The organism is Pyruvatibacter sp. HU-CL02332, assembly GCF_040362765.1.
Lineage (GTDB): Bacteria > Pseudomonadota > Alphaproteobacteria > CGMCC-115125 > CGMCC-115125 > Pyruvatibacter.
Window position 1 is genome coordinate 851,127 of record NZ_BAABWK010000002.1, and the last position, 114,824, is coordinate 965,950.

Here is a 114,824-nt window from a genome sequence, read left to right on the forward strand (position 1 = left end):
GTGTGATTGCGCCCCAAAGCGTGGCCGCAAGTTGCCAGCTGCGCGCTGTACCGCCGCCGCCATCGCTTACGAACACAGGTTGCTCCAAAATCAGGCGATGACGCATGTCGCCCGGGCGGGTGACCTGATGAGAGGTCATGATCAGAGCCGCCTTAGCCGATAGTTGGCGATCAGGGCATCGACCGTTCCCGGGATTCGCGAAGCTGCTCCATTTATGACCACGGGGACGCGGTTTTCATACCAGTGGGCTACCAGAAGCAGGACAGCGTGGGCCAGTGGCGGTGGAACGTCGGTTGCAGCATCGCCGTATCCTGCAATGTAGCGAATACGGATCGAGGCATTGGCGTGCGGCGCTGATGGCCACGCAACGCCCGGCTTTAATGCCAGGTATGGCGCCAGACCGGTGGCTTCAACTTGATACATGCCTTGGTCCCAGACCGTTTGCCCCCCTTCGGGACTTAGGAGAGTGACAGACTGAACCGTCTGCAAGGGTGGCATCGGCAGAGTGATGCGACGTCCATTTGGCCATCGGTCCAGCACGGCCTCGAATTCGCGGGTTAGCAGCGCACGCCCCGTTGAGTTTTCAATGGTGATGCGAGCCGTGGCAATGAGAGAGGCAAGCAACGCATCTTCGTCTGGTGCTTCGATGCGCAGCAGTGTTTTGGCCTCGGCGAGCGTTACCGGCTCAACCAAAGGGTCGGTGATTTGTGTGATGTGCATGATTACCCGACGATTGACCGGTAGGCTTTGGTGGAAACAGGGATAGTCAGATCACCTGCAACGGCAGCCAGCGTTGTCGTGCTGCCGTCCTCATAGGTGACGTCGAATTCGTGGTTGGGTGGCAGCCCGAAATTGGTATTGATGTCCGTGACGGCAATAGATGCCTCCGCACGCATTGCTGTTTGTCCAGGCGTGAGGATGGGCGAAGAAAGCGGCCCCTGTTGTACGTCGGGCCAGACAACAAGCACGTCAGTGGCAAAAGTATCGAAACGATTGTTGATGGTTGCTGCAAACCCACCGGCCGATTGCTCAAGTTGGAAAAGTTGCCAGTCTTGAGTAGATGTGCGCTCGACAGGCAACGCGCCGACGCCGAGGCCAAATTTTGCTTCAGCCACAACGCCCGCCTGCTTTATCCACGCCTGAATGCTATGGGCACCTGAGGCAAAAGCATCGGACAGATTCAAGAAAGTGGATCCCGCCGCGGGCATCACCAGACGGTACGCCGTGCCTGACGTACCGTCGGGCAGAGTGGTTTGTACTGCTGAGACGCTGGTGTTTGCCCCTGTTCCAAAAGTAGTGGTTGTGACGTCGAGGGGGTTGAGGCGTGTTCTTGCGACCTCTGAGACCAAACCGCGTTGCGGAACAATGAGTGCCTGATCTACGCCAGCAGCGATTGGCAAGTTCTGCGGCGTGAGTGCCCAGGCGCTGGTGGTGCGGGTGACATTTACCCCTGGGACGTTGGAAAACGCGGCAATGCTGTTCTCGTCGGCCATGTATCGATCATTGCCAAAGTCCAAAGCAAGGGTGGTCCCGGCAGGCCACCATCCCCCGTTCCCTATTGCCAGTCTGGATGACAGCGAATGGGAAAGGGGGCCGGTCGCCTGAGTGGCAGGCGGCGGTGTGGGACTGTTCATCATGTGATGCATCAGGCCTAGATGCCTGCGGTCAGGCTGGGAGACGCAGCACCTGTCACAACGGCTCGCAGTTTGCATCGACCGATGCGGAAATTGCCGGCACCTGGCGCTGAAAACGTTGCGTCTGGTCCCACATCAATCCAGTTGGCCGCGCCATCAAAACTTGCCTGAAGCGTTATGGTGCCGCCGTCGAACACGCCGTGCGCATAGAACGTGCCGTCGCCGCCGAACCAGTCGATTGCCGCACTGGTATCGTTGGTGGTCTGGTTTGAGAAAAACAGCGCCATATGCGCCTCCCTTGGTGAATTAATCGGACGTGCGCTAGACAGGCTTGGCGTGGGCGTGACCGAGCAGGGCAAGAGCAGCCATTGGGGTGCCGTTGGTGTGGGTGCCTGTGAAATCCGCCACCACGCGGGAGTACCGACGGCCACCGATGTAACCGATGCGGTAGACTGCCTCGTCCTCAGCAGCGTCGTCGATCGTGGCGAAAAATCCAGCGGCGTCGACGTCAGCGCCGATCACATCGGGCGTGGTGACAGCCTCCCAGACTGACGCGTCGTGGGAATGCTCCAGCCTGATGTCGATCTTGAGGGAACCCGACAGTGTGTCGCCGGACTGACCGGCGATGACAGCGTGTTCAACGCTTTCAAAGCCGCGCCGATCCACAGTGGTTGAAGTTGTGTCAGCAGAGACGACGGCGGGCACAAGTGTGTGCCGCACCGCCACCTGATTATGCAGGTCGCGCATGTAGGATTGTCCTGAATTGTCAGTAGGGGGATGGATTAGGAAGCGGCAAACTTCATGAGTTTGATGGCTTCGAAGTTCTGCACACCGCCGCCTACGCGCTTTGTTGTGTAGAAGAGCACGTAGGGTTTGCGGGTATAGGGGTCGCGCAAGGTCCGCACGCCGAGACGGTCCACCACCAGATACCCACGGCGGAAATCGCCAAATGCCAATGCGTTGGCATCCGTTGCGATGTCCGGCATGTCTTCGGCTTCGGTGATGGCGAAATTCAGCAATGTGGCTGGCTGACCGGCAACCAGGCCCGGCTGCCAGAGATAATTGCCGTCTGCATCCTTGAACTTGCGGATCTCGCTCTGGGTTGACCGGTTCATCACCCAGTTGGCGTTGGATCGGTAACCAGACTTGAGGCTGTAGACGAGGTCAACCAGGGCATCTTCCGGGTTTGACGTCGCAAACGCACCGTTGGAGCCCGATGGGACGTAGCCCAGCTTGCCCCAACTCCACGTGTCGTCGTCGACAATATTATATGACAGGAAACCGCGCGGTTTGCGGACGCCGTCACCGTGGACGAAAGCTGTGCCTTCCTGTTCGGCGAAGGCGATCTGCACTTCCGATGCCAGCCACTCTTCGATGTTGACCGCACTGTCATCCAGCAATGACTGGGTGGCCGCTGGCATGGCGTAGAGCTCCATGGTGGGGAACTCCATCTCGGACAGAACCGGCGCAGCCGTCTCGGGGCGGGTTTCTTCCTCGCCTACCCAGCCGGACATGGCGCCTGCGGTCGCGATGGGCTTCTTCAGGGATGAGCCGGACACCTGACGTACATCAGAGATGGCACGGATGGGCGAGGCTTCGGACAGCACGCGCCCAATCTCACTTTCGGTTTCGCTGGGGACGAGATAGCCGCCGTCCGGGTCTGTCTGCGTGGACAGGGCCTTGACCTCAAGCGCTCGAAGATCGAACGCGTCGCCCTTGCGCATGTAGCCGTCCCAGGCGCGTTTATGCTCAAGCGCGGAATGAGAAAGCATGCCGGTGCTGACACCACTACGGCCGGGTCGGCTGGATTTCAGCAGCAGCTCGTCCATGCGATGCTTCTGTTCATCCATGGCGGCATTGATGCGGTCCACCTTGTCGGAGGTCACAACGTCGGACGACATGCGCTTTTCGATCTGCGACAGACGCGTGTCGTTGGCATCCTTGAAATGTTCAAAGGCCGACAGGAACTCGCCGAAGGCATCGCGCAATTCTGCGGACTGCGGGTCCCAGGCATTCGCGGAGGCAGCTGTGGTCGCCTCAGCCTTGTGTTCAAAGGGGGGTATGGCAGCGGGGTGGGCTGCCTTGGTTTCAAGCGTCATGCGGATGGGGCTCCTTTGCCTGTTGCATGCTGCGGGGAGTTTTGGAGGGCGCAATGGCTTTGCCGGCGCGGCGCATGACGCGCGCCAGAGCGTGCGACTGCGCTGCTGAAAAAGGGTTCAACGGATGTGTGTCCTGTTTGACCTGCGAGATGCGCGCAGCATCGAGCATGGGAAAGGTCACAAGTGAGATTTCCCACAGGTCGATTTCATGAAGCAGACGACCTCCGCCCTGACGACGCTCTGCGGTGACGGCGTGGAAGCCGATGGACAGACCGGTCAGCGCGCCTGCCTTAAGAAGCGCATGGGCGTTGCGTCCATCCTGAGCATCAAGGGCCAACCGCCCTTCGACCCACAGGCCGCGCGCGTCCTCACGCAATGACGTCCAAACGCCTACGGGCCGTGACGGCTCATGTTGATAGAGCATTGCGATGCGCGACGTACCGCGACGGTGCAAGGCAGATGCGAACGCGCCTGGCGATACCACGTCCTTTTGGTCGTCAGCCTGCCCAAAGAGGGAGGCGTAACCTGCAAACGTGCCGTCACCTGTGTCCTGCACACGTGCTGTGGCGATAACGCCGGCGCGCGCAGGCGCGTCGGCGCGCTTCAATGACAGCGGTCGGGTCATTCAGATCTCATTTGTGTTGAGGGGGCGGTCTACTTGTCGCCCAGCCGGTCCAGCTTGGTCTCGATGCGGTCCACGGACTGGCGCAGATAACGCATCTGTTCTTCCACCCGCGCCGTCCGTTCACCGATCATCGAGCTGGCAGAAACCTCGCGCTCGAGATAGTCGATGCGCTGCATGGCCGCCCCGGCCCACAGAAGCGCCCCGGCGGTCTGCAGCGACATGGCGGCGATCAAAGCAATCGGCACGCGTTTGTCGAGGTGCCAGCCTGTCGTGTCAGTCATTTATCAAGTGATGTCTTTGCTGCAGGTTCGAGGTCCCAGGCATTGCCACATCGGGGGCATGAATCCGGTGACTTGCTTCTGGCGATTGGCATTTTGCCAGGCCTCTCGTTCTCTATGCCAGCACGCGATACCGATAGCCCGCATCTCGGACACCGAACCGACATCTGCCATTTGATGTTTGCGAAAAACAGGGCGGCAACAATCAGAAGTGCGGGGCCTACATAAATCCAGCTTGTCCCAGTGGATTGGAAAATCAACAAAACGACGACGGCCAACGGAAAAGCCAAGGTTGGGGCGCTCGACCTGCGGACGCGCCTTGTCTGTTCCTCCTGCACTGATACTCCGTACGGTGAAGGAATGTCGGGCACAATGGGGCGTGCCTGTGCAACCTTCACAGTTGCACCCGGACTGCTGGTCGAACACTCCGAATTTCGGGCTCGAGTCCCACCATCGCTTGCCTTACGCATTTGCGTGAGCGATGCACCGCACTTCACACATGCGGTTGGAAATTGCGTTGGACCAATCATTGAATGAAACCCGTAGACGCGCTCACCGCAACCCGGACAAGTGTAGTTGCGCGCGAGACGCACCGCTCCCAGCCTTGCGCCAATCGCAACCACCAACAACACAACAGCAGAGTAAAAGACGTAGGTGAATCCAAGGAAGTAGGCGACCACAAAAACCACCGCAGACGGTGTCCCGATCACGACCGCAAAGAGGCTCAGCAATGAAACCGCGTTTCTTCTCGTCTCCGACCGCATGTGTATGGTCCACAGAGTTCCTGCATTTAGGCCGACATGGCTCACTTCTCACCATACCCCACGGCCCGGCGTTTTTCATCTGCGCCCAGGAAGTCCGCAGCGCCAATGCGCTCCCACAGGGCTTCTCGATCAGCATTCAGGGCTTCCAGAGCATCCGGGTCGTACCAGATACGCAGGTTGTCGCCGTATCGGGGGGCGAGCCAGTTGGTGATGGCGTGGCAGTAGCGGCCGACCAGAGGCAGGACCGTTTCGCGCCAGAAGGCACGGTTGGCTTCGGCGTAGTTGGCGTAGGTATTGTCGCCGGGGATGCCGAGCAGCATGGGCGGGATGCCGAAGGCCAGGGCGATTTCGCGGGAGGCGACGTTTTTGGCTTCGATGAAATCCATGTCCTTGGGGCTCAGGGACATGGCCTTCCAGTCTAAGCCGCCTTCCAGCAACAGGGGACGGCCTGCATTGTCAGAACCCTGATAGTTTTGCTCCAGCTCTTCCTTCAATCGTGTGAACTGTTCGTCGGTCAGATGCTCTGCGCCCTCGGCACCGGCATAGACCAGTGCGCCGGAGGGGCGGGCTGCGTTGTCCAGCAGGGCCTTGTTCCAGGCTCCGGCAGCATTGTGGATGTCGATGGCGAAGGCGGCGGCTTCCAGCGGGCTCATGCCGTAATGATCATCGGTCGGGTGAAATAGTTTGAGATGCAGGATGGGGCCTGTCATGGGGCCGGTATCGGGCAACGCAAACGCGACGGTCTCGCCGCCGGACGCATATTCATAGGCTTCGGGCCAGCCTTGGGGGCCGGGAACGACTTTCATACGGTCCGGGCGCAGGGCGTAGAGTTCGCGCGGTGTGCCATCCACCTCGACGGCTTCCATATAGGCATTGCCTGCGGTTTGCAGGTGGGCAAAGAAGGCGCAGCGGACGTCACTGCCCTCCTCCATAGGATTGGGGCGGGCCAGCAGGTCAAGCAGCGGGTGGCTCTCTAGCTCCGCATTGCCCTGATACATGAGCAGCGGCACCGAGGCGGCGCTTTCTGCGATACGGCGCACGGCGCGATAGACAATCGGATTTTTCTCCAGGCCTTCACGGGCAAGAGCTGCATAGTCGCGCGGCGTCCAGCGCGGGCGGCCCTGCAGGTGCAATGCGACGACGGGACCGGTGCGCGATGCCTTTGTTTCAGGCATGCGGGCGGGTGTCTTGCTGAACGTCCGGCGAGAGAGCCAGGGAAAAAGAGGCATGTTTGCTTTCGGGTTGGCGCCGCCCATGGGCCCTCCGGTCAAGCCGGAGGGAGAGCGGTGTGTTGGCATGAGGCTACAGGCTGCGCAGGCGGGGTTCGCCGGCGTTGGGGCCAAGCATCAGATCGGTCAGTGCCCAGACGAGGGCGTCCAGTCGGTCCGGCGAGCCGGAGTGTCCGGGGGCGGATGGGTCGAACTCGCACAATTGGTCTTCAAGGCGCGGGTGCGCGCCTATGTGATGAATGCGGCCTTGTTCATAGAGAGCTGCAACGGGTTCTGCGCGGACGGCTTTGCCGCGGGAGGCGCGGACATGGCGAACAGGCAGGCTCTGGTCCACCTGGCGCAACACGGCTTCCACCATTTCGCCGCCCTGATTGACTTCGGCCACCACGCGGTCTGCCTCATAAGCGTGAAACGCATCCGCAACGCGGCGCGCCCAGCGGGCGGGGCTGAGGCCGCCGGCTGACCGGTCGGCCAGAATGTATCCGTGGCCTTTGTCGTCAGCACCCGCAACAATGATGCCGCATTCGTCCGCCCGCGGAGAGGATGTTGCGGGAGGATCAACCGCCACGACAATGCGGCGCAATTGGGGTGCGCTTGCAAGGCGGGCACGGTCAATCAGGTCGCGTTGCCACAGGGCGTTGGGATTGTCCTCAAGCAGTTCAGCATTCAGTTCCTGTCGTCCAAGGCGCGTGCCGCCATACAGGCGCGCGACGGTGCGCAGAAAGCCCGGCGCAAGGTTTGCTGCATTGGCGATTGTCGCTGCACGGCTGACCCGCGTGGCCGGGTCCGCCAGCAGGCGCTTGAGCGCAGGTGCGGGGCGCGGCGTTGTTGTCACGACCTGACGGGGCATGTCGCCCAGGCGCAGGCCGAATTGCAGCATGTCCCACGTCTCCTGCATGTGGCGCCATTTGGCGAACTCGTCCCCCCAGGCGATATGGGCCTGATGGCCACGCAGGGCTTCAGGGTCTTCAGACGAGAAGGCCAGAGCCTGTGCGCCGGACGGCCACTCCACGCGGCGCTTGGAAGCAATCCACTTCGGGCGCTCATGGGGCGGCGCAATATCAATCAGGCCGGACGGGCCCTCCACCATCACGTCGCGCACATCTGCCAGCGTTTCGCCAATGAGGGCAATGCGGATGGGCTCGTGGGTGTGTGCGCGTATCCATTCCGCACCGGCGCGGGTCTTTCCGGCGCCACGTCCGCCCAGAAGCAGCCATGTGGTCCAGGTGTCATCCGGGTCCGGAGGCAGCTGGTCATCCCTCGCCCACACATCCCACGCATAAAAGAGCGCCTCAGCTTCCTGGGGTGTCAGCCCCTGCAAGAAGCGCGTCTGCTGTTCGGTCGTTGCCGAGGCGAGCGACGCGCTCAGCAAGCGCCGAGACGATGCGGTCATGATGTGCCTTGGTGTCGTGGATGTCCGCGTCGGTGTTCGGTTTGTCGTAGCGGGCGGCCAGGGCCATCAGCTTCTCAAGCACCTGCGTGAGCGAGCCAAGCAGCCTGGTCTCGTGCTCGCTGTCGCGGGCCGCACGGTCTTTCTGGCCAACTGATTTTTCCAGCTCATTGATGAGAGTGCCGAGGCTGGCACTCAGGCGTGACAGCATTGCCAGCGATACATCGTCAGGTCGCGCCACCGTGTCCAGAATGACGCCGCGTACCGGAAGCGGCTTGCGGCGGCGTGGCCAGCCATGGGAACGGGCGTGTTTGTAGAGCTGCGATTGAGTAATGCCGTATCGCGCCATGATCTGCACGACCGTGCAGTCACCGTCGCGATAGGCTGCCTCGATGGCAGGCCAGTCGGGGTGTGTCATTTGATCTGTGATTTGTGGGATCAGCTTGGGTGGGCCTGATTGTCAGACCCAATTCTTGAGCGTGAAGAGATACTACCTGAGGACCGTTCTGGGGTCAATAGGAAAATTACTCATTTCGTACTTTTTTCTTCTATCACGCCTATTCGTCGCCGTCTTCCCAAATCGCCAGATAGTCTTCCAGCTCATCTTCGGGGATGCCTTCTTCGCTGATGACCTTGCCCTGGACGGATATTCCTGACAAGTGGATGCTCTCCGGATCGCCGGAAACCAAGGGATGCCAGCTAGCAAGACCCCTGCCCTCGGCCAGTCGGCGGTAGGCACAGGAGGTTGGCATCCATTTTATCGCAGCCACGTTGCCCGGGGTCAGCTTGATGCAGGTGGGGACGCGTTTTGTACGATTTGCGTAATCTGTGCAGCGGCACAGATTCTGGTCCAGCAGGTGGCAGACGATGTTGGTGGTTTCGATGTCACCGGTGTCTTCGTCTTCCAGCTTGATGAGGCAGCAGCGGGCGCAACCGTCACACAGGCTTTCCCACTCTGACGTTGTCATGTCAGCCAGTTTCTTGGTCTCCCAGAACGGCTGATCGGGGCCGCCGTTAGCGCCCGAGATGGGGGTGGATGGTGAACGGGTGTTCATCGTTTACCTCAAATTGCCGAAATTCTTTGTTTGCCGCCGCACTGCCACTAGTTTCGGCCGACTGGTTTTGCCTGATGTTTTTGGGGGTCGCGGTGCGATCCCGATAGCCTTTAAGCTGACCAATACCGTCCTGTGATCATGCGGGACAGACCTAAAATTGAGTGCGGGGCCTCAACAAGGCTTTTTGGGGACGATGGGGACGTATAACGGTAATCGCGACAGCGGGCTGCATGGCTCGTGGCCGCCCGCGGGATCATCACATCCCGCGGATGCCCGATCGCGCGTTGATTTCGTCAGCAGTGACCGGTTTGACGACACGCCGGACCTGGCCCTGGGCTATGCCCCGCTGGCCACATCGGGTGTGCGTCCAAACAAAGATCAAAAACTCGATGATGACGCCAAAGCCATTCGGCGCGGACGCATGGGGGGCGGGTTTCGGCTGATGCTGTTTTCGTCGTTCGCGACGCTGCTGCTCATTTTCATGTTGCCGCTGGCGCTTGGGCTGCCGGGCAAGGTGGACCCCTGGTCCATCGGCAGCATTGCGAACGGCGATGTGAACGTCACGTTTCTGGACGCCAATGGTGACCTGCTGGCCCATCGCGGCTACCGGCAGGAAGAAACCGTGCCGCTGTCAGAGATGCCGCCCTATCTGGTGCAGGCGGTGCTTGCGATGGAAGACCGGCGTTTCTACCGGCACTGGGGCGTGGATATTCTGGGTGTTCTGCGTGCGGCACAGGCCAACTTTGCAGCCGGCGGCATTGTCGAAGGCGGCAGCACCATTACCCAGCAGCTGGCGCGCAATCTGTATCTCGACGGGTCACGCACCTTTGGCCGCAAGGCGCAGGAGGCAGCCCTTGCCTTCTGGCTCGAACAGCAACTGACCAAGGATGAAATTCTGGAGCTTTATCTCAACCGGATTTATCTGGGCGCCGGGGCGTATGGCGTTGAGGCGGCATCCAAAGTCTATTTCAGCAAGAGCGTGCGTGATCTGACCGTGAGCGAAGCAGCGCTGATTGCCGGCTTGCCCAAGGCACCTGCACAGCTTTCGCCCGCCAAAGACCTTTCCCGGGCCCAGGATCGCGCGGCGCTGGTTCTTGAGAAGCTGGAAGAGACCGGCTGGATGACTGCAGCGGAGATTGAAGCGGCACGCGCAGCCCCCGCGGTCGTTGATCTGGAGGAACGGTCGCCGGATATGCGGGCGTCCTATTTTGTGGACTGGGTGTATTCGCGGATGCCGCTCTTCGTGGACGGTCCACCGCGCGAGCTGGTGGTGGAGACGACCTTCGACCCGGACCTGCAACGCATGGGCGAAGAGGCACTGGCAGCAACGTTTGATGGATTGCGGAGCAATGCCAACGTCGATCAGGGTGCCCTTGTTGCGCTGGACCACAATGGTGCTGTGAAAGCCATGGTCGGCGGACGGGACTATCTTGAAAGCCAGTTCAACCGCGCGACCCAGGCCATTCGTCAGCCGGGCTCCGCGTTCAAACCGCTTGTCTATATGGCGGCGCTTCAAAACGGCTACACGCCCTATAGCGGCATTGTAGACAGGCCGGTGCGGATCAACGGGTGGATGCCGCTCAATGCCAACAAGCGCTATAGCGGCTGGATGGAGATGCGCAATGCCATTGCCTATTCGGTCAACACCATCGCGGTTCGTGTCGGATACAAGGTGGGGCTGGACAAGGTGGCGGACTATGCGCGGGCGTCGGGCATTACAACGCCCCTGCCGGCACACCCCTCACTGGCTCTGGGTGCCATGGGGACAAAGCTACATGAACTGACCGGCTCCTATGTGCCCCTGGCGAACGGTGGCTTTGAAGCACCTGCGCACGGCATTGCCCGCATCTCTAATGTGGATGGTGAGGTGCTCTATGAGCGGGCGCGCACCTTTGTTGGGGCCATGCCGCCACCGTATCGGGAAAACAATTTCGGTGAGGAGCAAGTGGATGAAGATGCCACAATCACGCCGATCCTGAACAAGGTTGCGACTTCGGGCGATGTTCAGACAATGACGAAGATGCTCAAGCGTGTGATCTCCATCGGCACAGGCCGCAAAGCCGCTTTGGGCACCCGCGAAGCTGCAGGCAAGACTGGCACCACCAATGACAATCGCGATGCCTTGTTTGTCGGCTATACGGCGGATCTCGTGGCCGGGGTGTGGATGGGCAATGATGACAACACGGAGATGGATCGCGTTTATGGCGGTACGCTTCCGGCGGAGACCTGGGCCAACTTCATGACGGCGGCCCATGAAGGCAAGCCCGAGCGCCCCATCTACAAGCGCATCTGGGTGAGGCCGCATCCATCGCAATACCAGGAGCCTGAACCAGAGACAGATGAGCTTCCCGTCGTGGAAGCCCCCGTCGTTCCCACCTATTCAGCCCTACGCGGAAAGCTGAACGGGCTGTCGAATTCGTTGGCGGCGGCTCCGACACTTCAAGCTACTGCGCCTGAATCAACTCAGACACGATCGCGCAGGATGGATCGCAGTGTGTTTCGCAGCCGCGATGACTAAAGTGCGTACGGGTTAACCGTGGCGTAATCCAACGCTGGAACCCGGTGGCTTTGCGCGCATAAACTCAGTTGACGAATTTGCCCCCACTCTATCTCTCGCCTAGAAGGCTCATTGCTGCCCATGTTCCGTCTCGCATCCATTTTAAAGCTGACCGGCATTGTGTTGTTTGCCGTCGTCGTCGGCGCGGGCTCAGCCTGGTGGGCCATCATGGGAGCTGTGGCAGCATCCGGGATTCAAAACGGCCCCTGGTACACATCGACCGCGATCGGGTCTGCGGCGTCTGACCCTTACACGCGGGCGCAGATCGCATTGACGGGTCTGCTGGCTCTCAACAAGTCGGAAGCTGTTTACTTCACCGCGACGCAGGACGATGACGGCCGGCCTTTAAGCGGTGCGTGCACCTATGAAGTGACAGGGCGCAATCTGGCGGCACGCTGGTGGAGCATCACTGCTTATGGCAGCGACCACTATTTGATGCACAACGAGCAGGAACGGTTTTCCTATAATGTGGCGTCGCTTGGTCTGCGTTTTGCGCCCATCGCCAAGTGGCGCATCAATGTTTCTGCCAGCGAGCAGCAAAGCAACTGGCTGCCGGTGAAGAAGAACGACTTCTTCTCGCTGACACTGCGGCTGTACAACCCGTCAGCGCAGATCATTGGCAATCTGGAGAATGTCGGCCTGCCGGAAATCAAGCGCATGTCGTGCACAGATGCGGGAGCGGCCTCATGAGAACCTGGCCGCTTTGGATTGGTGCTGCCATCGTGCTGACGCTGATCGTGCACATCCTGACGGTGCTGCTGGTGCCGCCAAGTGTGATGACCCTTGCGATGATGCGCATGGCGGATGCGGATGCAGACAAACGCGTGTTGCACACACCGCCGCCGGACGCCTCGGCACGCACGGTTGTGCGCCCGAGCCCGGACCTTGCCTACTCCATCTGCCTGTTCGACATGTCGGAAGGGCCGATGCTGGTGAAAGCAGCAGTGCCGGAGACCTATTGGTCGGTCTCGGCTTTTGCCCACAACACAGACAACTTCTTCGTGGTCAATGATCAGCAGGTTGCAGGTGACACGCTGGAACTCCTGATCCGCCGCGAAGAAGACGAGGTGACCGGCTTTGACGGCATCCCCGTATCGTTCGCGCCAACGGACAAAGGCGTGGTGCTGATGCGGATGCTTGTGACCGACCGCGAGAACTATCTTGAGCTTGATCCAGTGCGCCGCAACGCGACCTGCGAAACCCTGACGCGCTAGACCACCTCTCCCCAATCCGTTGACTAGTGGCAGCCGTCGGTGAGCGTGCTAGTTTCCTGTGAACATCTAGGACCGCAGGGGAGTTCGTGCATGGGCAGGCTAGGGCTAATTGGTGCCGGTATCGCAGCCGTGGTGTTAATCGCGCTTGGGATGTGGCTGACCGAACCTCAGTCTCTTACGGACGACGGCGGCACCCAGCGCATTACTTTCGCCACCGACTGGAAAGCCCAGGCCGAACATGGCGGGTTTTATCAGGCCGTGGCCAAAGGCTTTTACGCCAAGCGCGGATTGGAAGTCGAAATCCTGCCCGGCGGGCCCGGTGTGAATGTGCCTCAGCTCATGGCCGGCGGCGCTGTTGATTTCGGCATGGGGTCCAACAGCTTTATTCCCTTGCGCATTGTTGAGGCCGGCATTCCCGTGCGTGCGGTGATGACGGTGTTCCAGAAAGACCCTCAGGTTCTGATTACGCATCCACGTGACGACGTGACGTCGCTGGCGGACATGAAGGGCAAGCCCATCATGATTTCTGACGCGACCATCAGCGCGTTCTGGGTGTGGCTGAAGGCCAAGTATGATTTCAGCGACGATCAGATCAGAAAATACACCTACAACCTGGCGCCGTTTCTGGTGGATGAGACGGCCATCCAGCAGGGCTATGTGACATCCGAGCCTTACACGATTGAAAAAGAGGGCGGCGTCGCGCCGGAGGTCTATCTGCTGGCGGACAATGGCTACCCCGGATACGCAACCATGGTGCTGGCGCCCAATGCGTGGATTGAGGAAAGCCCGGAGGTCATTCAGGCCTTTGTCGATGGCACCATCGAGGGGTGGTACGACTATCTTTATGGCGACCCGGAACCGGCAAACGCGCTGATCCTGCAGGACAACCCGGAAATCACAGCTGACGTTCTGGCACAGGCGCGCGAGAAGATGCTGAGCTATGAGCTGGCGACAGGGGGTGACGCAAAGACACTTGGTCTTGGTGCCATGACAGAAGATCGCTGGCGCACCTTCTTTGAAGTCATGTCCGCCAATGGCGTGTACGAGGCTGATCTGGATTGGAAGGCAGCGTTTACCAGCGAGTTCGTCAACAAGGGACCGATGGACATGCCGGGACTGCCCGCAGCCCAGGGCGACTAGGCAATTGGGCAACTAGGCAACCGTGAGCACCCCCTTCCTTACACTGAACAATATTGGCCGGCGGTTTGCCGATGGCACAGCTGCGCTTGCCGACATCTCCGCCGATATTGAGGAAGGGAGTTTCGTCTCACTGGTTGGTCCGTCTGGCTGCGGCAAGAGCACGCTGCTGCGTTTGGTCGCCGGGCTGGATGAGCCAAGCGCCGGCAGCATCACATGGACCAACGGCCAGCCGGATGATGTGGGGTTCGTGTTTCAGGATTCGACACTGATGCCGTGGGCCACGGTTGCGGACAATGTGTGGCTGCCGCACCGGCTGCGCGGTATGTCCAGAGAAGACGCACAGCCCCTCATTGATGAAGCATTGGAACGCGTTGGACTGGGCGGGCGGCAGAGTGCGTATCCACGCGAGCTGTCCGGCGGCATGCGGATGAGGGTTTCCATTGCCCGCGCCCTATCGCTGAAGCCCCGTGTGCTGTTGATGGATGAACCGTTTGCAGCTCTGGACGAGATAACCCGGGAAAAACTCAACGATGATCTCAACGACCTGTGGGCGGAACATAAGTGGACGGTTATCTACGTCACGCACAGTGTCTATGAAGCGGCGTATCTTTCAACGCGCATTTTGGTGATGCCGGCCCGGCCCGGCGCGTTTGTGGCGGATGTACCGGTTGAGGCACCGGTTGACCGGGGCGACGGCTGGCGCGCGAATCCGCGCTTTGCACAGATATCAGCCGATGTGACGGCCCAGCTTCGCGCTGCTGCGGGCGTCGCATCTCAATCCCGGCGCGTGTCGTGACTGCGCACTCACCATTGCGCGCCGACGGGCCGCTGATGCGCTGGGGACTCCCCGTCCTGTTCGGCATTGCCGTTCTGACTGCATGGGAACTACTGGTCCACCAGCTGGAGATTCCGGCCTATGTGTTGCCGGGGCCTTTGGCGATTGGTGATGCGCTTGTGAGCGGCTTTGGGTCGCTCATGGGATCGTTGTGGGTGACGTTGCGCATCACGCTGCTGGCATTCTTCCTGGCGCTTGTTCTGGGGACAGGTTTTGCGGTGCTGTTTACAGAGAGCCGTCTGGCAGCGCGGGCGCTGTACCCTTACGCAGTTGCCCTGCAAGTGACGCCTATTGTCGCAATTGCACCGCTCATTCTCATCTGGGTCGGGCTGGACAATGCAGAAGCGGCGGTGACCATTCTTGCTGTCATTGCCGCCTTCTTTCCTGTTCTCGCCAACATGACGGCGGGTCTTCGCGCGGCGGACCAAAATCTGATTGACCTGTTTCAACTCTATGGGGCCAGCCGGTGGCAGATCATTACAGGTGTCCGCTTGCCCTCCGCCCTGCCCTATCTGCTGTCGGCCATGAAGATTTCTGCTGGCCTTGCGCTGATCGGCACTGTGGTTGCCGAGTTTGTGGCGGGCTCGGGCACATCCACCGGGCTGGCCTGGCGGATCATCGAGGCAGGAAACCGGCTGCAGGTGGCGCGCATGTTTGCGGCGCTGGTTCTGCTGTCCTCTTTGGGAATTGTCCTGTTTTTTGCGCTATCTGCGCTTGAGCACCATTTGCTGCGGCATTGGCATGACAGCGCAGAAAAAGGCGCCAAATAGCCATTATCACGCAAATTTTGTGTGGTTCCTTTATTTTCACACAAATATTGACGGATAATTGCGTATTCCCCATGTTCCAGATAGACGTGGCGCAGCAAATTCACCACTGCGCGATATGCGTCTCCGCATGCGTTGCGACGCGCGACTAATCCACACTGAACGACCTGGAAATTCATGGCCCAACACATCAACAAAAAAGCCCGGTTTCATTCGCTGACAGCCAATCGGCTGCTGGACGGAGAGCCGGTGTATCTGACCGGCGACCATGACTGGTCTGAGGTGCTTTCTGATGCCGTCATTGCTGACGGTAAGGACGAAGGCGCCAAGCTGATGGATGTGGCGGCGCAGGCGGTGAAAGACCAGCACGTTGTGAACCCCTATCTGTTTGATGTGGATGTGGACGGTACAACGCCGAAGCCGATTAGCGTGCGCGAGCAGATTCGCGCAACGGGCCCGACAGTGCGCCTTGACCTTGGCAAGCAGGCCTCCTGAGTGACATTCGCCGGTCCGATTTGGGCGCAGGCACAACGTTAGAGACAGACCATGTATCGCTACGATGAATTCGACCACACCATCGTCAAGGAACGCGTCACGGAGTTCACCGGACAGGTGAAGCGCCGCCTGGCAGGCGAACTGACGGAAGACGAGTTCAAGCCTTTGCGGCTGATGAATGGTCTTTACCTCCAGCTGCACGCCTACATGCTGCGGGTGGCTATTCCTTACGGCACGCTGTCAGGGACCCAGATGCGGATGCTGGCCCATGTGGCACGCAAATATGACAAGGGCTATGGCCACTTCACCACGCGCCAGAACATTCAGTACAACTGGCCAAAGCTGAAAGACGTGCCGGACATTCTGGATGATCTTGCGACCGTCGAAATGCACGCGATCCAGACGTCGGGTAACTGCATTCGCAATGTGACGTCGGACCAGTATGCCGGTGTTGCTGCCGGTGAAATTGACGACCCGCGCGTATGGGCTGAAATCCTGCGCCAGTGGTCAACGTTCCATCCGGAATACACGTTCCTGCCACGCAAGTTCAAAATTGCGGTGACGGGTCACAGCAATGACCGCGCGGCCATCAAGATGCACGATGTGGGCATCATCATTGTTGAAGGGGACAACGGCGAACCGGCCTTTGATATCTATGCCGGTGGTGGCCAGGGACGCACGCCGATGGTGGCGCATCTCGTGGGCCAGAAAATTCCTGCCCGCGACCTGCTGCACTTCATGGATGCGATCATGCGCGTCTACAACATGCATGGACGCCGGGACAATCTCTACAAGGCGCGCATCAAGATTCTTGTGCATGCTCTGGGTGCGGAAGAATTTGCACGTCAGGTGAAAGAAGAGTTTGCCAAAGGCGGCGCAGGCGAAGACCTGAAACTGCCGGATGGCGAAATTGAGCGCATTCGCGCGTATTTCGCGCCTCCTGCCTATGAAACGCTGCCAGACAGCGATGCCGGCTATGAAAAGGCACTGGCTGAGGACAAGGCGTTTGCCCAATGGGCACGCACCAACCTCGCCGACCACAAAGTGCCGGGCTATGCGATCGTCAATGTGTCGCTCAAGCCGATTGGCGGCATTGCCGGTGACGCGTCTGACGCGCAGATGGATGCGGTTGCTGATCTCGCCGAAACATTCAGCTTCGATGAAGTGCGCGTGACGCATGAGCAGAACCTCACCCTGCCGGATGTCAAGAAGTCAGACCTTTATGAAGTCTGGAAGCGTCTGGATGCGGCCTTGCTGGCGACCCCGAATATCGGGCTGATCTCCGACATGATCGTCTGCCCCGGTCTCGACTATTGCGACCTTGCCAATGCGCGGTCGATCTCCATCGGCCAGATGATTTCAGAGCGCTTTGCGGATCTGGATAAAGAGCATGACATTGGCGAGCTGAAGGTCAAGATTTCAGGCTGCATCAATGCCTGCGGTCACCACCATGTGGGCCATATCGGCATTCTCGGCGTCGACAAGAAGGGCGTTGAATTCTATCAAGTCACTCTTGGCGGGTCTGCGGACGAGAACGCTGCTGTTGGCGACATTGTTGGTCCCGCCTTCACGGAAGACGAGATCGTCGGCGCCATCGAGACTATCGTTGAGACCTTTGTGGCGAACCGCAAAGACGGTGAAATATTCCTCGATACCTACCGCCGGATTGGCATCGACCCCTTCAAGGAGACTCTCTATGCCGCTGCTTAAGGATGGGGTTGCTGTCAGTGACGACAAGTGGGTGCGTGTTGAAGACGACGCGGACCTGCCCGAAGACTGCCATGCGCTCATCAGCATGACGCGCTGGCTGAAAGATCGTGATGCGCTGCTGACGCGCAACAAGCCGATTGGTGTGGCGCTGGAAAGCAGCGACAACCCGGATGAGATCATGGATGACCTCGACCGGTTCGGGCTGATTGCCGTGGACTTTCCACAGTTCAAGGACGGGCGCGGCTTCTCATACGGACGCCTCATCCGCCATCGCGGCAAGTTTGAAGGCGAGCTGCGGGCAACCGGCGGAGTGTTGGTGGACCAACTGCATTACCTCGTGCGCTGCGGCTATGACGCGGTCGATGGTGATGACCGGATTACCGAAGAAGCCTGGGCGGACGCCAACAGCCGGTTCAGCGTCGTCTATCAGCCGACCGGTGACGGGCAGAAGACGGCACTCCAGAAGCGCCACGGCGGCTAGGGCTGCTTGCGGGACGTCTTGGGGCGCGACGTCTTGGATCGCGGTGTCAGGCATTCGGCCATCAATAGTGTGTTGGCTTCAATTTCTGCGTCATCGTCAAACGGGTGATCGGGTGCCAGAATGAATCTGGTGAGTACATATCCCAGGTTCACCGAAACGATCAGCCTTGCGGCTGTTTCAGGGGATATGTCGCGCCGAAGCATGCCCTCCTCCTGAAACCTCTTTAGCGCCTTGACTGCTGCCTGCCACACCTGATCACGCCAAGCATCAACAAACCAGAGACGCACGTCTTCATCCGTACACAGAGTAGCGATGAGCATGCGAAGTTGCGGCGCGACATTGCGGCTTTGCTCCAGACGTGTGCGGACAAGCGCATTGTGCCAGGTCTCAAAGTCAGGCGATGTGGCTGCCCAAAGGTCCCGCGTCTGCTGAAGTCCTTCGTCAACGGTCATGGACACGACAGCAGGCATCAACGCGGCAGCAAACAAATCAGCCTTGCTCGGAAAATACTTGAACAAGGTGCGTTCAGTGGTTTTGGCCGCTTTGGCAATCTCGGCCGTCCGGGCATCGTGAAACCCCTTCTTGCCGAACACCCGTCCGGCCGCATCCAGGATACGCCCTTCGATCTCATTGCGCGGCGTCGGCCCCTTCGCATCAAAAGTCTTCAGCGCGTCCAGTGTGTCTGAGGTCATGCGCACATGCCTTTCGAATCGTCCGTGGGTCGAAAAGTATAGTAGCCACTTTACACTCGCAGAGAAGGGAGTATAGTCACGACTATACCTTATTGGCAGGAGGCTTCCTATGGCATCTCTGGTGAAAAGACTTCCAGCTCCTTACGACTTTGGATGGACATTTCGTACCGCTGACGATTGCGAAGTGGTCGAGACGCATCTGGGTGACGGGCGGTACGAAATTCGGCTCGACCATGCGCCGTTGAAGGGCGTGACCACAGAGATGCTCACCTGGTGGTTTCAGGTGTTTGACGGAACAGCCACCTATCGCGGTCAATCCCTGCCCGCCTACCATCTCTGGCATCCACGCGATCATGTGGCTGTCAAACTGACCCGCAACGAGGCAGGCCGTGTTGCGCCCAAAGAGCGGGTACATATTCAAGAAGTGTTTGGCCGGGACAAGCGTTTCTCGATTGACGCCCGTTCGGGAATTCATCGGTGGGACGGGCGCGGTGTCGGTCTTCACCTGGACGTTGCGGGTCACCGGTTGCTTGAGCTGGACCATGTCTTCAAAGACTCCCCGAACGGTGCGATTTACCAAAGCTGCATGCGTGCGGGCGGGGGGGTCGGACCTCTGCGGCGCATCATCAACACCGCAGTGTTGCCGCGCCGCTTTGGCGCAGCGCAACGTGCCGCCTGGATCCGTCACAATTTTGAAGAGGTCGGATGCTTCGAACATTTCCTGCCGGAGCTTTTTGAGACAAAGGCGATAACCCCATCGTCGGCTTCATGACGGTGCTTCAGACGCTTTTGTCATGTTCGGTTCAGGACAGGTCTCGCTGCTTGCGTTAGCCTGCACGCATGACCTTTGGCACCGTCTCCCCACCTGCGCCGTCTGCACGCAACCGCATGGCATATGTCCTGTTATGGGCGGCGCTGGCGCTGATGATCGGCGGCGTGACGTTGCCTGCGATTTCGGTGAGCTCGTTCTGGGTGTTTGGCGAGACCTATTCCATTCTCGGCGGCATCCTGGCCATGGCGGAGCGCGGCGACGTGGTGCTTGCGGGGTTTGTCTTTGCGGTTTCGGTGCTGTTTCCAACGGCCAAGATTGTGCTTGGGCTTGTCGCCCTGCACCGGATGAAACAGCCTGACGCCAAGCTGGCGCGGATCATGGGGCGTCTTTCGGCCCTGTCGCGCTGGTCCATGGCGGATGTGCTGGTGCTGGCGCTGCTGGTCATCATCCTCAATGGCCAGGTGCTGACGACGGCAGATGTTCATTCCGGCGTGGCGTTGTTTGCGATGGGTGTCGCTGCTTCCGCCCTAGGCCTTGCCATTGTTGAGCGGCGCGCAAATTCCACCTCTCACTCCTAGTCAGACTTTGTCTTTGCATCGCGCATAAAAAACGCCCGGCTGCAGGGAGGAGCAGCCGGGCGTCAAGCCTGATCAGGCGTATTGGGTGCGCGTGTTACGCAGCGCGGCCCAAAGCTTCGTTGACGTTCGTTTCAACGCGTGTGCGGACTTCCTTGACGCGCTTTACGAGCGGCTGGCTGGCGTCCTTAACAGCTGTGGTTGCAATGCCACCAACTTTTTCGGCGCTCTGACGGGTGCGCTTGAGAGCAGCTTCAGCGTACTTGCGCTGTGCTTCAACAGCAGCCTGGATGTCCTTGGCGTCAACCGTTGCGCGGAATGCCTTGAAGCCGTCAACGACGTTGGCTTCAACAGTGTCGATTACTGTGTGAGCAGCAATGCGGATTGGGCTCTTGGCCGCAACCTTCTTGGCAGCGGGACGACGACGGGTTGTTGTCTTCTTTGCAGTCTTCTTGGCAGCAGCCATTTCAATTCTCCTTGTGCGGCGATTTGAGGGGTGCCGCTTTAATGTGTCCCCGGTTTCTGGAACTTGAACCACCCCAGATACGCAGGGTGTCAAACGAGGCGGTTCAGCAGCAACGGGCTGCGACCTGATCTCGTCTTGTGCGATGCAGCATATATGGCAGTGCAGCGGAGCAATGCAAGCGCTTTTTTGTGCGGTGCAATATCTTGTTTGAGATTCCGCAGAATTCTGCGACTTTGGCGATAAAGTTTTTTGTTTTCGGGGGGTTAGCGGGTGAACCGCTCCAGCCCAAATGGTGCAGGATTGACCGGTGGAGACTCATTTTCGAGCAAATCCGCCAGAACGCGTGCACTGCCACATGCCATGGTCCAGCCATAGGTTCCGTGCCCGGTATTGAGGCTGAGATTCTGCCATTTGCCCGCGGGGCCAATGATGGCGCCACCGTCCGGCGTCATGGGGCGCAGACCCGTCCAGACTTTGGTGTCGGGGTATTTTGAAAGATCCGGGAACAGATCATTCAAGGCATTGCGGATTGCAGCGGCGCGCTTGGGATTGATGCTCATATCTGTCCCGGCAAGCTCAGCCATACCCGCAACGCGCACCTGCGTGCCGAAGCGGCTGACAACAATGCGGCGCTCTTCATCGGTAAGGCTGACGGTGGGCACTGCGTTGCTGCCTTGTGTCTCAACCGTCACCGAGTAGCCTTTGATGGGGTAGATGGGCAGGTCAACACCAAGGCGCTTCATCAAAGGAACGCTGCCGACCCCAAGGCACATGACGGCGTGATCACACTCAATTGGGCCGGTTGATGTTGCAACAGCTGTAACCCGGTCTTCTCTTGTCTCAAATCCCAACACATCCGTTGAGAGCATGAAGGTCACACCCGCCTGCCTGGCTTTTTCTGCGAGCAGTTGGGTAAACAGGTGCGCGTCGCCGCTTTCATCATCGGCAAAATGAATACCGCCGCGCACTTCGCCGGCCGCAACAGCCTGCGCAAGAGCGGGTTCGATCTGCGCGCATTCTTCAGCTGACACGAAGCGGGCGTTGGCACCGAGCTTTGCGAGCTTGGGGGCCTTGTCGCGCAAATCCTGCAAGTCAGCTTCAGACTTTGCGACCTTCAAGATGCCTTTTGTCTGCTGATTGTATTCAAGGCCAAGGCGCTGACGCAGGGCCTTGAGTTCGGACAGGCTGAGCTGGCCAAGGGTGAGATTGCGCGCGACGCCTTCGTCATAGGCACTGGCGGTGCAGCGGCGCACGAAGGCGACAAGCCATTTCCACTGGGCGGGATCAAAGCTTGGCGACCATTTCAGCGGCGCGTCAGCACGGCCCAGCCATTTGAGGCCCTGCATAGGCACGCCGGGTGCGGCCCATGGGGCACTGCCCGTTGCTGATACCTGGCCGCCATTGGCAAAGCTGGTCTCAAGAGCAACGTCATCCGCGCGGTCAACAATCGTGACCTCATGGCCCCGGTCAGCGAGGTAATAGGCCGTGGTGACGCCAACAACGCCTGCACCCAGAACAACTATTTTCATGCCGCCAGTGTCCGTCTAACCTTTGTGCGCGCGGCGGGAAAAACACGCCCGCCACACGCTGTGTATGGCCCTTTGGCGAACAGAACAACACACAGCGCCCAATTTGCAGCGGAGTATCTCGGCATGGCAGCTCACCCAAAATCGCATCTTTGGCCGTTCGTCCCATCGGGCCGCATTGTTGACGTGGTGAAAGCTGAAGGGTCCTGGCTGCAATTGGCCGATGGGACCCGCATTCTTGATGCCGCGGGAGGCGCAATCGCTGCAAGCATTGGCCATGGCCGGCGGGAGGTTGCTGATGCCATGGCAGATGCGGTGGCGGATACGGGCTACATCGTCCCGACCTTCCTGACGCCACAACGCGAAAAGCTTGTGGAGCGTCTGAACAGCGGCTGGCTGCCGGCGCATCTGACCCGCGTGCATCTTTCAAGCGGCGGTTCTGAAGCAGCTGACGCGGCCATTCGCCTGGCCCGCATGCATCACATTGCCAACGGGGACGACACACGCTGGAAGATCATCGGGCGGACGCCGTCCTACCACGGCGCCACCGCCCTGACGCTTGCAGCGGGAGGCCACACAGCACGGCAAAAGGGCTTTGAACCTTACGCACCGGACCTGCCCAAGGTCCCAGCGCCGTATGCTTTGCGCAGTCCCCTTGGGCGCGATCACGCAGATGAAGACCTGCGCTGCGCCAAGGCACTGGAAGACACAATATTGAGCGAAGGCCCGGAGACGGTTGCCGCCTTCCTGGCTGAGAGCATCACCGGGTCTTCTGGGGGTGCCCTGCAACCGGGACCTCGCTACTGGCCGGAGGTGCAGCGCATCTGCCGCATGCATGGCGTCCTGCTGATCGTTGATGAGGTGATGACAGGCTTTGGGCGCACGGGTGCGCGCTTTGGGTCAGAGCATTTTGATATCAAGGCTGACATCATGTTTGCCGGCAAAGGATTGAGCGGCGGCTATGCACCGATAGCTGGCATTTACACAACCGAAGAGGTGGTGGCGCCGCTTGCGGCACGCGGCGACAGCCTGATGTTCTACACCTATGGGGGCCATCCTGGCGCCTGCGCTGCGGCAGACAAGGTACTTGAGATCATCGAGCGCGAGGCACTGGTAGAGCGTGCGGCAATACAGGGCGCGAAACTCGAAGCGTTGTTGCAGGAGCGACTTGGGCAGCACCCGCATGTGGCGGAGGTACGCGGACGCGGTCTTTTGTGGGGCATTGAACTCGTCGCGGACCGGGACACGCTGGAGCATTTTCCAACAAATGCGGGCATCACCAATGGTGTGGTGGCGCATGGTCTGCGTGAAGGAGCGTTCTTCTATCCCGGTGGCACTGGAGAGGTGCGAGATATCATTTGTCTTGGGCCAGCCTTCACGGTGAGTGACGACGAGCTGGAGATGATGGCAGATCGACTTTTGTCAGCAATCAACGCAGCTACGGCGTACAAGGCCGCTGCCTGATCGCATCTTGCCATCTGCTCAGGTTGTCGCTGCCTGGACCTTCTTGGCTGCCTCATCGGGTGTCGGGTGAAGGCTGATGACATCAGCAGAGTGCCCTTCGGGCAATTCTGCGGAGGTTTCAGTGCTGCTTGATGCGGGTGGCACAAAGGCAACCACATTAGCGACATCGCTGGTGTCGGCCGTCTCAGTCAGGCCGGCGTCTTCGGGCTCATAGGCCATGATCCTGCTCCTGCTTACTGTACGATGATCAAAGCCTGAGCCTGTTATGGTGAACTAAAGGTTAACGTCAGCGCGTCTTTCTGGATGCCTTACCTCAGAAAATTGCTGCGACAGCCATACCCAAGGCTGCTCCGATGGGTACCACGCTCCATGCCGGCATGCGAACAATTGCCAATGCGACAAAGGCCAACGCAGCAATTGCGATGTCAGTCCAGTCATTGATGGCGGTTGTCGTAACCGGTGTGTAGAGCGCAGCAGCAAGAACCCCAACCACCGCTGCATTGACGCCATTGAGTCCCGCGCGGGCAGTTTGGTTGGCGCGCAATGACGCCCAATAGGGCAAAGCGGCGGCGACAAGCAATGCGCCGGGCAGAAACACCATGACGAGGGCAAGCAGTGCATAGAAGCTTGCCGCAACAGCGCCCTGGTCAATGCCCGCCGTCCCGCCGAGAAAGGCCGAGAACGTAAACAGAGGACCTGGAACCGCCTGCGCCAGCCCGTAGCCCGCTGTGAATTCAGTCGCACCCACAAGGCCGGGGACCACGGTTTCAGCCTGAAGGAGCGGCAACACCACGTGTCCACCGCCAAACACCAGGGCCCCGGAACGATAGAACCCGTCAGCAATCTGTATTGCCAGTGAGTGATCATGAGACGCAAGGAACGGCAGCCCGAATAACAGCACTGCAAAGGCGACAAGGAGGATGAGTGATACTGGTTTTGGGATAGGCGCTACGAAATCTGCGGACTGCTCCGCGGCAACGGCAGAAGACCTGAAGGCCACAAGGCCAATGGCAATGCCCGCGCCTATGGCGATCAACTGACCTGTGACACCGCCGACATACAGGGTCACAGCCAATGCAAAAACTGCCAGGACAAGACGCGGAATGTCCGGGGTCAGACTGCGCGCCATACCGATGAGCGCATGCGCTACGACAGCGACCACAACAGCCTTCAGACCTTCAAGCAGTCCGGGCGGGATGGCCTCTCCCAACTGCACCAGCGACAACGCGGCGGCCGTCATGAGGATCGCGGACGGCAAAGTGAAGCCAGTCCATGCCGCAAGAGCGCCCCATGGTCCTGCCTTGAGCATACCGATTGCCAAACCGACCTGACTGGACGCAGGCCCTGGCAGGAACTGGCACAGGGCGACCACGTCCGCATAAGCCTCGTCGTTCAACCATTTGCGCCGTTCAACGAACTCATCACGGAAGTAGCCGATATGGGCCACAGGGCCGCCAAAGGCTGTGAATCCAAGGCGTAGAAACGCGAAAAAGACGTCCGATATCAAATTATCTGCGCTCCAATAATCCGCTGATAGCCACCGAATCTTTACCCCAAGCCTGCATCATTGGCCTTCAAGTTAGACGCCCACATGACAGTTCGGCCAGTTGCGACGGCATTTGGTCGACCGGGATTCCGAAGGTTCAGCAGCGCTGCACATGAACTCGACCGCATCCAGACTGGCAGACCTTGCAGAATTGCTGCGAGACCCAACGCCGGAGGGCCGCAGTGCTCTGCTCGCCTGCGTCACGGATCTCTATGTGTCTGGCGCGGACGATTGCAGCGACGACGCCCGGGATGGATTTGGATTGCTGCTGGTGGATATCGCCCGCATGGCAGGCGCTGACGCGCAACAAGTGCTGGCTCGATCCATCGCCCACGATGAAGCCCCACCAGCGACCCTCGTGGCATTCTTGCTGGACCAACCAGCATGGGTGGCAGCACCGTTTATTGCAGCAACGCCTACCCTTGATGATACCGCCCTCAGCGAGCTGATCGAAACGCACGGCGACGTGCACGCAGCAGGCATTGCCCAGCGGCAGGGCTTGTCCTCAGTGCTAGTGCGCAAGATCCTGACCACAGGAAATGATGCTGCGTTTGTGTGCCTTGCAGAAAATCACGACGCGCCCTTGCAGAGGGCTGACTTTGAAACGCTCAAAGCTGCCGCTCCAGCGCTGCCCCACTTGCAGGCAGCGCTCGCCCGCCGTAACGACCTGCCTGCGGATGTCGCCGTTACACTGATGTGGGACACCGGGGCCCGTCACGGACGTCAGGCGCTCGAGCAGGCTCTGGCGGTGACCACCGACGCTCTCTCATTGGCGATTGAGGCGGCAGGGGCGATCGGCATGTCCGAAGGCAAAGCAATACCGCACGCTGAAGAAGCGGCGTCATATGCTGTGCAAAAGTACAGCCGCCATGAATTGAAAGAACCGCTCGTCGTGAGGCTTCTGCGCGATGGCGACATGGACCGCTTCTACGCCTGTCTCGACAAACTGACAAACATCGATCGGGCAACCGGGGAAGCCATCATGGCTGAAAAAAGCGGATTTGCGCTCATGGTTGCTTGTCGGGCGGCACGTTTCGCACGCTCTACCTTTTCAACGCTTGTGCGGCTGGGAGAGGACGGTGCCCAGCGCTCTACGGATCAGACTTTTGAGCTGATGTCAGCCTTTGAGACATTGGACGATGCTTCTGCTGAAAGACTGCTCGGGTTCTGGCAGGTCCTGTTTGCGGGGGCAGAGCTGGCTGATGTCGATGACGCGCGTGATGCGCGCCAGGCGAGCTAGGCTGATCGTCCAATCCATGAAGGCGGTCAGGCGCTGGTGTCCACCTGTTTGGGTGGTTCAAAAATTTCCGGCGCGCCAGCAGGCAAGCTTTCCAGATAGATGGACGTAGACGGGAAGGCAAAGCCGGTACCAGCGCCTTCCACAATGCCCTTGATTGCCAAAGCCAACTGTTCTTTTGACTCAAGCCACTCTCCCCACACGGTGGTGCGTGTGAAGCAATAGAGCATGATGTCGATTGAGCTGTCGTTGAAGGCATCTATGCGCACAAACAACGGGACTTCCGGCGGCTTGGCAAAATCTTCGTTGCCCAGCACATAGGCTTCAATGCCATTGCGGACCTGTTGCAGCTGTTCTTTGGAGGCGCTGTATTCAATGCCGATCTTCCAGTAGATGCGGCGATGGGTCATGGCGGAGAAGTTCGTCACCGCGCCGTCCGCAAATTCCGTGTTCGGAACATATACCGGCGCTTTGTCAAACCGGCGAACACGCGTTGACCTGAACCCGATCTGCTCAACGGTGCCTTCGACCACACCATCAACCTTGACCCAATCACCAACACCAAAGCGCTTTTCAACCAGGATAGACAGGCCTGCCAGAAGGTTCTTGAACAGGTCTTGTGCGCCCAGAGCGACCGCGACACCAAAGAGACCCAGACCTGCAATCAGCGGGGCAACCTGAATGCCCCAGATCTGAAGAATGGTGGCAAGACCCAGGAGAACAACGCCTATGCGTGTGGCGGTAATCAGCCAGTCCACCATCTCACGGGTCAACACGGCTTCAAGACGCTTGAAGACAAGAGTCAAAGGCTTGGTGACATTGTAGAGCGCCCAGAAGAACGCCACCGCCACCATTGACCGCACAAGATTGTCGATGATGATGCCGCCGATGCCTTCAAGTGCCAGATATTGTCCGGCAATGAAGACGCCGACAGTCACCACCAGTAGCTTGAGCGACGGGCTGATCGCTTCAATGACCATATCGTCGAAATTGGTCGTGGTGTTTTTTGCCCACTGGCGAACGGTTGCCAGAACAATGCGGGCGAACAGTCCTCGCAGCACGTAGAAGAAGATCAGAATTCCCGCGACGATGAGCAATCGAGTGAAATCGATTCCCAGCACGCCATCGTTCCAGAATGTGACCAAAACTGACCAGAAATTTGCCGCGAGTTCCTGCACCATGTTGGGTGTTCTTCTCTTCCAATTAGGCTTTGCGCCGCCAAGGGCACCGAGGGTGACCCTGATAGCGCGGTTTTGGCCCGCGCCTCAAGCTGTCGCCATATGCATTGCTGGTTTGACCTTGATCATCGCCGCCTCTCATTCCGGGTCGTTATATTGATCGCGAAACTGATTTATTGACCAAATTCCGATGGAAGGAGACCACCCATGGCAACCGCTCGAGAAATTGTTGAAAAACATGTTCAAGCAGCCCTCGATGAAGCCGCAGAAACCGGACATCCACGTGACTCAGTCGCGCGGGTCCTGTTCGATCAGGTCATCAAGCTCTACCGGATGGATCGGCAACCCGATGACATCGCCAGCGAATTGATAGCGGCGGCTGAAAACATGGATGCCGGCGACGGCATCGCGTTCATGCGGCCATGATCCGGATCTGACATCTAGCGACCAAATATCTGTGAGATGAGTGGGTCTGTCTGCGATGGTGTTTCGTCAATCACGACACCATCCAGACAGGCTTCACTGTCACCGGATTCTATTTCCACGATCCACAAGTCCGGGTCCGATTTGGCGTAGCGCTCGAGATATGTGTCGGCATCCACGTCTGCCACCGGCTGTGCACCTGTCACGCACATCCAGCGCGGCTGGCCGTCATCGTCTGTGCCGGGTCCCGGCGCCGGGCCAAAAACGCGCACCGTTCGGTCCTGCAATGCGGCCTTCACGAAGACGGCGCCGGCGGTTTCGTGGCCCTTTCGGGCAATTGCCGTAAAGGCGCCTGAACTTGTTGCACGGCGCATGATTGCCTGGACACGCAGGTCTGATCTCAGTCGTGGTTGCATCACGGCACAGTGCCTCTGCGCGGCGGCTGCGGCAAGAGATGATGATATTGAGGAGTAGTCAGACGCGACGCTGACAGATCAAGCGGAACGGCGGCTTGCCATGCGGGCGCGCGGGAACGCGAGGCGTACGGTTGTGCCCTCGCCTTCCTGCGAGCGGATCGAGAAGCCACCGCGCTGCAATTCGGTGAGCGCCTTGGCGATTGCCAGGCCGACGCCTGCACCTGACGGGCGACCTTCAAGGCTACCGCCGGTGCGTTCGAACGGACGCATGAGCCGGTCGATTTCATGTGCAGGAATCCCCGGACCATTGTCCTTGATCTCCAGCCATACACTCAGCTCATCGGACCCGGCTTCGATCTCAATGCTTTCGCCAAGGGCCGAGTACTGAATGGCATTTGCGAGAATGCCATTGACAGCCTGACCCGCTGCACGGGCATCTGCCAGAGCGAGGGGCAAATCGTCAGATACGTGATTGATAACAACGACGCGACCATGGCGAGCCTGAGGCTCAAGCGTACGAACGGCACCATCGGCTATGGGCAGGAGGCGCGTTTCCTCCACATCCATTTCTACATTGCCGGCTTCGATTTCCGACATGCGCAATACGTCCGTGACGATGCGCAAAAGTGTTTTGCCGCTGTCGCCGATCATGTCTGCATAATCGGAATACCGACCATTGCCGATGGGACCGAAGGACTGATCACGGATCACCTGCGCGAAACCGATGATGGAGTTGAGCGGCGTGCGCAACTCGTGGCTCATGCTGCGCAGGAAAGCTGACTTGGTGCGACTGGCTGATTCAGCCATGTCGCGTGCCTCTTCCATCACCACATGTGCTTCCTGGCGATCGGTGATGTCGCGGGTCACTGCAATGAGGCTGATATCAACAGCGTTGCCGGTCGCGCGCAGGCGCGTTTCCAAATAGCGCGTGGTGCCATCGGCGTTGGGCACAGTAAATTCAACGGTGGCTTCGCCGCCCTGGCGCAGAGTATTTGTGAACGCGTCTGCAATCGCTTCAGCATCGGTACACCCCGGCACGTCCGACAGTCGGCTGCCGATGAGCTTGTCCGGAGAAACGTTCAGCAGGCGGCGGCTGGCAGGCGTCGCGAACAGCACCGTGCCGTCAATTGAGTGACGCGTGATCAGGTCACTGGCGTTGTCCGCAACCATGCGGTAGCGCGCTTCTTCGCTGTCAGCGGCATCTTCCGCGCGCTGATAGGCTTCCTGCGTCCGCATGGCGAGAGCGCAGGCATATACGATTGCGGCAACGATCGACACCATCCGTGTGAGGAATGGATCGATACCCGGCAGGTGCGCTGGCGGAAGGCTGGATGCCAGAGACATCCAGACAAGGCATGAGAAAACAATGGATGAGATGGCCGCAGCGGTGATCGCGCTTCGGCGGTTTGCTGACAGCGCGGCTTCCATGGGAACGATTGCGAGCCAGAAAATGGCCGGCGAATCCACTCCGCCTGTCCACAGGCAAAGCCAGCCGACGAGAATGGCAAAGAAGGTGGATGACAGGGCGTAGGACGCTGCCAGTTGACCCGTCGCACGCAAAAAGAGACCTGGCAACGCTGTGGCGCCCAGAAGAGCAAAAGCGCCGACTGCAAACAGGTCGATGCTGCCGGTTACAACGGCGAACAGGACACCACCAGCAAGACCCATGGCCCCGCCGGTGAGATGCTGCCGGATGAAGGACGCATGACGTCTCATCTGCCGCGGTCGCCCGCGTACGCTTAGATGCACCTGCCAGTCAGCGATCTGCACGCTTGTATCCCCGCAATCATGTCCGGGAATTGCCCCGGTTCTGCATTAACTATGACCATTGCCTACCCGCAATCCGCGCGCGTGGGCTCTATGAATGACAGCAGTGTGCCGGGTGAGAGTTAAAGAAGGTGAAATCCTTGAGAATTTCCGCGGCATTTGATTCAAAAGTCAGCCCAAAAACCTGCTCTGAATCATACCGGGAACAGACTTGCCGCATTGCAACGGTGTCCGCGTCGGCTTAGGGTTGGGCACGTCCGTTGCAGAAGTCTTAACAAGACTCTGACGGGTGCTCCGATCTGGCACATATTTGGGATTTTTCGCGCACTCTTTGCGTATGCGCGGCTCCTAAGACCCAAGGCTTTAGACGCCAAATGGGACAGATCAGGCACTTTTTTGGACGACTGGTAACTGATTTCCAGGTCTGCGGGCGCTGTCATTGCCGCCGGGGCCAGTTTTGGGGACGACACGTATGGTTGATTTCACCACAGGCGCCTTCGGGAATACCCATCTGCGAAAAACGGTCGGAATTCTGACTGTGACCGGCCTTGGACTGGCTCTTGCCGGATGCCTTGGCAATAGCGGACCAAACATCAACGCTGTTCAAGCACAGCCGGTTGCAGCTCCTGCCCCGGTAGTTGAGCCCTATCAGATTGCCAGCGCGCCGGTTGTTCTGTCGGATGGGACGATTGTCCCCATTCCGCGTGCAAAACCAGCAATTGCAGGCAAGCCGCTCGATAGTGTCACGCGGTCAGATGCCCGGCAGGCTGCTCCTCTGGAAGGCCCGCAGGGCCTTGTAGAAAAGGCTGCTGCCTATCGCGCCTTTGATGCTGCGATTGATGATCTGGCAAGCCGGAAATTCAAGGCACCGCGCGATGTGCGCGCTGCGCTCGACTCTCTTCGTCCGCATGATCCTGCAAAACTCGGTGAGGGCTGGGTCGCGAACAGCGCCTTCCTAGCCGCGGCTCAACCTGAATTTGTTGCGGCCTTGAAGGCAGCGGTTGCCCGTGACGGCAAACAGGCTGTTTTGACCCGTCTCAAGTCAGGCACCGGCGTGTGGATGTTTGCTGGCTCTCAGAAGGCGCGGTCGGCTGTGGTTGCTGACGCCTCTGTGGCCTACCAGAAGCTGACCGGTCTTGGTCAGCGGTTCCTCACTACTGCTGTTGAGTTTCAGCGCACCCGCTGGGGCAGCTATGAGCCAACTGTGCCTTTCTCGGTCGATCCGCAGTTTGCTGCTGCTGAAATTGAAGACATGGGCTTCGGCGGCATTCTGGCCGAGCTGGCCGGTGTGACGGAAGCCCAGGCTGCAGCGCCTGTGATGCAACGGATTCTGGCGATTGCCGGGCACATTGCTCTTGAAGAATCCGAAGCGAGCGCAACCGTTTCCTTGGTGCAGAACCGCGACCTTTCCCGGTGCACACGATTTGCTCGTCTCAATCTCAATCAGTGCCTTGCCGCTGCTCACTTCCCATCCGAGGAAGCGTATTGCACGGGCAAACATGCCGTGAACGAGATTGCCTATTGCTGGGCGACATATCTTCCCGCTGCTGCCAAATAACGGCAACACAAGACCAGACACCACGGTCCGACCAGGATCGGTCAGGAAGGCGGCTTTTTCGAAAGCCGCCTTTTTTGCGTCCAGCCAGCCAAAAATAGCGCAAACGATTTCCTAACTTCGTTCTGCCTATTCTCGCCCCGGGTCAGTTTGACCTGATTGTTTAGGGCAGTTTGGGGCAGGCAATGCCGGTTAGTACGCGTCAGGGCATCGAGGCACTGGTAAACGGGCTGGACAGCCTGCGGGTGGGGATCATCGTTTTTGATGGCTCTGACCGGCTTGTCTATTGCAATGACCATTTCCGTTTCATCTTTCGGACGTTCGACGATCTGGATGAAATTTCGGGCCTTGCCTACGAGGATATTCTCAAAACTCTGCTGGAAAATGGTGAGTTTGCAGGCGCTCGTGCCATCCACGACCCTGAAAACTGGCTTGCTGACACGCTTGCCCATCATCGATCTCGTGACTATGCGCCCAGGATAGAACGGCTGTCCGACGGGCGCTGGATGGAAGTCAAATGCCGCCCCATGGATGATGGCGGCGCCATTGTTCACTGGAACGATGTAACCAGCCTCATGCAGACACAGCTGCGTTTTGAAGCTGCCATTGAAAGCACGGCGGACGGCTTTGCGGTGTGGGATCAGGCAGACAGACTGGTATTGCACAACCGTGTATTCGCGCGGCTGCATCGCGCCACGTCAGAACGGCTCAAGCCCGGCACCACTTTCATGACGTTCATGACGGACACGGCGCATTCGGGCATCTTTGATGATGGAGACAATCCCGATGAGTGGATTGCCCGGCGTGTTGAAAAACACGGATTGCCTGTTGGCCAGAGCACGCTGCGCCATAAGGATGGTCGCTGGTTCCTGATGCGTGACCGGCGCACACGCGAAGGTGGTCGCGTCACAGTGTATACGGACATTACCGAACTTAAGGAGCGTGAACGCCAGCTCATAGAACGCGGAAGAACACTGCAATACACAGTGCAGGAACTGGAAATGAACCGCGCGAAGCTCGAAGATCAGGCATCGAACCTGGTGGACGTGGCGGAGAAACTCGACTCCGCCAAATCAGCGGCTGAACGCGCCAATGAAAGCAAAACATCTTTCCTGCGCAACATGAGTCACGAGCTCCGCACGCCCCTCAACTCAATCATCGGTTTTTCCGAAGTTCTGGAGCAGGAGCTGTTTGGGAAGCTGGGCAATGAGCGTTATCTCGACTACGCGTCGATGATCAACACGTCCGGTGGACATTTGTTGTCGCTGATCAACCAGATCCTCGACCTTTCGAAGATCGAAGCCGGACGATACGAGCTGGTTCACAACCCGTTTGATCTGCGCGAGATACTGGAAGACTGCAGTGATCTGCTGGCGCCACAGGCAAAGGCCGGCAGCATCTCTGTAGATGTCACAATGCCTGATGGCGATTGTGAAGTGGATGCGGATCACACGGCAATTCGTCAGTGTGTGCTGAATCTCATGTCCAATGCGATCAAGTTCACCAAGGAAGGCGGCTCGGTGACTGTTCGCCTTGAAGACAAGGACGACATGGCGCTTCTCATTGTCAGTGATACAGGCATCGGCATCGCGCCGAATGATTTGCGGCGGGTGATGATCCCATTTGAGCAGGTGGACTCCACATTTGCTGCAGGCAAACAGGGCACAGGTCTTGGTCTGCCAATTGTGAAATCACTGGTTGAACTGCATGGCGGCTCTATTGAACTGGCCAGCACGTTGGGCAAAGGCACCACCGCTACGGTGTGGTTGCCCAAAGAGGCCAGTGAGCCTGCTGTTGGTGCGCACCATGTGGGCAGAGGCTATGGCCTCATTGCATCGCCATCGCATTAGAAGCCGAAACTGTGATCCCATCCCCGGGATGCAAGATCAGGTGACATACTGATCGGAGCATGATGCACTGCGTGTGCAGCATGATTTGCCGGGATGTTAGATTTCCCGGGATATGACGGGGCGAGACTTTTCAGACATGGCTTCCAAAAAAAACAAGTCAGACAATGCGTCAGGTGAGAATGGAGCGGGCGCTGACATTCATCACGAAGATCAATTCGCCATCTGGCAGCCAAATGGCTTCAAGCTGTCGGAAGTACCTGGCGATGCGTCGGTAGAGAGCCGTGAGTACACAGACATTCTAAAGTCCCTACAGGACGATCTGCGCGAACTACAGCTGGCCTTTCTCTATAACAAGCTCAAGGGCGTTATTGTTTTTGAAGGCTGGGATGCAGCTGGCAAGGGCGGCATCATCCGGCGCCTGACCAGCGTCATGGACCCACGCGCAGTCCGTGTCTGGCCGATTTCGGCACCTGACCAACGCGAACGGGAAGAACATTATCTTCAGCGCTTCTGGCGGCGGCTGCCGCCCAATGGCGAGTTGGGCATCTTTGACCGCTCCTGGTACGGACGTGTGCTGGTGGAGCGCGTCGAGGACTTTGCTACCCGCGAAGAGTGGGGCCGCGCTTATGGAGAGATAAACGCCTTTGAGGCGTCACTGGCCGCTGATGGCTTCCGCCTGGTGAAGATCTTTCTGCAGGTGGACCATGAGGAACAGGCTCAGCGTTTTCGCGACCGTCTCGATGATCCCCTCAAGAGGTGGAAGCTTACTCCTGAAGATTTGCGCAACAGAAGCCGCCGTGCGGCCTATGAAGAAGCCATTGAAGAAATGGTGCGGCGGACATCGGCACCGGATGCGCCCTGGCATGTGATCCCCGCCAACGACAAGAAATTTGCGCGGCTCGCTGCGATCTCCACCATCATCCGCACACTAGGGGCAGGCATTGAGTTCGAACCGCCCGCCCCGAACGAGGATTTTCTCGCCGAAGCTCACAAGGAGCTGGGGATTGAGCCGGATTCCAAATAGCTAAAATTTTAGACAAGTGCCGTTTTGATTTTACCGACGCCCAAAACCCCGTCTTAGGCATGGCGCGCATTTGCACCATTGGAACTGCAGTTCGATCAAATTTGATCTATTTGTTTTGCAACCTCACAAGACCCTCGCGCCTAGTCTCGCAGCATGATTAGAAGCAAAGCCCTCTAACGCTGCGGACCGGATGAACCGGTCCAGGCAAAAGACGGCGCAACCGAGGGGTCGGTTTGATGCTTATTTTGAGAATTGCCTTCTGGATTGCCGTTGTCGCGGTTCTGCTACCGTCGGCACCAAGCATATCTTCTTCTGACGGCACAGCGCAGGCTGCGTCAGGCGTACCTGCTGGTGACGCAGAAGTGTTTGATGCCGGAGCGGCTGTTGATATGGCCATGAACACAGGCTCTGACGTTTTGAGCTTTTGTGAACGCAATGACGCTGTATGCGACACGGTCGCTGCTGGCGGATCACATGTTGCAAACCAACTCATCTACTACACCGGTGAAGCTGTAAGCTGGGCAGCGCAGGCCCTTATTGATGCCCGCGGCGCTGAGACCGGAACGCCTGGCGCGTTGCCCGCTGCGACCGCCACGCCCGCAGAAGTTACTGCAGATGTCCCCGCGCCAATCCCCTCACAAGGCGCGTAGGCAAAACCCGGACCCATCCGGGAACCAGAAACAGCATTAGCTGTTTCACAAAAATAGCGATCCTCTCAAGGGCGCGTATTGCACATCCCAAAGACCTTCCCCCCCAGGTCTTGTCCCCCAAGTGCAATACGCGCCATTTTTTTGCTTGTTTCCCACCAGTTGTCTCACCAGCCCCAACAGCCTATGTCTTTGAGGCAAGAGGGATGGCGCATCCAGCCATCACGCGATGCTGATCAAGGACGTGTCTGGCTGTGAGTATCAATGACCTGATTGACGACTTTTCCTACCTTGATGATTGGGAAGACCGGTATCGGTATGTGATCGAGCTTGGCAAAGACCTGACCCCTCTCCCTGATGCGGAACACTCGGACGCCAACAAGGTCAAGGGCTGTGTAAGTCAGGTCTGGCTTCAGACCCATGTTGCCAAGGGCGACAACGGCGAGCCGGTTCTGACCTTCATTGGCGACAGCGACGCCCATATTGTGCGTGGGCTTATTGCGATTGTGCTGCGGCTGTATTCCGGGCGCCCGGCTTCTGAGATCGCCAGTACACCAGCGGACCCGGTGTTTCAGCAAATCGGTCTTGATGAACATCTAAGCCCACAACGCTCAAATGGTCTGCACGCGATGGTCGGTCGGATCCAGGCCGATGCCGCTGCAGCATTGGCTGACGCCGGGGTCGCCTAGCATGGGTCTTTATATCCTGCCTTACATTGGCGGCGTCATCGGGCTTGGGCTTGGGCTGTTCGCCATTTTTCGTCCCTACGGAGCGGCAAAGCTTGTCGGGATCAAGATTGACGAGGCATTGCCACATTCGATTTCCGAAGTACGTGCCACCTATGGCGGCGTGTTTGCCGGTGGGCATGCGTTTGCCCTTGTGACCGGCAGCGACGCGGCCTTTATGACGCTCGCCTGCGGCTGGGGGTTGACCGGGATTGTGCGACTTGTGTCGATGGTGATTGATCGCGCGGCCAATGGAGCCAATTACGGTGGCACCGCCTTTGAGCTCGTCATGGCTGCCCTCCTTGCAGCGCCATTCGTGATTGGCTGACCAGTCACGCCTTTGTTTCTGGCGGCTCTTCCATCTTAGGTGTTTCCAGCGCATGCCATACGTAGCTGGACCTCCTTCGCCCAGCGGATGAACCATTGAAGCCGTAATGGTCAGCCAGACGCTCCAGAGCGATGGCCAGGACAACTTTGCCTGAGCGTTGCGGCCACCCCATGCGTCGCTCGGCATCCTCCAGACCGCTCAGGTAACAGCACACGTCCACCAGCGGTTCTGCGAGGCCGGGCCCGACCGCATCCAATGCCTTGTAGAAGCGCTGGCGTGCCGCCAATGCTTTTTCGCTGACATTCAGACCGTCATTCGCGTTGCGGCGATTGCCATCCAGCTGGACGGACCAGTCCGCGGTCACGCGCTGGGTCATCTGGGCGCTGGTGAAGTCGGCGCGCAGTTTTTCGCCGGCTTCAAACTGGGTTTGTGACACAAGTGCCTTGCCGTTACTCCCTTTGCGGCGGCGCAGCCATCCAAGCGGCGTTTCCGCCAGGTTGACGCGCATAGGCGTCAGCGCGGTTTTTGTGCCGTCCCCTCGCCCGTCAATCATCCGGGTGCCTTCGAGTTGGTGCTGCGCGCGAAAGGGGTCAACGGTCGCCGCGTCCCGGGTGACACGGGCGCGGCCGAGATCCGTAAGGGTGAAGTCATCGCCGTTCGCTGCAATCAATCCTTCGCGTTCGAAGGCGTGGACGATGCGTGCATCAACGCGGGTGCGCGGGGTGCCGCCGCGCGATCTCCCCGAGCGCACGGCGTAACGGTTCGCCTGGGGAACCGGAACAAGCAGGGTGCCCGGCGACACAAGGCGCGGCAGAATGCGGCGCGCCTCTCGGTCAAGCTCGCCTTTCGCGATGGCTACCGGTTTTGTGGGCACAGGGGCCGCTGATGGCGGTGTGATCCATTTGGAGGGAGGTGTTTTTTGCATTGCCCTAAACCTCCTTGCCGGTGGCCGCACGAAGTTGCCACTCCAGGCGCGACAACAACTGGTCAAACACCACATCATCCCGAGCCCATTCGACCTGGCGGCAAGCATGGGAGACGGTGGACCTGTCGCGGCCAAAATCGTCGCCAACGCTTGTGAGGGTGACCCCGAAGACCACATGGGTGAGGTACATGGCGACCTGGCGGGCATGACACGCAGCAGAAGATCCGCGCTGGGCGGAAACTAGTTCATCCACAGAAACATTGAACTGACGAGACACAAATGCTCGCACAAGTTGTGACAACTGCCTACTTTGCGACTTATACGTACTGAGTCTCGGCTCTGAGGCTGTTGGCCTTCTCGCGTCAATTACGTTCGGCATTGAGGTTTTCCCCGCTATCCTATAGGAACATAATACGAACTTACTGTTCGATTTGCGATATTTTTACGTATTGCGTAAACACCGGGGATAGATTTTTTGGCAATCGACTGAAAAAAGTCAGGTTGCAATCGGTATTAGAAGCTCCGCGGCAGCTTCGGAGGCAGAGCAATGATCAGGGGGCAGGCAATGCAGACACGTATTCGGCACTACCGGAAACTGCGCGGGCTGACCCTGCAGCAGCTGGCCGACAAGGTGGAAACGACGCCTCAGACCATTTCCCGGCTGGAAACCGGCAATATGACGGTCTCCATTGACTGGCTGGAGCGATTTGCCGGTGTCTTTGATGTCCAGGTGCGTGATCTGATATCCGGCACCCAGGGCCGCGAAATTGACCTTATGGGTACATTGGCCGGCGACGGCGCGGCACTGACAGCAACGGAAGCTGACCTGCCCGGCTTTGCGGTGGATATCCCCGCCGACCGCCCCGTCGCCGTGTGGCTGTCGGGCAGGGTCGGTCCCTATGAGGCGGGAGATCTGTTGATCGGCAACCGGCTTGAGGGAGCAGACCTTGCCGCTGCCCATGCTCAGGACTGCCTTGTCCCCGGAGACAACAACACACTGTATCTGCGCCGTGTGGCGCGGGAGGACAGTGGATTGTTCACCCTGATGCCGCTTGATGCGGGGGGCGATGTGCGCTTTGGCGCGGAGCTCGACTGGGCCGCGCGCATTGTCATGCGCATTCAGTATTTCAGGAAGCCGCGCTAGTTGGCTTCCATGGTCTCTTCGCGGGACTGATCATCCAGCGCCTCAGCGATGCAAACACCCGACCAGCGGCCACCATTTGTGACTTGATCCGGCGACAGGCCCCAGCTGCCGCGAAACACTACATCACCCTCAAGCGTCAGGCGCGCGCCGCCGGAACTGATTTCTGATACCCACACACCGCGCAGCTGAGTGTTCCGTATACGGCCAAACAAAAAGCCGGGCTGTACACCGGGAACCCGGCCATATGACCCGGTCACCGTCTCATCGTCATGTTGCACAGTCACAAGACGGCCAAACTCTGTCCGCCAGATGCCGGTCCACCCGTTGCAGTGTTGCGGTTCAGGCTTGGTGACGCGCAGTGGCGTTGCCGCCAGAAGCGCGCCCCCTTCCGCAGCACCGGCATAGACTGCAGCGGTGTAAAGCCCCTCAGGTGGGGCGCGGAACAGCAGGCGGGATTTGGGATCGTTTGATGTTTCGGCCTGCTCAACGGTGTCAGCAAGCAGATCCACCGATATGGAAATTGCACCATCGGCCTCATCCAACGGCACGAGGGCCACATGACCACCGTTGGCGAGGCACCGGTTGTTGCGTATTTCCAGATCAAGCTCTATCGCGCTGCCCTGCTGGTAGGCCGCACGCGTCAATGAAATGCCAGGCACCGGTTCAGCTGATACACCGGCGTCACTCAGCACCGCAGGGCTGATCGCCACTTCCTCTTCAAGGGTTTTGATCAACTCAAGTCTTGGCTCCAGCACTGGCTCGCCAACCAATAGGGCTGCCCGCTGTGTGCCCTGATCAATCGCCTCCTGCGCGCTACACCCGCTGCGCACGGAGCAAGTGGCCGACGCGTTGATTGCCCGGCGCAACTGAAAGAGGGTTCGCGTCAGCTGAGGGTCAACGCCGGGGCAGGATGCGGCAGGGGTCGCACTCACCTTCGCACCCACACCGGCAGACTTGGTCCGTTCAAGGCGCATGAGAGATTTTATCGCAGTTTCCAGACGGTCCGCTGCACGCTCCCATGCTGCAGGCTGGGACACACGCTTCTCCAGCCGCAGATTGCCCAGCGCATCACGCATGCCAGCAAGTGCCAGGCGGAGCGAGACGCGTCGCCAGCGAGGTGGACGTCCTTCCCCTGAAACTGGCTTGATCAGATTTTTTTCAATGTTGGCCAGACTGGTAGCCAGCTCCTGTGTCCGCTTCGGATCAAGACCCGTCGTATCGAAGACCAATGCAAGGCGCGACAGGGCTTCAAGGCCGGACATGGTAACTGACCCGGATGCCCTCGTCGGCGTTTGGGTGAGGTCAGACGGCACGGCTGTGACCACGGTTTGAGATGTTTCACCAACGGCTGCGCTCAAAATGCCTTCCGCAAATGCAGCACCTTCGAGCAGGGCGTGTCGTGCCTTGCAGTCAGCGCCGGGGCACGCCATGGCCGAACAGGTAAGTGCTTCGGTCTCCAACGCCCGTGTCGTCGCGCGGATGGGGGACAGGATGCTATCAAGGTCCACTGTCGGGTTGCCACCAATGACCGAGCAGGCTGGTGATGTTGGCGTGACCACGCGGTGAGCCGCACTGCAGATATTTTCCGTCAGACACGCGGAAGCCGCGCGGGCCGCCGCCTGCGCCAGCAGCTCAACGCCCATTGCTATCTGGTTCGAGCGGTCCGCCGCCTCCACCTGTGCCAGTGCGGTTTGCTGGTGCGTCCAGATTGTTGATCCGCTGTCCAGACGTGCCGGGCCCGGCCACCTCAATGTAGATGGGTCTGTCTGTAAGCGGCTGGCATCCTGTGCCGCCTGTGCCTTGTTTTTGAGTTCTGTTGCCTTGTCTGCCAGATCGCGGGCGAGCGACCTGCTGATCTCACATACGGGACAAGGCGGGCTGGAGTGAGCTGCATCGCCGTTCTGCGCTGCACCGGCAGCGGGGTGCAGAGTGAGTACCCCGCTCATACCAACCGCGACCACTAAGAGGTTTCGGCGCAATGGCACGCGAAATGACCGCAAAAAGCGTCTGCTGGACCGAATCAGGGTTGGGATGCGCTGCATTCTTCTTATATTGCAGAGCAACATAGCCTTTGTGTATGGTTCGCCGACCGATTGCAGCTGACACATTGTCAGCACCAGAAAGGTATTCTCATGGCTACAGCCCGAAAAAGCGCCCCAAAGTCCAAAGCGCGGACTAAAACAGCTGCCCGCAAAACAGCGGCCAAGAAGCCAACTGCGCGGAAAACCGCGGCAAAAACAGCTTCCAAGACAGCATCAAAGAAGACAGCAGCGCCCAAGGCTGAAGCCAAGCCTTCAAAGCCACGCGCGATTGCCCAGCCGGTTATTCGCCGAATCTGGCCGCTGGAGGCGGACGCCCTGCGCCGCCATTTGTGCCGCCTCGACCGCGAAGACCGCACCTTGCGGTTTGGCCGTCCGGTCACAAACCGCTTCATCCAGACCTATGTGGATCGGATCGACTGGTTCCGCGACATCGTGATTGGTGCGGTTGTGGACGGCGAAGTGACAGCGTCGGGTATTCTCACGCCGATCGGATGGCGTCTGCCGCTCGAAGGTTCAGCTGCGGTGGCCGTTGAAAGCAACATGCAGGGCTACGGTCTTGGCTCTGAGCTTACAAAGCGGATGCTGACGATTGGCCGTAATCGCTTCATGAGCCGGATTTACATGCTGTGCCTCGTCAAGAACGAGCGCATGTACCGGATTGCTGAAAAGTTTGGTGGTGAGGTTGATCGGTTCCGTGACGAGACTGTGGAGGCGCAGTTCGACCTGTCACGCCCAACTGTTTCTACGGTGACCACGGAAGCTGTATCCGAAGGTCTTGCCCTGGGACGCACGGTTGTTGGCAAGGTGCCGGTCATCGGTGCATTGGCAAACGGCACCCACGCGGCGTAACCCGCGACCACAATCTGACGAAGTTTATAGCGGGCGGACCCTCAGGGTTTGCCCGCAAATCGTTCCGGGCGCAGCACCTGTGCTTCACTGACGGAGACGATGCCGGGATAGCGTTCAAAGAGCTTGCTGATTTTCGTAAGCACTTCGTCAGCGCCCTTATCGTCGGTGATGGCGATGACCACGATATGATCTTCAGCCCCGGTCAGTTGATCTTCCTGCCAGACACCAGATGTCCCTGCCCCGCCCACTGTCTTGAGCGCTGTCCAGCCGGTGACACCGACTGTCTCGAAGACGCGCGCGAACACTCTTAGATGGGCCTTGGCGATTGCCAGTTCGATGCGTTTGCACGTGGTTGTTTCTATAGCCATTGGGTTGTGCCTTGCATGGGTTATCCCGCCAACATCTGCGCGGCAGATATATAGAGCGGGATTCCGATGACGAGATTGAAGGGAAACGTGATCGCCATGGACAATGTGAGGTAGATGGCGGCATTGGCTTCAGGCAGCGCCATGCGCATGGCGGCAGGAACTGCAATGTAGGAGGCGCTGGCGCTCAGAACCGTCAGCAGTGCAACACTGCCCACATCAAGCCCAAGCAGCGTACCGGTCAGGACGCCAAGCACAGCAGCAATCAGCGGCATGTAGATGCCAAAGGCAGCAAGCGGAAGTGTCAGGCCGGTTGATTCACGCAGGCGACGCGCTGCGAGCAGCCCCATGTCCAGAAGGAACAGACACAAAATGCCTTTGAAGGGCGCGTCCACGAAGGGGCCGATGGCTTCCATGCCCTTGGTGCCGGTGATGATGCCGACGATGAAAGCACCAATGAGCAGCACTACGCTGCCGTTGAGGAAAACTTCTCGGGCAAGGCTGCTCCAGGGTGTGGCCGTTTCAGGACTGGTGGATGTGACCGCGCCACGCGCCAACAAAAGGCCCGCAATAATGGCGGGGGTTTCCATCAAGGCCATGACAGCAACCATGTAACCGTCAAAAACGAGCCCCATGGACGTGACAACTTCCGTGGCAGCTACAAATGTGACGACGCTGATGGAGCCGTAGTGCGCCGCAACGGCGGCCCGGGTTGCGTCATCCAGCCCTGTCGTCATGCGCAACAGCGTGTGGGCGATGACCGGAATGATGAACCCAAGAAGGATGCCCGCGATTGCCGTGGCAATGAGGGCAGAACTCAGGCCCGCCTCGGCCACCGACACACCGCCTTTGAACCCGATGGCGAGCATGAGATAGAGCGCAAGGCCCTTGCCGACTGCTTCGGGCACCGACAACTCAGACCGGGCAAGGGCAGCCAGGAACCCCAGGGCGAAAAACAGCACCATGGGCGAGGCCAGATTGGCGAGCGCGACGTTGAGTGTGTCAGCCATAGAAGTATGAGATCCAATCCTGATACGCGGGATTCAGCATAGGGTGGCTCTTGTTTTGACACAGCACAATTGCTGTTCATACCTAGAGCAGTGCATAACATGCAGGCGCGGCAAAATATGTGTCGGAATTATCGCCGCAACGAACAGGCTGGCAATGGATCAGAACGACGGCTTCCTGAAAGATATCTGGTATTTTGTGGTCCACGGCCGCGAAATAAAGCCGGGCGCGCTGGTGCACAAGGTGATTGCGGGCCAGCCTGTGCTGGTAGGCCGCACCAAAGGGGGCGAGGCCTTTGCCATTCGCGACATCTGCCCGCATCGCGGTGTGCCGCTGTCTGCCGGCAAATTTGTTGAAACGGACAATCAGCCTACGGTGCAATGCCCCTACCATGGGTGGCGGTTTGGCACTGACGGCGTGTGCAAACATATCCCCTCCCTCTATGAAGGGCAGGATATGGATCCATCCAAGATTGCGGTTACGTCCTATCCCCTGCGTGAGCAACAAGGCGCATTGTGGGTTTTTGTTCCGTCAGACCTGCGCAATCCAGCTCAGCCGACGGAAGAGCCGCCATTGATGCCCGGGGTGGGTGACCGTCCGGCGCGCATCTACCAGAAGTTTGACCTTACCTGCCATGTGGACAATGCGGTGATCGGGCTGATTGACCCGGCGCATGGACCGTTTGTGCACAAGAACTGGTTCTGGCGCGACGAAAGCGGCATGCGCGACAAGGCCAAGGAATTTGCGCCGGTCAAGAATGGTTTTGTGATGGTGGGGCACAAACCCTCAGCCAACTCAAAAGTCTATTCGCTGCTGGGCGGTGACGTAAAAACCGAGATCAGTTTTCTTATTCCCGGTGTGCGCATTGAGCATATTACGGCGGGCAAACACCATGTTGTCGGCATGACGACTGTGACACCAACAGGGCCGGAAGAAACCGAGATTACCCAGAGCTTCTACTCGACCAACCCGGTGCTCAATTTTCTGGCGCCGGTCTTCAAGCCGTTCATGTATCACTTCCTGAAACAGGATGCGGACATTGCCAACATCATGCAGGAGGGGTTGAAGTTCGACCCGCGCCTGATGCTGATCAATGAGTCCGATATTCAGGGCAAATGGTACTTCAGCATGAAAGCCGAGTGGGACCGCGCCCGGTCTGAAGGCCGCCCGTTCAAGAACCCTGTTCCCGAAAAAACCGTGTTGCGCTGGCGCAGCTAAGGACGGTCGGTGGTCAGGGCTTCATGTGAGTACGCAGGAAGTCGGCACCGCGTTGTACCGCTTGCAGGCCTTCTTTCAGTATCGGATGGAAGGAATGCCACACATGCACCATGCCGTCCCATACTTCGAGCTCCGCTATTGTTCCAACGCGACGCATTCCGGTGACGAGATCGCGGGCATCATCCACCAGCACTTCGCGTTCTCCCACCTGCACGAGACAGGGCGGCAGGCCTGACAGGTCTGCGTAGACCGGCGACGCCAGAGGGGTCTGGAAGTCTGCGCCTTTCAGATAGGCCTTTGCAGATGCCTGAATGCCCGCCTGGGTGATGGACGGATCCGCCTGCGCCCGTGATCTGTAGCTTGGGCGGTCACACCCCATGTCCGTCCACGGACAAATAAGGACCGCAGCCGCCGGAAGAGGCAGCTCCTCTTCGCGCGCCTTCAGCATTGTTGCAACGGCAAGCCCGCCTCCGGCTGAGTCACCGGCAAGGGCAATGTTGCCTGCGGCGATGCCCTGATCGAGCAGCCAGCGATAGGCCGTGACGGCATCATCGACGGCAGCGGGATACGGGTTCTCCGGGGCAAGACGATAATCCACGCTCAGGCATCGCATGTCCGCCAGCTGCGCCATTTTGCTGGAGAGGTGCCGGTGGGATTTGGTTGAGCCGAAGGCATAGCCGCCGCCGTGAAAATACAGCAGGCATTTTTGGCCTTTGACATCCGGCGGGGTCTGCCATTCACACGGCACGCCGGCAGCGTCCACGGACGCGATCTGAATATCGGCGTCTGTGGGAAATGTAGTTGCGTTTTCGTCCACGATGGCACGGCGCTCGGCCAGAGAAAGGTCTGCACGCGAAGAGGCGCGTTCCTTTATGTAGTCAGCCAGCGTGTCGGCGGTGAGACGAAGAGTGGGTTGTGGTGCTTGTGCTGTCATGGGCAAAGCCTAACGCAACACCTCGTGGTGGTGCGAATCGTATATCCTCTTCGCCAGACGGTTCTTGCTGCCGTTGAAAAATTGGACCTGCTCACCTGTGACCCCGCTTTTTTACAGCCGTGCCGCCTTCCGCGCGCTCGCTGCACTGCCGCATCCAGCGCAGACTGCCGTGCGTGCCATGGCGGATATGCTGCGTATGCCCGAGCGGTCACTAGCCCCCATTCGTGCGCTGCCAGGTGGGCTGGAGCGCGATCTGGCGCAAGTTGCCGTTGAGGGCGTGGGACGGCTGGTATGCCGAATCACGCAGGAGAGGATCGACGTGCTGGCGATTGTGGGACGTGATCATGCGCTGCCACCATCTGCCCCCCGGTCAGACTTTAGACCTGTTCAGATCGGCGGTGCTGCATGAGCAAGGAGCAGCCGGTCCAGATTATTGAAACACCTGAAGGAGACGCGTCCTTTGCGGCCGTGCCCATTGAAACCTATCGGGTGATGGTGCGTGACCTTGAGGCCTATCGTGATCTCAAAACGGGTGTGAGCGAATTGCGGGCCCTGGACGATGGCGAGGTGGCGCTGCCAGCCGACGTGGCGCACCGCATTGCGGATGGCGACAACCCGGTTCGGGTGTGGCGGGAACATCGCGGCCATAAGGCTGTTGCCCTGGCGCGGATGGCGGGCATAAGCCCGGCCTATCTGTCGGAGATTGAAACCGGCAAGAAGGAAGGCACGTTCAAAACCATGGCGGCCCTGGCGCGCCATTTGAATATCAGCCTTGATGATCTTGCCCCGATGGCGGACGACCAGGACGCAGACAGCCTGCGTCGCGCGGGTCGTGAAGCTGCCTTCAAAGCAGAGATTGCGGGCATTCGGGCGTCCATCTCAAGCGGTGCTTTCGATAGTGGCGCGGTGCGCAATGCAGCTGCGCGGCTTGAGCGGGACATGGATGCCATGGTGATGGATGGGGCGGAACCCATCTGGGCATCACAACTGACCGACGCACTGGCACAGATCGTTACGCTGGTGGATCAAGCCGAACAGGACATCGTCGAGACCGCGCGCAATGCGCAATCCCGGCTGGAAGAAATCATCTCGGTGGATGCGTTTGCGGTTGCGACCAAGACGCGCTCACGCAAGGCGGCTCCTCGTCCTGAGGTGATCAGCCCCTCAGAAGATACCGAAGCAGCACCTAAGCAGATTGCCGGCGAGTAGCCCCCGCTAAGCAGCGGCCATGCGTCCGGCAGCCTTTATGGACGGCTTGGTGGCACGCACGGTGTCGTCCCAATATCGCAGCACCACATCAGCCCTGTCCGTTGCCACGCTATCAAACAGCGCGGTCAGCCGGTTCACTTCAGCGGCTGTGCGGGAGGTGCTGTCGCGATGACTGGCAATAAGCAACGCGAACTGAAGAAATTCCTTGCGCGTCATGCCCAGGGCCTTGGCTGCGACGGCCAGCGCCTCTCCACCGGGATCGGTGACAATGTGAGCTGCCGTCTGCGGTCGGATATCAGCATACTTTGCCAACAGGCTGACGACTTTACGCATGTCGGTGCTGCGTGCCGCAGACAGAAGCTCTTCGCCAAGGCTTGGCCCGTAGCGCCGCTGGGGCGCCATCATGCTCAGGGTCCGCATCAGTTCGGGATCACTGGAAAAGGCATCAATGCCTTCGTCGATTGCGTCGTTCAGAGCTTCGCGCAGCATACGGCGGTCTGCGGTAAACCGATTGACGATGTCCAGGCGCAGACCAGACGATGCCCACCAGAACATGGTGTGCGCAAGAGCAGGCGTGATGTCGTCTCGCGCGACAAGCAGGTCGCACAGGGCTGGCTCTTTTTCGCTCAGACTGACGATGCGCTCATAGCCGGTTGCGGAGAACTGGGCACCTTTGTTGCGCGCAATCTCGATCAAGGCTTCGGATTCACCGGTGGCAATCAGGGCATCCGTCACCGACGACGAAAGCTCCTTGCGCTTGGAAGTAGCCACCCAATGGTCGCGGCCCTTGGCCTGAATAACATCGACGAGGTCGCTGTCTCCCAGTGCTGTTGATTTTTCAAGCAATGGTCGTGCGACCGAGATGACGTCATGGGCCAGGGTCACGATCACTTCCTGGGGGGCATCGGCACGGTCTGCAAGACGTGTGGCCAGTCGGGCGCGAAGGTCTACTTCTATGTGTCCAACAAGCTGGGCAAGCATCTGGTCCACCAGCTGGCGCTCCTGCGGGGTCAGCTGGCTTTCGGGCAAAAGGGCAATGTCCGTCAGGCGGCGCACAATCAGCGCGCGGGCCTTGCCGGCTTTGTCCTGCGCCAGAGCTACAAGCCCCAGCACTTCTTTTGCTTCCCGTCTCAGGGTCAGATCCTGGCGCTCGCTGGCCATGGTCATGTCCTTCCTCAAAGTCGTGTGCTTCCTGCACGATTGGATGAGGATTGCGGACGGGCCTTGAGAAGACGCCAAAACTGAGCACGGCATTCGATTTTAGTGAGCGACAGATTTGTTCGGATTTTTACGGGTGTTTTATGCGGGTCCTCACAAACCCTCGTTTACCGCGTTTTTTGTGGCCCATCGCGCCCGCCATACGGTTCTGCTAGGGTCTGCAAAATACATGTAAAAAGAATGCCGATTTGGCATTTGCGGGAGAAAAGTCGTGGCACGCGCATTCGTAATTCCCATGGTGGCAGCCATATTTGCAATGACAGTTGCAGGCTGCGCGCATGAACCTGACCGCGACCTTGAGCGGCTACCGGCCTATCAGGCGGGTTACGCCGATGGATGTCGGACAGCACAAAACCGGCAACGTGGCTTTGCGACCAAGACATTCCGCAATGATGATGCATTTGACCAGAACGCTGCTTATCGCTCCGGCTGGCGCGAGGCATCGATGAGCTGTGGCGCATCTGATGGACTTGGCCGAAACCGCATGTTTGAAGATCAACAGATCGGCCCCGCGCGCCTTTAAGCCAACTCTGCCCGCGAGTAAGTGCTTGGCGGGTCGCGCTGCATGGCTTTAGGCTTCAACCATGGGGCATTCAAAGCGCGACCAGCACGGCATTGCCGGGGTCATTTTCACCGTTGTGACATTCTTCATGCTGCTGGAAATGGCAGCAGCAAAGCCGCGTGTTGAATCCGGTCAGGATCTTTACAATGCCTGCCAGCAGGCGGTGAGGGATTTTGAAGCCGGCAAGACGCCGCAAAACTCCGTCGCGATCTATCACTGCAACCACTTCCTGTCCGGACTGTTTCGCAGTCATCAGGTGATGACGCGCAACCGGCTGACTGCCAAGCAGCATTCAAATGAAGATACGGACCGGGTGCAGTGTCTGAAAGTGCCGCAGGCGGCCAGTTTCAAACAGCTGGCCCAGAAGGTGGTCAATCAGGCGGAATGGGAGCCAGCTTTGCTGGATGAACCGGCGACGGAGCTGGCATTCTCGGCTTTTGATGCGCTGAACCCCTGCTGACCGCGACGCCACCACACATCTAGGCAGCGGTGCTTTGCGGACATTGCGGTGGCGCTGCTCGCACCACGCGCGCATTTGGGACGTGGATTGTGATCTGCGTCCCTTTGCCCAAAGAGCTTGCGATGGACATCATGCCGCCATGCGCCTCGATCATTGCCTTGGCAAGCGGCAATCCAAGGCCGGTACCGGGTTTGGTTCGACTCATAGCCGTCTCAACCTGCTCGAAGGGTTGCAGGATGCGTTCCAGATGATCCGGCGGAATGCCGATGCCGGTATCTGACACAATCACATCAAAACCGTCATCCGTCCGGATGGATCGAACACTTATGGTTCCGCCAACAGGCGTGAACTTGATTGCGTTCGACAGGAGATTGAGCATCACCTGCACGGCCATTTTCTGATCGGCAAACAGGTGAACGTCTGCATCGGCAAGATCAACCTTCAACTTCAGCCCGGCATCACTGATAGACTGTTTTAGTATCTGCAAAGCTTCATCCACCGGCTGTGATGCGGGAAACTCTTCCTCACACAGCTCCATCTTTCCCGCTTCGATCTTGGCCATGTCCAGCAGCTCATTGATCAAGCCAAGCAGATGATTGGCGCTCCGGTTCACGTCCACCACATACTCGCCATATCGGGCGGGCTGCACCGGGCCAAAAGGTTCACTCATCATGAAGTCTGTAAAGCCAATGATTGCATTGAGCGGAGTGCGAAGCTCATGACTCATGCTGGCGAGGAATTCGGTCTTTGATCGATTGGCCTGCTCGACACGCTGGCGTTCAATCTCCAAAGCATCCGACCGACGCTCACTGACATCGAGCATCAGCCTCAGAAGGCTGAGGGCAGTCCCAACACCAAAGTACTGTCCGTCCTCAGTCACAACAAAACCACCCAGCAGCCCCCCGGCCCGCGCCTTGACGATGCGATTGCCGAGATCCTCAAAGGCCATCCCCCTGTCAACGACAAGCGGATTGCTATCCATGAGCTGCGTGATTGGCCGTTTGCCGTAAAGATCAGGTCCAAGCTGATAGGTATAGCGAAGCAGGAAGTCCTGACGGTTGACCAACCCCAAGACCTCCATTCCATCTACAACCGGAATGCACAGCGCATCCGGTTCGCGCATGAAAATTTCATAGACATCGTGGCAGTTCGTGGTCGGCACAACGGGCAATCGCCGCTCGAGAAGCTGCTCAAAATAATTACTCATGGCTCCCATCCTGCTTACGCAGTGTTGCTCGTCCGCCCCTTGAGGGCCTGTGCAAATGGCATGGAAACGCTAGGAAAAATCGCTTGCCATTGACTTAAGGATTGGCGCCCAATGCCGATTGACACAGAAATTTCATGTGGTCGTCACAGTTGCTCCGCTGCGGGAAAGCGGGCATGAGTGTGGTCGGCATATGATGCTCGACATAAAACACTCCCGACACCTGAAGGCCCTTCTGCGTGAACACTCAGCTTACGGATAATGAGCAAGACGGTGCCGAGCCCGGCCTGTTCGGGTTTTACCTTGGTGGTCAGGCGACGTGGTTCAGCAGTGTCGGACTGCAGATGGTTCTGTTTGCCTGGCTGGTGACAGATGTTCTTGATGAGCGGGCGTTTCGGGTTGGTCTGGCGCAAACCGCCCTCATGGCACCTTCACTTCTTTTCATGATCTTTGGCGGTGCCTTCGCTGACCGCAGCGACACGCGGGCGGTTCTTATTCGCCTTCATTGTGCGGCGGCACTTCCGCCCCTCGCCCTGGCGCTGATCATTTTCTCAGGCGAGCTGCAGTATGAGTGGCTGATTGTGTATGGCCTGATCATGGGGTCGCTCTCAGCGTTTGCCATTCCGGCGCGTGACTCTTTGCTATCCACCATTGCCGTTAGAGCATTTGGCGATGACATTCAGCGCGCCGTGACCATGGCGTCTGGCGTCCAGTTTCTAGGGCAGCTTGGGGGCATCATTGTGGCCGGTGCTGCTGCTGTTACCGGCGCTCCGGCACTGCTTGCGCTGCAATCTGTTGTGATGCTGTCCGGCGCCTTGATGGTTCGCCGGCTGCCGCCTGCGCCTCCGCTTGATCGCGAGCCGTCACACCCCCTGTCAGACATGCGCGACGGCATTGCGCAAGTCTCCGGGTCACCCATCCTGCTGCCGGTGGTGCTGGGGATGTTTGCTGTCGGCGTCTTGTATGTGGGCAGCTTCATGGTGCTGCTGCCGCTTCTGGTCACCAACTATTACGATGGCGGTGCCACCGGCATATCCATTGTGAATATCTGTTTTTGGGGTGGCACGATCATCGCCACCTTTGCCCTGCTTCGCTTCGGCCATATTCACCGGCGTGGGCTGATCATGACGTGCAGCCTTTCAAGTGGTGCGGTTATCCTGTTCCTGATCGGTGTGCCCGCCCCTTTCTTTGTGATGTGCATTTTGTGCTTTGCATGGGGTCTTGGCGCGGGCACCTCCATGACCATGAGCCGCACGATCGTGCAGCTTGCAGCGCCTCCCACCCATCGCGCGCGTGTCCTGTCGATCTTTCAGCTGGGGTTTGCAGGTGGCGGACCCATCGGTGCGTTTGCGTCCGGCTTTTTGGTCGAGCTTACAAGCATCCACACAGCGGCATGGATTTCTGCCGGTGCGATGGTGCTGGTTCTGCTGACGCTGGCACTGACCACGCGGCTGGTTTCAATTACATCTGACGATGTTGCCCAAGCTCCCGCTCAGGCTTAGAAAAAAGGCGTTTTTGGCTCCGGCACGCATGGCTGGACTGAGAGCCGCATTTCGCTGACAATACGTCAGAACGTGGGGATCCAAATCCGGATTCCCACGCCACTCTCCTGCAGACCGGAAGTAAACGCGTGACTGACGCCACACAAACCCCTTCGCCAGCTCCTTCGCCGAACGAAGCCCGCTGGTACATGACCGGGCACGTCGCCTATTTCCTGGCTACGGGCATTCAGGGTGTCTTGATTTCGTGGCTCGTCACAATCGTGCTGGCTGAATCCCCAGAACGCGTCGGTATTGCTCAGATGTTCTCCATGCTGCCGATGCTGGTGTTCATTATGGTCGGTGGGGCTGCTGCTGACCGGGCAGAGCTGCGCAGCCACCTAGTGCGGCTTCAGGTGTTTCTCGCCTTGCCGTCGCTGGTGTTGGCCGCGACGATTTTGTCGGATTCACTCAACTACTGGGTCGTTCTGGCCTATGTGGGGGTCATGTCCACGACTGCTGCGTGGATTGTCCCTGCGCGTGACTCATTGCTAACTCGGATTGCAATGCGCTCGATGGGCGGCGCTATTCCGCATGCGGTTGCCATGGCAACGGCCGCGCAATTTGCAGCACAGGTCATCGGCATGTTGGTTGCAGCGGCTGCAGGCCTTTTTGGTGCCGTTCCCTACCTTGTTTTCCATTCTGCCATGTCGCTTCTCACTGCGTTTTCAACGAGCCGTCTTGACGAAGCATTGCCTACGCCGCGCGGTGCGCAGAAGCATTCCCGGTTCAAGGAAATGATGGAGGGCATGTCGATGACACTGGCTGACCCTGACATTCGCGCCATCATGATTTTGATGGGCATCGGGGGCATCTTCTATATCGGCGTGTTCATGGTGATCTTCCCGCTGCTGGCGCGCGATGTTTATGGCGGCGGCGCTTTGGAAATTGCCCTGTTCACGTCATTCTTCTTCGGCGGCATTGGCGCATCAAGCTTTGTTCTCACGCGCCTCCCGGAGATCAAGCGTCAAGGACGCGCGATCATGCTGGCCATGTGCATGGGCTCGGTCACAATGACACTGGTCCACTTTCAGCCGCCGCTATGGCTGGTGCTGGGCCTCGTGCTGATCTGGGGTATGTCGGCAGGTGTGAGCATGTCCACCGCCCGCGCCATTGTTCAGGCACGGGCCCCTGACAGCCATCGCGGCCGGATGCTGGCTGCGTTTCAGGTCGCCATGATGGGGGGTGGTCCGGTCGGCTCACTGCTTGCGGGCTATGTGGCGAGCAAGCTTGGGCTGTTTGACGCCATTCTGGTTCCGCCTGCCTTCATGGTGGTGCTGTGGCTCGGCGTGTTCTTCTTCACCGACCTATGGAAGGCAGATGTACGTAGTGTCGTGCCGCAACCTGCCGACTAGGCAGATCGCGGCACCACGTTGTGTCGTCTAGCTGTATTTGCGCTCTTCCCACCACGGGTAGAAGCTCGGCATGTCCTCGGACGGCTTGCACGGGTATTCCGGCTGGCGCTTTTCAAGGAATGACATGACGCCTTCCTTGGCGTCCTGCGTCTGACCGCGAGAGTAGATCGCGCGGCTGTCGATCTTGTGTGCTTCCATTGGATGATCAGCACCCAGCATGCGCCACATCATCTGACGGGTGAGAGACACGGATACAGACGCTGTGTTGTCTGCGATCTCGCGGGCAATGCGGCGGGCTTCCGGCAGCAGGTCTTCAGGCTCATGCAGCGAGCGGACCAAACCGCCATCGAGTGCTTCCTGTGCATCAAACACGCGGCCTGAATAGCACCACTCAAGGGCCTTGGAGATGCCGACGACGCGCGGCAGGAAGTAGCTGGAGCAGGCTTCGGGAATAATGCCACGGCGTGCGAACACAAAGCCGAAACGGGCTTTGGTGGACGCGATGCGGATGTCCATGGGCAACTGCATGGTGACACCGACACCCACAGCCGCGCCGTTGATGGCACCGATGACGGGTTTGATGCTTTCAAAGATGCGCAGGGTCAGGCGTCCGCCGCCATCGCGCACTTTTTCATCAGACCAGTCGATCTCGCCGTCCTTCATGGCGCTGCCTGCTTTGTCCGGGCGGTCGTCGCGGGCCTCATAGTCAAACGTCTTGGCACCCTGGGAGAGGTCAGCACCGGCGCAGAACGCGCGGTCCGCACCGGTCACGATGATGGCGCGCACATTGTCGTCGGCATCGGCACGGTCAAACGCGTCGATCATCTCCACCATCATCTCGCCGGTGAAGGCATTCATTTTTTCGGGTCGGTTCAGCGTCAGCGTCAGTACGCCATCATCCAGATCGTAGAGGATGGTGTTGTAGGTCTTGTCGGCCATTGGGTCGTCTCCCTGAGTAGTGGGGCTGTATGCCTTGAGGAATTGTGTGTTTCTGTCGGGCGGGAGTTTAGCGTGGTCTGCGCACAAGGCTAGTTGCCGTAGGGTCAACCGCCTGTCTGACCCCACCCGCGCGCAAATGCTTGTGGGGGAGGCTGAACGGCTATAATTCAATAGGAAAGCTGCAAAAAAGCAGCGTGCCTGCACAAATGCTCTTTCAGGGAGACCGACAATGCATCCGGCTGATCACGCCCAGACATCGCCCGACAAACCCGCCTACATCATGGCCGGCACCGGCGAAACGGTGACGTACAAAGACCTTAATGATCGCTCCAACCAGGGCGCTCAGCTGTTTCGCAAATATGGTCTCAAACGCGGCGATGCCATCGCCATCTTCATGGAAAACAATGCGCGGTTCATGGAGCTGTGCTGGGCGGCGCAACGCTCCGGCCTCTATTTCACCTGCATCTCCTCGCGGCTGACCGCCGGTGAAGTTGAGTACATTGCCGGTGACTGCGGTGCGAAGCTGTTCATCACGTCGGCTGCCATGGGATCGGTCGTCGACGAACTTGTCGATCTGATGCCGGGCATCGAGCACCGCTTGATGGTGGGCGGCACGCGGCCGGGTTACGAGTCTTTTGAAGACGCCCGCGACGCGATGCCGGCCGAGCCGATTGCGGACGAAAGCGCCGGTACGGATATGCTTTATTCGTCCGGCACGACCGGTCGCCCCAAAGGTATCAAATCACCGCTGCCTGAAGGGCCGATCAATGAAGTGCCATCGCTGCTGGCGCTGATCATGGGGCTGTACGGGGCGGGCACCGAGTCCACCTATCTCTCTCCGGCGCCGCTCTATCATGCAGCGCCCTTGCGCTACAACATGGCCATGCATCGCGTCGGCGCGAGCTGCATCGTGATGGAGCATTTCGATGCGGAAGAAGCGCTGAAGCTCATCGAGAAACACAAGATCACCATTGCCCAGTGGGTGCCGACGATGTTCGTGCGGATGCTGAAGCTGGATGAGGGTGTGCGCACGAAATACGATGTCTCGAGCATTGATTGTGCGATCCATGCCGCGGCGCCCTGCCCTGTCCCCATCAAGGAACAGATGATTGAGTGGTGGGGTCCGGTGATCAACGAGTATTACGCGGGCACCGAAGGCAACGGCTTTTGCGCGCTCAACTCCGAAGAGTGGCTGGCCCACAAAGGCTCTGTCGGCAAACCGCTGATGGGTGAGTTGCACATCTGCGATGAAGAGGGCGAGGAACTGCCCGCCGGAGAAGTTGGCACTATCTATTTTGGCGGCGGCAACGAGTTTGAATATCACAATGACCCGGGCAAGACCGCCGAAGCGAAACACCCCAAGGGCTGGACCACTTTGGGCGATGTTGGTCGCATTGATGATGATGGATACCTTTATCTGACCGACCGGAAGTCCTACATGATCATTTCCGGGGGCGTGAACATTTATCCGCAGGAAGCGGAAAATCTGCTCGTCACCCATCCAAAAGTGGCGGATGTCGCAGTGATTGGTGTTCCGAACGAGGACTTTGGCGAAGAAGTGAAGGCCGTTGTGCAGCCCATGGACTGGGCCGAAAAAGGACCTGAACTTGAAGCGGAACTTATTGAGTTCTGCCAGTCGCAACTGGCCAAGATCAAATGCCCGCGGTCAATCGACTTTGATCAGGAACTGCCCCGCCACCCAACCGGAAAGCTGTATAAACGGCTTATCCGTGACCGGTATTGGGGCAACCGTGACTCGAAAATCGTCTAGCAGCAGCACGCGCAAAAACAACGGCAAACCGGCGACGTCGGCATCTTTGTTGAAGATGTCGCCGGACGGCATGATCCTGCGCGAGAATTTCACGCCGGAACGCATGGAGACGCTGCGCCGCGAGCTGGCGGAGCGCGGCGACAACTCGCTGCTCACCGAAGAGCAACGCGAGGACAATCGCCGTCGGTTCCTGCGCCGGTGGGACGGCAAGTCTGACATCTGGGTGTTTGGGTATGGTTCCTTGATGTGGAACCCGGCCATTCATGTGGCAGATACCAAACCCGCCAAGGTGTTTGGCCTGCATCGGTCGTTCTGCCTCAAGCTGCCACTGGGACGCGGCACGCCGGAGCGGCCAGGATTGATGCTGGCGCTGGATCATGGCGGCTCATGTCAGGGCATGGCGCACCGGATATCAGCGCATCAGGTGGAAAGCGAAACCGAGATCCTGTGGATGCGCGAGATGATCGGTGGGTCCTACAGGCCCACATGGATCAACCTGCAGATGAACGGGCGCACCATCAGGCAACCCGCTTTCACCTATGTCATCAATCGCCAGCACAAGCGCTATGCGGGCAAGGTGAAAGAAGACACGATCGTGCGCCGCATTGCGCGCGCTGAAGGTCAACTGGGCACCAATCGGGAATATCTATATCGCACGGTTGAGCGGCTGGACGCGCTTGGGATCAGCGCAGGGCCCATGCACAAATTATGTGACCGGGTTCGGGACGTGGCGGGCGACTGAGCCTCCCCAGATTGAACCTCGCCTCTTGGATTCGACTGCGCTAACATCCCAAACGCGTGTTAGGTGCAGATCATTCGATTCATCAAAGGCCAGTCTCATGAACCGTTTTCTTCTGTCTGCTGTCGGTGTTGCCGCACTGGCGTCCCTTGGATTTATGTCCACCGGTCCGGCCCATGCCTGGGCGACCAAGTGCGACAACAATGTGGATGCCCAGATTGACGATGAATACCGCATCTATTTCCACACTTCCGGCAATGAACTGAGTGAAGAGTCGATCGAGCGCATTGATCGTGCTCACTCCATCGCGTCTGCGCGCGACGTGGCTCAGCTTTGCATTGTTGGGCAGGCCAGCAAGGAAGGCGATTCCAAGCGAAATGCCAACCTCGCCTATGGACGTGCCGAAGCCGTGGCCAAGGCCTTTGTGGCGCGTGGCTGGCGGCGAGACCAGATTGTGGTGAAATCCAAGGGCGAAAGCTGGGGTTTCATGACGGACTGGCTCACCGACGACAGCGCCGCTGACCGTCGGGTAGATGTGACGTTCTCCTACTAGCTTTTGCGGCTCATGCGGTGAGGTTGTCTCTCTGGCTGACCCATAAACACTGGCTATTGGCAGCGGCACTGTCACACGGCTAAAGTCCGCCTGACTTTTTCACCTTGCCTGGCGGCAGCGCAGCATATTCGGCGCGCTGCCGGGCCCGCACAAAACAACCAAGGGAGACCACCCGCCATGCGCATGTTTGAAAACATCGAAGAAATGACCAAGGAAGTCGGCAAGGAGATCGGCGTCAGCGACTGGGTCCAGATCGACCAGGACCGCATCAACCTGTTTGCCGATGCCACAGGCGACCATCAGTGGATCCACCTGGATGGCGAACGCACGCAAAAAGAACTCGGCATGCCGACAATTGCTCATGGCTACCTCACACTGTCCCTGCTGCCGATGCTTCAGGGCAGCGTTTCCGGCATCAAGAGCGTAACCCGCGGCATCAACTACGGCAGCAACAAGGTGCGTTTCACGGGCATGGTACCTGTGGACAGCAAGGTTCGCGCGCGCGTCAAACTGCTCAACATGGAGCCCAAGTCCGGCGGCATGCAGATGACCAATGAAGTGACCATGGAAGTGGAAGGCTCTGATCGTCCAGCGATGGTTGCTGAAACGCTTTCGCTTGTTTTTGAATAGGCCATACACACCTTATTCGCGATAAGTTGACCGGCGGGTTTCATTGAGAAGCCTGCCGGTCTTCCTATATCTGGACCCAAGTACCCTAGTTCGGGACTTCCACCATTCAGACTGTGAGGTATGCCATGAGCGATCCTACTCGCGCCCTTTGGACAAAAACCAAGAAGGCAAACAAGGTTGAGAAATCAGAAGCTGAATGGCAGGCCCAACTGACGCCGGAACAGTTTCACGTGGCCCGCAAAGCTGGCACAGAGCGCGCCTTTACGGGCCCGAACTGGGACCAGAAAGCAGCCGGCGTATATAATTGCGTTTGCTGTGGGCAGGCCCTTTTTGATGCAGAAACCAAGTATGACAGCGGCACCGGCTGGCCCAGCTTCTATGCGCCTGTGGCCGAAGATGCCGTGGAGTATGTGGCAGATAAATCGCTGTTCTCCACACGTACGGAAGTTGTGTGCTCAAACTGCGATGGACATCTGGGTCATGTGTTTCCCGACGGTCCTGCACCAACAGGCCTGCGCTACTGCATGAATGGCCTCGCCATGGATTTTGACCGCAAGGAAGACTGACACGAATGACATTCTCGGCACCGGCAGCCGCCCGCAAACCAACACAAGAAACGCATCACGGGCGCACGCGCACGGATGACTATGGGTGGCTGCGGGCCGAGAACTGGCAACAGGTCATGCGCGAGCCGGAGACGCTTGATGCGGACATTCGCGCCTACCTAGAAGCTGAGAATGCCTATACCGACGCGCAGATGGCGCCGACGAAAGCGCTGCAGGAACAAATCTTTGGTGAAATAAAAGGCCGCATCAAGGAAGACGACAGCTCGGTGCCATCTCCTGATGGTCCGTTTGCCTATTACTCGCGTTGGGATGCGGGAGCGGAATATCCGCTCTACTGCCGCCAGCCGCGCGACGGCGGTGATGAAACCATCATTCTCGACGGACCGAAGCTTGCTGAAGGCGAGAGCTACCTGAAGATTGGGGATGCCGCCCATTCCCGAGACCACAAATTGCTGGCATTCAGCGTTGATACGGCGGGCTCGGAATATTTTGCGGTATCCGTCAAAAACCTGGAGACCGGCGATCTCCTGCCTGACACGATCCCGGATACATCCGGCGGCGTTGTGTGGGCGGACGACAATGCGACGCTGTTCTACACAGTGCTGGACGGGAACCACCGGCCTCACAAAGTGATGCGCCATGTATTGGGCACATCGGCCAGTGATGATGTTTGCGTCTATGAAGAGACGGACCCGGGTTTCTTTGTCGGCGTTGGCCAGACGCAAAGCGGAAAGCTGATCCTGATCGACAGCCACGATCACCAGACATCTGAAATCCGTTTCATTCCCGCTGCCAAACCGGATACGGCGCCGGTTCTGATCGCCGTACGCGATGACGGTCACGAATATGATGTTGAGGAGTGGGAAGGCCGCCTCATCATTCGCACGAACGCAGCGAATGCGGAGGATTTCAAGCTGGTGGAAACGCCGCTGACGTCACCGGGCCGGGAAAATTGGAAAGACCTTGTGCCCCATGCCCCCGGCACGCTGGTGCAGGCGCATTTTGCGCTCAAGGGCCACCTTGCACGTCTGGAACGGTTTGGCGGATTGCCGCGCGCCATCATTCGCGACATGGCGACGGGCGATGAACATGCCATTGCCTTTGACGAAGAGGCTTACTCGCTGGGACTGGCCGCGGGATATGAGTACGACACCACCAAGGTGCGCTTTACCTATTCGTCCATGACGACGCCTGCCGAGCAGTATGACTACGACATGGCAACGCGTGAGCGCGTGTTGCTGAAACGCCAGGAAGTGCCAAGCGGACATGACACATCTGACTATGTGACGCGGCGGCTCATGGCGACGGCGCATGATGGCGAGCAGGTGCCGGTATCGCTCATCCACCACAAGGATACGCCGCTGGATGGGTCTGCGCCCTGCCTGCTATATGGCTATGGGGCGTACGGCATCAGCATCCCGGCCGGGTTTTCTGTTGCGCGGCTGTCGCTTGTTGATCGCGGATTTGTCTATGCCATTGCGCATATTCGGGGCGGCAAGGACAAGGGATATCAGTGGTATCGCGGCGGCAAACTGAAAGAGAAAACCAATACGTTCACGGACTTTATTGCTGCGGGCGAACACTTGATTGCTGAAGGCTTTACGTCCAAAGGCAACATTGTTGCCCAGGGCGGCAGCGCGGGCGGCATGTTGATGGGCGCGGTCGCCAATATGCGCCCTGACCTGTTTGCCGGCATTGTGGCCGAAGTACCGTTTGTGGATGTTCTGGCCACCATGCTGGATGACACCCTGCCCCTCACGCCGCCTGAATGGAATGAGTGGGGCAATCCGATTTCAGACTCTGATGCCTATGACTGGATCGCCGCGTACTCGCCCTATGACAATGTGCGTGCGCAGGACTACCCGGCCCTGTTTGCGCTGGGTGGATTGGCTGACCCGCGCGTGACCTATTGGGAACCAACAAAATGGGTTGCCAAGCTGCGAGCGCTCAAGACCGACGACAATCTGCTGATGCTCAAGACCAACATGGAAGCCGGACATGGCGGCAAGTCCGGTCGGTTTGAGGGACTGCATGAAGTCGCGGAGGTTTTTGCGTTTTGCCTGATGGTGACGGGCAAGGATTAGGGTACGCGCGCCCTTTACCAATACATCCGTATCCCCGGGCTTGAGCCGGGGTCCACTCGCAGATCAACGGGCCGACACCCCATCGACCGTTGCACCCTGCCGCACCGAGTGTAGGCCCCGGGTCAAGCCCGGGGACACGGTCTTGTGGGTGAACTTTCAACCACTATCCGCTTTCCCTCCGGCTTGACCGGAGGGCCCATGGGCGGCTCGGATAGACCCTCCGGTCAAGCCGGAGGGAGGTCGGTGTTGTGAGGGAGGACTTCCGCTTGTCACCCTGCGATGAGGTCGCGGATTGACAGAAGTTGAGCGTCTTTGACTTACGCGCCAGTTGAGGGCTGCACCACAATTTCAAGGCGGCTGCCCTGTGTTCCGGAGATGGTCACCATCTGGCCATCGCCGACGAATGATGCGGTGCCGGATGTCAGGCTGATGTCGCAGCCGGACCCGTAGTGCAGGCGTGGGATGTAGAGCTCTGTTTCAGATGCATCGCTGTCGAGTTTGATCTCGGCTTTGAACTTGCGCGATTTGAGATCGAACCCGTGGGACAGAAGTTCGCCCTGGGCGCGACGGACGTAAGGGCGGCAGAAGCCCTTAAGGCCACGTCCGCCGGAATCCTTGTCCAGGGGGTTGTCCTGCTGGTCGCGGGAGAAGATGGACAGATCTTCCTGGTTCCACCCATCGCCGATTGCCTGGTCATTGCTGTTGGATGCTGTGTAGTTCCAGTGCGCTGTGGAGAGCAGCAGCGCATCCATGGCGTTGTACATCAGGTCCAGGGATGTCTTGTGCATCTCCCATGGCTTCTCGCTGTGATCGCCCGCAGCCCATGCCTTGTAGGCGGCTGCCTGATCAAGATCGTAGGGAATGCCGAACTCACCGATCAGGGTTGGGGCACCCTTACCGCCATTGAGCGTGTGGGCTGCCTTCTTGATGAGATCAAGCTGCTCCACATATTGCGCCTGAATGGCCTCCGGTCCTTCGATGACGCGGCCATTGAAGGGATTGATGGCGGTTGGATACATGAAGACCTTGGTGACAAGGGTCACGATGTCATACCAGTGGCTGGCATTGACCGTGTTGTCGGGTGAGCCTTCCGGGAACCCTTCGCCGCTCAGGCCACGGAACGGGTCGAGCTCGGCAAAGACCATCCAGTCTGACTTGATCTCGCGAATGCCGTCCGCCACGCGGTTGAAGAACGGCGCCATATAGTCCGCTTCCAGATCAACGGGCTTGCCGTTGCGATGGGTGAAATAGGTCTCGTTGACGTCTTCAGCTTCGCCATTGGCGTTGAGACGGTACGCGCCTGCCTGCTCAAACGGGCATTGAACACCATCGCGCCAGATGGGCACGCGATTGTCATTGGCGCGTTCTTCGCCGGTGACCTTCATTTTCATTTCCGCGGCGTCGAAACTCACGACCGGCACAGAGCGCGGGATGCCACGGGCCACCAGCAGACCATCGAGCGGCGACCACGCTGGGCCGGGCGATACGCGCTCGGGATGCTCCTTGGACTTTTCCGTATGCTGATAGCTTGTCTCGTTGGCAATCCAGCCGGAGCCGGGTTCGTTGAGTGTGTCGAACCCAAGGACGTGCGGCATATCTTTCACGCGCGTGGCGATCTGCTGCATGGCGCCCAGATAATGGCTTTGCAAAAATTCCTGGGCGTTGACGCCATCCACCATCAGGTCCGGCGCAAAGTCAGCACCTGCGAAGAACAGCGTCCACATGATGGCATTGCCGGGGCGACGGTAGTTCTGCGCCCATGTCATGGTCGGGTAGGTGTCTTCCTGACGGCCACCGCCGCGCTCAAAGTCGTAGCAATGCTGCATGACCTTGGCAGAACCGGACTCATGGAACTTTGTGAAATCGAGACCGCATTTCTCAAATGTCCAGCCGGGCGCGCCGTCTCCACCGGACATGCGCGACCAGACGTCCTGGTGGAAGTCGATGAACACATACATGCCGTGGTCGCCGGCACGGCGGCAGACGTCGGCGATGTAGTCCAGATAGGCTTCGTCATACTGACCGGGGCCAGCGTGCTCGCAGGACTCCCAAGTGGTCAGCAGACGCAGGCAGTTGAAGCCCCAGTGCTTGAGGCGGCCCAGATGCTCGTCGGCTTCATCAATGGGGAACGGGCGGCCAATAAAACTGACCTCCCGATGATCGGAAAAGTCGGTGGGGATGTGGGTGCCACCGTCGGGGTAAGGCAGCTTGCAGTCACCACCCAGATTGACGCCGCGCAGGATGACGTGACGGCCCGCATCGTCCACGAAGCGGTCTCCATCAAGGTGCAGTTTTGGCAATGACATGTGTGAAAGTCTCCCCGGCGTGCTGGATCGTGCTCCGGCACTTGTTGCTTGTTTGGGCAACTATGCCAGAAAGACGCGTCTCTTTGGGAGGCCAAATATCTTGAGCATGGGCATAATTCAAACTTGCGATGTACGGGCTGTATGGCAAGGTGCGGCCCATGACAGACACATCCAACCTCCCCACCCTTCCCTCGCAGCCAACCGACGTCGATTGGCCGACCACCGACTGGCCGACAGGCACGGCCGCCACCGCCAATCATGTGGCGCTGGGTGATCTGCTGGATCATGCATTTTCTGACCCCAATGGCGACGGCAAGGGGCCGGATGATATGGGCCCGACCCATGCCTTTGTGGCCATTCAGGGTGGCAAGCTGGTGTCTGAAGCCTATGCGGAGGGCTATGGGCCGACCCAGACTTATCCCTCCTGGTCCATGGCCAAGAGCATGTTGCAGGCGTTGATCGGCATTGCCGTGCGCGATGGGAAGATGTCGATTTTTGACCGGGTCGGTGCGCCGGAATGGCCTGCAGGGGACCCACGCACGGAAATCACCATCGACCAGCTGCTGCGCATGGCCAGCGGGCTGGAGTTTGACGAAGATTATGTGGATGGCGACATATCGGACACCATTTCCATGCTGTTTGGGGATGGCAAGGCGGATGTGGCGCACTACGCGGCTGACAAGCCGCTGATCCACCCGATAGACAGCGTCTTCAACTATTCAAGCGGCACCACAAACATACTTGTGCGGGCGCTATCCACGGTGCTGGGGGGTGGCGAACCGCTCTCGGCGCAGGATTTCGAAGCCTTCATGCGGGCTGAACTGCTGGAACCCATCGGCATTCAGGGCGCCATTCCGAAATTCGACGGTGCGGGGACCTGGATGGGGTCCTCCTACTGCTTCATGACGGCGCGCAACTTTGCCAAGTTCGGGCTGCTTTATCTGCGCGGCGGCTGGTGGGGCGACAGGCAAATTCTGCCAAATGGCTGGGTCGACTATGCGCGCACCCAAAGCAAAGTGCCTACCGGGGACGATGAGTTCATGGGCTATGGCGCCCATTGGTGGCTGGAAATTGCAGGGCCCGGCACGTTTTCGTGCAACGGCTATGGCGGACAGTACATCGTGCTGGTGCCGGAAAAGGACCTGATCCTGGTCCGCCACGGGGATAGCCATGATGTTCAGGGCGACGGCGTGAAGCGCTGGATCAAGGACGTGGCGGACTGCTTTGGTGTCGCGTAAGGGACATTAGCTTAGGTTTGACGCGTTCTTCTCAGGCTTTGGTAATCTTAAAGCGTGAATGAAGCGATGAATCTGCTCTAGCAGCGCAACTGAGTCTTGCCCCGCCGCGTCGTCTATCCAACAATAGACCTCAGAAAACGAAGACAGCTGCGCGGGCCCTTGAGAAACAAGGGCTACATGCCGCGGCGAAGGCCGGTTGTCCGGCCCTGGGGGACTGTGTGACCAACGTTGTTAATCTTCCGCTCGACCGGATAACCGATCGCGACCGCACGCGGCTGTTTCAGGCTGCTGCAGGATCGCCTCTCGATATTGATGTGGTCACCAATGAAGACGGCAGTCCCTGCGTGCTCGTTTACCGGTGTGGCTGGACCCATCCCAGCTTTCGCATCGAGAAGGCTGCAGGCCTGTGGAAGGCCTTTGATCTTGAGCACGGCAATGACCAGCCGGCCTTTCAATCGCGCATGCTGACAGACCTTGTCGCGGCGCTCAGCTATCCAGAAGAACAGCAGAACAGGCCGACAGCATCATGAACGCTCCCCTTATCAAAGACCCGACCATGGCTGCCAAGCAGGCGGGCATGTGCCCGGACCGCCTGGCGCGCATCACCCCCTTCTTTCAAAGCTATGTGGACCGCAAGAAGCTTGCCGGTCTTTCAACGCTGGTGTGGCGCAAGGGTGAATTGGCGCATTTTGATGTGCAGGGGCAGATGGATGTGGAGCGCGGCAAGACGCTGACCCACGACACCATCTTCCGTATCTATTCCATGTCGAAACCGATCACCTCGGTTGCAGTCATGATGCTGTTTGAGGAAGGCCGTTTTCAGCTTGAGCACGAGATCGGCCGCTACATTCCTGAACTGCGCGACCTGAAAGTCTATGCGGGCGGTCCTGCACGCGGCATGGCGGTGAAATCTGCCAGCCGTCAGGTGACGATCCGCGATCTGCTGACGCACATGTCCGGCTTTACGTATGGCTTCATGGAAGTCCATCCGGTGGATGAAGCCTATCGCCACTTCAAGATCGGCGGCGTGGACCTCACGACCTCCAACCTTGAAGAATTTTGCAAGCTGCTGGGGCGCATGCCGCTGCTGCACAATCCCGGTGAGGCGTGGAGCTACTCCGTGTCCACGGATGTGCTGGGACGACTGGTGGAAGTTGTGTCGGGCATGTCGCTGTTTGATTTCTTCAACACGCGCATCTTCCAGCCCCTTGGCATGACGGACACGGCATTCCAGGTGAGTGCCGACCAGATGCCGCGTTTCGCCGCGAACTATCAGCGCGACCCGAAGACCAAATCCTTCGCGCTCGCGGATGATCCTGAAACCGGTCGCTACGCACGCCCACCTGTCTTTACGTCCGGCGGCGGCGGGCTCGTCTCGACCCAGTCTGATTACCTCAAATTCTGCCAGATGATGCTGCGAGGCGGCACGGCACCGGACGGCACACGGCTGCTGTCGCGCCCGACCATCACGCTGATGACCAAGAACCACCTGCCCGGCGGACAGGACCTTGAAGGTCTGGCTCAGGGTGCGTTTTCCGAAACGACAAATGCAGGCATTGGCTTTGGTCTTGGGTTTGCGGTGACGGTGGATGAAGCCAAGTCGCAGATCACAGGTCCCGACGGTACGTATTATTGGGGTGGTGCCGCGAGCACGATTTTCTGGATTGATCCGTCAGAAGACCTGATTGCGATCCTGATGACGCAGTTGATGCCGTCAGGCGCCTACCCGCTGCGGCGCCAGTTCCAGCAGCTGGTCTATGCGGCCATCAACGACTAAGGCTTTTTGCCACCCCGTATACGCTCTCCCTCCGGCTTGACCGGAGGGTCCATCCGAGATGCCCATAGGCCCTCCGGTCAAGCCGGAGGGAGAGCGAGCAGGGGAAAATGTCCATGCGCATAGCTGGCATGAGTGGCCAATAGCCCGGCATGGGGCATAGAACCTAGGCTCCCGTCACTGGCCGGTTTTTCTCATGCCGCTTTGGATAGCTTTCACACTCGTTGCGGCGTTTTCGCAGAACGTACGCTCTGCGCTGCAGAAGAGCCTTGCATCTGACCTGACGGCAACCGGTGCATCCTATGTGCGCTTTCTCTACGGCCTGCCGTTTGCGGCGCTCTACCTTTTTGTCTTGTTGCAGGTTACCGGCGAAGCCACGCCGCAGCTGAACACGACCTTTGTTCTGTCAATCCTCATTGGCGGTGCGGCGCAGGTGGTTGCGGCAGTGCTCCTTGTACGGATGTTTGCCCTGCGCGTGTTCACGGTCGGCACGACATATTCCAAGACTGAAACCGTGCAGACGGCGCTCATCGGATTTCTGGTGCTTGGAGAAGTCGTCGGGCCTTATGCGTTTGCTGGCATTCTCATCAGTTTCATTGGTGTGATCGCGCTTTCTGTCGCGCGCACGGCTGTGACGCCGCGGGCCATTCTCACATCCCTTGGATCACCTGTGGCCCTGATGGGTCTTGGATGCGGTGCCGGGTTCGCCATTGCGTCTGTGTGCTACCGTGCCGCCTCGCTGGCTCTGGAAGACAATGGGTTTGCGGTTTCTGCGGCGACCACACTGACCGCTGTTTTGATCTGGCAGACGCTGATCATGAGTGTGTGGCTTGGGCTGCGTGACCGTGCATCCCTGAAACAGAGTTATGTGCGCTGGCGGCCCGCGCTTGCGGTCGGCATTGCCAGCGTCATTGGCTCCATTGGCTGGTTCACGGCGTTTGCGCTGGAAAATGCAGCCTATGTGAAAGCGCTGGGGCAGATCGAATTGGTGTTTGCGCTGGCAACATCCACCCTGATTTTCAAAGAGAAAACCAACCGGACGGAGCTGCTGGGCATCGGGCTGGTTGTGGCTGGCCTGGTGCTGATTGTCATTTAGCCCGTTGCCCCGGATCTGATCCGGGGACTACTCGTCGTGCGGCAAGGCACAGGGTTGATTGGATGGCTTTGGCAAGTGGGATTGCGAGTAGGCTCCGGGTCAAGCCCGGAGATACGGAGGTTTTTTGGTTTCGGGTTCCATCATCTTCGCTTTCCCTCCGGCTTGACCGGAGGGTCTATCCGAGCTGCCCATGGGCCCTCCGGTCAAGCCGGAGGGAGGGCGGTCTTGAGGTGGTTGGAATAGTCTGCTCATGAAAAAGCCCCGGACGCTGATGGCATCCGGGGCTCTTGTTTTTGCGGAAAGCGAGAGTGCTTATTCTGCCGCCTGGGCTGCAGCACCGGAGACAAAACCGTTGAGGCGGTTCTGGATGATGCCTTCTGCTTCAGCCACAATGCGCTTCACCAGTTCGTCCACTGTGGGGATGTCGTGGATCAGGCCCTGGATCATCCCGGCGGACCAGATGCCGTGATCAGGATCGCCTTCTGAGTAAACCATCTTGCCACGGGCACCGGCGACGAGATGCTGGATCTCCTCGAACTTGGCGCCTGCGCGTTCCTTCTCAAGCACTTCCTGAGAAATGGCGTTTTTGGCAACGCGGGCTGTGTTGTGCAGGGTACGGAAGATCAGGTCTGTGCCGCGCTCGTCGGTTTCGACCATCTTCTGCTTCACGTTGTCGTGGATGTCCGCTTCCTTGGTGGCACAGAAGCGTGTGCCCATATTGATGCCTTCAGCACCCAGAGCCAGCGCTGCCACGAGACCGCGACCATCGCCGAAGCCGCCTGAGGCGATCATCGGGATCTTGACCTTGTCGGCAGCGGCCGGGATCAGGATCAGGCCGGGGATGTCGTCTTCGCCCGGGTGACCGGCGCACTCAAAGCCATCAATGGAAATGGCATCGACGCCCATGCGCTCTGCGGACAGGGCGTGGCGAACGGCGGTGCATTTGTGGATGACCTTGATGCCGTGTTCCTTGAAGTGGTTCACATGCTCCTGCGGCTTGTAGCCAGCGGTCTCAACAATCTTCACGCCACTGTCGATGATGGCCTGACGGTATTCAGCGTAGGGCGGAGGCTTGATGGCCGGCAGGATGGTGAGGTTCACACCAAACGGCTTGTCGGTCATGGTTTTGCAGCGCTCGATTTCCTTCGCCAGATCATCCGGCGTTGGCTGGGTGAGCGCTGTGATGAAGCCAAGGCCACCGGCATTGGCAACGGCTGCCACAAGCGGCGCCTTGCCGACCCACTGCATGCCGCCCTGAACGATGGGATGTTCGACGCCGAACATCTCCGTGAAACGTGTCTTGATCATGGGATACTCCCCTGTTGGTCGTCTTGCTTGTTGTCTGACGCGCTTCAGGTCGCCGTGCTGACCCCTGTCCCGCGTCACCTGATCCTGGGTATCTCGTTGAGGGTGTTTTAGCAGGTTTGCAAAGCGCCTTGCACCCCGACACCTGTTCAGATTTGTTCAGGGGGCTGTTAGATTGACGACAAGACAGCAAAAACGCTGCGGAAACCTCATGAGGCACCACACAAATGAGCCAGGCGAATTGGGACCTCTACCGGGTGTTTCTGGCAGTGGCAGAAGCCCGCAGCTATTCAGGCGCGGGACGCCAGCTGAAACTGAGCCATGCCACGGTGGGGCGAAAGATCACCGAGCTGGAAGAGGCTCTTGGCACAAAACTCTTCGTGCAAACCAATGACGGTTTCGGCCTGTCGCCGGGCGGTGAAAAGCTGAAGGCGGAGGCCGACGAAATTGCGTCCGCCGTCCTGCGCGCAGGCCATGCCCTATCTGATGCCAGCGGCACGCCCCAGGGCATTGTGCGGGTATCCACAGCAGCAACGCTGGCTGGTTACTGGCTGATGCCGCATATGAGTGCGTTCACGGAGCGCTACCCGCAAATTGAAATCGAGTTTGTGACCGATGCCTGGCCTGCAAGTGTCACGCGGCGCGAGGCTGAAATTGTTATTCGGCTCTATGGGCCGGGCGAAGAAAATCTGGTGGGCCGCAAGATTGCCCGCTGCGGCGTCGCGTTTTATGCGTCACACGATTACGCGGACGCCAATGGCTTGCCACAGCAGCGCGGCGAATGGGCCGAGCATCGACTGATCGGCTTTGCCGGGGAAGCCAACGAAGCCGAGCTGGCGCGCTGGGCAGGACATGTCACCCGTGGCGCGCCGACTTATCTGCGCTGTTCTTCCATGGCGGATATGGTGAGTGCGGTGCGCACCCACGCGGGGATTGCGCCGCTGACCTGCCTTCAGGGCGACGCCCATGAAGACCTGGTGCGGGTCGCGCCGGACAAGCTTTTCAGCGCGACAGACGTCTGGCTTCTGGCCCACCCGGACCTCACAAACACACCTGCGGTGCGGGCAGTGCTCGACTTTATTGCCGAAGCAGCCAAGACTGACCGCGACATGCTTCTGGGGAGGGTCTGATGAGCATTCGACTTTTGGCGACATTTGTACTCGCTGCGCTTATTTCCACTGCTGGCGCCGCGCAGGCTGAAGACACACGTGACTTCTCCTTCATTGAGGCCAATGGCGTAGAGCTTGCCTATCTCGAAGAAGGAACAGGACCGCTGGTCGTGCTGCTGCATGGCTACCCGGAGACGGCACGCGGTTGGCAACAGGTGCAAGGCAAGCTGGCAGCGGCGGGCTATCGCGTGGTGGCGCCCAACATGCGCGGCTATGCGCCCAGTGGATTTGCACCGGACGAAGACTACACCGTGGGCACCCTTGGCGCAGATGCGCTGGCACTGATTGACGCGCTAGGCGAAAGCAAAGCCGTTGTGGTGGGTCATGACTGGGGCGCGACGGCGGCCATGTCGGCTGCCGTGACGGATCCGGACACGGTCGTTGGCCTTGTGTCCCTGACAATCCCGCATCCCATGGCGACCGAGCCGAGCCTCAGCCTCTTTCTCAATGCGCCGCACTTTATCTACTACCAGTTTCCCTGGGCGACTTGGATGGTGTCACGCAATGACTTTGCCCATATCGACGGTATTGTAGAGGCCTGGGCACCGACCTTTGATGTGGCACGTCGCGATACGACGGCCGTCAAGGAAAGCCTTGCAGTTGAAGGCGGTGTGGAGGGCATATTGGGCTACTACTGGTCCATCAGCGCCGACCCGGCGCCGGGCACCCTGCGGGCGGACAAGGATACCCGCTTTGCCATGCCGGCCCTGACGATCGCCGGGGCGGATGATGGCGCGCTGGACATCGAGTTGTTCAAGGCGGGTGAGGACGGCTTTACCGGGCCCTATACCTATGTGGAACTTGAGGGTGTGGGCCATTTTCCGCAGGTTGAAGCGCCTGATGAGGTGGCGGCGGCTGTGCTGACCTTCCTGGGAAGCATCGAGCCATGGGGCAACGCAGCACCTGAGCCTGTTCAATAATGGATGGATAACTGTTCATTCATGAACTGGACATTCCGGCTCTGCGCGCCAAATATCCTCCCAACACCTAATCCTTTTCTCGTGGAGACTTCGCATGGCCATTCCTGCTCACATCCGTGACAATCTGCGGATGCCGGTTATCGGCTCGCCGCTGTTTATCGTGTCCGGTCCTGAACTCGTTATTGCTCAGTGCAAGGCGGGCATCATCGGCTCGTTCCCGGCGCTCAATGCACGGCCTGAGCATGTGCTGGAAGAGTGGATCGTCCGTATCAAGACGGAACTGGCCGAGTATCAGGCTGCCAATCCGGACAAGAAGGTTGCACCGTTTGCGGTGAACCAGATCTGCCATGCATCTAATGATCGTCTGCAGCACGACATGGATGTGTGCGTGAAGCACGAAGTGCCGATCATCATCACCTCCCTGCGTCCACCGGCATTTGTTGTGGAAGCGGCGCATTCCTATGGCGGCGTGGTCTATCATGACGTCATCAATGTGAAGCACGCCAAGAAGGCCGCAGAAGAAGGCGTCGACGGTCTGATCCTTGTCTGCTCCGGCGCTGGCGGCCATGCAGGCTCCCTGTCACCTTTCGCACTTGTACGCGAAGTGAAGGAATGGTTTGACGGCACGGTCATTCTGTCCGGTGCAATTGCCGATGGGTCATCCATCGCCAGCTCGCTGGCACTGGGTGCCGACTTTGCCTATATCGGCACACGCTTCATCGCCACGGAAGAAGCCAATGCCGACCCGGGCTACAAAGAGTCGCTGATCAAGCATGCCGCCAACGACATCGTGTATTCCAACCTCTTCACTGGCGTCCACGGCAACTATCTGGCGCCGTCCATCGAGGATGCGGGTCTTGATCCGCACAATCTTCCTGAGGCGGACAAGTCCAAGATGAATTTCGGCTCCGGTGGCAATACCAAGCAGAAAGCCTGGAAAGACATCTGGGGCTCAGGCCAGGGCATCGGCAGCATTTCAGATGCACCGCCCGTTGCCGAGCTGGTGGACCGCCTTGAAGAGCAGTACCGCGCGGCCCTTGATGATCTCAGCGGGCGTACACTCCTGTCCGAACCCGCTGCCAAAGCATCCGCCGCTGAATAAGACCGCCCATCAGCTTGAGAATATGACCGGTCATGCAGCTGCCGCTGCATGGCCGGTTTCATTTTGTGCTGCCGCAGTCACCTGCTCCGGCAGGCAGCCATGCCCAATCAGCGTGACACGCAGCGCTTCCTCAAGCGGTGTATGCGGCTCGCTGCCAATCACCGATTGCAGCTTGGTGTTGTCCAGCCGGTGAGGCGTTTTCCACAGATAGCTCATCTTCAACAGCTCGCGGTATGTCTCGTTGAAGACCCCCGCGACCTTGACCATGGCCCATGGCAGTTTCCTTATGGGCGCTTCGGGCACACCAGCTGCTCTGCGTAACGCGTCGGGGAAACTCACGCCGGTGTCGCCACCTACGGTGTGGCCTTCAAAGTGGAAAGTTTCGAAGCCTGACGTCGCCACCTCTGGATTGCTCAGTAGACGGATAAAGGTTTCTGCCAGGTCTGGGAGATAGGCGAAGGCGTGCAGGGTTTTTGGATCGCCGGGATAGGTGACGGATGAAATCGGCTTTCCGGCCTTGATCATGCCACCGCCTACCCATGAGCCCGGGGCGTTGGGGCCAAAGAAATCTCCGGCGCGCACAATGAGCGCGGGTTGGGGCGTGCGGCGCAACATATATTCCATCTCGATGCGTATGTTTCCTTTTTCCGTTGCTGGATGCTGCGGTGCATCCTCGCCCAGAACGGGAAACGCATCGTCGCCATACACGTAGACATTGCCGGGAAAGGCGATGCGGGCATTCACCGCCTCGGCTGCCTTGATCGTGTTGGCAAGCATCGGGATCGCCAGCTGCTTCCACTTCTTGTAGCCGGGCGGGTTTGCGCCATGAAAAATCACGTCGCAGCCTTTGGCGGCACGGGCGACATCCTTTGAGCGCATGGCGTCGCCCTTCACCCATTCCACAGCCAAATCGGCCATGGATCCGGCCGCTTTTTTGGGTCGCCGGTGCATCGCCCGGACATCCCACCCGGCGGCCCGAGCGGCTCTGGCCACTTCCGAACCGATGCCGCCTGTCGCACCGATGACAAGTATCCGTGGGGTCGAAGTCATGATCCTGCTCCTGAGAACGTCAAAGAAAACAGCGGGTCTTCCGCCTGCGGGACAAAGATGAGGATGTTCGATCAAAACATAAATTGACGAAATACGTGCATTCGATAAACATATTTGTATGTCTAAGGAAATGATGAGTTGGGACCATTGGCGGTCCTTCCTGGCGGTTCTGGAATGCGGGTCTCTGTCCAGAGCGGCTGATCAACTCGGCCTGACCCAGCCCACCCTTGGCCGTCACATCGAAGCGCTGGAAGCAGGTCTTGAGACCAGCCTGTTCGTGCGCTCGGTTCGCGGATTGACGCCGACAGATACGGCGCTGTCCTTGCGGCCGCATGCGCAAGCCATGCAGTCTGCTGCGTCAGCGCTGGTGCGAACTGCCAGCGCGCCAGCCGAAGCCCTGAGCGGCACCATTCGGCTGACCGTCAGCGAGTTCATGGGGGCCCATGTCATTCCCGGGATTCTTGCGCCGTTTGTTGAACAACATCCCGAGATTGCCATTGAGCTGGTGCTGTCAGACCAGACAGATGACCTATCCGCCCGCGAGGCTGACATTGCGGTTCGCATGGTTGCCCCCACCCAGGACGCCTTGGTGGGCCTGCGGCTGGGTACGGTCCGCATTGGGCTTTATGCGCACAAGACCTACGCAGCAAAGCATGGAATCCCGCAGTCACTGGCCGATGATCCGGCCGGCCACAGGTTCATCGGGTTTGACAAACAGGCATGGGTCATGGAGCCGCTGCAAGAGGCGGGGTTCCCGATTGCCCGGGAGTTCTTTTCGCTGAGGACGGACCGCGACGCGGCCCAAGTTGCCTTGCTCAAGGCGGGGGCCGGTATCAGCGGCTGTCATATGCCCATGGGCGACAACGACCCTGATCTGGTGCCGGTGCTGCATGATGAGTTCGGGTTTGATCTTGAGATGTGGCTGGTCATGCATGAAGATTTGCGTCGGGTCACCCGCATGCGGGCGCTGTTTGACCACTTGGATCAAGGGCTTAGATCGTACCTGAAGATGTGATGCTGCACGCTGCCCCGGCACTTGTTGACGTAAGGGCAAGGGGCTAGTGTCCGCACCTGTCGATTATCCGCTGCCATTAACAAGAGCCAAACACCATGTCTGAAGCCGCCAAACTCTCCCCTGCTGATGCCCCGTTTGACCCGTCGCCAGAAGCATCCGCGCCGTTTTCCTGGGAAGACGCGTTCTATCTGGATGATCAGCTGACAGAAGACGAGCGCATGGTGCGCGATTCAGCCAAGGCGTACTGCCAGGACAACCTCATGACCCGGGTGCGCGACGCCAACCGGAATGAAGTTTTCCACCGCGAAATCATGACTGAAATGGGTGAGCTGGGCCTCTTGGGCTGCACCATCCCTGAAGCGTATGGCTGTGCTGGTCTCAACTATGTGTCCTACGGGCTGGTCGCACGCGAAGTCGAGTATGTGGACTCGGGATACCGCTCCGCCATGAGCGTGCAGTCATCACTGGTGATGCACCCGATCTACGCCTATGGCACCGAAGAGCAGCGGATGAAGTATCTGCCGAAGCTTGCGACCGGCGAATGGGTCGGCTGTTTCGGCCTGACGGAACCAGACCACGGCTCGGACCCTGCCGGCATGGTCACGCGCGCAAAGCCGGTTGATGGCGGCTACATCCTCAACGGTGCCAAGATGTGGATTACCAATTCACCCATTGCGGACCTGGCGGTCGTCTGGGCCAAGCTCAAGGACGAAGACGGCACGGACAAGATCCGCGGCTTTGTGGTGGAACGCGACTTTGAAGGCTTTGAAACGCCGAAGATCGAAGGCAAATTTTCGCTGCGGGCATCTATCACCGGTGAGATTGTCCTCAACGATGTTTTCGTCCCGGCTGAAAACCTGCTGCCGAATGTCGAAGGCCTGAAAGGTCCATTCGGCTGCCTGAACCGCGCGCGCTACGGCATTGCCTGGGGCGCCATGGGAGCTGCTGAGTTCTGCTGGCATCAGGCACGGCAATACACGCTGGACCGCAAGCAGTTCGGCAAGCCACTGGCGCAGACACAGCTGATCCAGAAGAAGCTGGCTGACATGCAGACCGAAATCTCGCTGGGTCTTCAGGCCGCATTGCGCGTTGGCCGGTTGTTTGATGAAAAGCGCGCCGCCCCGCCAATGATCTCGCTCATCAAGCGCAACAATTGTGGCAAGGCGCTGGAAATCGCCCGTCACGCCCGCGACATGCACGGCGGCAATGGTGTTTCAGACGAGTACCACGTGATCCGTCATGTGATGAACCTGGAAGCAGTCAACACCTATGAGGGCACACACGATGTACATGCGCTCATTCTGGGTCGGGCGCAGACCGGTCTGCAGGCCTTTTTCTAGGATAGAGCCTACGCGTCTTCGTCGTCGCGCCCTGCGCCAAGACGGTAAGCGGTCGCGAAGCTGACCAGCCATACAACCGGCATGACAGTCCAGCCGGTTGCAGGATGGTGCGCGACATAGACTGCAAGCGGCAGGAAGACCGCGAGGGACAGCACCCAGAACCGCACAACGACTGGCGCGTGCCCGCCAAGCTTGCGTGACAGTCTTTGGTACACATGTGCGCGATGTGCGCCGAAGAAATCGCCATACAGTCGAATGCGCATCGCCCGCGTGATGGTTGCGTCAGCAATGAAGGGCGTCATCAAGATGCCCCACGCCCACAGGTTCACGTCCTGTGCAGAGGCGATGGCAACGACGCCGATTGCAAGACCTAAGAATCCAGATGAGACATCGCCCATGAAGATTGTGGCCGGTGCCCAGTTGAACACCAAAAAGCCGGCTGAAGCAGTTGCCAACAGCAGCATGAATGCCGCGAGGCCAAGAGCGTCTGCCTGCCAGAGAAGCGTTGCCCCTGCCAAGCCGACGAAAACCGTATGGCTTGCCGCCAGGCCATCTATTCCATCCATGAAGTTTGTGAGGTTGATCATCCAGACCAGCCCAACAACGGCCACGATGCCGCCGATCACGCCCGGCTCCCACATCTGAGCGCCAACTGGCAAGACGCTGACACCCCCGACAACAACCACGACCGCAAGGGCAATGGCCACTTGAACGATCAGCCTCAGCGATGCGGACAACCCTTTGCGGTCATCCCAATGGCCAATCAGGGCTATCAAAGCGCCGCCACCGCCAAGCGCTGCGGCGTGCGAAGCGGGCAGATGGCCACCCCAGTAAAGAACGGCCACACACACCAATGCGGTGATGACGATCGCAATGCCTCCGCCCCGCGGTGTTGGAACCGTGTGGGAGCTGCGCTCATTTGGTATGTCCAGTTGGCGTGTCTTTGCCCACATGCAGACGAATGCCACGATGTTGAGCGACAACGTGAAGGCGAGAAGAACGGCAAGATAGGCATGATGCATCAGGATGTTCTTTCTGACGCGAAAATAAGCGCGAGCATGGCGTAGATCATCCCCAAGGACGCAACCCACCAGTATTGCCAGATCCCATAGCTGAGATGAGCCACGGCCAGTCCGACAACCAGTCCGGCCATCAGGGTCGCGCGTGCCACCGGTTGTTCTGCATAGGCATGGACCGTCCGCGTCACGGCAAACAGGAACAGAGCGAAAATCAGGGCGCCAACACCTCCAAGTTCAAGCCAGATCTGGATCGAGGCATTGTGAGGGTGCAGGGGGAGCGCCTGAAATGCATAGGGGTGACCGGGCACCAGTTCAGCCAGATTTGCGCCTTCGCGGCCCAAAGTGCGTGCGGCTTCAATGCCGTAGCCTGCAATCGGTCGCTCGGCGATGAAACCTGCCGTGTAGTCCCAGATTGCAACCCTATGGATGATACTGATGTCCGATGAGGCAAGCGCATCATGCAAGGCTGCATATGCGGTCTGTGCAAGCCACGGAGATGTCACGACGCCAATGGCAACAAGCACAGCAAGAGCCACACCCAATCGACGGCTGTGACCGATTTTCGGTATGAGCATGATCGACGCGACAGCCAGCCCGAGAAGCAATGCCAACATCGGGGTTTGTGTGGGGACCAAGGCAACGCCTGCACACCCCACCGCAAAGACTGCGACTGCGCCAAGACGTTGGTTGCGTTGCCATAGAATGCCGGTAACCGGCAAAACCAGAATGGCCGCAATGGACGCAATGTGGCTCAGGCGGTTGGCGAGGTACAACTCCTGAAAATAGGTCACGTCCGTCCGCCGCTCTTCCAACGGCGGAAGCCCATTCACGAAAAGCTCTCCATTGACATAGTACCGTGCGGTCCGCAGCAGCGGCATGTCGAACAATGTCTCAATGAGCAGGAGAACCAGAACCAGACAACTTGCGATCAGGGCCCAGCGCGCCGCCAGATCCTGCGTTTGCCGTGGTTGATTGAGACACAGTACAGGCAGGAGGAACGCGGCGATGATCATCGCTGCAATACGCAGCCCGTTTGATAGGGCCTCAGTTCCGGCAATCGACCATGATGCGCTCAAAACCAGCCACGCAACAAGCGCAGCGCCAGCCCACAGCAAGGGGTTTGACGTCAGTTGAAGGCGTAATGCTGGGAGACGTGTGCCAGCGGCGGCGAGCAACAAAGCGATGGCGCACACAATCGGAGGTGCTCGCTCCACGAGGAGCAGAACGATCGCCAGCAATACGAAAACCGTTGCAAGACCTACGCCTGCAATCTTGTCTCTCACGTTGCTGAGCTCCCCTCACTGTGAGGCATCACGGGTCACCTAAACTGGTGATACCTGTGATTACTGGAGCGGACGCTAGTCTGCAACCGCCGCCGGAGCGACCAAGTGTCTAGGCCGGGTCGCGGATGACCAGCAACCGGGTTTCCGTCATGTCTTCAATGGCCCAGCGGATGCCCTCACGACCAAGGCCTGAATCCTTTACGCCGCCATAGGGCATGTGGTCGACACGCCATGAGGGCACATCGCCGACCACGACACCGCCGACATCCAGAATGTCCCAAGCCTTCATGGCCTTGTAGAGGTCTTTCGTGAAGATGCCGGCCTGCAGCCCATACCGGCTCTCATTGACGCTTCGCAGGGCCGTTTCAAAATCACTGAAAGGAGTGAGGACTGCGACAGGCCCAAAAGCTTCCTCACGCACCACGTCGCAGTCGCCAGGCACACCTTCAAGCACAGTGGCCTGAAGCATCTTGCCGTCAAGATCACCGCCGGTCAGGACAGTCGCTCCCTTGGCCTGTGCGTCCAGCACCCAACCGTGCAATCGCTGGGCTTCTTTCTCAGAGATCATGGGTCCGATGAAAGTATCTTCGTCGTGCGGGTCGCCAGCCTTGAGCTTGCCGGCTGCAGCAATGAACCGCGCCTTGAAGTCGTCGTAGACTGCTTCATGAACCAAAACGCGCTGAACGCCGATGCAACTTTGGCCTGATTGGTAGAACGCGCCGAAAATGATGCGATCAACCGCATCATCCAGGTCGGCATCTGCATCCACGATACACGCAGCGTTGCCTCCAAGCTCGAGGACCACGGGCTTGCGGCCGGCTTTGGACTTCAGGTCCCAGCCAACGTCAGCGGACCCGGTGAAACTCAACAGTTTCAGCCGATCATCTTCAGTAAACAGCCGCGCGCCATCGCGGCGGCAGGGAAGGATGGAAAAGGCGCCCTTGGGCAGATCTGTTTCCGCCAGCGTCTCTCCAATGATGAGTGCACCGATGGGTGTCAGGCTTGCAGGCTTGAGAACGAACGGGCAGCCGGCTGCCAGGGCGGGGGCTACTTTGTGCGCCGCAAGATTGAGAGGAAAATTGAATGGCGAAATGAAGGAGCATGGGCCGATGGGAACCCGCTGCCACATGCCGCGATATCCTGACGCTCGCTCGGCATTGTCCAACGGCATGACTTCACCGTAAATGCGCTCAGCTTCGCCAGCTGCGATCCGGAAAGTTTCGATGAGGCGGGTTACTTCCCCACGGGCATCCTTGATCGGCTTGCCAGCTTCAATACACAGCGCGCGCGACAGTTCCTCATGGCGTTCGGTGAACCGGCGCACGCAATGATCCAGTACTTCACGGCGCTGATAGGATTTAAGCGCCGCCATCGGTTCAGCAGCGTCAACTGATGCGGCAATGGCTTCATCAATGGCAACCTCGTCTGCCATTGCTACCCGTGTTGCCACCGCACCGGTATATTTGTCTTCGACTTCAAGATCGGCGTTTGGCTGACGCGGCTCATTGGCCAGATAGTAGGGATATTCGCTCTTGAGTTCGTGATCCTTGGACATGTCCGGCTTACTCCAGTGTCGGCAATGGCTGCATTTGCGAGATCAGGTTCATGCTGTGTCAGATCGTGACGTCAATCTGGCCAAGGCGTTCCGTCAACAGCACATTCTCGCGATAGTCGATCGGGATGACGACAAGAGACGGTCCCTCATGCGCCAGAGCCTTATCCAGTGCCTCCCTGAGATCTCGGGAATCCGGCACGTACTGCCCCTGCCAACCAAAGCTATCTGCCAACTTCATCCAGTCGGGATTGGTGAAACTCAGATTGGTATGACGGTTGAACTCATTTTCCTGCTTCCAGGAGATCAGGCCGTAACCACCGTCCTCCCAAACCATGACAGTGATGTTTGACTTCATGCGGGATGCTGTCTCCATTTCCTGCACGTTCATCATGAAGTCGCCGTCACCCGCGATGGCAAATATCCTCCTGTCGGGGTGGACCATGTCGGCTGCAATGGCGCCAGGCAGCGGCATGCCCATTGAGCAAAAGCCATTGGGAATAAGACACGTGTTTGGTTCATGGCATTGGTAGTGGCGCGCGATCCACATTTTGTGAGCGCCCACGCCGGACAACAGAATATCGTCTTTGCCAAGCGCCTGACGGACATCCCACAGTGCTTTTTGCGGACGGATGGACCCTTCGGTGTCATCATCACAATGCGCTTCGAGTTCTTCCTTCATGCGCGCGCGAATTTTTCGCTGCGGCTCAAGGTCAAACGACAGCTCGTCGCGGTGGCGCCAGATGCGCTCATTCAGCATCCAAAGGGAATGGGCGACATCGCCTATCAGCTCGCATTTGGGGTGATAGTTGCGATCAATTTCAGCTGGCAGGAAATCAATGTGGATGATGTCCTTCTTGCCACCCGGGTTCCACAGCTTGGGGTGGTACTCCACCATGTCGTAGCCAAGTGTGATGATGAGGTCCGCATCATCTATGGCAAGTGAAACCACATCCCGCTGACCAAGCCCGATTGTGTAGAGGCAGTAATCCGCATCCATATCGACGGCACCCTTGCCCATGAACGTGGACATGACGCCGATACCCGTCGTCTCACACAAGGTACGCAGCTGGGAGGAGGCGCGCTTTCGGATGGCGCCGTTGCCCGCAAGGATCAACGGGCGCTTGGCGTTACGGATCATGTCGAAGGCACGATCCGTGATCTTGTCATCCGGGCCGGGACGTCTGAAACGGCGCGGCTGCATTGGCGTGCGATCTGTCTCGTGCTTGGCAATGTCTTCGGGCAATTCCACCAGCACAGCACCGGGCTTTTCTGTGCGGGCAAGCCGAACCGCCTTGCGAATGATTTCAGGTATGGCATCCGCGTGATTGACCGAGTATGCCCATTTGGTCACCGGCTCATACATGCCCACCACATCCATGATCTGGTGGCTTTCCTTGTGTTGCCGTGCCGTGGCGCCCTGCCCCGTCAGTACCAACATGGGCGCGCGATCCATATTCGCATCGGCCACGCCCGTAATAAGATTCGTTGCTCCGGGCCCAAGGGTTCCAAGGCAGCCTGCAGGGTTTCCGGTCAGACGGCCATAGACCTCGGCCATAAACGCGGCTCCCTGCTCATGGCGCGTGAGGATGAACTGGATGGGAGACCCTTCCAACGACATCATGAAGTCCGCATTCTCTTCGCCGGGCACACCAAAAATGTGGGTAATGCCTTCCTCCTCAAGGCAGCGAACGAAGAGATCTGATGCTTTCATCTTGTCGGGAGTTGTATCTGGCATTTGTCTGGCTCTGCTTGCAGGCGTACGCGCAACATCGCGGGCACGCATTGTCCACAGGAATATGGTGGCAAGGGAGGCAAACATAAAGGCACAGCTTGGTGAAGAGCTCACGGTAGCAATCGAAGACCAAGATGGGCGGTCACCTAGGCGACTGTTAAAACTTGTAGTAGCTGCGTTCTGACAGTTTCTCAGCTTCGTCCAGAGACTCGCCCAGGCTAACCATATCGTCATCGATGGGTGCCAACTCCCACAATGACCCAAGAATGCGGCTGACTTTGCCCTCTTCTGACGTCAGAGGAAGCCAGATGTTCTCAGTCATGAACTTGTGACCCGCGGGCGTCGTCCAGGTCGTGTAGGTCACTGTTACAACCTGTTTTTCAACAACAAGTGACAGGAACTCCAGAACCAAACTGTTCCTTTCACTCTTGTATAGCTCCACCATGTTCTGACCGGTGAGGTCATATCCAAGACGGTGGGCAAGCTCGGTGCCAAAAATGCGTATGTCTGCTCGGGCAGGCAGTTGCGGTTCGAGCATGATCATATGCGGAAGGTGGCGGGGCAGATCCATTGGACTGAAGCTAGAGCGTCTCGGTGATGCAGAACCGCCGCGCAAGCTGTCCCAATGCGCAAGAATCTCGCGATTTTCCTGCTTTTTCAGAACAGGCTGCTGCAGCATGATTTGCGTCATGGACTATATGAATTGCCAGTTTGTGTTTGGTGCAGTGCCGGATCGACGATCTGTCCACAGATCAACTAGTCCAGTGTCTCATAGAAGAGTTAACGCTATTGCGCCGGCCCCGGAGCAGCTGTGGCTCAAAGAAGCTTAGAATTGATAGAAGCTTCGTTCAGACAGAAGCTGGGCCAGTGCCAATGCGCCCCCCAGATCATCCACGTCCGCACGAGCCTCAACCACTTCCCAAACAGAACCCAGAACCCTGTTGACCGGTCCAGCCTGAGAAGCAAGCGGCATCCACAGATTTTCTGTGGTGAAGCTATGACCGGAAGGTGTTGTCCATTCACTGTAGGCAACAGCAACCGCACGCTGCTCCACAACGCATGAGATCATATCGACGACCTCCCGGGCGGGTTCACCGGAATAAAGAGTAAACAGGTCAACTCCGGTGAGGTCGAAGCCCAGCCGACGCGCCAGTTCGGTACCGAAGATGCGTACGTTCGCATTCTCAGGGATGAGTGGCTCAAGTACGATCAAATTTGGAAGGTGCCGCGGAACGTCCATTGGATTGAACTGTGTGCGCAGAGGCACGGAGGCTTCACCGCGGATTTTCTCCCAGTGTTCAAGCAGTTCCCGGTTCTCTGGTCGCTCGAGATCTGGACGTTTTTCTTGGATGTCTGGCACGGAGTGAGTACAGGCTTTCGGAGTGCGGCAACAAAACAATGCCGGAGAACGCCCGACAGGATCAGTCTTACACAGTCAGGTTAACCGATTCTGCTCTAGGGCCTTGGAAATTGGGCGCACTCGTGCCGAAGATGATTAATCTGCCCTTGTCTTGACGCCTACACACGCCCAATTTTCGTGTGTGAGCGCAATGCGACACTGACCACAGGAGGAAGACCCTTGGGCCTGTTTTCGCCTCGAAACCAAGCCAAGAAACCAGCCCGTAAGCGCCGCGGATCGTCCAATGATCTGCTGGATGCCTATAGCAGCGCCGTGGCTGGTGCGGTCGATGCAGTATCTGCGTCAGTTGTTCATCTACAGGTAACGGGGCGGCCTACTCCGGCGGGATCGTCGTCCGGTGCCGGGTCCGGCTTTGTTTTCACGCCTGATGGATACGCGCTGACGAATAGCCATGTTGTGAATGGGGCCAAATCTCTAACTGCGGTGTATCCGGATGGTCGTGAGGTCGAAGCTGAAGTCGTGGGGGCTGATCCGGATACGGACGTCGCGATAGTTCGCTTACCAGGCAAGCACCGTGAATGGGCGGAGCTTGGAGATAGTGCCGCCCTGCGGCAGGGTCAGCTTGTGGTTGCTATTGGTAACCCGCTTGGCTTCGACTGCACGGTCACGACCGGGGTCATCTCCGCTCTGGGACGCTCCCTGCGGAGCCAGTCAGGGCGGCTGATCGACGATGTCCTGCAAACCGATGCGCCCCTCAACCCAGGCAATTCTGGTGGACCTCTGGTGACACCTGATGGACTGGTGATCGGCATCAATACGGCGGTCATTGCGGGCGCACAGGGCCTTTGCTTTGCCATCGCGTCCAATACCGCCGAGTACGTACTGGGCGAAATCCTCAAATATGGAAAAGTACGGCGGAGTTACCTGGGTCTGGGTGCCCAAACGATTGAGCTCCCGCAACGATTAAAGCGCGAGTTGAACCGGAAAGTGTCCGGTGCGGTCCGTGTTGCGCAGTTTGAAATTGGTACGCCCGCTGCCCAGGCCGGGCTTGCCCCCGGTGATGTCATTCTCAAGTTTGATGGTGAGGAGATTGGTGGTGTGGACGACCTTCATAGGCTTCTCACTGCTGAACGCCTTGGCAAGAAAATCAAACTCGATGTCTTTCGCAATGATACAGTCATCAAGGTGACGGCAACTCCCGGTGGTCGGGACTGAGTTGAGCTGATGAAGCGATCTCACGCCGTGCGGCAGACCTTCTGCAAGGGCAACGACCTGTGACGCGTGAGATCAACATTGCGTTGGTAGATGACCATCAGATGTTTCTTGATGGCCTGGGTGAAGTCATTCGTGTGCTTGATCCCAACTACCGTTGCACCCCGTTTGGGACACCAGCTGAGGCCATCAGTGCGCTTGAGAGCGGTGACAGGTTTGACCTGTTCATAACCGACCTCGTGATGGGTGAAATGAACGGCATTGCCTTTGTCATGGCCCTCAAGGCCCGTAGCCCTTCAACCCCGGCACTGGTTGTCTCCGGGATTGATACGGCACCTCCTATCGACAAGATAATGCAAGCGCGGGCGAACGGCTTTGTTCCCAAGTCAGCGTCTTCGGCCGTTTTGAAGGAGGCGATTGAGGCCGCCCTCAACGATGACATCTATGTTCCGGACGATATCTGGCGTCAGGTGGAAGCGCATGGGGTGCCGCAAAGCGATGATCCAGCAGACGCGCCGGTCAGCCCGGAGGAAAGTTTGGGTGCCCGACAGTTGGAAGTAGTGACGCTCATGGCTGAAGGCTGCACAAACAAGGAAATCGGGCAGATCCTCGATATCAGCGAGAACACTGTCAAAAGCCATGTCAGCGGCATCTTTCGACATATGGGCGTTACCCGCCGAACGGCCTGTGTCAGCAAAGCGCGTGCGCTGGGGTTAGTATCTTAGGGTGCGGCCGTGTTCAGCCGGTTTCTGATTTTGCAGACCAACTGGCAAGTAGAGCAGTCCGTAGCGCCACCGGGTCGATGGGCTTAAACAAGAGTTGCGTAGCCTCAACCTCTTCCTTTGACTGTGTAAGGCCAGAGTCGCCGGTCATCAGGATGGCTGGCACCATGTCGTTCAGTTCTCCACGCACTCTCTCGATCACATAGCTCCCGTCGGTATGGCTGCCCAGACGATGGTCCGCAATGATGACATCAGGCGTTGCGTCCATGCGATCGAGAAACTCAATCACGTCATCCCGGCCGTCAGTGCAATAGACCTCGCAGCCCCAACTTGTCAGAACTTCAGACATGGAAAGACGGATCGCTTCTTCATCGTCAACAATCAAGACCTTAAGGCTGCTAATCCGCCGGCGGTCTTCAGAAACCAGCTTCTCGACATTAGCCGTCAGCTCTGCTTCTTCGGCAGCTAGCGGGATTTCGAGAATAGCCTGCGTCCCGTTTCCTGGCGTGGAAACCAGGGTGGCCGTAACGCCCATCAAATCGGCCAGACGGCGCACGATGGATAATCCCAAGCCCAGGCCTTTTTCCCTGTTGCGCTCCGGGTTTCCCAGCTGGACGTACTCGTCGAAAACCGAATTGAGGGCCTCAGGCGGGATGCCGCCGCCTGTGTCGCTGACAGTGAGCCGCGCAGTCATACCGCCAGCACTCCAATAGACCCAAACCTCTCCACCCTCGGGTGTGAACTTGATGGCATTGGACAAGAGGTTTCCGATCACTCTTGAAAGCAGCGCTGCGTCAGCGGTGACATTCACGTTGGTGCCCTTGACGCTCAACTTGATGTTCTTTTCGGAGGCTTTGCCTTCAAATCCCTGGATCACCCGATCCATATGGGACCGCAGATCAATTGCAGTGAGGTTTGGCACCACGGCGCCGGCGTCCAGGCGGTTGATTTCAACCAACCCATCAAGCAGTTGACCAAGACTGCGCCAACTTGCTGATACCTTGTCGATCAACGCCAATGCTTCTGCGTCCTGCGTCCTCTCACGTAAGGCCGACAGATAGAACCCCTGCGCATGGAGTGGTTGTGCAAGGTCATGACTGGTGGCCGCGAGAAAGCGGGTCTTCTCTTCATTGGCCTTTTGCACAGCGTCGCGCTGACGGCGCAATTCGTCCGTCAACTCAATGTTCCGCTTGGCGGCGATCAGGTCCCGCGTCCCGATTTCCACACGGGCGCTTACCGCCATAAAAAATGCATATGCGACGACCACGCCAATTCCATTGGCATTAACGGGCCAGGGTGTGGCGAACAAAATCCAGGCGGCAAATGGCAGCATCGTCATCGTCGCCAATGCCACATAGGAGCGACGGAAGGCCGACTGGGGCGAAATTCCGCCCAGGGTGATTGTCAGCACCATGACAACCCCCGAGTACACGCTGATGAGGACATCAGGATCCGCCATCCACGCAGCGCCGATGCCCCATACTGCTCCGGTGACACCGGATATGACCGTGTGAACCAGTAGATAGGTTTGGGTGTTCACAGAGGTGATGCCGGGAGGCGTGAAAAGTCGCGGCTGAACAATCGTCACCGCAATCATGGCGCTTGCGATAACAAACCAAACGCCCGCTTTAAACGGACCGATCACGAATGCCATGATGAAGGAGAACATCACTACAAGCGCGAACACGCTTATGGCCGACGAGCGCGCCCTGTCGAACAGAAGCTGTGCCTGCTCCATCTCCAGCGCACGCTTGTCCAGGGACACGCGGTCTGTAGCATCCATTGAGTTTTGTGACAGGTCGGCCATTGGCCCTCCCCAGACCATTGAATCAGCGAACCTGTCTCAATGTTCAAGCAGCGGTCAATCCCTAACCAGGCCTAAATCTCAGGAATAGACGTATGGGGGGCTAGCCGCCTGTCACGGACATGTGCCGCGGGACTGCCGGAGCGCTGCCTGGGCGGTCGATCACAAAATCATGGCCTTTGGGCTTGCGAGAGATCGCCTCGTCGATTGCGGAGGCAAGCGCTTCGTCTGAGCCCGGATTTTCACGCATGACGGCTCTCAGGTCGGCATTGTCTTCTTGGCCAAGGCACATATAGAGCTGGCCTGTGCACGTAAGCCGCACCCGGTTGCAGCCTTCGCAGAAATTGTGGGTCAGAGGTGTGATGAAACCGAGTTGACCACCTGTTTCTTCAACCCGAACGTATCGAGCAGGGCCACCGGTGCGATGGGCCAATGGCGTCAACTGCCACCGGGCTGCAAACTGTTCCTGAATGAGGCTCAGGGGAATGTACTGGTCGAATCGGTCTTCGCCGATCTCGCCCATGGGCATGGCCTCAATGACTGTAAAGTCATGGCCCTCACCGTGGGCCCATTCGATCATGTCTCCAAGCTCATCTGCATTGTCCTGCTTAAGGGCCACTGCATTGATCTTGATCTGCATACCTTCATCGGTCGCAGCCTTGATACCGTCAAGCACGCCCCCCAGATCACCACCGCGCGTCACCCGCGCATAGGTTTCAGGTATGAGGCTATCAATCGAGACATTCAGGCGCCGTACGCCTGCGCGCGCCAGTCGCGCGGCGTGGTTTTTCAGCTGGGTGCCATTTGTGGTCAAGGTCAGTTCATCGAGTGCGCCGGATTTCAGATGTCTTGAAAGGCTGTCGATGAGGTTGAGGACGTCCTTGCGCACCAGGGGCTCTCCGCCGGTAATCCGCAGCTTCTTCACACCCTTGGTGATGAATGCCGTAGAAAGGCGGTCGAGCTCCTCAAGCGTGAGCAAATCCCGCTTGGGCAGGAATGTCATCTTCTCGGACATGCAGTATGTGCAGCGCAGATCGCAACGGTCTGTTACGGACAGACGCAGATAGGTGACGCTACGGCCGAATGGATCAATCACGCGGTCTTTGACCTTTCGCTCAAGAATGCCTCAGGTTTGCGAGACTATAGCATTATAGCACCGTCCGTTCTAAAATAAAACTTACGTGAGCATATGTCTTCTGGCATTTGGATTCGGCCAGGACGACGTGCGATGGACAAGGACCAATGTGACTTGGTGACCAGGATTGCAGGGATCATTCTGGCTGGAGGTGCCAGCCGACGCTTTGGCACCGACAAGGCTGCGACGTTGATCGACGATCGCCCCATGATCGCCCATGTGGCTGGCCGCTTAAGTTCTCAAGTTGAAGCCCTGGCGATTGCAGGTGCCGATCAGACGTACTCGCTCGCCTGCCCTCTGCTCGAAGATGGAGCACACGCGACAAAGGGCCCCCTGGCGGGTCTGGCGGCGGGACTGATCTGGGCGCTCGAGAACAACTTCAGCCACGTGGTCACCGCGCCCTGCGATTTGCCACTGCTGCCAAGAAATCTCGTACGCCTGCTCTCAACACAGGAGCAAACATCCCCCGCCGTATTGAAGACTTCACACGGCATTGAAGCCGCTTGCGCCATGTGGCCGATCTCAGTCTTTCCTATAGTTGAAGAGAGACTGAAGGTTGGAAAATCACTTTCAATGAGGGGTTTGTTGGAAGCTGCCGGTGCTTCCGCCATTCAGGTACATGATGATGATCTGGATGGTTCTTTCATCAACATCAATGCACCCGATGATCTGGCACAACTCTGACGCCTGCGTGCAGCGAACCTCCACACCCCATCCCCACAACACCCATTGCCCATGCCTGAGCACCCAAACACCTGCCGCCATATTGGGGTAAGCAGGCCCTAGTGCCCGATTCATAGCGTCAACCACTTCGATGTTCTGTCATCCAGGTGACCCCGGCCAAAAATTTGCCCATTTCCGGTTTGACCAAATCTATCCTGACCCTAGTGGGACTTTGATTGCTCCAGTCGCTCCTGCCATATCTCAATTGCCGTCCTGAAATCATGATGAACAGGATCCTCCTGTTCGATGAGTTCGAGTAGACCTACGTAGTTGATGATTTCGACGAGACGCCCATGCCGCTCGATGAGGCCGTCGCGTTCCATCTGCTTCATGATCACATTGATTTTCTGGCGCGAGCACCCAAGCATGGATGCAAACTCTTCCTGCGTGACATCAAGTACGTTCGTGTTTGAAACACCTCTATCTTCATCAATCAGGTGCGCAGCATCCTGCGCATGAAAAATCATCAGGAGAGCAAACTGGCATTCAAGAGATGCCATTGTTCTCAACTGCAGGCTGACCATGTCCTGGTGATACTGAAGACCAATGAAGTTGGTGACATTCTGCAAAAGTTCTATCTGGCTGTTGACGATGTCCAGAAACTTTTGCTTTGGAATAAACAGCACAAGACAATCGACCCGGGCAGTCAGTCCGAAGGGCACGCCAAGGCCGTTCAAAACGGCGGGCACTTTCAACGGCCAGCCCGGGCGCAGGACTGCCGTCATCATATGCTTGCCGTTTGCGTAAGCCCGCTCATTGACCAGCGAACCTTCAACAATCACGACCACCGAGTGGGCGGGTTCACCTGCCTGCAGAACGACTTCTCCCTTCGAAAAGGTCCATAGCTCCGCCGCTGTTCGTAGTTCCGCTTTGACATCATCCGGCCATGTGGAAAATAAATCCACACGATCAATTGTCGCCTCGACGACACTTCGAGTATTGGAAACTTTTACACCCATGCCTGCCCCCACTTTCGGGCACAACAAAAAGGCCCGCTGCACTGCCGCAGCGGGCCGATACCCAAGTTTTCGCTGGGATTTCGCTAACGACCGCTGCAGTTAAGCTCAGCATACACAACCTGCTGCGCCCGACACCGCTGCAAATCACAAGCTCACTGTGCTAGGCCAACTCGAGGCCTTCCAGCTTGCCCGTGGCACGCCATCCTTCAAGTATTTCGAAGTACTTCACAGACCCTGCACCGTATGCGTTGTTCTGCTCACTACGGTCCGCAGGCTTGCCTTCATTGTTGTAATAGCCCGGCGTGCACTCCTCCAGGAAGCTGCGGCGCAAAGCGGCATTGTCGATGATTTCCTGGACCCAGGCACTCTCAGCTTCTTCCGTAGGCTGAACAGTACGGGCCTGACGCTTGTTGGCTTCATCAACCACATAAGCAATATGCGCAGCCTGCTCGATCAGCAAGTGAGGATAGTTGGCCGTGAAGCCTGCCTGTGCGGGGCCCATGATGAAGACATTGGGGAAGTCGCGCACATTCATGCCGTAGAGCGTGCGCATGCCGTCTTTCCATTTGTCAGACAGGGTGACGCCACCGCGACCCTTGAGGTCATATCCCGCGCGACGGGTGTACTCGGTGCCTACTTCAAAGCCAGTGGCATAGATCAGGCAGTCGATCTCATACTCTTTGCCGTTGGCCCAAACGGCACCTTCTGTGATTTTGTCGACGCCCTTGCCTTGTGTATCGACCAATTCGACATTGGGGCGGTTGAACGCCTGCAGATACTCATCGTGGAAGCAGGGCCGTTTGCAGAACTGGCGGTACCACGGCTTGAGTGCTTCAGCAGTGTTGGGATCGGCAATGATCTCATCGACGCGCGCGCGCACCTGCTCCATCTTTTTGAAGTCCGCAAGTTCTGCGAGATCTGCCAGGTCTTTGGGAGAGAGGTTCTTGTTGTCGCCCTGACTGGCGATGAACAGCAGGTTGCGGATGATGTCTGTCCAGCCATCATTGACAAGGTCTTCAGCGGCAAAGCCACCAGACACGAGAACGTTGAAGTTCTCCATACGGTGCTTGTGCCAACCTGGCTCGAGTGATTTGTGCCATTCGGGATCTGTCGGCTTGTTGTTGCGTACATCAATGGAGGATGGCGTGCGCTGGAACACGAACAGCTGCTTGGCACCCGCGGCCAGATGCGGCACGCACTGCACGGCAGTTGCGCCGGTGCCGATGATGCCGATGCGCTTATCGCTGATTTTATCCAAGCCACCTTCTGGCGCACCGCCCGTATAGGCATAGTCCCAACGGCTCGTGTGGAACGAATGTCCCTTGAAGCTTTCAACGCCCTTGATGCCCGGCAGCTTGGGCCGGTGCAACGGACCATTGGACATGATGACGAACTGTGCGCGCATCTTGTCGCCGCGATTGGTTTCAATCACCCAGCGTGATGCGTCTTCGTCCCACCACATGTCTGTGACTTCTGTTTGCAGGCAGGCATTGTCATACAGGTCAAAGTGCCGGGCGATGCGCTGGCTGTGCTCCAGAATTTCTGACGCACGCGAGTACTTCTCTGAAGGGATAAATCCAGTTTCTTCCAGCAGCGGCAGATAGACATAGCTTTCAATGTCGCAGGCTGCACCCGGGTAGCGGTTCCAATACCAGGTGCCGCCGAAGTCGCCGCCCTTCTCGATCATCCGCAGGTCCTTGATGCCCGCCTTGCGCAGTTCTGCACCGGCAAGCAATCCGCCGAAGCCACCGCCAATAACAGCTACCTGAACTTCGTCCGTCAGCGGTTCGCGGGAGAAACCCGGCTCGACATAGGGGTCCTCGAGATACTGCTCCAGCTCACCTGTAACTTCGCGGTACTGCTCATTGCCATCTGTCCGCAGACGTTTGTCGCGTTCAGCACGGTATTTTTCGCGCAGGGCATCAGAATCGAAGTCGACCAGTTCTTTGACGTCGCTCATGGGGTGATCCTCAGTTTCCTCGAATGACTTTTTGTCACTTTTATATAGTAAGGAAACCTGACTTGACCAGTAAGTCGTTGAAATCGGCACCTCTTTGGCTGCTAAACGGCAGAACCCCCGCCGGATTCTGCGTCCGGCGGGGGTTCTTGAGTGTGACTGGGTCGTTGGAGTTTGGCTTATGAAGCCTTCTTTTTGACCCGATAGGCATGCAGCAGCGGCTCTGTGTATCCGCTGGGCTGAACGGCGCCCTGATACACAAGCGCCTTGGCCGCTTCGTAGGCCAGACCATCAAACTTAGGCGCCATCGGCTCATAAGCAGCGTCGCCAGCGTTCTGGCCATCAACCTTGGCAGCCATACGTTCAAACGCTGCATCAACCTGCGCCGGTGTGCAGATGCCATGCATCAGCCAGTTGGCCATGTGCTGAGATGAGATACGCAGGGTGGCGCGGTCTTCCATCAGGCCGATGTCGTTGACGTCGGGCACCTTGGAACAGCCAACGCCCTGATCGATCCACCGCACCACATAACCCAGAATACCCTGGGCGTTGTTTTCAAGCTCACGCTCAACAACATCCGTCGGCCAGTTGGTGTCCTTGGCAAGCGGCACAGACAGCAACCGTTCGAGAGCTGGCGTTGGACGCTTGGCGATTTCATCACGCAGGCCCATTACTTCTACCTGATGGTAGTGAATGGCGTGAAGCGTTGCCGCCGTCGGGCTTGGCACCCAGGCGGTGTTGGCGCCCGTCTTGGGATGACCGATCTTCTGGTCGAGCATGTCGCCCATCCGATCAGGTGCTGCCCACATGCCCTTGCCGATCTGCGCCTTGCCCGAAAGGCCACACGCAAGACCGATAGCGACGTTGCGTTCTTCATAAGCCTGGATCCAGTCAGACGCTTTCATGTCCGCCTTGAGGATCATCGGACCAGCTTTCATGCTGGTGTGCATTTCGTCGCCGGTGCGGTCCAGGAAGCCTGTATTGATGAACACGATACGACCGGACACGGCCTTGATGCAGGCCGCCAGATTGGCGGATGTGCGGCGTTCCTCGTCCATCACGCCGACCTTGATGGTCCCGCGCGACAGACCAATCAGGTCTTCAACCGCTGCAAAGAGGCTGTCAGTGAATGCCACTTCGTCCGGGCCGTGCATTTTTGGCTTCACAACATAGATGGAGCCAGCCGGGCTGTTGACGCGGCGGCCGTTGGGGCCAACGTCCTGCAGCGAAATGAGGTTCGTGATGAGGGCATCAAGCACACCTTCAGGTGCCTGGCTGCCATCTTCCAGAAGCACAGCTTCCGTTTTCATCAGGTGGCCGACGTTGCGGACGAGCAGCGTGCTGCGGCCCTGCAGGGTTGCTGCTTTGCCGTCAGGCGTTGTGAAGTCTTTGTCAGAAGCCAGCTTACGGGTCAGCGTCTTGCCACCCTTGTCGAAGCTTTCGACAAGATCGCCCTTCATGAGCCCGAGCCAGTTTGTGTAGGCGTCGATCTTGTCGGCGCAATCAACAGCAGCCACTGAGTCCTCAAGGTCGACGATAGTGGTGAGCGCTGACTCCATCAGGATGTCGGTGACGCCAGCAGCATCCGTTGAGCCAACATTGGTGGACCTGTCGATCAGAATTTCAATATGCAGACCGTTGTGCTTGAGAAGCACAGACTCAGGTGTGTCCGGCAGACCGGTGAAGCCCGCAAAAAGTGACGGGTCCTTGAGGGCTGGCGTCAGGGCACCACCTTCAATCTTGTAGCCAGTTACATCTTTGTGGCTGCCTGAGGCCAGCGGCGCGAATTCGTCGAGGAGGCTTTTAGCCTTTTCAACAACCTGCGCACCGCGCTCTTCGTCATAGCCCGGGCCTTTGGCTTCGCCGGGAAGTGCATCGGTGCCGTAGAACGCATCATACAGGCTGCCCCAGCGTGCGTTGGCTGCATTCAGCACAAAGCGCGCATTGAGAGACGGCACAACAAGCTGCGGGCCAGCCATGGTCGCGATCTCAGGGTCCACATTTTCTGTAGTGATGCTGAACTTGGCGGGCTCGTCTACGAGGTACCCAATCTCACGCAGAAATGCTTCATAGGCTGGCGCGTCAGTGATCGGACCCGGATTGGCTTCATGCCAGGCGTCGATCTTGGTCTGAAGCTCTTCGCGGAACGCCAGCAGCTTGTCGTTCTCTGGCGAGAACTTCTTGAAGATGTCAGCAGCACCCTTCCAGAACGCGTCGGCCGTGACGCCGGAGCCCGGAAGGCACTTGCTTTCGACAAATTCAACGAGCGGCGCCGCGATACGGATGCCGTCCTTGTCCAGATAATCCATGAAAAACCCTCAAACTTGCATTGTGACAAAGCGGTCGCCATGCCCGCCGGGGTGCGGAAGCAGTCAGAAATCTGCGGTTTCCGGAAGAATGCCTTGAGAAAACAAGACCCAGCCCCTGACGAATGAGCACGCCATTGGGTGCGGAATTACCCCATTGTGGGAGGTGGGGGCAAGGGGTGCGCCTAAAGTGGCAATCGCTCGATTAGCCAGACACACGAAACGATGCCGATACCATAGGTAATCGGCAGCTCAACAAGCCGACGCGAGGCGACGCGGCTGACCACCGCCAGCACCGAGCCAGCGGCCAGCACGAACAGAATCTGACCTGCTTCGACACCAAGATTGAAGGTCAGCAACGCAACCAGAACCGCCCCTTCTGGCAGTCCGATTTCCTGAAGAGCTCCGGCAAAGCCAAACCCGTGGAGAAGCCCGAATGCGAAGGCCACAACCCAGGGAAGACGCTCGGACAGACGCGGCACATGATCGTCGCCTGCAAGGGCGCGTATGGCGACCTCCCTGGCCAGAAACACAATCGACAGGGCAATGATCGCTTCAACGGGCGCTGAGGGAAGGCTCACCCAGCCCATGGCGGTCATGCCGAGGGTCAATGAGTGAGATACGGTGAAGGCGGTGATGGTCTCAATAAGGCGCCGGAAGCCGGTAATGAGAAACAGAAGCGCCAACACGAAGAGCAGGTGGTCATACCCCATGAGGATGTGTTCGACGCCGAGCCAGAAATATGTCCACCCGGCGCCTGAGGCCTGCGGCCCCTGATCCAGCACAACTGATGGTTCTTGGGGCGTCGCGCGAGCGGTCTGCACCTTGTCGCCCGTCGTCGCTCGGATGAGCACATCCGTGAGTGTGCCATCCAGGCCTTCAAACCGGATTGGCCTGCCGACCAGAAGTTCCTCGCACACCAGGGCAAACTTGACGCGCAGGGTGGTTGCGTCATTGAGCCTTTGTGGCTGCCCGTCAATTCCGCAGTCAGGCGGGAACTGTGGCTCAACGGAGAGTGGACGCCCCTGCCGTTTAGGCACTTTCCACACAAGGTCATACCTCATGTCAGCCGTGTTCAGGTCACGCGCTGTATTGATTTCTAGATATGCTGGCCTGAGTTCATGCGCCTTTGCGACACCAGACACTCCACCGCTCGCAAACAATGCGATGACTGCGGCGCAAACAAGAAACAGATCACCGGTTGGCCTCATTCGGCCTGACCTTCGATTTCGATATCATACTGAGCGCTCATGGCCGCATAGGCCGCCTCCTCCGCCTTCACGCGCTCTTCTCCGAGCCAATCGCGCTCCACCTGCCGCCTTACCTCTGTAAAGGCAACCGGGCGGGACGGAGTGGATGCTGAAAGCTGGACGAGATGATATCCCAGCCCCGACGTGACCGGGCCGGACCAATCGTTGACAGGCAAGGACGCCAGAGCGTCAGTGAATTTCTCGCCGAACACACGCGTCACTGCATTAGATGTGGCTGCATCCATCTCTGGGGGCAACGCGATGGGGTCCCCTAGGTCTGATGGCAAAACACCATTAGCAAGTTGCGTCGCTGCCTCCTCCATTCGGGACGTATCGAGCGCGGCAAAATAGACTTGCGTGAAGGTGTATGTGGGCGGGGCCTCATAGCGCTGTGCGTTTTCATCAAACCACGCCTTCAGGACCTCTTGGGACGGCAATTCCTGCACCGCGGATTCCGCAGCGAAGAACTCCAGCTTCTGCCGCAACCGTCGACGGATGACCTGATCGTTGACATCAAGGCCAAGTTTGAGCGCCTCGCGGTAGTACACCTCATCCTTGATGTAATTGCGGACGAGGCCCTGAAGTTCTTCATCGGTTGGAGGACGATTCCATGTCCTCTGCCAGACCAGTGCCAGCTGCTCCACCTGCTCAACCGAGACAACGATGCGACCACTCTCCTGGTCGTCATCACCTACCCAGGCGTAGAGCGCAAAAATGAATGCTCCGGCCAATAGGAAATGGACAAGCGGCTCCCGCCACAGGCCAGAGGGCCAGCGCGTCTTAGACATTGGAGATACTCGTCCTTAGGCGGGGTCGTACCAAATCGGTGAAGAGTAGGCACGTTCCTGATTGATGAGTTCGGCACCCTCGGGCAATTCGGTGCCATAGCGAACCACATCATATGCCGTCCAGCGCGGTGTTGGAATCTCAATTGTCCGCACGTAGTAGAAGGCACGTTGCGTTGGATCAAAGTCAGGGTCTGTCCAGACGGTGGCCAGCTGAGCAGCACCAATTGTATTGGTCCAGCTTGGGCCGGACAGATCAACCGTGTTGCCTACATCAGGGATTTTGCCGTCAGCATCCCGCACACGATCATCAGACCAGACCACATCATGGACCTGCTCCTGGGTTTCACCGTTGGCATCAACCCAGCCCTTGATGATCTGCACTCGATCAAGATTGGCCCCATCAGGGTCCATGACAGAGTGTACAAGGAATGAAGGCGCCGCGCCGTCAGCACACGCTGCCACGTCACCACCCATGGGAACGCCCTTGGCATATCCACGTGTCGCAAAATCTGAAGCTTCGGCATCTTCCGCAACAAAATCACAGCCGCCGAAGAAGCGCAGCTTGATGCGTGGTCCTGTCGAGGCATACACCTCTTTGCGCATCATCGCGTCAAACAGGGCTTCGCGTGTGTTTTCCTTGGCCCAAACAGCGGCATAGCCTGACGCAAGGTACTGCCACCCAAGACGGCGGATACCGTCACTACTTCCACCACCATCCGTCTTGTTGGCGCGCCGTTTGCCCGGCTCCACACCGGTATGCTTGCCGAAGAAGTTGTCCGAGTCCGCAGTTGCCAATGCAGTGTGTGAGTCCGTGGAGCCGATCATCCCGAACTTGAAGGGATTGACGCCGGTGTCTTTCTCAATGGACAGACCGCGCTTGAGGGCTTCACGCACATAGTCACCTGAAAGCATCTCAGGCGTCTTGTTGCCGACAATGTTCAGATTGCCATCTTCCCACCCTGCGTCGCCGTAAGACGCAAACTCATCATTTGGAGAAAGGAATGGGTGAGACTCTGAGTCACCTTTGATCTGGGTGACTTCAACAATTGGTTCCCACCGCGCGCGCCGTGTTGCGTATTCCGCATCAATTGCAGCGCCCTCAAAGTCCACAAGGGCAAACATCCGCCCGTTCGACAGGTTGGAGTTATGTGGAATGGCCAGAACCTGACCACCCGTGTTCGCTTCATACTGTTCCAGCACGGTCCAAAGATCAGCGGGGTCTTCGCTCACAGTCGAGGAGAACGGAAACACATTGTTGGTGATCTCCGGTCCGTCCCGATACACGACAACACGGTGCATGTTGTCGCCTTTTGGCACCGACGTGTATTCGTAGCCAACGAAGGCTGAGAAAGTGCCCGGCTCGTTGTATTGCTCGATCAGATCACCACGGGCTTGCCAGAGGTTCTTGAGAATCGGGCCCATGACCTTGGGATCACCCAGCACTTCAGGGTTGGTGCCCTTGGTGTGACCATCAATCAATTCCAAGGTGGCCTGTGCGGATTCCTTGCCACCGGCCTGAAGCATCTTGCTCCAGCGGGCGAGCCTTTCGTCCGTCATCAAGGCCGGGTTTCCATTGTAGATTTCCCGCGTGACGCCCAGACCTTCCGCGTGGTCTGCAATCACAAGGAAATCCAATGGACGTGACAGTTGCGCTTCCGTGCCGGTTGTCGAGGTAACCTTTTCACCGCTTGCAAACTTGAGCGCTGCTTCGGGTCCGAGTCGCGCACCGAACGCAAACGCATCAGCAGAGTCGGATGTGTGCAGGTGGGTGTCGCCCCAAAAGACGTCTGTGGCCATTGTGTCAGCCGACGCTGCAGCTACCGGCGTCGCACTCTCGGCTTCAGGTGCAATGGGTTCTGCCGCTGCTACCTCAGTGACTTCCGCGGGCTCCGGTGCAGTTGCATCCGCAGTGGTGTCGTTTCCAGCGTCTCCGCAGGCGGCCAATGCCAACGCTGCGCCTGATGCCACGAGTATGCGTAAATCAAAAGTAGCCATCGTATCCCCCGAACTGTCCCTTGGACTTATTTTTAATGACACACACTAACTCCACGGCACCCCGATAGGGAAGCCCTGCGGCCACCTGTCTTTCATCACATTGACCACCTCAGACGCTGAACACTAGGTTGGACGCGAACAAAATCAGAATTTGAGGAAACACAAATGGACGATCTTTTTGATCTGAGCGGCAAAGTCGCCGTCATAACCGGGGGCTCGCGCGGGCTTGGCCGTCAAATGTCCCTGGCATTTGCGCAGCGTGGCGCTGACATCGTCATCGCAAGCCGAAAACTGGATGCATGCGAAGATGTTGCTAAAGAGGTTGAGGCCCTTGGTCGCCGGGCCCTCCCCTTGGCGCTTGACGCATCCAAGTGGGACGATGTGGGTGCGTTCGCAGATCGTATTTATGACGAGTGGGGTCGCATCGACATCCTGGTCAACAATGCGGGCAAGTCACCCGCCGTTCCTTCGCATGAGGTGACGGAGAAACTGTTCGACATGGTGGTGGACCTGAACTTCAAAGGTCCGTTCAGACTTGCAGCCAATGTGGCCCAGCGCATGGTTGAAGCAGGCGGTGGTGTGATCATCAATGTTTCATCGAGCGGGGCACTGGTACCGCTGCCGTGGGCGGTGCCGTACTCCGGCGCAAAGGCTGCCCTCAATGCGATGACCGTGTCGCTGGCGCGGGAGTACGGGCCAAGTGTGCGGGTCAATACAATCTCAGCTGGTCCCTTCCTGACCGACATCTCCAAAGCGTGGAGCGAGGAAGCGCGCGAGAAGTCAGACAACTCGCTGCAGCGTCCCGGCAAGCCAGAGGAAATCGTTACAACGGCACTCTATCTTGCCAGCCCGGCGTCGAGCTTTACCACCGGTGCCATTGTGCGATGTGACGGGGGTATGGGTTAAGGCAAAGGCTCAGGCCGTTTTTGCCGTGGACAGTCCGAGCTTTGCCACCATGGCCTCGCGTATGTCGATTTTGCGGATCTTGCCGGTGACGGTCATCGGCAACTCATCCACGAACTCGATGTACCGGGGCACCTTGAAGCGCGCGATCTGCCCGTCGCAGAACGTCTTGACGTCATCCGCGGACAAATTTGTGCCCGGCTTAAGTCGAATCCACGCGCAGACCTCTTCGCCGTATTTGTCATCCGGCACACCCAGTACGGCAACATCCTCAACGGCTGGATGCGTAAACAGAAATTCCTCGATTTCTCGGGGATAGATGTTCTCGCCGCCGCGGATGATCATATCCTTGATCCGCCCGACAATGTTGCCATAGCCAGCATCGTCGATGGTTGCCAGATCGCCGGTGTGCATCCAGCCATCGGCACTTAGAACCTCGGCGGTTTTTTCTTCATCGCCCCAATAGCCGATCATTACGGAATAACCTTTGGTGCACAGTTCTCCGGGTACTCCGGGTGACACCGTTTTATCGTTCTCATCCACGATCTTACATTCAACATGCGGCAACACCCGACCGATGGTTGATACGCGTCTGTCGAGCGGGTCATCGCCAGTGCTTTGAAAACTCACTGGCGACGTTTCCGTCATGCCATAGGCGATGGTGACGTCCTTCATGTGCATGTCTCCCACCACCTGCTTCATGACTTCCACAGGACATGGCGAGCCGGCCATGCAGCCGGTGCGCAGAGAAGACACGTCAAAGCTCGCAAAGTCCGGGTGTGCGAGCTCGGAAATGAACATTGTCGGGACACCATAGAGCCCTGTGCACTTTTCAGCTTCGACTGCTTTCAGAGTTTCGCCGGGGTCAAAGGTCGGGGCCGGATAGACCATGGCCGCGCCATGGGTGAGGCACCCAAGGTTACCCATCACCATGCCGAAGCAATGATAGAGCGGGACAGGAATACAAAGACGGTCCCCAGGCATGAGGCCGATATTGTGCCCGACGGCATTCCCGTTGTTTAGAATGTTCCGGTGCGAGAGCGTGGCCCCTTTGGGCATTCCGGTGGTGCCGCTGGTGAACTGAATGTTGATTGGCTCTGAGGCGTGGAGACCTGCTGCAATCGTGCGCACGTCTTCCAGCTCTCGGGTGGTCGGGTCCGTGCTGAGGTCATTTAGAGACAGCCAGCCGGGTCGCGCGTCTTCACCGATGAGGATGACATGCCTGAGGTGAGGCAATGCCTCCGCGGCCAGTTCCTTGCCCGGCGTGAGGTCCGCAATCTCTGGCGCCAATTTTTCCACCATCGCCGCGTATTCACTTGTCTTGTAAGCGACGGGCGTGACCAGTGCTTTCAGCTCAACCTTGTTGAGAGCGTATTCCAACTCAAAGACGCGATAGGCAGGATTCACGTTGACCAGGATCAGGCCGAGTTGCGCCGTCGCGAACTGCGTCAGCGTCCATTCGGCCATGTTTGGCGCCCAGATGCCGACCCTGTCGCCCTTGCGCAAACCAAGCCGATGCAAGCCTGCAGCAAAAGCTTCGGCCTTTTGTTTGAGCTGCGCATAAGTCCATCTCACATTCTGGTGGACGGATACTACGGCGTCCTGCTCAGGCCAGGTGGCAACGGCATGGGCCAGAGCATCTGCAATCGTGTGCTCAAGGAGTGGCTGGTGTTTTGCGCCTTTTACATGCGCTTCCTGGAGCTTTGTCATTTTGAGTTACGCCCTGTTGTCTTGCCAGTTACGCACAATGTCATGTTTTTGCCGTGCTCGCCCACATCATCAAAATTGATGATACGCGTGTACATAGACTCGGTATAGCATTGCTGTCCGTAGGGAGACTTTTCCTGCCGAACATAGGTCTTTTCGGGGAGAGAAAGATGCGTTTTCGCGCCACCTTGTCTGCAATTGTCCTGTCGGTAGGAGCTGTTGTGACAACGCTCCCGGCCGCGGCTGCCACGAATGTGGTCTACATCCTGGACGCATCCAACTCCATGTGGGGCCAGATTGACGGCACCCCCAAAATCGAGACAGCCCGCGAGGTCATGACTGACCTGCTTGGCAATGTGAGCGATGGAACAACAATTGGACTGCTCGCATACGGCCACAGGTCGGAAGGGGCATGTGATGACATTGAGGTTCTGGCAGGACTTGGTGCGGCAACGCCGGCGGACCTCATTGCGAAACTCAACGGCCTCAAACCGACTGGCAAGACTCCCATAGCAGGCGCCCTTCAGGCCGCCGGGGAGACCTTTGCGACCAACGATGCAAACAACAATGTCATCCTGATTTCTGACGGCATTGAGACCTGCAACGGCGACCCATGCGCCGTAGCCGCCGAACTTGCTGGCGCAGGCGTTGACACTAAAGTGCACGCCGTTGGTTTTGACGTGGACAGCGCCGCACGCGAACAGCTGGAGTGCATCGCTGACAAGGGCAATGGCTCCTACTACAACGCGTCCAACGCCAGCGAACTCAAAGTAGCACTTGCTGAAGTGGTGGATGTTGTCGAAGCAACGCCGGAGCCAGAACCGGAGCCCGTCGCTGAGCCGACGTCCAGCCAGTACTTCTTTGATGACTTCGACACGGACCTTGGCGAAGACTGGGCCATCAACAACGCCAACGAAGACGCGTATCTTGTTGAAGACGGCAGCCTGCTGATGATCAACAGTGCTGTGGGCGGCTTCGGCGTTGAAGCTGCACAGAACATTGTGGTTCTCAAACGGCCCCTGCCCGATGGCGACTGGGACGCAAACATGGTTTTCACCGGCGAAATTAAAACCGGCCGGGATGTCATCATGTTTGGCCTCTATACGGACTCACAGAATTTCCTGACCTCCCAGGTCTACACCAGCATCGGCTGCTGCAACTGCAGTTCCGCGGGCCTTGGAAATCTCAAGTCTTCCAAAGGTGTACTTACCCAGTTCAATGTCCCGTTCATCGGCAGTCAGTTCGGGTGCGGTGCCATGGAGGAAGGCCCCTTCCGCGCTGAACTTGCAGAAAACGAAACGCAGCCCATTCGCCTCTCGCTACACAAGCGAGGGCGCAGCTATCACGTGTCTGCCTTTCGCGGCGACAAGACAGAAACCGGCGAGCCGATTGTATTCACAACCGACCCGCTGACATCGCTACGGTCACCTGGTGAGCTGGCATTCACCATCGGCAAGTACGAACAAGCCGAAGGTGAGATCATGCTGATGATTGACTCAGTGGAGATCGTTTCCGTCAACGAGTGACATGAGTTGGACTAAAGGCAGGCAGAACGCGTTTTTGCGTCCGCTGCCTCTTTGACAGACTGGAAGCCGGCTATGAGAAACAAGCACAGCTTCATGGGCGTCATCTGCGGCGCAGCGCTTCTGCTTTTGTCGTCTCATGCCCTGGCCCAGGATTCGCCGCCAGAGAACATCGACCAGCCGGTGTTTGAGCCCGAAGTTTTTGCCCCGCCCGTCTTTGAAGTTCCGGAATTTGAGATGCCGGTCTTCGAGACGCCCGACATCGCGCTTCCGGACCTTGAAATAACTGATATCCCGTCCCCACCTGAGAATGCAGAATCTTTGCCTTCGCGACGTGATGTGAATCGGAGTGAAGCAAGCCAACCGGAGCGCGTTGGAACAGATTGGCTGACGGAAGTCTATGACCGAATTCTTCCTAATGCGGAAGATTCATGGGTTTTGACCATTCACAAGACCCGGGCGGGGCATGACATTTACCGCTCGGAATCCCCTGCACATGGCTACTGGAGCAACACACATAATGAATGGTACTACGGACCTGCGTCGGTTTCGGTCCGACTGGCAACATATGACAGCGCAGACCAGTACGGCGAGCATGGCATTCTTGTGCAATTGGCTCTTTGGCAGCACTGGATCGCGCAATGGCTAGAAGACATCAAAACCAAAGAGTCTTACGGGCCAATTGCCGACGAGGCACAATCCAAGATCGACTATGCAAAGCTACGGTTCGACGATGCGGAGATGCTTATCCGTGTGCTGCAGGGCTTGCAGCACTACGCGGTCATTGAAAAGCGATATGACCCTCTCAATACAAAACCGATTTCCAATGACAGCGTTGTTCACCTTGAAGGCGCTACATTCACGGTTACACAGACAAGCTCCGCTGAAGAACCCTCAACCCAAACCGCCAGTATGCCAAGGTGGAGTTCATCGGACTTCGACGACATGGGAAACGCGCCGCACCGAAGATACGGCGCCGTCATATGGCGTTTTGTTCCTGAGGATATGGCCCGCGTCGCAGCCCTAATAGAAGACTACGACGACATCCGAGATGAGATGACCCTCGATATTAGTGATGCTGATTTGCCGGACAATCTAGCAAGCATGCGCGACTGGGTTCCAAAGGAATATCATGCCAAGTTTCGCGACCCCCTGCTGGCCGCGTTGCATGAAGTAGCGCGCATCGCATGGTGGATTGGCCCCTACAAGGCACCGGACACAAACTGGGCAACATCCGAAGATCAGCTCCCAGATGGCCTACAATATCAATGGGAAGTTACACGCGATGATGGCGAGCGTCTTGTTGATCGTGCAGGAACGCCATTTTTCAACAAAACTACACAGCTCAAACTGCCACCGCTCGAAACCGATACGCTGGTCATGCTGAACATGTCCGTGTTTGGCATTACCGAGGAGCCGGGCGAAATTCCAAGCGAGCCATACTTTTCCGGCTTAACAACCATCAGCAATGAGTATCGGGCCAAGCACAGCTTTAACCCCGGCTTTCCGCAACGCGAGCGGATCACACACAAACAACTAGATGACTTTTTCTGGGCCCGGACGATCGTCCACTCAGCAGGCAACGGGGAAAAACTAGACGGACGCGTCAACATCACATCGGAACACTACGACATCTACGTCAATGAGGACGGTGATCACCGTAGAATTCGGGATCAGCGACAGACTCATAATGTGATCTGGTCCCTGAGTCATGACGGAGACGTGTGGGCTCCGGGCCCGCCGGACATAGCAGCAAGTTTTGTTCAGCCGGACGGATCTGGAGGCTTTGAACCTCTGACTGAAAATCTGGATTATGGAACACCCTTCGCCGTGGAGGGTCGTCTGGAACTGCCGGCGGCCCGCCAGGTTTACAATCTGGAAATTGACTATGGCGGTGACCGCCCGCATGACGTTCTGCTTTACCCCACAGAGGAAGACCGCACAGTATTGCGGAGCGATATCCTCTACCTGATGTGGGACGTGGCCCACGCTGAAGCATCGGTGGCGGGTGCGGAGGCTTCGCAATGATCCTGCCCCACAGTTTTCGCCCTGCATGGTCAACCTGGCTGATGACCGTTGCGGCTTTTCTCCTGCTGTATCTCCCCAGCGCCTCAGCTCAGTGGTTTGATTTTGGCGAGGAAACCTCGACACACCTCACCTGGGAATTGCTCGAGGGCAGCTGGAAGATCTTCTACCTGGATGATGACCTGGGCGGCGTCTCAGGTGAGGCCAAGGTCGATGGTCAGACCGTCACAATTACTCTGGTTGATCCGAAGAACGGACAACAGACACCAACAACCGCACACAGCGCTGCCATTGAGGGCGATGAGCTGGTCCTGACGTTCATGGGACCAAGCCCTGAGGACACGCGCAAGACCGGTGAGGGTTATCCCGATGAAATGATTGCCGTCGATGCACCAGAGATTACAAGCATCACGCTCAAGGGCGGCACTGAGGAAGTCGAAGCCCAGGTTGCGCCTATGCCGGAGACCGATCTGGATTTCGTTGAGGTCCGGCTTAAGCCGACCAGCGAGACAGCACTCGTCGGCTATTGGCGCTACCGGGTGCATCCATTCCTAGGTCGGGCGCAAGATGGCCGAGGCCGTGCCGGAGGGCTTGAGCAGGATGACGACGGCGTCTGGTGGGCGTCTGGTCGTGAATCCTGGCAGCGCCATGAGCCCAAGGTCTTTGGCGTGGTTCCAATACAGGACCAGCTGGCAAAGGAAATGTTCTCCGACGGGACCAACCTGCCCTACTACAGCTACCCGTTTCGCCCTGGTGCTGAAGACCTTGGAAAAATGCGCACGCTGTTTGTGTTTGGGCGAGACCTGCCACATGACTGGAGCCGCTCTATAGAAATAGAAGGTGGCTCTCCGGGCGTCACTTACCATGAAATTGCCCGCCTGTCTGATTATGAATCCCGCGAAGCTGCACGCGAGGGTTACCGGCGCGAGGTTGCCGAGGACGATCACAACATGGATGATTTTGTCCGTGGCCGGAAGATCGTGAAAGACCGGCTGGACGAGTCTCAAGCCGGCAATGTTGACGAACTCGACGCTGTCATTCTCCGGGCGACCATAGATGACAAGGTCGTTCCGGGTTGGCAGACGTTCAAGTATGGCGGCTCGGAAGCGGCATGGCTTCTTCAGTTCGGTGACAACACCGCCAATATGCGCATCGTCCGCAAGGTGGAGCGGCTTGGCGATCGACACGAACCTACCGGCATTCTCTATACGGGAGAAATTTTCCGAATAGAGATCGAAACCAGATTCAAACTGCCCGTGGACCAGATACCCGTCGTGGTCGCGTCGGTTGCCCCGGGAGCATCCCTGAGCACCAGTGCCAAGAAAGGCATGCTGATTGGCGATGGAGAGGGTATTCCGGCGATCCGCAGCACCGAAAACCCACGTATCTACAGAACGGAATTCATACGTAACGATCCCCGTGTTGCGGCGGACAAGTCCATTCAGGCCGGTGAAGGCGGTGCCAAAACGCACATCATTCACGGCGGCCAGGGTGCACGTGTTTTTGCGATGATCTCGTCACCCGGAATTATTTCAATTCCACCTGCAATGACACAGGCGACGATCTTCAATACGCCGACAGATACAGCGGTCGGTGGAAGCTGGAACAAGTGGCTGGCGGCAGCTGCTGCGTGCGCTGGGGTCGAGAACGCCGACCGTGTCGTGACGGAACGGTCTGAGGCTGCAACGATTTCAGAGTGGCTTATCAATTCAGGTCGATCGCGCTTCCCGATACCGGGATCGTTCGAGAGCAAGGTTACGGTTGCTCAGCATGCCGCGATGATGCTGATGCGGGATACATTTGCCCGCCAGATGGATCGAAACAGGACGGGCTTCTCACGTATCGAGTCGGACGAGGAGATCCTTGCGTTCCGCCGAGCCATGGAACCGATCATCCTGCAAGGACAGTCACCTCTTACTCGCATTGAAGTTACCGGCATTGATGGCCAGCCTACGACGTTCGACTGGTCATTCCACAAGTCCACCATTGGTGACGTCCATGACAAGCGGACCAGTGATATCGAGGCGTGGGCACTGCGCGCCACGCGTGAGGCACTGCGGAAATACATCGACCTGATGTTCAAGACGGCGAAGGACGCACGGGAGATAGACGAGTGTCATGTCGAGGACCTCCTCAAGCTGACCGGCCATGACTTTGATGCAGTTGCGGCCTTGGCGAAAACCAAACTCATGGTTCCTGCGGACAAGCCGCTCTATTGGGCGCCTGACTATCGCGCGCGCGGTCACGTGGACACGGTGAAGTTTGCGGCTGATACCGTACGTATCGGCGAGCAGCTGGGAGAGGCTGACCGCCGGGAGGCCGCCATGGCGGTTGCGATCGCCACCATTCCCGTCGCCATTGTAGGTGGCATGGCTGGATCATCCGCAGCAATCGTGGCGACGTTTGCGGTCGATGTCATTGATGTGGGGGCATCCACCTATGCGGAAATTTCAGACAAACTTGGCCGTGATGCCGAATATGATTTTGCGTTCGCGGCTGCGGACGTCATCGGAATGCAAAGGCTGCAAACAGCAGAGTCACGTCAGCGCAGTTGGGCCAGCGTCATGGGCAAGCTGTTTCCAACAGTGGCATTTGCCTCCATCGGCATCCTTGTTGATGTGCCGGATATCTATAAAGCTTTTGGAGAAGGTCTGCGCATAACCCGCATCGCGCGGGGCAGACGAGCCCTGGCTGAAGGGCTTGAAATCGAGCAAGCCGCTTCCGCTGTGCCCACACGCGCAAAAGCCGTCGCGGAGGAACTCGAAGAAACACTTGAGCGCGCGCGTATCGCTCAAGCCGCCGGCGAGGCGCCAACTGCGCCGCCAAATTTGCGAGGGAGTGATCCTGAAATTGATGCGGGTCTTGCTCGCCCAACGCGCGGCGTGCGGTTCGATGAGTTGCCTGACGCCTTGACTGACAGTGCCGACGACATCTTTGCCTATCTTGATGACCTCGCCAGCTCCGGAGTGCTCTCACGTCTCGATGATGCCGTACTTGAAAGTGCGGAGAGCGCTGGCCGTCGCGGAGACGATGCCTTTGCATGGGAGGCGGGTCTTTCCGCTGAAAGTCGTGCCCTGACGGACCGCCTGATCTCACGCGCGCGTACGGATGTTCTTGATCTTATGGAGGAAGCCGGCAGCCGAATTGCGCGGCTGCTGGACAATGCCGACCCGGTCAAGGCCCGCTATGCGCGCGAAGTTCTGGAGTCAGACCCGGGTCTCTCGCCAGAGGCTTTCGAGAAGGCCGTTGAGACGCTCTACAAACGTCGGCCTCGCGAAATTGGGGAGGACTTCTTCAGACAGGCTGACCCCGCCGACCGTCAGATCAGCGAAGCGCTCGAGCAGGCCGGTTGGCGGTCTGAGCTGGAGATCGATGGCGTGGATGGTGGGTACAAGATCTATGACCCGGACCGTAGAGCCGGTGAGATCATTCGTTCGTTTGATCCGTCTGACGGGACATTCAAGATGGCCTATGCCAAGGCGGAGATGACGCCCAGGCCAAGGGGCCCGGTCATCGACGGGCAATTTGAGGTTACGCCGGGGTTCGTCCGAGGCAAGATTGATGACATTCTTCCCGTACCCAATGCCGGGCGGGGTGTGCCGACTATCCAGTACTTTACCATGCGGCTGATGCATAAACTTGGCGTGCAGTATGGGACTGAAGGTGTCGGCGCCATCAAGAAAACGGTGATGTCCGGCATTGCCAATGTGCGTACCATCACCACACTGGAGTATCTGCGCAAACTGCATATGCCCAACACGCCGCTGGCAGATGTTCCCGCTGAGGAACTGTCTCGCTGGATCATGATGACCCATTCCGCACGCTATGCTGAGGGCGTGCTGGCAGGTACTGGCTATCGCGTAAAAAAAGCGACTGTCAAAATTGGAACCAGCAGTATGAATGACCCACACCCGATCAGTGTATGGTCCGATTTCTTCGACGCACGGTCAGAAACATTGGCGCAGTTTCTGGCACGCCACGGCTTTACAGAGGATACGAGGATGGTTGGGTTGTTCAATATCGAGCTTGAAGTTGTCCCCTTCTAGTCGCCCCCTTGCGTTCATCGTGGCGAGTGAGTCCGCAAACCGGTCGCTCTCCTACGAACACTTTGCGGAAGCTCTGAGCTTCCATGGTATTGACGCACGGCTTGTTTCAAGCAAGCCGGAACACACCGATGCCTTTCTACTCCTCCACAGTCTCGTGGGTGACGCTGGCAAAGGCATGCAATTGGCAGGGCGGGCCGATGCTGCTCGTACTATCCCCATGCAATTCATGATGGACGGTGCTGAAGCGGCGGTAAGCGGCGGCATGCCTGCGGCTATTGTCAGGGACGGTTATGCGCGGTGGGCAGACGGCCGCGATCAGAAGCGGGAGATGCCCAGCGGTCTGGTCATTCCAACGTCACTCGCCAAATCGCTGGATCTGGACGCGGCCATGGAAATGGGTGCCGTTACTGCGACCGACTCTTCGATCCCGTTGCCGGAGCAAGTTGTGCGAACCCTTGAAGCGCTGCATCTCCGTCGATCGTCCTGACCGTTGCCGTACTAGCTGCCACCCGAGGGGCGGAGCGCTGGTTAGTGAAGGCCAAGCTCTGTAAAGGTGAGTTGCTTGTCCGTTTCCATGCTGAAGCACTGGCCCGGTGCATCTCCAACTGCGCGACACAGATAAAGGTCGGCGTCTGTGTGCACCCAAATTCCACCTTGTGGGTTTGGTAGATAGTTTACCTGCGAAGTTCTTTCCGGGTCCTGCCTTCGCTGCGCCTGTGATGTCAGGTACAGACCGCCAATGAATAACATCACAGCGGCGGCGCTCAACACGACGGCTTGAGCCGTGGTCAAATCGCGCCACAAGTCTGCCAGAGAGGGCCGCGTCGTCTCGGGGTCTGAGGATGACATGGGCAGTTACTCCGTTGACTGATGAGTTCGCGGCCTGTGGACCATATTGAAACTAATAGAGATGCGGTCAGCATCGCTTTCATTCATTTGCACCCCATGCTGCAACCAGCCGGGGAAAATGACCAAATCACCTGCTGCGCACTTATGAGCGACATAGTTCGCGTTTGAAACCGACTGTGTGCGGACGGGATATGGAGACGCGACACGGGCAACCACCGGATCATAAATCTCGATGTTGCCGGAATTCTCCGGTACCTGAACATAGTACGCCCCGCTCAGGAAAGAGCCGGCATGAATATGCGCCTTGTTGCTGTGGCCCGGTCCGTTCACGTTGATCCACATTTCGTTCAAGACGAGATCGTAGGCGTCGAAATTGAATTCCATCGCAATGGCGCACTGGACACATGTGGTGCCAATGATCTTGCGGATCGACGCAAGTCTTTCGTCGAGATGAAGTTGCGACGTGCTGTGCCATCCCCCCATGTTGGAGCGCTGCTCTCCATCCTGCTGCTGAAGTGCCGGCAAATGCGACATGATCTCCGCGTTGCGCGCCTCGAAGTCGACCACGCGGCGAATCCAGAGCGGCGTTTGAAAGATGCCCTGAGGTTGCAGGGCGGTCTGCGCCGACTGATCGCTATTGCCTTGAGTCCCTGCGTCTCTGGTCATGCCGCTTCCGCCTCACACCTGGGGGCGGCCCCATGGATGGTTGCACCAATGACCTGCCACCCGGAAACATGAGACGCATCGGGGACCACGATGAGGCGAGCGCACAGCGTCGCACCGAGGGAGCCAATATAACTATCGACGATCGACTGAGGCACGACCGTGTCCTGCCCGCCAACAAAATGAATTTGAGGGATACCGGAAAGGATGGCCCTGTCTGCAACGGGATCAAGGGACCCGCTCAGGCCTGATACGCCGTGATGCCTGGTAAAGGCATTTATATCCATGGGGGCGGCAATGGTGACAAGACCGGCCACGTCCTGTCGGCGGGCTGCGATCAGGGCAGCTATGACTCCGCCGCCTGAAAAACCGATTAGTCGTATGGTTCGCGTTCCAGGCGACCGGGCCTTCAACGCGGAAACCGCTTCATTCATGGACGAAACGACCTCAGGGGCGAAGCGCCTGTTGGTCCAGTACGTTGCTTCGCAGTTCCGGCTTCCTGCCCCTACATACTGGCATGGCCGGGCGAGATAGGCTGCAGGCATGCGGCCGTCAGAGCTCATCAGGCTCATCACCAATGGTGTGGCGGGAGTGGGATCATCTGAGGGGCGCGAACGCGTGATCCATGCCAATCCGTCTCCCTCGATATAGACGGTAAGAACACTTTCCGTCTCGGCCTGCGCAAATCCGCTCGGCAGAAAGGCTGCAAGGTCAAAACTCCGTGTGGGAATCATAATTTCAGTCAGCGCGCCAGGCGCAGACGCCAGCGCTGCCGCCCGTCTTGTGTCGAGGTCAGGCACAGCTGTGCATGCGGCAAGCATCGCTGTGCCGATGGATAAAGCAATTGATTTGACCGCACGCATTTCGTTTATTGATCCTTCGTCCAGTGGGCAGTGTTTGCGAACGCAAGCCCCCACGTCCAGTGGAAACTCGACATTTGTGCAAATCTGTTGCACCCCACTGGGGACCCTTCCCTATCGCAAAGGCGCAGATCAAGGCCCATGTCCGACGCCCCAACAACGAACCCGTCCGATGCAGAGGCGGCTGCTGCGGAGGCTGCAAACCAGCCTCAGACAACCATTTCCTGCTCGCGCGGCATGGCTTCATGGCTGGCAATGCAGGGGGTGAGTTTCGGGCTGACCTCCTATCAGTCCGGCCGCCTCTACCTCATAGGCCATCAGGATGGCGACGTGGTGAGCTTCCACGAGCGGGTTTTCAACCGGGCCATGGGCGTTGCGGCAGATAGCCAGCGGATTTTTCTGGCGGACCTGTTCCAGATATGGCGGCTGGAGAACATTCTGGGCCCCGGGCAGATGATCGACCAGTTCGATGCCAACTACGTGCCGCGCAACGCTCAGACAACCGGGGACCTTGATGCCCACGAGATCGGCATCGACAAGGATGGCCGCGTCATATTCGTAAATACCAAATACTCGTGCCTGGCCACGCCAAGCGTGACTCACAGCTTCAAACCGATCTGGAAGCCGCATTTTATCTCGCGCCTCGCGCCGGAAGACCGTTGCCACCTCAATGGCATGGCCATGAGTAACGGTGAGCCAAAATATGTGACAGCTGTGTGCAAGAGCGACATCATCAATGGCTGGCGGGATCGCCGTGCCGAGGGGGGCTGTATCATTGATGTGGCCAGCAACGAGTTTGTGACCCAGAAGCTCTCCATGCCGCATTCGCCACGGCTGCATGACGGCAAGCTATGGGTCCTCAACTCAGGGCATGGCGAACTTTGCACTGTGGACGAGGCAAGTGGTGCGCTTACCACGGTCGCTTTTCTGCCGGGATTCCTGCGCGGCCTGGCGTTTCACGGGCGCTTTGCGTTTGTTGGTCTATCGCTGCCGCGCGATGGCAGTTTCTCAGGCCTGGCGCTGGATGCGGCGCTTGAGAAGCGGGATGCGGATCCGTGGTGTGGCGTGCTGATTGTCGACACTCAATCCGGCGACATCGTTGAGTGGATCCGCTTTGAAGGTGAGATCCGGGAACTGTTTGACGTGTTCGTCCTGCCGGGTGTGAAAACGCCCATGGCGCTGGGCATGCTCGACCCGCTCATCAGGACGATGATTACGATCGAGGACTGGGACCCAAACGACCGGGCACGGGCCTTCCCGGATTAACCAAACCGCCGAAATGCACAACTATTTTTCGTCCGTATTCCGCCGTTTTTCGTGCTCACTCATACTTTCGGGTGATTGAGCTTCCTTAACATACCTGCGTATGACTCACCCTGTTTGTGCGCGGTCGGGGTTGCCGCCGCACGCTTTAGTTGAGTTTGCCAGACATGGCACACGGCACAGGGGTGGTTGATGAAACGCGGTACGCAGGACAAGTCGCAGATTACCGCCGCTGAAACGCGGGTCACTGACCGCCTGCACCAGTCGGCGTATGCCTACTACTCCGCAGCGCATACCAACTCCGGTGATAGCAGCCTGTCCAACGGAGCCAGGCGCATTTTGTCTGCGGCACTGCTGTCATCGACCTCGCTCCTGGCCGTCGGCATGCTGGGCACCTCGCAGGCCAATGCACAGGCAGCGGCGTGTAACACTGTCGGCACGACCGTGACCTGCTCCGGCAATGCGGGCGATGCAACCCAGAACCTCATCGGCACAGACTTCAATGTCACCGCCGACAATACCTTCGTTCAGGACACCTCGGGAAGGGTGGGAACGGGGTTGTATTCGAACGCCGGTGTCAGACTTACGATGGGCAGCCGGGGAACGGTCACCAACAACGGCCAGATCACAACCGGTCAAGACGGGACCAGTTTCGCCAGCCAGCACGGCATCATCACCAACACCACCGAAACAGCCAAGGCTTACAATACCGGGACGATCAGCGTTATCGGCAGCGGTCCGACGATGGGGATACGGCCAGCCGGTGTCGCGTCGGTATCAACCGGTGGCATCGCGACCTCGATCAACCAGGCGGGCGGCACAGTCAATGTGAACGGGGCATATGCCAACGGTATGTATGCCACCGGCGACACGTCTACGGCACGCAACTACGGGACGATCCAGGGCGCTGTGACCAACCCGGTCGGCGTTTATGCCTCGGCCATAGGGACGGCGACCGCAAGCAATGCGGGGACGATCAACCTGACGGGCGACGGTCCTGGCATCGGTGTCGGCGCACGCGGCGCCACCGTGAATGTGACCAACACCGGCACCGTCACCACCAGTGGTGCCTACATGGCAGGCTTGTTCGGCCGGTCATCCACGGCCGCGACGACCAACATCACCAATTCCGGCACCGTGACAGCGGCCGCAGCCAATGGCGGCGGCATATATGGCACTGGCCCGATAGTGAACATCATCAACACGGCCTCCGGCGTGGTGACCGGCGGCAGTGGATCCATCGCTGCGGTAGCAACCAATACGTACGACGCCGGCACCAAGACTTACAATGGTGGCCAGGCAACGGTCACCAATGCCGGCACGCTCAACGGCAATGTAACGTCCTACAACCGGTTCGGTCGTCCGGTGCGTGTTGTCCTGCCAAACACATTCGTCGTCAATAATAATGGCGGCACCATTAACGGGTCGATCGTCGGCGACAACAATGTAAGTGCCGGGATCTTTCTCAATGGCGGCACGGTTGGCGCGGGCAGTACCGCGACGCGTACCGGGTCCAACCGCGACACGGTCTATGTACGTGGCACTGGCAACATCATCAATGGTGCCTTCATTGATCCGGGCGGGAATGTTGACTTGCTGAACTTCGAGCAGACCGACACTTTGCTGCTCACCGTCGGCAATGAAAGTAATGCGTTTGAAGGCTTTGACGTTATCAACTTCAGCAGCGGCGTCACCGATTTCCGCGGTGTCGGCGGCCGCGCAGGACCGACCGGGACAGGCACCATGCAAGTTAATACCGGGGGCACATTGCGCGTCTCAGGGACATCCACGTTCCGGGGCAGCAACCTGACCGCACAGGGGTTTGGCACGCGCCGCGGCACCGTCGACGTTCCAGCTGGTGGCCGTTTGAATTTTACCGGTGATGTGACGTTCAACGACAAGGGCCGATTCCGGGTCGGGATCGCCGGCCAGAACAGTGCCGGCTACCTGCAGGCCAACAACATCACCTTCAATGCCGGCTCCGAGATTTACGCCGACCTGACGCGCGGCATCGAATTGACGGACGGCCAGGGCATCAAGGTGGCCAATGCCACGACGACGCTGACAGACAATGGCGCACGGGTCTACGACAACTCGGCGCTGGTGAACTTCACCAAGAGCGTGGTCGGCAATGACCTGTTCCTGATCCCGCAGCGCGGCGTACGCGCCGTACCGGCCAGCGAGAACAATCGCGGCACGAACAACGCCCGCAACATCGCCGCTGCCATCGACGAATTCATCGACACCGCCCCTACCGACAACCCGATCGTGCAATATCTCGCCCAGTTCCCGGTTGCAGAACAGGAAGAGCGGCTGGCGCAGCTGGTGCAGGACACCCTGCCCTCCGAGTCCGGATCAACAGGCAGTGCCAGCGTTGTCTCTACGGACATGGTCATCGACCTGATCATGGAACGCCTTTCAGGCGGCGGCTTCAATGTGGTGGATAGCGGCCAGGGCAATGGCCAGACGGGCGTCGCGGCAGGTGAACTGTTCCTGGGCACTGACTTGAACCTTGCCCTTTGGGGGCGCGTGGGCGGCAGCTTTGCTGAGTTCACGCCCTCGGGCGTCAATGGCTTTGACTCAAACACCTATGCGGTGTCGGTCGGCATTGATGGGGACATCACGCCAGAGATGCGCTTTGGCCTTGCAGCTTTCTACTCAGACACAGACGTAGATGAAAACGGCACCAATCCAAACTCGGGCCAGCAGATTGAAGGGCTGGGTGTGCTCGCCTATGCGTCCTGGCGGCCGAAAGACTGGTACGTCAACGGTACGGTTGGCTATGGCCATAACACATACAAAAGCCAGCGAACCGCTGCAGGTGCTCTGCACACCGCAAGCTTCAATGGCACGCAACTGATGAGCCGTGTCGAAGCCGGCCGCATTTTCCAGTTTGATGACGGCGCTCTTGATATCACGCCGCATGTGGGACTGCGGGCCAACAAGCTGTGGCTTGACGGCTATACCGAGGCGGGCCCGGTCGCCACGACCGTCAACAGTCAGAACATCACCTCCGTTCGGGCCGTGGCCGGTGTCGGCGCGCGCTACACGTTTGAATATGACAATGGCAGCCGCTTCCTGCCGGAAGGCTACATACGCGGTCTGCAGGAGCTGGCGGACCCGAGCCAGCCGATCACCGGCTCTGTTGTTGGTGGCGGGCAGTTCGTCTCAACGCCAACCGAGCGCGATGACTTCTCCTACGCCGTCGGCGCAGGCTTCACCTATGAGTTCACAGACGTGTTCTCTGTGCGATTGCTCTATGACGGTGAGTTCCAGGACGACTATCGCGAGGACTCAGTCACTGCGGCAATACGCGTTGAGTTCTAGCGTCCGGGTCGGCTGATGTCGGCGCACCCAATTGCGAGTGGGGGGTCAGCTCACAGCATGCAAAGCAGACTTGTCTTAAAGCTTGCTGCCTAGGCGGCAAGCCCGCCCGTCTCGATAATGAAATTTGCGATGTACGCCGCGCCCTCACCTGCTTTGAGGTTCGTAAAAATGTATGGCCTGCCGGATCGCATACGAATTGTGTCAGTCTCCATCACTTCAAGTGACGCACCTACATGTGGTGCCAGGTCTTTCTTATTCACAATCAGCAGGTCAGAACGCGTGATACCAGGACCACCCTTGCTCGGGATTTTCTGACCGCCGGATACATCAATGACATAGATAGTGATATCAGCGAGTTCCGGGCTGAAGGTAGCCGCGAGATTGTCACCGCCAGATTCAATCAGAATGAGATCCAGCTTAGGAAACTTAGACTGCATCTGTGACACTGCAGCCAAGTTTATCGAAGCATCTTCGCGGATAGCCGTATGCGGACACCCGCCGGTCTCGACACCCAAAATGCGTTCTTCCGGCAGAGCCCCGGCACGCATCAGTATCTTTGCGTCCTCATGGGTATAGATGTCGTTGGTGATGGCGCAGATATCGTAGTCATCACGAAATATCTTGCACAGATTTTCCATCAACGCCGTCTTGCCGGAGCCAACAGGCCCGCCAATGCCAACACGCAAGGGTCCGTTTGGGGATGTACTCATGTTCTATATAGCCTCGTGTACTGAGTTTCGTGTTTCATGGCCGCAATGTCCGCAAGAAAAGCGCTCGAACCAAGATCGTCCAATGTCATTCCCAAGGCATTATGCGCCGCATCCTCCACATCAGACTGAAGGGCGATCATCGCCTTTTGGCCGTCTGTATGTCCAAGCGGGATCAGCCGGACCCCTGCGGAAACCAGATTGGCCACAAAACCGTGAATGTAGGCATCCGTCGCCGGAGCCACATCTATCCCGTGGTCGCAGGCTGCAATGGCGACCGCCACAGGATAGGCAATGGTGGCGCATCCGTCCTCATGGAGCTGTTCAAGCGTGGTGCTTTGCCATGTGTCCTTGGTGATCTTTGAAAAGGCATCCCCTTGCGACAATGTCTCGAGAGCCCGCTCGCGGCTGGCTGTCAGAGACGCCGCAAGGGTTGTAATGCGATGAAGGCTTTCGAGGTCCTGTGCCTTCGTGGCTGCATAAGCTGCCGTGAACAGGATCGTGTCGTTTCGGCAGCTGCCATGGCGCACCAGAAACCCGATCCAATCGACCAGATCCGTTGCATCACAAATGCTGCCTTCTTCCACCAGCCATTCAATGCCATGGGAATATGTAAACGCGCCAACCGGATAGGCGGGCGATAGCCAAGCCATTAATTTGTAAAGGTCAGCACGATGCATGGAGATCAATCCTGACCAGTTTCATGGACATGGTCATGTGCATGGGTTTCACCGTGACTGTGATCATGTCCGTGACTGTGACCCTGCAAAGGCACATTGCCGCCATAGGCCCCGCCTTCAGGATTGAAGGGTGCCAATATCTCGGTCACCTTCCCGCCCAGCCCCTCAATCATCTTTGCAATCACGTGATCGCTGCGGATCCTGAGGCCGCCTTCGAAAATTTCGGCAGCCAGATGGCGATTGCCGACGTGCCAGGCTATCCGCGCAAGATGTACCGGGTTTTCGGCTGTAATCGTCATAAGTGCCTCAGGCGCAGCGCGCACCAGCACCATTTTGTCATCCGCCAGTGCTATGGCGTCTCCGTCACGAATACTGGGCA

The 114,824-nt window shown here is 58.3% G+C and carries 106 protein-coding genes (2 of these 106 cut by a window edge); 54 read left to right on the forward strand and 52 right to left on the reverse strand.

Features of this window, described 5'->3' with window-relative positions; all coding sequences use genetic code 11:
• The 12 genes from ABXH05_RS14655 to ABXH05_RS14710 all read right to left on the reverse strand — a co-directional run.
• On the reverse strand, nucleotides 1-139 hold the beginning of the coding sequence (locus tag ABXH05_RS14655; RefSeq protein WP_353561800.1) for a phage head closure protein. It extends 200 nt beyond the left edge of the window; the window shows 139 of its 339 coding nt (coding positions 1-139); its start codon is at nucleotides 137-139; the stop codon falls past the left edge of the window.
• A gap of 2 nt (nucleotides 140-141) precedes the next feature.
• Nucleotides 142-720, reverse strand: a complete 579-nt coding sequence (locus ABXH05_RS14660; RefSeq protein ID WP_353561802.1) for a head-tail connector protein — start codon at nucleotides 718-720, stop codon at nucleotides 142-144.
• A gap of 2 nt (nucleotides 721-722) precedes the next feature.
• Nucleotides 723-1,493, reverse strand: a complete 771-nt coding sequence (locus ABXH05_RS14665; RefSeq protein WP_353561804.1) for a hypothetical protein — start codon at nucleotides 1,491-1,493, stop codon at nucleotides 723-725.
• A 158-nt stretch (nucleotides 1,494-1,651) separates the two neighbouring features.
• Nucleotides 1,652-1,921, reverse strand: a complete 270-nt coding sequence (locus ABXH05_RS14670) for a hypothetical protein (protein ID WP_353561806.1) — start codon at nucleotides 1,919-1,921, stop codon at nucleotides 1,652-1,654.
• A 34-nt stretch (nucleotides 1,922-1,955) separates the two neighbouring features.
• Nucleotides 1,956-2,381, reverse strand: coding sequence for a hypothetical protein (locus ABXH05_RS14675; RefSeq protein ID WP_353561808.1), 426 nt, complete (start codon nucleotides 2,379-2,381; stop codon nucleotides 1,956-1,958).
• 35 nt (nucleotides 2,382-2,416) lie between these two features.
• Entirely contained in the window at nucleotides 2,417-3,733 is a 1,317-nt protein-coding gene (locus ABXH05_RS14680) for a phage major capsid protein (protein ID WP_353561810.1), read from the reverse strand.
• Nucleotides 3,723-4,358 carry an HK97 family phage prohead protease gene (locus ABXH05_RS14685; protein WP_353561812.1) on the reverse strand — a complete coding sequence of 212 codons (636 nt, stop codon included), beginning with the start codon at nucleotides 4,356-4,358 and terminating at the stop codon, nucleotides 3,723-3,725. Before ABXH05_RS14685 ends, ABXH05_RS14680 begins: the two co-directional genes overlap by 11 nt.
• Before the next feature lie 29 nt (nucleotides 4,359-4,387).
• Nucleotides 4,388-4,639, reverse strand: a complete 252-nt coding sequence (locus ABXH05_RS14690) for a hypothetical protein (RefSeq protein ID WP_353561814.1) — start codon at nucleotides 4,637-4,639, stop codon at nucleotides 4,388-4,390.
• Between the two features lie 802 nt (nucleotides 4,640-5,441).
• Entirely contained in the window at nucleotides 5,442-6,629 is a 1,188-nt protein-coding gene (locus ABXH05_RS14695; RefSeq protein WP_353561816.1) for a phage portal protein, read from the reverse strand.
• A 73-nt stretch (nucleotides 6,630-6,702) separates the two neighbouring features.
• Nucleotides 6,703-8,022, reverse strand: a complete 1,320-nt coding sequence (locus ABXH05_RS14700; protein WP_353561818.1) for a DNA-packaging protein — start codon at nucleotides 8,020-8,022, stop codon at nucleotides 6,703-6,705.
• Complete coding sequence (locus ABXH05_RS14705) at nucleotides 7,922-8,437, reverse strand: hypothetical protein (RefSeq protein ID WP_353561820.1); 516 nt, start codon at nucleotides 8,435-8,437, stop codon at nucleotides 7,922-7,924. The genes ABXH05_RS14700 and ABXH05_RS14705 overlap by 101 nt, the downstream gene beginning before the upstream one ends.
• 139 nt (nucleotides 8,438-8,576) lie before the next feature.
• On the reverse strand, nucleotides 8,577-9,074 hold the full coding sequence (locus ABXH05_RS14710) for a YcgN family cysteine cluster protein (protein ID WP_353561822.1): 498 nt from the start codon (nucleotides 9,072-9,074) through the stop codon (nucleotides 8,577-8,579).
• Nucleotides 9,075-9,267: 193 nt separating this feature from the next.
• Here ABXH05_RS14710 and ABXH05_RS14715 point away from each other — a divergent pair, with 193 nt between their 5' ends.
• The 9 genes from ABXH05_RS14715 to ABXH05_RS14755 all read left to right on the forward strand — a co-directional run bounded on the left by ABXH05_RS14715 (nucleotide 9,268) and on the right by ABXH05_RS14755 (nucleotide 18,273).
• A complete protein-coding gene (locus ABXH05_RS14715; protein ID WP_353561824.1) occupies nucleotides 9,268-11,592 on the forward strand; it encodes a transglycosylase domain-containing protein in 2,325 nt (774 codons plus the stop codon).
• Between the two features lie 120 nt (nucleotides 11,593-11,712).
• Nucleotides 11,713-12,321 carry a DUF1214 domain-containing protein gene (locus tag ABXH05_RS14720; RefSeq protein WP_353561825.1) on the forward strand — a complete coding sequence of 203 codons (609 nt, stop codon included), beginning with the start codon at nucleotides 11,713-11,715 and terminating at the stop codon, nucleotides 12,319-12,321.
• Entirely contained in the window at nucleotides 12,318-12,845 is a 528-nt protein-coding gene (locus ABXH05_RS14725) for a DUF1254 domain-containing protein (protein WP_353561827.1), read from the forward strand. Before ABXH05_RS14720 ends, ABXH05_RS14725 begins: the two co-directional genes overlap by 4 nt.
• 90 nt (nucleotides 12,846-12,935) lie before the next feature.
• Nucleotides 12,936-13,985, forward strand: a complete 1,050-nt coding sequence (locus ABXH05_RS14730) for an ABC transporter substrate-binding protein (RefSeq protein ID WP_353561829.1) — start codon at nucleotides 12,936-12,938, stop codon at nucleotides 13,983-13,985.
• Nucleotides 13,986-14,007: 22 nt separating this feature from the next.
• Nucleotides 14,008-14,781, forward strand: coding sequence for an ABC transporter ATP-binding protein (locus tag ABXH05_RS14735; protein WP_353561831.1), 774 nt, complete (start codon nucleotides 14,008-14,010; stop codon nucleotides 14,779-14,781).
• On the forward strand, nucleotides 14,778-15,590 hold the full coding sequence (locus tag ABXH05_RS14740) for an ABC transporter permease (RefSeq protein WP_353561832.1): 813 nt from the start codon (nucleotides 14,778-14,780) through the stop codon (nucleotides 15,588-15,590). The genes ABXH05_RS14735 and ABXH05_RS14740 overlap by 4 nt, the downstream gene beginning before the upstream one ends.
• A 174-nt stretch (nucleotides 15,591-15,764) precedes the next feature.
• The gene (locus ABXH05_RS14745) at nucleotides 15,765-16,082 is read left to right on the forward strand and encodes a DUF2849 domain-containing protein (RefSeq protein ID WP_353561834.1); all 318 of its coding nucleotides are present in this window, start codon (nucleotides 15,765-15,767) and stop codon (nucleotides 16,080-16,082) included.
• Nucleotides 16,083-16,133: 51 nt separating this feature from the next.
• Nucleotides 16,134-17,792, forward strand: coding sequence for a nitrite/sulfite reductase (locus ABXH05_RS14750; protein WP_353561836.1), 1,659 nt, complete (start codon nucleotides 16,134-16,136; stop codon nucleotides 17,790-17,792).
• Entirely contained in the window at nucleotides 17,779-18,273 is a 495-nt protein-coding gene (locus ABXH05_RS14755) for a DUF934 domain-containing protein (protein WP_353561838.1), read from the forward strand. The genes ABXH05_RS14750 and ABXH05_RS14755 overlap by 14 nt, the downstream gene beginning before the upstream one ends.
• Here ABXH05_RS14755 and ABXH05_RS14760 read toward each other — a convergent pair.
• On the reverse strand, nucleotides 18,270-18,965 hold the full coding sequence (locus ABXH05_RS14760) for a TetR/AcrR family transcriptional regulator (protein WP_353561840.1): 696 nt from the start codon (nucleotides 18,963-18,965) through the stop codon (nucleotides 18,270-18,272). The genes ABXH05_RS14755 and ABXH05_RS14760 overlap by 4 nt on opposite strands.
• A 109-nt stretch (nucleotides 18,966-19,074) precedes the next feature.
• Here ABXH05_RS14760 and ABXH05_RS14765 point away from each other — a divergent pair, with 109 nt between their 5' ends.
• Both ABXH05_RS14765 and ABXH05_RS14770 read left to right on the forward strand, forming a co-directional pair.
• Nucleotides 19,075-19,737 (forward strand): DAPG hydrolase family protein, encoded by a 663-nt coding sequence (locus ABXH05_RS14765; protein WP_353561842.1) that lies wholly within the window; start codon nucleotides 19,075-19,077, stop codon nucleotides 19,735-19,737.
• Between the two features lie 68 nt (nucleotides 19,738-19,805).
• Complete coding sequence (locus tag ABXH05_RS14770) at nucleotides 19,806-20,315, forward strand: paraquat-inducible protein A (protein WP_353561844.1); 510 nt, start codon at nucleotides 19,806-19,808, stop codon at nucleotides 20,313-20,315.
• A gap of 94 nt (nucleotides 20,316-20,409) precedes the next feature.
• On the opposite strand, the gene ABXH05_RS14775 is transcribed toward ABXH05_RS14770, so the two are convergent.
• Together ABXH05_RS14775 and ABXH05_RS14780 are read right to left on the reverse strand one after the other, a co-directional pair.
• A complete protein-coding gene (locus tag ABXH05_RS14775) occupies nucleotides 20,410-20,778 on the reverse strand; it encodes a phasin family protein (protein WP_353561846.1) in 369 nt (122 codons plus the stop codon).
• Between the two features lie 263 nt (nucleotides 20,779-21,041).
• Entirely contained in the window at nucleotides 21,042-22,307 is a 1,266-nt protein-coding gene (locus ABXH05_RS14780) for a D-amino acid dehydrogenase (protein ID WP_353561848.1), read from the reverse strand.
• Between the two features lie 123 nt (nucleotides 22,308-22,430).
• Between ABXH05_RS14780 and ABXH05_RS14785 the strand changes: the two genes are divergently transcribed.
• Nucleotides 22,431-23,768: an aminotransferase family protein gene (locus ABXH05_RS14785; RefSeq protein ID WP_353561850.1), complete on the forward strand. Its 1,338-nt coding sequence runs from the start codon at nucleotides 22,431-22,433 to the stop codon at nucleotides 23,766-23,768.
• 18 nt (nucleotides 23,769-23,786) lie between these two features.
• Here the strand turns inward: ABXH05_RS14785 and ABXH05_RS14790 are convergent, their stop codons facing one another.
• On the reverse strand, nucleotides 23,787-23,987 hold the full coding sequence (locus ABXH05_RS14790) for a hypothetical protein (RefSeq protein WP_353561852.1): 201 nt from the start codon (nucleotides 23,985-23,987) through the stop codon (nucleotides 23,787-23,789).
• Nucleotides 23,988-24,081: 94 nt separating this feature from the next.
• On the reverse strand, nucleotides 24,082-25,275 hold the full coding sequence (gene chrA, locus ABXH05_RS14795) for a chromate efflux transporter (RefSeq protein ID WP_353561854.1): 1,194 nt from the start codon (nucleotides 25,273-25,275) through the stop codon (nucleotides 24,082-24,084).
• Nucleotides 25,276-25,426: 151 nt separating this feature from the next.
• Here chrA and ABXH05_RS14800 point away from each other — a divergent pair, with 151 nt between their 5' ends.
• Nucleotides 25,427-26,554, forward strand: a complete 1,128-nt coding sequence (locus ABXH05_RS14800; protein WP_353561856.1) for a DUF2336 domain-containing protein — start codon at nucleotides 25,427-25,429, stop codon at nucleotides 26,552-26,554.
• A gap of 26 nt (nucleotides 26,555-26,580) precedes the next feature.
• On the opposite strand, the gene ABXH05_RS14805 is transcribed toward ABXH05_RS14800, so the two are convergent.
• Nucleotides 26,581-27,732 (reverse strand): mechanosensitive ion channel family protein, encoded by a 1,152-nt coding sequence (locus ABXH05_RS14805; RefSeq protein WP_353561858.1) that lies wholly within the window; start codon nucleotides 27,730-27,732, stop codon nucleotides 26,581-26,583.
• Between the two features lie 204 nt (nucleotides 27,733-27,936).
• Here ABXH05_RS14805 and ABXH05_RS14810 point away from each other — a divergent pair, with 204 nt between their 5' ends.
• Nucleotides 27,937-28,155 (forward strand): hypothetical protein, encoded by a 219-nt coding sequence (locus ABXH05_RS14810; protein WP_353561860.1) that lies wholly within the window; start codon nucleotides 27,937-27,939, stop codon nucleotides 28,153-28,155.
• Between the two features lie 14 nt (nucleotides 28,156-28,169).
• Here the strand turns inward: ABXH05_RS14810 and ABXH05_RS14815 are convergent, their stop codons facing one another.
• Nucleotides 28,170-28,568, reverse strand: a complete 399-nt coding sequence (locus ABXH05_RS14815) for a DUF1491 family protein (RefSeq protein ID WP_353562429.1) — start codon at nucleotides 28,566-28,568, stop codon at nucleotides 28,170-28,172.
• Nucleotides 28,569-28,646: 78 nt separating this feature from the next.
• Nucleotides 28,647-30,338, reverse strand: coding sequence for a PAS domain-containing sensor histidine kinase (locus ABXH05_RS14820; protein ID WP_353561862.1), 1,692 nt, complete (start codon nucleotides 30,336-30,338; stop codon nucleotides 28,647-28,649).
• A 469-nt stretch (nucleotides 30,339-30,807) separates the two neighbouring features.
• Between ABXH05_RS14820 and ABXH05_RS14825 the strand changes: the two genes are divergently transcribed.
• The 6 genes from ABXH05_RS14825 to ABXH05_RS14850 all read left to right on the forward strand — a co-directional run bounded on the left by ABXH05_RS14825 (nucleotide 30,808) and on the right by ABXH05_RS14850 (nucleotide 36,464).
• Entirely contained in the window at nucleotides 30,808-31,893 is a 1,086-nt protein-coding gene (locus ABXH05_RS14825; RefSeq protein WP_353561864.1) for a hypothetical protein, read from the forward strand.
• A 182-nt stretch (nucleotides 31,894-32,075) separates the two neighbouring features.
• On the forward strand, nucleotides 32,076-33,740 hold the full coding sequence (locus tag ABXH05_RS14830) for a sensor histidine kinase (protein ID WP_353561866.1): 1,665 nt from the start codon (nucleotides 32,076-32,078) through the stop codon (nucleotides 33,738-33,740).
• Nucleotides 33,741-33,876: 136 nt separating this feature from the next.
• On the forward strand, nucleotides 33,877-34,764 hold the full coding sequence (locus tag ABXH05_RS14835) for a polyphosphate kinase 2 family protein (protein WP_353561868.1): 888 nt from the start codon (nucleotides 33,877-33,879) through the stop codon (nucleotides 34,762-34,764).
• A 236-nt stretch (nucleotides 34,765-35,000) separates the two neighbouring features.
• Complete coding sequence (locus ABXH05_RS14840) at nucleotides 35,001-35,414, forward strand: hypothetical protein (protein ID WP_353561870.1); 414 nt, start codon at nucleotides 35,001-35,003, stop codon at nucleotides 35,412-35,414.
• A 245-nt stretch (nucleotides 35,415-35,659) separates the two neighbouring features.
• Nucleotides 35,660-36,100 (forward strand): SufE family protein, encoded by a 441-nt coding sequence (locus ABXH05_RS14845; protein ID WP_353562431.1) that lies wholly within the window; start codon nucleotides 35,660-35,662, stop codon nucleotides 36,098-36,100.
• 1 nt (nucleotide 36,101) lies between these two features.
• Nucleotides 36,102-36,464, forward strand: coding sequence for a DUF4345 family protein (locus ABXH05_RS14850; protein WP_353561872.1), 363 nt, complete (start codon nucleotides 36,102-36,104; stop codon nucleotides 36,462-36,464).
• Between the two features lie 4 nt (nucleotides 36,465-36,468).
• Here the strand turns inward: ABXH05_RS14850 and ABXH05_RS14855 are convergent, their stop codons facing one another.
• Nucleotides 36,469-37,389 carry a DUF6456 domain-containing protein gene (locus tag ABXH05_RS14855; protein ID WP_353561874.1) on the reverse strand — a complete coding sequence of 307 codons (921 nt, stop codon included), beginning with the start codon at nucleotides 37,387-37,389 and terminating at the stop codon, nucleotides 36,469-36,471.
• 4 nt (nucleotides 37,390-37,393) lie between these two features.
• Complete coding sequence (locus ABXH05_RS14860; protein WP_353561876.1) at nucleotides 37,394-37,666, reverse strand: helix-turn-helix domain-containing protein; 273 nt, start codon at nucleotides 37,664-37,666, stop codon at nucleotides 37,394-37,396.
• Nucleotides 37,667-37,954: 288 nt separating this feature from the next.
• On the opposite strand from ABXH05_RS14860, the gene ABXH05_RS14865 reads away from it, so the two are divergent.
• Nucleotides 37,955-38,533 (forward strand): helix-turn-helix domain-containing protein, encoded by a 579-nt coding sequence (locus ABXH05_RS14865; protein WP_353561878.1) that lies wholly within the window; start codon nucleotides 37,955-37,957, stop codon nucleotides 38,531-38,533.
• On the opposite strand, the gene ABXH05_RS14870 is transcribed toward ABXH05_RS14865, so the two are convergent.
• On the reverse strand, nucleotides 38,530-40,479 hold the full coding sequence (locus ABXH05_RS14870) for a hypothetical protein (RefSeq protein WP_353561880.1): 1,950 nt from the start codon (nucleotides 40,477-40,479) through the stop codon (nucleotides 38,530-38,532). The two genes, ABXH05_RS14865 and ABXH05_RS14870, sit on opposite strands and share 4 nt — an antisense overlap.
• A gap of 186 nt (nucleotides 40,480-40,665) precedes the next feature.
• On the opposite strand from ABXH05_RS14870, the gene ABXH05_RS14875 reads away from it, so the two are divergent.
• The gene (locus tag ABXH05_RS14875; protein ID WP_353561881.1) at nucleotides 40,666-41,424 is read left to right on the forward strand and encodes a GNAT family N-acetyltransferase; all 759 of its coding nucleotides are present in this window, start codon (nucleotides 40,666-40,668) and stop codon (nucleotides 41,422-41,424) included.
• A gap of 41 nt (nucleotides 41,425-41,465) precedes the next feature.
• Here the strand turns inward: ABXH05_RS14875 and ABXH05_RS14880 are convergent, their stop codons facing one another.
• On the reverse strand, nucleotides 41,466-41,792 hold the full coding sequence (locus ABXH05_RS14880; RefSeq protein WP_353561883.1) for a P-II family nitrogen regulator: 327 nt from the start codon (nucleotides 41,790-41,792) through the stop codon (nucleotides 41,466-41,468).
• Between the two features lie 20 nt (nucleotides 41,793-41,812).
• Complete coding sequence (locus tag ABXH05_RS14885) at nucleotides 41,813-42,799, reverse strand: sodium-dependent bicarbonate transport family permease (protein WP_353561885.1); 987 nt, start codon at nucleotides 42,797-42,799, stop codon at nucleotides 41,813-41,815.
• Between the two features lie 154 nt (nucleotides 42,800-42,953).
• On the opposite strand from ABXH05_RS14885, the gene ABXH05_RS14890 reads away from it, so the two are divergent.
• Complete coding sequence (locus ABXH05_RS14890; RefSeq protein WP_353561887.1) at nucleotides 42,954-44,015, forward strand: Rieske 2Fe-2S domain-containing protein; 1,062 nt, start codon at nucleotides 42,954-42,956, stop codon at nucleotides 44,013-44,015.
• Between the two features lie 13 nt (nucleotides 44,016-44,028).
• Here the strand turns inward: ABXH05_RS14890 and ABXH05_RS14895 are convergent, their stop codons facing one another.
• Nucleotides 44,029-44,949, reverse strand: coding sequence for an alpha/beta hydrolase (locus ABXH05_RS14895; protein WP_353561889.1), 921 nt, complete (start codon nucleotides 44,947-44,949; stop codon nucleotides 44,029-44,031).
• A gap of 97 nt (nucleotides 44,950-45,046) precedes the next feature.
• Here ABXH05_RS14895 and ABXH05_RS14900 point away from each other — a divergent pair, with 97 nt between their 5' ends.
• Entirely contained in the window at nucleotides 45,047-45,358 is a 312-nt protein-coding gene (locus ABXH05_RS14900) for a hypothetical protein (protein ID WP_353561891.1), read from the forward strand.
• On the forward strand, nucleotides 45,355-46,158 hold the full coding sequence (locus ABXH05_RS14905; protein ID WP_353561893.1) for a helix-turn-helix transcriptional regulator: 804 nt from the start codon (nucleotides 45,355-45,357) through the stop codon (nucleotides 46,156-46,158). Before ABXH05_RS14900 ends, ABXH05_RS14905 begins: the two co-directional genes overlap by 4 nt.
• 6 nt (nucleotides 46,159-46,164) lie before the next feature.
• Here ABXH05_RS14905 and ABXH05_RS14910 read toward each other — a convergent pair whose 3' ends face one another.
• The gene (locus ABXH05_RS14910; RefSeq protein ID WP_353561895.1) at nucleotides 46,165-47,325 is read right to left on the reverse strand and encodes a DUF2336 domain-containing protein; all 1,161 of its coding nucleotides are present in this window, start codon (nucleotides 47,323-47,325) and stop codon (nucleotides 46,165-46,167) included.
• Between the two features lie 262 nt (nucleotides 47,326-47,587).
• Between ABXH05_RS14910 and ABXH05_RS14915 the strand changes: the two genes are divergently transcribed.
• Both ABXH05_RS14915 and ABXH05_RS14920 read left to right on the forward strand, forming a co-directional pair.
• On the forward strand, nucleotides 47,588-47,899 hold the full coding sequence (locus ABXH05_RS14915) for a hypothetical protein (RefSeq protein WP_348139443.1): 312 nt from the start codon (nucleotides 47,588-47,590) through the stop codon (nucleotides 47,897-47,899).
• A gap of 61 nt (nucleotides 47,900-47,960) precedes the next feature.
• A complete protein-coding gene (locus ABXH05_RS14920) occupies nucleotides 47,961-48,398 on the forward strand; it encodes a Rap1a/Tai family immunity protein (RefSeq protein WP_348139441.1) in 438 nt (145 codons plus the stop codon).
• 19 nt (nucleotides 48,399-48,417) lie between these two features.
• Here ABXH05_RS14920 and ABXH05_RS14925 read toward each other — a convergent pair whose 3' ends face one another.
• A complete protein-coding gene (locus tag ABXH05_RS14925; RefSeq protein ID WP_353561897.1) occupies nucleotides 48,418-49,605 on the reverse strand; it encodes a sensor histidine kinase in 1,188 nt (395 codons plus the stop codon).
• 236 nt (nucleotides 49,606-49,841) lie between these two features.
• On the opposite strand from ABXH05_RS14925, the gene ABXH05_RS14930 reads away from it, so the two are divergent.
• Entirely contained in the window at nucleotides 49,842-51,104 is a 1,263-nt protein-coding gene (locus tag ABXH05_RS14930; protein WP_353561899.1) for an MFS transporter, read from the forward strand.
• A gap of 128 nt (nucleotides 51,105-51,232) precedes the next feature.
• Nucleotides 51,233-52,495 (forward strand): MFS transporter, encoded by a 1,263-nt coding sequence (locus ABXH05_RS14935; RefSeq protein ID WP_348139434.1) that lies wholly within the window; start codon nucleotides 51,233-51,235, stop codon nucleotides 52,493-52,495.
• Between the two features lie 27 nt (nucleotides 52,496-52,522).
• Here ABXH05_RS14935 and ABXH05_RS14940 read toward each other — a convergent pair whose 3' ends face one another.
• A complete protein-coding gene (locus tag ABXH05_RS14940) occupies nucleotides 52,523-53,434 on the reverse strand; it encodes a crotonase/enoyl-CoA hydratase family protein (RefSeq protein WP_353561901.1) in 912 nt (303 codons plus the stop codon).
• A gap of 229 nt (nucleotides 53,435-53,663) precedes the next feature.
• On the opposite strand from ABXH05_RS14940, the gene ABXH05_RS14945 reads away from it, so the two are divergent.
• The 6 genes from ABXH05_RS14945 (at nucleotide 53,664) to ABXH05_RS14970 (ending at nucleotide 59,777) form a co-directional block, all read left to right on the forward strand.
• A complete protein-coding gene (locus ABXH05_RS14945) occupies nucleotides 53,664-55,205 on the forward strand; it encodes an AMP-binding protein (RefSeq protein WP_353561903.1) in 1,542 nt (513 codons plus the stop codon).
• The gene (locus ABXH05_RS14950; protein ID WP_353561905.1) at nucleotides 55,186-55,947 is read left to right on the forward strand and encodes a gamma-glutamylcyclotransferase; all 762 of its coding nucleotides are present in this window, start codon (nucleotides 55,186-55,188) and stop codon (nucleotides 55,945-55,947) included. The genes ABXH05_RS14945 and ABXH05_RS14950 overlap by 20 nt, the downstream gene beginning before the upstream one ends.
• Nucleotides 55,948-56,044: 97 nt before the next feature.
• On the forward strand, nucleotides 56,045-56,497 hold the full coding sequence (locus tag ABXH05_RS14955; protein WP_353561907.1) for an OmpA family protein: 453 nt from the start codon (nucleotides 56,045-56,047) through the stop codon (nucleotides 56,495-56,497).
• Nucleotides 56,498-56,674: 177 nt separating this feature from the next.
• Complete coding sequence (locus ABXH05_RS14960) at nucleotides 56,675-57,127, forward strand: MaoC family dehydratase (protein ID WP_348139423.1); 453 nt, start codon at nucleotides 56,675-56,677, stop codon at nucleotides 57,125-57,127.
• Between the two features lie 125 nt (nucleotides 57,128-57,252).
• The gene (gene msrB / locus ABXH05_RS14965; RefSeq protein ID WP_043948626.1) at nucleotides 57,253-57,693 is read left to right on the forward strand and encodes a peptide-methionine (R)-S-oxide reductase MsrB; all 441 of its coding nucleotides are present in this window, start codon (nucleotides 57,253-57,255) and stop codon (nucleotides 57,691-57,693) included.
• 5 nt (nucleotides 57,694-57,698) lie between these two features.
• On the forward strand, nucleotides 57,699-59,777 hold the full coding sequence (locus ABXH05_RS14970; protein WP_353561909.1) for a S9 family peptidase: 2,079 nt from the start codon (nucleotides 57,699-57,701) through the stop codon (nucleotides 59,775-59,777).
• A 317-nt stretch (nucleotides 59,778-60,094) separates the two neighbouring features.
• On the opposite strand, the gene ABXH05_RS14975 is transcribed toward ABXH05_RS14970, so the two are convergent.
• Entirely contained in the window at nucleotides 60,095-62,083 is a 1,989-nt protein-coding gene (locus tag ABXH05_RS14975; protein ID WP_353561911.1) for a glycoside hydrolase family 5 protein, read from the reverse strand.
• Between the two features lie 158 nt (nucleotides 62,084-62,241).
• On the opposite strand from ABXH05_RS14975, the gene ABXH05_RS14980 reads away from it, so the two are divergent.
• The 4 genes from ABXH05_RS14980 to ABXH05_RS14995 all read left to right on the forward strand — a co-directional run bounded on the left by ABXH05_RS14980 (nucleotide 62,242) and on the right by ABXH05_RS14995 (nucleotide 66,191).
• Entirely contained in the window at nucleotides 62,242-63,321 is a 1,080-nt protein-coding gene (locus ABXH05_RS14980) for a serine hydrolase domain-containing protein (protein WP_353561913.1), read from the forward strand.
• Between the two features lie 218 nt (nucleotides 63,322-63,539).
• A complete protein-coding gene (locus ABXH05_RS14985) occupies nucleotides 63,540-63,851 on the forward strand; it encodes a hypothetical protein (protein ID WP_348139413.1) in 312 nt (103 codons plus the stop codon).
• Entirely contained in the window at nucleotides 63,848-65,098 is a 1,251-nt protein-coding gene (locus ABXH05_RS14990; protein ID WP_353561915.1) for a serine hydrolase domain-containing protein, read from the forward strand. The genes ABXH05_RS14985 and ABXH05_RS14990 overlap by 4 nt, the downstream gene beginning before the upstream one ends.
• A 193-nt stretch (nucleotides 65,099-65,291) precedes the next feature.
• Complete coding sequence (locus tag ABXH05_RS14995) at nucleotides 65,292-66,191, forward strand: EamA family transporter (RefSeq protein ID WP_353561917.1); 900 nt, start codon at nucleotides 65,292-65,294, stop codon at nucleotides 66,189-66,191.
• Nucleotides 66,192-66,503: 312 nt separating this feature from the next.
• Here the strand turns inward: ABXH05_RS14995 and ABXH05_RS15000 are convergent, their stop codons facing one another.
• Entirely contained in the window at nucleotides 66,504-67,499 is a 996-nt protein-coding gene (locus ABXH05_RS15000) for an NAD(P)H-dependent flavin oxidoreductase (protein ID WP_353561919.1), read from the reverse strand.
• A gap of 224 nt (nucleotides 67,500-67,723) precedes the next feature.
• Here ABXH05_RS15000 and ABXH05_RS15005 point away from each other — a divergent pair, with 224 nt between their 5' ends.
• The 3 genes from ABXH05_RS15005 (at nucleotide 67,724) to ABXH05_RS15015 (ending at nucleotide 70,687) form a co-directional block, all read left to right on the forward strand.
• A complete protein-coding gene (locus ABXH05_RS15005) occupies nucleotides 67,724-68,626 on the forward strand; it encodes a LysR family transcriptional regulator (RefSeq protein ID WP_353561921.1) in 903 nt (300 codons plus the stop codon).
• Nucleotides 68,626-69,585 (forward strand): alpha/beta fold hydrolase, encoded by a 960-nt coding sequence (locus ABXH05_RS15010; RefSeq protein ID WP_353561923.1) that lies wholly within the window; start codon nucleotides 68,626-68,628, stop codon nucleotides 69,583-69,585. The genes ABXH05_RS15005 and ABXH05_RS15010 overlap by 1 nt, the downstream gene beginning before the upstream one ends.
• Nucleotides 69,586-69,679: 94 nt before the next feature.
• The gene (locus ABXH05_RS15015; RefSeq protein ID WP_353561925.1) at nucleotides 69,680-70,687 is read left to right on the forward strand and encodes an NAD(P)H-dependent flavin oxidoreductase; all 1,008 of its coding nucleotides are present in this window, start codon (nucleotides 69,680-69,682) and stop codon (nucleotides 70,685-70,687) included.
• A 30-nt stretch (nucleotides 70,688-70,717) separates the two neighbouring features.
• Here ABXH05_RS15015 and ABXH05_RS15020 read toward each other — a convergent pair whose 3' ends face one another.
• On the reverse strand, nucleotides 70,718-71,737 hold the full coding sequence (locus tag ABXH05_RS15020) for an NAD(P)H-binding protein (RefSeq protein WP_353561927.1): 1,020 nt from the start codon (nucleotides 71,735-71,737) through the stop codon (nucleotides 70,718-70,720).
• A gap of 118 nt (nucleotides 71,738-71,855) precedes the next feature.
• Between ABXH05_RS15020 and ABXH05_RS15025 the strand changes: the two genes are divergently transcribed.
• Nucleotides 71,856-72,752, forward strand: a complete 897-nt coding sequence (locus ABXH05_RS15025) for a LysR family transcriptional regulator (RefSeq protein ID WP_353561928.1) — start codon at nucleotides 71,856-71,858, stop codon at nucleotides 72,750-72,752.
• Nucleotides 72,753-72,847: 95 nt separating this feature from the next.
• The gene (locus ABXH05_RS15030; RefSeq protein ID WP_353561930.1) at nucleotides 72,848-74,092 is read left to right on the forward strand and encodes an acyl-CoA dehydrogenase; all 1,245 of its coding nucleotides are present in this window, start codon (nucleotides 72,848-72,850) and stop codon (nucleotides 74,090-74,092) included.
• An 8-nt stretch (nucleotides 74,093-74,100) separates the two neighbouring features.
• Here ABXH05_RS15030 and ABXH05_RS15035 read toward each other — a convergent pair whose 3' ends face one another.
• From ABXH05_RS15035 to ABXH05_RS15060, 6 genes are all read right to left on the reverse strand, one after another.
• Nucleotides 74,101-75,114 (reverse strand): MraY family glycosyltransferase, encoded by a 1,014-nt coding sequence (locus tag ABXH05_RS15035; protein ID WP_353561932.1) that lies wholly within the window; start codon nucleotides 75,112-75,114, stop codon nucleotides 74,101-74,103.
• Nucleotides 75,114-76,394, reverse strand: coding sequence for an O-antigen ligase family protein (locus tag ABXH05_RS15040; protein ID WP_353561934.1), 1,281 nt, complete (start codon nucleotides 76,392-76,394; stop codon nucleotides 75,114-75,116). Before ABXH05_RS15040 ends, ABXH05_RS15035 begins: the two co-directional genes overlap by 1 nt.
• A gap of 109 nt (nucleotides 76,395-76,503) precedes the next feature.
• A complete protein-coding gene (locus ABXH05_RS15045) occupies nucleotides 76,504-77,949 on the reverse strand; it encodes an aldehyde dehydrogenase family protein (RefSeq protein ID WP_353561936.1) in 1,446 nt (481 codons plus the stop codon).
• 58 nt (nucleotides 77,950-78,007) lie between these two features.
• The gene (locus tag ABXH05_RS15050; RefSeq protein WP_353561938.1) at nucleotides 78,008-79,684 is read right to left on the reverse strand and encodes an acetolactate synthase large subunit; all 1,677 of its coding nucleotides are present in this window, start codon (nucleotides 79,682-79,684) and stop codon (nucleotides 78,008-78,010) included.
• Nucleotides 79,685-79,838: 154 nt separating this feature from the next.
• Nucleotides 79,839-80,372 (reverse strand): PAS domain-containing protein, encoded by a 534-nt coding sequence (locus ABXH05_RS15055; RefSeq protein WP_353561940.1) that lies wholly within the window; start codon nucleotides 80,370-80,372, stop codon nucleotides 79,839-79,841.
• 135 nt (nucleotides 80,373-80,507) lie between these two features.
• The gene (locus tag ABXH05_RS15060; RefSeq protein WP_353561942.1) at nucleotides 80,508-81,041 is read right to left on the reverse strand and encodes a PAS domain-containing protein; all 534 of its coding nucleotides are present in this window, start codon (nucleotides 81,039-81,041) and stop codon (nucleotides 80,508-80,510) included.
• 219 nt (nucleotides 81,042-81,260) lie between these two features.
• Here ABXH05_RS15060 and ABXH05_RS15065 point away from each other — a divergent pair, with 219 nt between their 5' ends.
• Nucleotides 81,261-82,256, forward strand: a complete 996-nt coding sequence (locus ABXH05_RS15065) for a S1C family serine protease (protein WP_353561944.1) — start codon at nucleotides 81,261-81,263, stop codon at nucleotides 82,254-82,256.
• 59 nt (nucleotides 82,257-82,315) lie between these two features.
• A complete protein-coding gene (locus ABXH05_RS15070) occupies nucleotides 82,316-82,978 on the forward strand; it encodes a response regulator (protein WP_353561946.1) in 663 nt (220 codons plus the stop codon).
• A gap of 13 nt (nucleotides 82,979-82,991) precedes the next feature.
• On the opposite strand, the gene ABXH05_RS15075 is transcribed toward ABXH05_RS15070, so the two are convergent.
• Together ABXH05_RS15075 and moaA are read right to left on the reverse strand one after the other, a co-directional pair.
• Nucleotides 82,992-84,782 (reverse strand): ATP-binding response regulator, encoded by a 1,791-nt coding sequence (locus tag ABXH05_RS15075; RefSeq protein ID WP_353561947.1) that lies wholly within the window; start codon nucleotides 84,780-84,782, stop codon nucleotides 82,992-82,994.
• A gap of 100 nt (nucleotides 84,783-84,882) precedes the next feature.
• Nucleotides 84,883-85,875, reverse strand: a complete 993-nt coding sequence (gene moaA, locus ABXH05_RS15080; RefSeq protein WP_353561949.1) for a GTP 3',8-cyclase MoaA — start codon at nucleotides 85,873-85,875, stop codon at nucleotides 84,883-84,885.
• Nucleotides 85,876-86,007: 132 nt separating this feature from the next.
• Here moaA and mobA point away from each other — a divergent pair, with 132 nt between their 5' ends.
• The gene (gene mobA / locus ABXH05_RS15085; protein ID WP_353561951.1) at nucleotides 86,008-86,598 is read left to right on the forward strand and encodes a molybdenum cofactor guanylyltransferase; all 591 of its coding nucleotides are present in this window, start codon (nucleotides 86,008-86,010) and stop codon (nucleotides 86,596-86,598) included.
• Nucleotides 86,599-86,798: 200 nt separating this feature from the next.
• Here mobA and ABXH05_RS15090 read toward each other — a convergent pair whose 3' ends face one another.
• The 6 genes from ABXH05_RS15090 to ABXH05_RS15115 form a co-directional block, all read right to left on the reverse strand.
• The gene (locus ABXH05_RS15090) at nucleotides 86,799-87,596 is read right to left on the reverse strand and encodes a Crp/Fnr family transcriptional regulator (RefSeq protein WP_353561953.1); all 798 of its coding nucleotides are present in this window, start codon (nucleotides 87,594-87,596) and stop codon (nucleotides 86,799-86,801) included.
• A 160-nt stretch (nucleotides 87,597-87,756) separates the two neighbouring features.
• Complete coding sequence (locus tag ABXH05_RS15095) at nucleotides 87,757-89,556, reverse strand: flavin-containing monooxygenase (RefSeq protein ID WP_353561955.1); 1,800 nt, start codon at nucleotides 89,554-89,556, stop codon at nucleotides 87,757-87,759.
• Between the two features lie 176 nt (nucleotides 89,557-89,732).
• Nucleotides 89,733-91,862 carry a malate synthase G gene (locus ABXH05_RS15100; RefSeq protein ID WP_348139370.1) on the reverse strand — a complete coding sequence of 710 codons (2,130 nt, stop codon included), beginning with the start codon at nucleotides 91,860-91,862 and terminating at the stop codon, nucleotides 89,733-89,735.
• Between the two features lie 182 nt (nucleotides 91,863-92,044).
• Nucleotides 92,045-92,923 (reverse strand): HupE/UreJ family protein, encoded by an 879-nt coding sequence (locus ABXH05_RS15105; RefSeq protein WP_353561957.1) that lies wholly within the window; start codon nucleotides 92,921-92,923, stop codon nucleotides 92,045-92,047.
• Between the two features lie 143 nt (nucleotides 92,924-93,066).
• On the reverse strand, nucleotides 93,067-93,897 hold the full coding sequence (locus ABXH05_RS15110) for a peptidylprolyl isomerase (RefSeq protein ID WP_353561959.1): 831 nt from the start codon (nucleotides 93,895-93,897) through the stop codon (nucleotides 93,067-93,069).
• Between the two features lie 15 nt (nucleotides 93,898-93,912).
• A complete protein-coding gene (locus ABXH05_RS15115) occupies nucleotides 93,913-95,892 on the reverse strand; it encodes a DUF3604 domain-containing protein (RefSeq protein WP_353561961.1) in 1,980 nt (659 codons plus the stop codon).
• A 165-nt stretch (nucleotides 95,893-96,057) separates the two neighbouring features.
• On the opposite strand from ABXH05_RS15115, the gene ABXH05_RS15120 reads away from it, so the two are divergent.
• The gene (locus tag ABXH05_RS15120) at nucleotides 96,058-96,798 is read left to right on the forward strand and encodes an SDR family NAD(P)-dependent oxidoreductase (protein ID WP_353561963.1); all 741 of its coding nucleotides are present in this window, start codon (nucleotides 96,058-96,060) and stop codon (nucleotides 96,796-96,798) included.
• A gap of 9 nt (nucleotides 96,799-96,807) precedes the next feature.
• Here the strand turns inward: ABXH05_RS15120 and ABXH05_RS15125 are convergent, their stop codons facing one another.
• Nucleotides 96,808-98,505 carry an AMP-binding protein gene (locus ABXH05_RS15125; protein WP_353561965.1) on the reverse strand — a complete coding sequence of 566 codons (1,698 nt, stop codon included), beginning with the start codon at nucleotides 98,503-98,505 and terminating at the stop codon, nucleotides 96,808-96,810.
• Between the two features lie 167 nt (nucleotides 98,506-98,672).
• On the opposite strand from ABXH05_RS15125, the gene ABXH05_RS15130 reads away from it, so the two are divergent.
• From ABXH05_RS15130 to ABXH05_RS15145, 4 genes are all read left to right on the forward strand, one after another.
• Nucleotides 98,673-100,028, forward strand: a complete 1,356-nt coding sequence (locus tag ABXH05_RS15130) for a vWA domain-containing protein (RefSeq protein ID WP_353561967.1) — start codon at nucleotides 98,673-98,675, stop codon at nucleotides 100,026-100,028.
• A 72-nt stretch (nucleotides 100,029-100,100) separates the two neighbouring features.
• Nucleotides 100,101-102,053 carry a hypothetical protein gene (locus ABXH05_RS15135; RefSeq protein ID WP_353561969.1) on the forward strand — a complete coding sequence of 651 codons (1,953 nt, stop codon included), beginning with the start codon at nucleotides 100,101-100,103 and terminating at the stop codon, nucleotides 102,051-102,053.
• Entirely contained in the window at nucleotides 102,050-106,096 is a 4,047-nt protein-coding gene (locus ABXH05_RS15140) for a hypothetical protein (protein WP_353561971.1), read from the forward strand. The genes ABXH05_RS15135 and ABXH05_RS15140 overlap by 4 nt, the downstream gene beginning before the upstream one ends.
• A gap of 19 nt (nucleotides 106,097-106,115) precedes the next feature.
• Nucleotides 106,116-106,583: a hypothetical protein gene (locus tag ABXH05_RS15145; RefSeq protein ID WP_353561973.1), complete on the forward strand. Its 468-nt coding sequence runs from the start codon at nucleotides 106,116-106,118 to the stop codon at nucleotides 106,581-106,583.
• 368 nt (nucleotides 106,584-106,951) lie between these two features.
• Here ABXH05_RS15145 and ABXH05_RS15150 read toward each other — a convergent pair whose 3' ends face one another.
• Entirely contained in the window at nucleotides 106,952-107,611 is a 660-nt protein-coding gene (locus ABXH05_RS15150) for a TIGR02466 family protein (RefSeq protein WP_353561975.1), read from the reverse strand.
• Nucleotides 107,608-108,471: an alpha/beta fold hydrolase gene (locus ABXH05_RS15155; protein ID WP_353561977.1), complete on the reverse strand. Its 864-nt coding sequence runs from the start codon at nucleotides 108,469-108,471 to the stop codon at nucleotides 107,608-107,610. The genes ABXH05_RS15150 and ABXH05_RS15155 overlap by 4 nt, the downstream gene beginning before the upstream one ends.
• A gap of 138 nt (nucleotides 108,472-108,609) precedes the next feature.
• On the opposite strand from ABXH05_RS15155, the gene ABXH05_RS15160 reads away from it, so the two are divergent.
• Together ABXH05_RS15160 and ABXH05_RS15165 are read left to right on the forward strand one after the other, a co-directional pair.
• Nucleotides 108,610-109,734 carry a TIGR03032 family protein gene (locus ABXH05_RS15160; protein ID WP_353561979.1) on the forward strand — a complete coding sequence of 375 codons (1,125 nt, stop codon included), beginning with the start codon at nucleotides 108,610-108,612 and terminating at the stop codon, nucleotides 109,732-109,734.
• A gap of 189 nt (nucleotides 109,735-109,923) precedes the next feature.
• Nucleotides 109,924-113,058, forward strand: a complete 3,135-nt coding sequence (locus ABXH05_RS15165; protein WP_353561981.1) for an autotransporter outer membrane beta-barrel domain-containing protein — start codon at nucleotides 109,924-109,926, stop codon at nucleotides 113,056-113,058.
• An 89-nt stretch (nucleotides 113,059-113,147) separates the two neighbouring features.
• On the opposite strand, the gene ureG is transcribed toward ABXH05_RS15165, so the two are convergent.
• The 3 genes in view from ureG to ABXH05_RS15180 are tightly spaced (at most 5 nt apart) and all read right to left on the reverse strand, a layout consistent with a single transcriptional unit that may run on beyond the window.
• Entirely contained in the window at nucleotides 113,148-113,768 is a 621-nt protein-coding gene (gene ureG, locus ABXH05_RS15170) for an urease accessory protein UreG (protein WP_353561982.1), read from the reverse strand.
• Nucleotides 113,765-114,445: an urease accessory protein UreF gene (locus ABXH05_RS15175; protein WP_353561984.1), complete on the reverse strand. Its 681-nt coding sequence runs from the start codon at nucleotides 114,443-114,445 to the stop codon at nucleotides 113,765-113,767. The genes ureG and ABXH05_RS15175 overlap by 4 nt, the downstream gene beginning before the upstream one ends.
• Nucleotides 114,446-114,450: 5 nt before the next feature.
• Nucleotides 114,451-114,824 carry the 3' portion of an urease accessory protein UreE gene (locus ABXH05_RS15180; protein WP_353561986.1) on the reverse strand. The gene runs 142 nt beyond the window's last position, so the window shows 374 of its 516 coding nt (coding positions 143-516); its start codon lies beyond the right edge, outside the window; its stop codon occupies nucleotides 114,451-114,453.

Excerpts from the sequence above, each read along its gene's own strand:
- ABXH05_RS14770 (WP_353561844.1), top strand. The coding sequence starts at position 19,806 with ATGACCTTTGGCACCGTCTCCCCACCTGCGCCGTCTGCACGCAACCGC.
- ABXH05_RS15105 (WP_353561957.1), bottom strand. The coding sequence starts at position 92,923 with ATGAGGTATGACCTTGTGTGGAAAGTGCCTAAACGGCAGGGGCGTCCA.
- ABXH05_RS15035 (WP_353561932.1), bottom strand. The coding sequence starts at position 75,114 with ATGCATCATGCCTATCTTGCCGTTCTTCTCGCCTTCACGTTGTCGCTC.
- ABXH05_RS14780 (WP_353561848.1), bottom strand. The coding sequence starts at position 22,307 with ATGAAAATAGTTGTTCTGGGTGCAGGCGTTGTTGGCGTCACCACGGCC.
- ABXH05_RS14725 (WP_353561827.1), top strand. The coding sequence starts at position 12,318 with ATGAGAACCTGGCCGCTTTGGATTGGTGCTGCCATCGTGCTGACGCTG.
- ABXH05_RS15130 (WP_353561967.1), top strand. The coding sequence starts at position 98,673 with ATGCGTTTTCGCGCCACCTTGTCTGCAATTGTCCTGTCGGTAGGAGCT.
- ABXH05_RS14705 (WP_353561820.1), bottom strand. The coding sequence starts at position 8,437 with ATGACACACCCCGACTGGCCTGCCATCGAGGCAGCCTATCGCGACGGT.
- ABXH05_RS15045 (WP_353561936.1), bottom strand. The coding sequence starts at position 77,949 with ATGTCCAAGGATCACGAACTCAAGAGCGAATATCCCTACTATCTGGCC.
- ABXH05_RS15010 (WP_353561923.1), top strand. The coding sequence starts at position 68,626 with ATGAGCATTCGACTTTTGGCGACATTTGTACTCGCTGCGCTTATTTCC.
- ABXH05_RS14855 (WP_353561874.1), bottom strand. The coding sequence starts at position 37,389 with ATGCAAAAAACACCTCCCTCCAAATGGATCACACCGCCATCAGCGGCC.
- ABXH05_RS14880 (WP_353561883.1), bottom strand. The coding sequence starts at position 41,792 with ATGGCTATAGAAACAACCACGTGCAAACGCATCGAACTGGCAATCGCC.
- ABXH05_RS14890 (WP_353561887.1), top strand. The coding sequence starts at position 42,954 with ATGGATCAGAACGACGGCTTCCTGAAAGATATCTGGTATTTTGTGGTC.
- ABXH05_RS15020 (WP_353561927.1), bottom strand. The coding sequence starts at position 71,737 with ATGACTTCGACCCCACGGATACTTGTCATCGGTGCGACAGGCGGCATC.
- ABXH05_RS15000 (WP_353561919.1), bottom strand. The coding sequence starts at position 67,499 with ATGATCAAGACACGTTTCACGGAGATGTTCGGCGTCGAACATCCCATC.
- ABXH05_RS15155 (WP_353561977.1), bottom strand. The coding sequence starts at position 108,471 with ATGCGTGCGGTCAAATCAATTGCTTTATCCATCGGCACAGCGATGCTT.
- ABXH05_RS14810 (WP_353561860.1), top strand. The coding sequence starts at position 27,937 with ATGGCAACCGCTCGAGAAATTGTTGAAAAACATGTTCAAGCAGCCCTC.
- ABXH05_RS14765 (WP_353561842.1), top strand. The coding sequence starts at position 19,075 with ATGGCATCTCTGGTGAAAAGACTTCCAGCTCCTTACGACTTTGGATGG.
- ABXH05_RS14990 (WP_353561915.1), top strand. The coding sequence starts at position 63,848 with ATGAACGCTCCCCTTATCAAAGACCCGACCATGGCTGCCAAGCAGGCG.
- ABXH05_RS15015 (WP_353561925.1), top strand. The coding sequence starts at position 69,680 with ATGGCCATTCCTGCTCACATCCGTGACAATCTGCGGATGCCGGTTATC.
- ABXH05_RS14690 (WP_353561814.1), bottom strand. The coding sequence starts at position 4,639 with ATGACTGACACGACAGGCTGGCACCTCGACAAACGCGTGCCGATTGCT.
- ABXH05_RS15055 (WP_353561940.1), bottom strand. The coding sequence starts at position 80,372 with ATGACGCAAATCATGCTGCAGCAGCCTGTTCTGAAAAAGCAGGAAAAT.
- ABXH05_RS14760 (WP_353561840.1), bottom strand. The coding sequence starts at position 18,965 with ATGACCTCAGACACACTGGACGCGCTGAAGACTTTTGATGCGAAGGGG.
- ABXH05_RS14755 (WP_353561838.1), top strand. The coding sequence starts at position 17,779 with ATGCCGCTGCTTAAGGATGGGGTTGCTGTCAGTGACGACAAGTGGGTG.
- ABXH05_RS14960 (WP_348139423.1), top strand. The coding sequence starts at position 56,675 with ATGCGCATGTTTGAAAACATCGAAGAAATGACCAAGGAAGTCGGCAAG.
- ABXH05_RS15160 (WP_353561979.1), top strand. The coding sequence starts at position 108,610 with ATGTCCGACGCCCCAACAACGAACCCGTCCGATGCAGAGGCGGCTGCT.
- ABXH05_RS15140 (WP_353561971.1), top strand. The coding sequence starts at position 102,050 with ATGATCCTGCCCCACAGTTTTCGCCCTGCATGGTCAACCTGGCTGATG.
- ABXH05_RS14940 (WP_353561901.1), bottom strand. The coding sequence starts at position 53,434 with ATGGCCGACAAGACCTACAACACCATCCTCTACGATCTGGATGATGGC.
- ABXH05_RS14970 (WP_353561909.1), top strand. The coding sequence starts at position 57,699 with ATGACATTCTCGGCACCGGCAGCCGCCCGCAAACCAACACAAGAAACG.
- ABXH05_RS14685 (WP_353561812.1), bottom strand. The coding sequence starts at position 4,358 with ATGACCCGACCGCTGTCATTGAAGCGCGCCGACGCGCCTGCGCGCGCC.
- ABXH05_RS15115 (WP_353561961.1), bottom strand. The coding sequence starts at position 95,892 with ATGGCTACTTTTGATTTACGCATACTCGTGGCATCAGGCGCAGCGTTG.
- ABXH05_RS14920 (WP_348139441.1), top strand. The coding sequence starts at position 47,961 with ATGGGGCATTCAAAGCGCGACCAGCACGGCATTGCCGGGGTCATTTTC.
- ABXH05_RS14680 (WP_353561810.1), bottom strand. The coding sequence starts at position 3,733 with ATGACGCTTGAAACCAAGGCAGCCCACCCCGCTGCCATACCCCCCTTT.
- ureG (WP_353561982.1), bottom strand. The coding sequence starts at position 113,768 with ATGAGTACATCCCCAAACGGACCCTTGCGTGTTGGCATTGGCGGGCCT.
- ABXH05_RS14830 (WP_353561866.1), top strand. The coding sequence starts at position 32,076 with ATGCCGGTTAGTACGCGTCAGGGCATCGAGGCACTGGTAAACGGGCTG.
- ABXH05_RS14800 (WP_353561856.1), top strand. The coding sequence starts at position 25,427 with ATGAACTCGACCGCATCCAGACTGGCAGACCTTGCAGAATTGCTGCGA.
- ABXH05_RS14875 (WP_353561881.1), top strand. The coding sequence starts at position 40,666 with ATGGCTACAGCCCGAAAAAGCGCCCCAAAGTCCAAAGCGCGGACTAAA.
- ABXH05_RS15050 (WP_353561938.1), bottom strand. The coding sequence starts at position 79,684 with ATGCCAGATACAACTCCCGACAAGATGAAAGCATCAGATCTCTTCGTT.
- ABXH05_RS14825 (WP_353561864.1), top strand. The coding sequence starts at position 30,808 with ATGGTTGATTTCACCACAGGCGCCTTCGGGAATACCCATCTGCGAAAA.
- ABXH05_RS14945 (WP_353561903.1), top strand. The coding sequence starts at position 53,664 with ATGCATCCGGCTGATCACGCCCAGACATCGCCCGACAAACCCGCCTAC.
- ABXH05_RS14785 (WP_353561850.1), top strand. The coding sequence starts at position 22,431 with ATGGCAGCTCACCCAAAATCGCATCTTTGGCCGTTCGTCCCATCGGGC.
- ABXH05_RS14910 (WP_353561895.1), bottom strand. The coding sequence starts at position 47,325 with ATGACCATGGCCAGCGAGCGCCAGGATCTGACCCTGAGACGGGAAGCA.
- ABXH05_RS15175 (WP_353561984.1), bottom strand. The coding sequence starts at position 114,445 with ATGCATCGTGCTGACCTTTACAAATTAATGGCTTGGCTATCGCCCGCC.
- ABXH05_RS15090 (WP_353561953.1), bottom strand. The coding sequence starts at position 87,596 with ATGGGTGTAAAAGTTTCCAATACTCGAAGTGTCGTCGAGGCGACAATT.
- ABXH05_RS14980 (WP_353561913.1), top strand. The coding sequence starts at position 62,242 with ATGACAGACACATCCAACCTCCCCACCCTTCCCTCGCAGCCAACCGAC.
- ABXH05_RS14730 (WP_353561829.1), top strand. The coding sequence starts at position 12,936 with ATGGGCAGGCTAGGGCTAATTGGTGCCGGTATCGCAGCCGTGGTGTTA.
- ABXH05_RS14905 (WP_353561893.1), top strand. The coding sequence starts at position 45,355 with ATGAGCAAGGAGCAGCCGGTCCAGATTATTGAAACACCTGAAGGAGAC.
- ABXH05_RS15135 (WP_353561969.1), top strand. The coding sequence starts at position 100,101 with ATGAGAAACAAGCACAGCTTCATGGGCGTCATCTGCGGCGCAGCGCTT.
- ABXH05_RS15120 (WP_353561963.1), top strand. The coding sequence starts at position 96,058 with ATGGACGATCTTTTTGATCTGAGCGGCAAAGTCGCCGTCATAACCGGG.
- ABXH05_RS15075 (WP_353561947.1), bottom strand. The coding sequence starts at position 84,782 with ATGGCCGACCTGTCACAAAACTCAATGGATGCTACAGACCGCGTGTCC.
- ABXH05_RS14975 (WP_353561911.1), bottom strand. The coding sequence starts at position 62,083 with ATGTCATTGCCAAAACTGCACCTTGATGGAGACCGCTTCGTGGACGAT.
- ABXH05_RS14850 (WP_353561872.1), top strand. The coding sequence starts at position 36,102 with ATGGGTCTTTATATCCTGCCTTACATTGGCGGCGTCATCGGGCTTGGG.
- ABXH05_RS14805 (WP_353561858.1), bottom strand. The coding sequence starts at position 27,732 with ATGGTGCAGGAACTCGCGGCAAATTTCTGGTCAGTTTTGGTCACATTC.
- ABXH05_RS14695 (WP_353561816.1), bottom strand. The coding sequence starts at position 6,629 with ATGCCTCTTTTTCCCTGGCTCTCTCGCCGGACGTTCAGCAAGACACCC.
- ABXH05_RS14895 (WP_353561889.1), bottom strand. The coding sequence starts at position 44,949 with ATGACAGCACAAGCACCACAACCCACTCTTCGTCTCACCGCCGACACG.
- msrB (WP_043948626.1), top strand. The coding sequence starts at position 57,253 with ATGAGCGATCCTACTCGCGCCCTTTGGACAAAAACCAAGAAGGCAAAC.
- ABXH05_RS14790 (WP_353561852.1), bottom strand. The coding sequence starts at position 23,987 with ATGGCCTATGAGCCCGAAGACGCCGGCCTGACTGAGACGGCCGACACC.
- ABXH05_RS14925 (WP_353561897.1), bottom strand. The coding sequence starts at position 49,605 with ATGAGTAATTATTTTGAGCAGCTTCTCGAGCGGCGATTGCCCGTTGTG.
- ABXH05_RS14775 (WP_353561846.1), bottom strand. The coding sequence starts at position 20,778 with ATGGCTGCTGCCAAGAAGACTGCAAAGAAGACAACAACCCGTCGTCGT.
- ABXH05_RS15165 (WP_353561981.1), top strand. The coding sequence starts at position 109,924 with ATGAAACGCGGTACGCAGGACAAGTCGCAGATTACCGCCGCTGAAACG.
- ABXH05_RS15150 (WP_353561975.1), bottom strand. The coding sequence starts at position 107,611 with ATGACCAGAGACGCAGGGACTCAAGGCAATAGCGATCAGTCGGCGCAG.
- ABXH05_RS14710 (WP_353561822.1), bottom strand. The coding sequence starts at position 9,074 with ATGAACACCCGTTCACCATCCACCCCCATCTCGGGCGCTAACGGCGGC.
- ABXH05_RS14995 (WP_353561917.1), top strand. The coding sequence starts at position 65,292 with ATGCCGCTTTGGATAGCTTTCACACTCGTTGCGGCGTTTTCGCAGAAC.
- ABXH05_RS14660 (WP_353561802.1), bottom strand. The coding sequence starts at position 720 with ATGCACATCACACAAATCACCGACCCTTTGGTTGAGCCGGTAACGCTC.
- ABXH05_RS15095 (WP_353561955.1), bottom strand. The coding sequence starts at position 89,556 with ATGAGCGACGTCAAAGAACTGGTCGACTTCGATTCTGATGCCCTGCGC.
- ABXH05_RS14750 (WP_353561836.1), top strand. The coding sequence starts at position 16,134 with ATGTATCGCTACGATGAATTCGACCACACCATCGTCAAGGAACGCGTC.
- ABXH05_RS15030 (WP_353561930.1), top strand. The coding sequence starts at position 72,848 with ATGTCTGAAGCCGCCAAACTCTCCCCTGCTGATGCCCCGTTTGACCCG.
- ABXH05_RS14815 (WP_353562429.1), bottom strand. The coding sequence starts at position 28,568 with ATGCAACCACGACTGAGATCAGACCTGCGTGTCCAGGCAATCATGCGC.
- mobA (WP_353561951.1), top strand. The coding sequence starts at position 86,008 with ATGGACAAGGACCAATGTGACTTGGTGACCAGGATTGCAGGGATCATT.
- ABXH05_RS15125 (WP_353561965.1), bottom strand. The coding sequence starts at position 98,505 with ATGACAAAGCTCCAGGAAGCGCATGTAAAAGGCGCAAAACACCAGCCA.
- ABXH05_RS14840 (WP_353561870.1), top strand. The coding sequence starts at position 35,001 with ATGCTTATTTTGAGAATTGCCTTCTGGATTGCCGTTGTCGCGGTTCTG.
- ABXH05_RS14670 (WP_353561806.1), bottom strand. The coding sequence starts at position 1,921 with ATGGCGCTGTTTTTCTCAAACCAGACCACCAACGATACCAGTGCGGCA.
- ABXH05_RS14885 (WP_353561885.1), bottom strand. The coding sequence starts at position 42,799 with ATGGCTGACACACTCAACGTCGCGCTCGCCAATCTGGCCTCGCCCATG.
- ABXH05_RS14700 (WP_353561818.1), bottom strand. The coding sequence starts at position 8,022 with ATGACCGCATCGTCTCGGCGCTTGCTGAGCGCGTCGCTCGCCTCGGCA.
- ABXH05_RS14715 (WP_353561824.1), top strand. The coding sequence starts at position 9,268 with ATGGGGACGTATAACGGTAATCGCGACAGCGGGCTGCATGGCTCGTGG.
- ABXH05_RS14720 (WP_353561825.1), top strand. The coding sequence starts at position 11,713 with ATGTTCCGTCTCGCATCCATTTTAAAGCTGACCGGCATTGTGTTGTTT.
- ABXH05_RS14745 (WP_353561834.1), top strand. The coding sequence starts at position 15,765 with ATGGCCCAACACATCAACAAAAAAGCCCGGTTTCATTCGCTGACAGCC.
- ABXH05_RS15025 (WP_353561928.1), top strand. The coding sequence starts at position 71,856 with ATGTCTAAGGAAATGATGAGTTGGGACCATTGGCGGTCCTTCCTGGCG.
- ABXH05_RS15005 (WP_353561921.1), top strand. The coding sequence starts at position 67,724 with ATGAGCCAGGCGAATTGGGACCTCTACCGGGTGTTTCTGGCAGTGGCA.
- ABXH05_RS14835 (WP_353561868.1), top strand. The coding sequence starts at position 33,877 with ATGGCTTCCAAAAAAAACAAGTCAGACAATGCGTCAGGTGAGAATGGA.
- ABXH05_RS14865 (WP_353561878.1), top strand. The coding sequence starts at position 37,955 with ATGCAGACACGTATTCGGCACTACCGGAAACTGCGCGGGCTGACCCTG.
- ABXH05_RS14675 (WP_353561808.1), bottom strand. The coding sequence starts at position 2,381 with ATGCGCGACCTGCATAATCAGGTGGCGGTGCGGCACACACTTGTGCCC.
- ABXH05_RS14665 (WP_353561804.1), bottom strand. The coding sequence starts at position 1,493 with ATGGCCGACGAGAACAGCATTGCCGCGTTTTCCAACGTCCCAGGGGTA.
- ABXH05_RS15100 (WP_348139370.1), bottom strand. The coding sequence starts at position 91,862 with ATGGATTATCTGGACAAGGACGGCATCCGTATCGCGGCGCCGCTCGTT.
- ABXH05_RS14955 (WP_353561907.1), top strand. The coding sequence starts at position 56,045 with ATGAACCGTTTTCTTCTGTCTGCTGTCGGTGTTGCCGCACTGGCGTCC.
- ABXH05_RS14870 (WP_353561880.1), bottom strand. The coding sequence starts at position 40,479 with ATGAGCGGGGTACTCACTCTGCACCCCGCTGCCGGTGCAGCGCAGAAC.
- ABXH05_RS15110 (WP_353561959.1), bottom strand. The coding sequence starts at position 93,897 with ATGTCTAAGACGCGCTGGCCCTCTGGCCTGTGGCGGGAGCCGCTTGTC.